Annotated in this window: 86 protein-coding genes, 1 tRNA gene and 3 pseudogenes (1 of these 90 cut by a window edge); 43 read left to right on the top strand and 47 right to left on the bottom strand. The window is 62.3% G+C overall.

The window, feature by feature from the left end:
* Positions 1–21 precede the first annotated feature (21 nt).
* Positions 22–1,569: an AmpG family muropeptide MFS transporter gene (locus V7787_RS04025; protein ID WP_014592267.1), complete on the bottom strand. Its 1,548-nt coding sequence runs from the start codon at positions 1,567–1,569 to the stop codon at positions 22–24.
* A 43-nt stretch (positions 1,570–1,612) separates the two neighbouring features.
* Complete coding sequence (locus tag V7787_RS04020) at positions 1,613–1,966, bottom strand: MGMT family protein (protein WP_020191618.1); 354 nt, start codon at positions 1,964–1,966, stop codon at positions 1,613–1,615.
* A 164-nt stretch (positions 1,967–2,130) separates the two neighbouring features.
* On the opposite strand from V7787_RS04020, the gene V7787_RS04015 reads away from it, so the two are divergent.
* The 5 genes from V7787_RS04015 to groL all read left to right on the top strand — a co-directional run bounded on the left by V7787_RS04015 (position 2,131) and on the right by groL (position 6,709).
* Positions 2,131–3,141 carry a DUF481 domain-containing protein gene (locus V7787_RS04015; RefSeq protein ID WP_064491143.1) on the top strand — a complete coding sequence of 337 codons (1,011 nt, stop codon included), beginning with the start codon at positions 2,131–2,133 and terminating at the stop codon, positions 3,139–3,141.
* Between the two features lie 82 nt (positions 3,142–3,223).
* Entirely contained in the window at positions 3,224–3,955 is a 732-nt protein-coding gene (locus tag V7787_RS04010; RefSeq protein ID WP_064491142.1) for a HugZ family pyridoxamine 5'-phosphate oxidase, read from the top strand.
* Positions 3,956–4,020: 65 nt separating this feature from the next.
* On the top strand, positions 4,021–4,482 hold the full coding sequence (locus V7787_RS04005; RefSeq protein ID WP_003251903.1) for an FxsA family protein: 462 nt from the start codon (positions 4,021–4,023) through the stop codon (positions 4,480–4,482).
* A 243-nt stretch (positions 4,483–4,725) separates the two neighbouring features.
* On the top strand, positions 4,726–5,019 hold the full coding sequence (locus V7787_RS04000) for a co-chaperone GroES (protein ID WP_003251905.1): 294 nt from the start codon (positions 4,726–4,728) through the stop codon (positions 5,017–5,019).
* 49 nt (positions 5,020–5,068) lie between these two features.
* Positions 5,069–6,709: a chaperonin GroEL gene (gene groL, locus V7787_RS03995; protein ID WP_010952474.1), complete on the top strand. Its 1,641-nt coding sequence runs from the start codon at positions 5,069–5,071 to the stop codon at positions 6,707–6,709.
* A gap of 126 nt (positions 6,710–6,835) precedes the next feature.
* On the opposite strand, the gene pyk is transcribed toward groL, so the two are convergent.
* Complete coding sequence (gene pyk / locus V7787_RS03990; protein WP_003251912.1) at positions 6,836–8,290, bottom strand: pyruvate kinase; 1,455 nt, start codon at positions 8,288–8,290, stop codon at positions 6,836–6,838.
* A gap of 180 nt (positions 8,291–8,470) precedes the next feature.
* Between pyk and V7787_RS03985 the strand changes: the two genes are divergently transcribed.
* The 3 genes from V7787_RS03985 (at position 8,471) to sbcB (ending at position 10,831) form a co-directional block, all read left to right on the top strand.
* Complete coding sequence (locus tag V7787_RS03985) at positions 8,471–8,857, top strand: hypothetical protein (RefSeq protein ID WP_064491141.1); 387 nt, start codon at positions 8,471–8,473, stop codon at positions 8,855–8,857.
* Between the two features lie 123 nt (positions 8,858–8,980).
* Complete coding sequence (locus V7787_RS03980; protein ID WP_012053641.1) at positions 8,981–9,340, top strand: PilZ domain-containing protein; 360 nt, start codon at positions 8,981–8,983, stop codon at positions 9,338–9,340.
* A gap of 57 nt (positions 9,341–9,397) precedes the next feature.
* Positions 9,398–10,831 (top strand): exodeoxyribonuclease I, encoded by a 1,434-nt coding sequence (sbcB, locus tag V7787_RS03975; RefSeq protein WP_064491140.1) that lies wholly within the window; start codon positions 9,398–9,400, stop codon positions 10,829–10,831.
* A gap of 73 nt (positions 10,832–10,904) precedes the next feature.
* On the opposite strand, the gene mvaT is transcribed toward sbcB, so the two are convergent.
* The gene (mvaT, locus tag V7787_RS03970; RefSeq protein WP_003251920.1) at positions 10,905–11,282 is read right to left on the bottom strand and encodes a histone-like nucleoid-structuring protein MvaT; all 378 of its coding nucleotides are present in this window, start codon (positions 11,280–11,282) and stop codon (positions 10,905–10,907) included.
* A gap of 284 nt (positions 11,283–11,566) precedes the next feature.
* On the opposite strand from mvaT, the gene purU reads away from it, so the two are divergent.
* Together purU and V7787_RS03960 are read left to right on the top strand one after the other, a co-directional pair.
* On the top strand, positions 11,567–12,418 hold the full coding sequence (gene purU / locus V7787_RS03965; protein ID WP_003251921.1) for a formyltetrahydrofolate deformylase: 852 nt from the start codon (positions 11,567–11,569) through the stop codon (positions 12,416–12,418).
* Positions 12,419–12,510: 92 nt separating this feature from the next.
* On the top strand, positions 12,511–12,744 hold the full coding sequence (locus V7787_RS03960; RefSeq protein ID WP_232968706.1) for a hypothetical protein: 234 nt from the start codon (positions 12,511–12,513) through the stop codon (positions 12,742–12,744).
* Here the strand turns inward: V7787_RS03960 and V7787_RS03955 are convergent.
* The 5 genes and pseudogenes from V7787_RS03955 to V7787_RS53020 form a co-directional block, all read right to left on the bottom strand.
* On the bottom strand, positions 12,650–13,642 hold the full coding sequence (locus tag V7787_RS03955) for a lysylphosphatidylglycerol synthase transmembrane domain-containing protein (protein WP_336085842.1): 993 nt from the start codon (positions 13,640–13,642) through the stop codon (positions 12,650–12,652). The two genes, V7787_RS03960 and V7787_RS03955, sit on opposite strands and share 95 nt — an antisense overlap.
* Positions 13,639–14,403, bottom strand: coding sequence for a DUF2334 domain-containing protein (locus tag V7787_RS03950; protein ID WP_049587348.1), 765 nt, complete (start codon positions 14,401–14,403; stop codon positions 13,639–13,641). Before V7787_RS03950 ends, V7787_RS03955 begins: the two co-directional genes overlap by 4 nt.
* Positions 14,396–15,517 carry a glycosyltransferase family 4 protein gene (locus V7787_RS03945; protein ID WP_020193164.1) on the bottom strand — a complete coding sequence of 374 codons (1,122 nt, stop codon included), beginning with the start codon at positions 15,515–15,517 and terminating at the stop codon, positions 14,396–14,398. Before V7787_RS03945 ends, V7787_RS03950 begins: the two co-directional genes overlap by 8 nt.
* A 168-nt stretch (positions 15,518–15,685) precedes the next feature.
* Positions 15,686–16,282, bottom strand: a pseudogene (locus tag V7787_RS53025) (methyl-accepting chemotaxis protein); the annotation flags it as partial.
* 261 nt (positions 16,283–16,543) lie between these two features.
* Positions 16,544–17,560 (bottom strand): annotated as a pseudogene (locus V7787_RS53020) (cache domain-containing protein); the annotation flags it as partial.
* 168 nt (positions 17,561–17,728) lie between these two features.
* Here V7787_RS53020 and V7787_RS03935 point away from each other — a divergent pair.
* Positions 17,729–19,204 carry a helicase HerA-like domain-containing protein gene (locus tag V7787_RS03935; RefSeq protein WP_064491138.1) on the top strand — a complete coding sequence of 492 codons (1,476 nt, stop codon included), beginning with the start codon at positions 17,729–17,731 and terminating at the stop codon, positions 19,202–19,204.
* A 105-nt stretch (positions 19,205–19,309) separates the two neighbouring features.
* On the opposite strand, the gene V7787_RS03930 is transcribed toward V7787_RS03935, so the two are convergent.
* Together V7787_RS03930 and V7787_RS03925 are read right to left on the bottom strand one after the other, a co-directional pair.
* The gene (locus V7787_RS03930) at positions 19,310–20,782 is read right to left on the bottom strand and encodes an inorganic phosphate transporter (protein WP_014592256.1); all 1,473 of its coding nucleotides are present in this window, start codon (positions 20,780–20,782) and stop codon (positions 19,310–19,312) included.
* A gap of 312 nt (positions 20,783–21,094) precedes the next feature.
* Positions 21,095–21,295, bottom strand: coding sequence for a hypothetical protein (locus V7787_RS03925; RefSeq protein WP_003251937.1), 201 nt, complete (start codon positions 21,293–21,295; stop codon positions 21,095–21,097).
* A gap of 479 nt (positions 21,296–21,774) precedes the next feature.
* Here V7787_RS03925 and pcaR point away from each other — a divergent pair, with 479 nt between their 5' ends.
* From pcaR to pcaC, 8 genes and pseudogenes are all read left to right on the top strand, one after another.
* Entirely contained in the window at positions 21,775–22,650 is an 876-nt protein-coding gene (gene pcaR / locus V7787_RS03920; protein WP_003251938.1) for a pca regulon transcriptional regulator PcaR, read from the top strand.
* 320 nt (positions 22,651–22,970) lie between these two features.
* On the top strand, positions 22,971–24,317 hold the full coding sequence (locus V7787_RS03915) for an MFS transporter (RefSeq protein WP_020192010.1): 1,347 nt from the start codon (positions 22,971–22,973) through the stop codon (positions 24,315–24,317).
* Positions 24,318–24,548: 231 nt separating this feature from the next.
* Positions 24,549–24,644 (top strand): annotated as a pseudogene (locus tag V7787_RS03910) (CoA-transferase subunit beta); the annotation flags it as partial.
* Positions 24,641–25,846 carry a 3-oxoadipyl-CoA thiolase gene (pcaF, locus tag V7787_RS03905; protein WP_172835047.1) on the top strand — a complete coding sequence of 402 codons (1,206 nt, stop codon included), beginning with the start codon at positions 24,641–24,643 and terminating at the stop codon, positions 25,844–25,846. The pseudogene V7787_RS03910 and the gene pcaF, both read left to right, overlap by 4 nt.
* Positions 25,847–26,033: 187 nt before the next feature.
* Complete coding sequence (locus V7787_RS03900) at positions 26,034–27,323, top strand: MFS family transporter (protein WP_010952486.1); 1,290 nt, start codon at positions 26,034–26,036, stop codon at positions 27,321–27,323.
* Positions 27,324–27,332: 9 nt separating this feature from the next.
* A complete protein-coding gene (locus V7787_RS03895) occupies positions 27,333–28,685 on the top strand; it encodes a 3-carboxy-cis,cis-muconate cycloisomerase (protein ID WP_010952487.1) in 1,353 nt (450 codons plus the stop codon).
* An 11-nt stretch (positions 28,686–28,696) separates the two neighbouring features.
* Positions 28,697–29,488 carry a 3-oxoadipate enol-lactonase gene (gene pcaD, locus V7787_RS03890; RefSeq protein ID WP_014754363.1) on the top strand — a complete coding sequence of 264 codons (792 nt, stop codon included), beginning with the start codon at positions 28,697–28,699 and terminating at the stop codon, positions 29,486–29,488.
* A 10-nt stretch (positions 29,489–29,498) separates the two neighbouring features.
* Positions 29,499–29,891, top strand: a complete 393-nt coding sequence (gene pcaC, locus V7787_RS03885; RefSeq protein ID WP_010952489.1) for a 4-carboxymuconolactone decarboxylase — start codon at positions 29,499–29,501, stop codon at positions 29,889–29,891.
* Between the two features lie 52 nt (positions 29,892–29,943).
* Here pcaC and V7787_RS03880 read toward each other — a convergent pair whose 3' ends face one another.
* The 5 genes from V7787_RS03880 to ttgA form a co-directional block, all read right to left on the bottom strand.
* Positions 29,944–30,468, bottom strand: coding sequence for an Mpo1 family 2-hydroxy fatty acid dioxygenase (locus tag V7787_RS03880; RefSeq protein WP_064491137.1), 525 nt, complete (start codon positions 30,466–30,468; stop codon positions 29,944–29,946).
* 209 nt (positions 30,469–30,677) lie between these two features.
* On the bottom strand, positions 30,678–31,934 hold the full coding sequence (locus tag V7787_RS03875) for an OprD family porin (RefSeq protein ID WP_064491136.1): 1,257 nt from the start codon (positions 31,932–31,934) through the stop codon (positions 30,678–30,680).
* Positions 31,935–32,338: 404 nt separating this feature from the next.
* On the bottom strand, positions 32,339–33,793 hold the full coding sequence (locus V7787_RS03870) for an AdeC/AdeK/OprM family multidrug efflux complex outer membrane factor (RefSeq protein WP_010952492.1): 1,455 nt from the start codon (positions 33,791–33,793) through the stop codon (positions 32,339–32,341).
* Positions 33,790–36,942 (bottom strand): multidrug efflux RND transporter permease subunit TtgB, encoded by a 3,153-nt coding sequence (gene ttgB / locus V7787_RS03865; protein ID WP_014754360.1) that lies wholly within the window; start codon positions 36,940–36,942, stop codon positions 33,790–33,792. The genes V7787_RS03870 and ttgB overlap by 4 nt, the downstream gene beginning before the upstream one ends.
* Before the next feature lie 3 nt (positions 36,943–36,945).
* Entirely contained in the window at positions 36,946–38,100 is a 1,155-nt protein-coding gene (gene ttgA, locus V7787_RS03860; RefSeq protein ID WP_064491135.1) for a toluene efflux RND transporter periplasmic adaptor subunit TtgA, read from the bottom strand.
* 256 nt (positions 38,101–38,356) lie between these two features.
* Here ttgA and ttgR point away from each other — a divergent pair, with 256 nt between their 5' ends.
* On the top strand, positions 38,357–38,989 hold the full coding sequence (ttgR, locus tag V7787_RS03855; protein ID WP_012053630.1) for an efflux transport transcriptional regulator TtgR: 633 nt from the start codon (positions 38,357–38,359) through the stop codon (positions 38,987–38,989).
* 117 nt (positions 38,990–39,106) lie between these two features.
* Here the strand turns inward: ttgR and V7787_RS03850 are convergent, their stop codons facing one another.
* Complete coding sequence (locus tag V7787_RS03850; protein WP_064491134.1) at positions 39,107–40,558, bottom strand: MDR family MFS transporter; 1,452 nt, start codon at positions 40,556–40,558, stop codon at positions 39,107–39,109.
* Positions 40,559–40,940: 382 nt separating this feature from the next.
* On the opposite strand from V7787_RS03850, the gene V7787_RS03845 reads away from it, so the two are divergent.
* Positions 40,941–41,810: an isocitrate lyase/PEP mutase family protein gene (locus tag V7787_RS03845; RefSeq protein ID WP_020190257.1), complete on the top strand. Its 870-nt coding sequence runs from the start codon at positions 40,941–40,943 to the stop codon at positions 41,808–41,810.
* Positions 41,811–42,042: 232 nt separating this feature from the next.
* Here V7787_RS03845 and V7787_RS03840 read toward each other — a convergent pair whose 3' ends face one another.
* The gene (locus tag V7787_RS03840) at positions 42,043–42,951 is read right to left on the bottom strand and encodes a LysR family transcriptional regulator (RefSeq protein ID WP_198747816.1); all 909 of its coding nucleotides are present in this window, start codon (positions 42,949–42,951) and stop codon (positions 42,043–42,045) included.
* Positions 42,952–43,133: 182 nt separating this feature from the next.
* On the opposite strand from V7787_RS03840, the gene V7787_RS03835 reads away from it, so the two are divergent.
* A complete protein-coding gene (locus V7787_RS03835) occupies positions 43,134–43,748 on the top strand; it encodes an NAD(P)-dependent oxidoreductase (RefSeq protein WP_020190259.1) in 615 nt (204 codons plus the stop codon).
* 19 nt (positions 43,749–43,767) lie between these two features.
* On the opposite strand, the gene V7787_RS03830 is transcribed toward V7787_RS03835, so the two are convergent.
* The gene (locus V7787_RS03830; protein ID WP_014592244.1) at positions 43,768–44,643 is read right to left on the bottom strand and encodes a LysR substrate-binding domain-containing protein; all 876 of its coding nucleotides are present in this window, start codon (positions 44,641–44,643) and stop codon (positions 43,768–43,770) included.
* Between the two features lie 114 nt (positions 44,644–44,757).
* Between V7787_RS03830 and V7787_RS03825 the strand changes: the two genes are divergently transcribed.
* On the top strand, positions 44,758–46,395 hold the full coding sequence (locus V7787_RS03825; RefSeq protein WP_064491131.1) for a 5-guanidino-2-oxopentanoate decarboxylase: 1,638 nt from the start codon (positions 44,758–44,760) through the stop codon (positions 46,393–46,395).
* 123 nt (positions 46,396–46,518) lie between these two features.
* On the opposite strand, the gene V7787_RS03820 is transcribed toward V7787_RS03825, so the two are convergent.
* Positions 46,519–47,445: an AraC family transcriptional regulator gene (locus V7787_RS03820; RefSeq protein WP_336085811.1), complete on the bottom strand. Its 927-nt coding sequence runs from the start codon at positions 47,443–47,445 to the stop codon at positions 46,519–46,521.
* Positions 47,446–47,647: 202 nt separating this feature from the next.
* Between V7787_RS03820 and V7787_RS03815 the strand changes: the two genes are divergently transcribed.
* Entirely contained in the window at positions 47,648–47,941 is a 294-nt protein-coding gene (locus V7787_RS03815; RefSeq protein WP_010952504.1) for a putative quinol monooxygenase, read from the top strand.
* A gap of 16 nt (positions 47,942–47,957) precedes the next feature.
* Positions 47,958–48,224 carry a hypothetical protein gene (locus tag V7787_RS03810; RefSeq protein ID WP_014859143.1) on the top strand — a complete coding sequence of 89 codons (267 nt, stop codon included), beginning with the start codon at positions 47,958–47,960 and terminating at the stop codon, positions 48,222–48,224.
* On the opposite strand, the gene V7787_RS03805 is transcribed toward V7787_RS03810, so the two are convergent.
* The 6 genes from V7787_RS03805 to bglX form a co-directional block, all read right to left on the bottom strand.
* A complete protein-coding gene (locus V7787_RS03805) occupies positions 48,225–48,830 on the bottom strand; it encodes a flavin reductase family protein (RefSeq protein ID WP_010952506.1) in 606 nt (201 codons plus the stop codon).
* Positions 48,831–48,949: 119 nt separating this feature from the next.
* Positions 48,950–49,393, bottom strand: a complete 444-nt coding sequence (locus V7787_RS03800) for a heme utilization protein (protein ID WP_104887099.1) — start codon at positions 49,391–49,393, stop codon at positions 48,950–48,952.
* 300 nt (positions 49,394–49,693) lie between these two features.
* Complete coding sequence (locus tag V7787_RS03795) at positions 49,694–51,013, bottom strand: MFS transporter (protein WP_003251986.1); 1,320 nt, start codon at positions 51,011–51,013, stop codon at positions 49,694–49,696.
* A gap of 253 nt (positions 51,014–51,266) precedes the next feature.
* Complete coding sequence (locus V7787_RS03790; RefSeq protein WP_336085801.1) at positions 51,267–52,601, bottom strand: sigma-54-dependent transcriptional regulator; 1,335 nt, start codon at positions 52,599–52,601, stop codon at positions 51,267–51,269.
* Positions 52,595–54,352, bottom strand: a complete 1,758-nt coding sequence (locus V7787_RS03785; RefSeq protein WP_064491128.1) for an ATP-binding protein — start codon at positions 54,350–54,352, stop codon at positions 52,595–52,597. The genes V7787_RS03790 and V7787_RS03785 overlap by 7 nt, the downstream gene beginning before the upstream one ends.
* A 130-nt stretch (positions 54,353–54,482) precedes the next feature.
* Positions 54,483–56,774 (bottom strand): beta-glucosidase BglX, encoded by a 2,292-nt coding sequence (gene bglX / locus V7787_RS03780; RefSeq protein WP_198747812.1) that lies wholly within the window; start codon positions 56,772–56,774, stop codon positions 54,483–54,485.
* 186 nt (positions 56,775–56,960) lie between these two features.
* Here bglX and V7787_RS03775 point away from each other — a divergent pair, with 186 nt between their 5' ends.
* A complete protein-coding gene (locus V7787_RS03775) occupies positions 56,961–57,578 on the top strand; it encodes a TPM domain-containing protein (RefSeq protein WP_104887101.1) in 618 nt (205 codons plus the stop codon).
* A gap of 166 nt (positions 57,579–57,744) precedes the next feature.
* Positions 57,745–58,959: a class I SAM-dependent methyltransferase gene (locus tag V7787_RS03770; RefSeq protein ID WP_104887102.1), complete on the top strand. Its 1,215-nt coding sequence runs from the start codon at positions 57,745–57,747 to the stop codon at positions 58,957–58,959.
* 32 nt (positions 58,960–58,991) lie between these two features.
* On the opposite strand, the gene V7787_RS03765 is transcribed toward V7787_RS03770, so the two are convergent.
* The 7 genes from V7787_RS03765 to V7787_RS03735 form a co-directional block, all read right to left on the bottom strand.
* Positions 58,992–60,002 carry a DUF4917 family protein gene (locus V7787_RS03765; RefSeq protein WP_064491125.1) on the bottom strand — a complete coding sequence of 337 codons (1,011 nt, stop codon included), beginning with the start codon at positions 60,000–60,002 and terminating at the stop codon, positions 58,992–58,994.
* 204 nt (positions 60,003–60,206) lie between these two features.
* Positions 60,207–61,913 (bottom strand): SulP family inorganic anion transporter, encoded by a 1,707-nt coding sequence (locus V7787_RS03760; RefSeq protein WP_336085794.1) that lies wholly within the window; start codon positions 61,911–61,913, stop codon positions 60,207–60,209.
* Positions 61,914–62,123: 210 nt separating this feature from the next.
* A tRNA-Gly gene (locus V7787_RS03755) sits at positions 62,124–62,197 on the bottom strand.
* Between the two features lie 111 nt (positions 62,198–62,308).
* The gene (phaG, locus tag V7787_RS03750) at positions 62,309–63,196 is read right to left on the bottom strand and encodes a (R)-3-hydroxydecanoyl-ACP:CoA transacylase (protein ID WP_064491123.1); all 888 of its coding nucleotides are present in this window, start codon (positions 63,194–63,196) and stop codon (positions 62,309–62,311) included.
* Between the two features lie 336 nt (positions 63,197–63,532).
* Entirely contained in the window at positions 63,533–64,231 is a 699-nt protein-coding gene (locus V7787_RS03745) for a pseudouridine synthase (RefSeq protein ID WP_004575157.1), read from the bottom strand.
* A gap of 8 nt (positions 64,232–64,239) precedes the next feature.
* A complete protein-coding gene (locus tag V7787_RS03740) occupies positions 64,240–64,452 on the bottom strand; it encodes a cysteine-rich CWC family protein (RefSeq protein ID WP_003252007.1) in 213 nt (70 codons plus the stop codon).
* Positions 64,445–65,926: a diguanylate cyclase gene (locus V7787_RS03735; protein WP_198747809.1), complete on the bottom strand. Its 1,482-nt coding sequence runs from the start codon at positions 65,924–65,926 to the stop codon at positions 64,445–64,447. Before V7787_RS03735 ends, V7787_RS03740 begins: the two co-directional genes overlap by 8 nt.
* A 212-nt stretch (positions 65,927–66,138) precedes the next feature.
* Here V7787_RS03735 and V7787_RS03730 point away from each other — a divergent pair, with 212 nt between their 5' ends.
* Positions 66,139–66,588, top strand: a complete 450-nt coding sequence (locus V7787_RS03730) for a hypothetical protein (RefSeq protein WP_064491121.1) — start codon at positions 66,139–66,141, stop codon at positions 66,586–66,588.
* A 44-nt stretch (positions 66,589–66,632) separates the two neighbouring features.
* Here V7787_RS03730 and V7787_RS03725 read toward each other — a convergent pair whose 3' ends face one another.
* Positions 66,633–67,739: an enoyl-CoA hydratase/isomerase family protein gene (locus tag V7787_RS03725; RefSeq protein WP_014592228.1), complete on the bottom strand. Its 1,107-nt coding sequence runs from the start codon at positions 67,737–67,739 to the stop codon at positions 66,633–66,635.
* A 126-nt stretch (positions 67,740–67,865) separates the two neighbouring features.
* Here V7787_RS03725 and ung point away from each other — a divergent pair, with 126 nt between their 5' ends.
* Positions 67,866–68,558, top strand: coding sequence for a uracil-DNA glycosylase (gene ung / locus V7787_RS03720; RefSeq protein WP_010952520.1), 693 nt, complete (start codon positions 67,866–67,868; stop codon positions 68,556–68,558).
* A 26-nt stretch (positions 68,559–68,584) separates the two neighbouring features.
* Here the strand turns inward: ung and V7787_RS03715 are convergent, their stop codons facing one another.
* The 6 genes from V7787_RS03715 to V7787_RS03690 all read right to left on the bottom strand — a co-directional run bounded on the left by V7787_RS03715 (position 68,585) and on the right by V7787_RS03690 (position 75,896).
* Positions 68,585–70,267: a bifunctional metallophosphatase/5'-nucleotidase gene (locus tag V7787_RS03715; protein WP_336085791.1), complete on the bottom strand. Its 1,683-nt coding sequence runs from the start codon at positions 70,265–70,267 to the stop codon at positions 68,585–68,587.
* 90 nt (positions 70,268–70,357) lie between these two features.
* Positions 70,358–71,413, bottom strand: coding sequence for an AbrB family transcriptional regulator (locus tag V7787_RS03710; protein ID WP_336085790.1), 1,056 nt, complete (start codon positions 71,411–71,413; stop codon positions 70,358–70,360).
* Entirely contained in the window at positions 71,406–72,920 is a 1,515-nt protein-coding gene (locus tag V7787_RS03705) for a tripartite tricarboxylate transporter permease (RefSeq protein WP_003252019.1), read from the bottom strand. Before V7787_RS03705 ends, V7787_RS03710 begins: the two co-directional genes overlap by 8 nt.
* Before the next feature lies 1 nt (position 72,921).
* Positions 72,922–73,380, bottom strand: coding sequence for a tripartite tricarboxylate transporter TctB family protein (locus V7787_RS03700; protein ID WP_020193773.1), 459 nt, complete (start codon positions 73,378–73,380; stop codon positions 72,922–72,924).
* A 199-nt stretch (positions 73,381–73,579) separates the two neighbouring features.
* Positions 73,580–74,560 (bottom strand): Bug family tripartite tricarboxylate transporter substrate binding protein, encoded by a 981-nt coding sequence (locus tag V7787_RS03695; RefSeq protein WP_003252023.1) that lies wholly within the window; start codon positions 74,558–74,560, stop codon positions 73,580–73,582.
* Between the two features lie 46 nt (positions 74,561–74,606).
* Entirely contained in the window at positions 74,607–75,896 is a 1,290-nt protein-coding gene (locus V7787_RS03690; RefSeq protein WP_064491108.1) for an OprD family porin, read from the bottom strand.
* 200 nt (positions 75,897–76,096) lie between these two features.
* On the opposite strand from V7787_RS03690, the gene V7787_RS03685 reads away from it, so the two are divergent.
* Together V7787_RS03685 and V7787_RS03680 are read left to right on the top strand one after the other, a co-directional pair.
* Positions 76,097–76,768, top strand: a complete 672-nt coding sequence (locus tag V7787_RS03685; protein ID WP_010952527.1) for a response regulator — start codon at positions 76,097–76,099, stop codon at positions 76,766–76,768.
* Entirely contained in the window at positions 76,761–78,140 is a 1,380-nt protein-coding gene (locus V7787_RS03680) for a sensor histidine kinase (protein ID WP_336085789.1), read from the top strand. The genes V7787_RS03685 and V7787_RS03680 overlap by 8 nt, the downstream gene beginning before the upstream one ends.
* Before the next feature lie 65 nt (positions 78,141–78,205).
* On the opposite strand, the gene V7787_RS03675 is transcribed toward V7787_RS03680, so the two are convergent.
* Together V7787_RS03675 and ygfZ are read right to left on the bottom strand one after the other, a co-directional pair.
* On the bottom strand, positions 78,206–79,012 hold the full coding sequence (locus V7787_RS03675) for an HDOD domain-containing protein (RefSeq protein WP_028698136.1): 807 nt from the start codon (positions 79,010–79,012) through the stop codon (positions 78,206–78,208).
* A 55-nt stretch (positions 79,013–79,067) separates the two neighbouring features.
* Complete coding sequence (ygfZ, locus tag V7787_RS03670) at positions 79,068–80,009, bottom strand: CAF17-like 4Fe-4S cluster assembly/insertion protein YgfZ (RefSeq protein WP_064491111.1); 942 nt, start codon at positions 80,007–80,009, stop codon at positions 79,068–79,070.
* 133 nt (positions 80,010–80,142) lie between these two features.
* On the opposite strand from ygfZ, the gene V7787_RS03665 reads away from it, so the two are divergent.
* Together V7787_RS03665 and V7787_RS03660 are read left to right on the top strand one after the other, a co-directional pair.
* Positions 80,143–80,397 (top strand): FAD assembly factor SdhE, encoded by a 255-nt coding sequence (locus tag V7787_RS03665; protein WP_003252043.1) that lies wholly within the window; start codon positions 80,143–80,145, stop codon positions 80,395–80,397.
* Positions 80,381–80,839: a protein YgfX gene (locus tag V7787_RS03660; RefSeq protein ID WP_064491112.1), complete on the top strand. Its 459-nt coding sequence runs from the start codon at positions 80,381–80,383 to the stop codon at positions 80,837–80,839. The genes V7787_RS03665 and V7787_RS03660 overlap by 17 nt, the downstream gene beginning before the upstream one ends.
* 121 nt (positions 80,840–80,960) lie before the next feature.
* Here the strand turns inward: V7787_RS03660 and nadB are convergent, their stop codons facing one another.
* Positions 80,961–82,565, bottom strand: a complete 1,605-nt coding sequence (gene nadB, locus V7787_RS03655) for an L-aspartate oxidase (protein WP_064491113.1) — start codon at positions 82,563–82,565, stop codon at positions 80,961–80,963.
* 434 nt (positions 82,566–82,999) lie between these two features.
* Between nadB and rpoE the strand changes: the two genes are divergently transcribed.
* The 10 genes from rpoE (at position 83,000) to pdxJ (ending at position 92,970) form a co-directional block, all read left to right on the top strand.
* The gene (gene rpoE / locus V7787_RS03650; RefSeq protein ID WP_003252049.1) at positions 83,000–83,581 is read left to right on the top strand and encodes an RNA polymerase sigma factor RpoE; all 582 of its coding nucleotides are present in this window, start codon (positions 83,000–83,002) and stop codon (positions 83,579–83,581) included.
* A 33-nt stretch (positions 83,582–83,614) separates the two neighbouring features.
* Positions 83,615–84,205, top strand: coding sequence for a sigma-E factor negative regulatory protein (locus V7787_RS03645; protein ID WP_003252050.1), 591 nt, complete (start codon positions 83,615–83,617; stop codon positions 84,203–84,205).
* Positions 84,206–84,217: 12 nt separating this feature from the next.
* A complete protein-coding gene (locus tag V7787_RS03640) occupies positions 84,218–85,183 on the top strand; it encodes a MucB/RseB C-terminal domain-containing protein (RefSeq protein ID WP_064491114.1) in 966 nt (321 codons plus the stop codon).
* 206 nt (positions 85,184–85,389) lie between these two features.
* Positions 85,390–86,793: a DegQ family serine endoprotease gene (locus V7787_RS03635; protein WP_371920367.1), complete on the top strand. Its 1,404-nt coding sequence runs from the start codon at positions 85,390–85,392 to the stop codon at positions 86,791–86,793.
* A 180-nt stretch (positions 86,794–86,973) separates the two neighbouring features.
* The gene (lepA, locus tag V7787_RS03630; RefSeq protein WP_010952535.1) at positions 86,974–88,773 is read left to right on the top strand and encodes a translation elongation factor 4; all 1,800 of its coding nucleotides are present in this window, start codon (positions 86,974–86,976) and stop codon (positions 88,771–88,773) included.
* Between the two features lie 5 nt (positions 88,774–88,778).
* Positions 88,779–89,633 carry a signal peptidase I gene (gene lepB, locus V7787_RS03625; protein ID WP_003252057.1) on the top strand — a complete coding sequence of 285 codons (855 nt, stop codon included), beginning with the start codon at positions 88,779–88,781 and terminating at the stop codon, positions 89,631–89,633.
* Positions 89,634–89,796: 163 nt separating this feature from the next.
* The gene (gene rnc / locus V7787_RS03620; RefSeq protein ID WP_003252059.1) at positions 89,797–90,486 is read left to right on the top strand and encodes a ribonuclease III; all 690 of its coding nucleotides are present in this window, start codon (positions 89,797–89,799) and stop codon (positions 90,484–90,486) included.
* Positions 90,479–91,381 carry a GTPase Era gene (gene era, locus V7787_RS03615; protein ID WP_003252061.1) on the top strand — a complete coding sequence of 301 codons (903 nt, stop codon included), beginning with the start codon at positions 90,479–90,481 and terminating at the stop codon, positions 91,379–91,381. Before rnc ends, era begins: the two co-directional genes overlap by 8 nt.
* 121 nt (positions 91,382–91,502) lie before the next feature.
* On the top strand, positions 91,503–92,186 hold the full coding sequence (gene recO / locus V7787_RS03610; protein ID WP_198747626.1) for a DNA repair protein RecO: 684 nt from the start codon (positions 91,503–91,505) through the stop codon (positions 92,184–92,186).
* A gap of 61 nt (positions 92,187–92,247) precedes the next feature.
* Positions 92,248–92,970 (top strand): pyridoxine 5'-phosphate synthase, encoded by a 723-nt coding sequence (pdxJ, locus tag V7787_RS03605; protein WP_232968682.1) that lies wholly within the window; start codon positions 92,248–92,250, stop codon positions 92,968–92,970.
* A 52-nt stretch (positions 92,971–93,022) separates the two neighbouring features.
* Here pdxJ and cmoB read toward each other — a convergent pair whose 3' ends face one another.
* The 4 genes from cmoB to lon form a co-directional block, all read right to left on the bottom strand.
* Positions 93,023–93,979, bottom strand: coding sequence for a tRNA 5-methoxyuridine(34)/uridine 5-oxyacetic acid(34) synthase CmoB (gene cmoB, locus V7787_RS03600; RefSeq protein WP_064491118.1), 957 nt, complete (start codon positions 93,977–93,979; stop codon positions 93,023–93,025).
* Positions 93,976–94,719 (bottom strand): carboxy-S-adenosyl-L-methionine synthase CmoA, encoded by a 744-nt coding sequence (gene cmoA, locus V7787_RS03595; protein WP_010952541.1) that lies wholly within the window; start codon positions 94,717–94,719, stop codon positions 93,976–93,978. Before cmoA ends, cmoB begins: the two co-directional genes overlap by 4 nt.
* Positions 94,720–94,808: 89 nt before the next feature.
* Positions 94,809–95,201: a protease inhibitor I42 family protein gene (locus V7787_RS03590; RefSeq protein ID WP_049587373.1), complete on the bottom strand. Its 393-nt coding sequence runs from the start codon at positions 95,199–95,201 to the stop codon at positions 94,809–94,811.
* Between the two features lie 151 nt (positions 95,202–95,352).
* Positions 95,353–97,527: the 3' portion of an endopeptidase La gene (lon, locus tag V7787_RS03585; protein WP_336085723.1), read on the bottom strand. The gene runs 243 nt beyond the window's last position; the window shows 2,175 of its 2,418 coding nt (coding positions 244–2,418); its start codon lies beyond the right edge, outside the window — the gene reads right to left on this strand; the stop codon is at positions 95,353–95,355.

Below are 97,527 nucleotides of genomic sequence, written 5' to 3'. Positions count from 1 at the left end.
CAGCACAGGCAATACAAAACTTCAGGGCCGCTCAGCCACCGAGTGGTCGTCCGCCACTGGCGTTCCCCGCCCGGCTTCCTGATGCCACTGCAGGGCAATCAGGATCAGCGTAGGCACCCCCAGCAGCGCCGTGATCAGGAAGAAGTCGTGGTAGCCGAACTTCTCCACAATAACGCCCGAATACCCGCCAATCAGCCGCGGCAACAGCAGCATGATCGAACTGAGCAGCGCGTACTGGGTCGCCGAGAACTTCAGGTTGGTCAGGCTTGACAGGTAGGCGACAAAGGCCGAGGTAGCCATGCCGGAGCTGAAGTTGTCCAGTGAGATGGTCACCACCAGCATTTCCAGGTTCGGCCCCATGTCAGCCAGCATCAGGAACAGGATGTTGGTGCCGGCAGAGGCTACGCCGCCGATGAACAGGATGGGCATGATGCCGAAGCGTACGATCAGCAGGCCGCCAACCCCGGCGCCGACCAGGGTCATGATCAGGCCGAAGATCTTGCTGACGCTGGCAATCTGGTCCTTGGTGAAGCCCATGTCGATATAGAACACGTTGGCCATCACCCCCATCACCGTGTCCGACATGCGATAGGTGGCGATCAGGCCTAGCAGCAGCAGAGCCTGCCAGCGGTAGCGGGTGATGAAGTCGTTGATCGGGGTCAGCACGGGGGCCAGGCCGCGACGGCCGAGGCTCGACAGGCAGGCCCAGGACAGCAGCACGTAGAGGATCAGGCGCAGGAAGGCGCGGTCTTCCAGCAGCAGGTCGAGCGGCGTGGCATCACCGGAGATCACGCTGGACCAGCCGGTATTGAACATCTGGGTGAAGCTGGCCGGTACCGAGACCAGCAGGATGATCAGCACGAACACCGAGGCCATCTGGTGCACCAGCCCGTAGCGCGCTGCCGATAGCTGGGTGCGCATGGGCACTGGTGGTTCGCGCATGACCAACGTGGTGAACAGGGCGGGCAGCATCATCACCCCGAACATCACGTACGTGCCGGCCCAGGCCTTGTGCAGGTAGCTGAAGCCGGTAGAGCCGAACCACTCGGCGAAGAACAGGGCACCGGCCGTGGCGAGCAAGGCAGCCACCCGGTAGCCGGCCATGTAGCTGGCTGCGAGCGCGGCCTGGCGCTGGTCGTCAGCGATTTCCAGGCGGTAGGCGTCGACAGCGATGTCCTGGGTAGCCGAGGCGAAGGCCACCAGTACGGCCATGGCGATCAGCCAGGAGAGGTGTTGTTGCGGGTCGCACAGGCTCATGCCGACCAGCCCGATCACCACCAGCGCTTGCGACAACAGCAGCCACGAACGCCGGCGCCCGAGGCCGCCAAGCAGCGGCAAGCGCCATTGGTCGAGCAGCGGTGACCAGACCCACTTGAAGGCGTAGGCCAAGCCAATCAGGCTGGCATAACCGATGGTTTCACGGGCAACGCCGGCTTCGCGCAACCATACCGACAGGGTCGAGAACACCAGCATGTAGGGCAGGCCGGCGGCGAAACCGAGTAGCAAAAGTACCAATGTTGACGGGCTGGCATAGGCAGCAAGCGCAGCGCGCCAGGTTTTACGGGGCATGGGCCAACATCTGCCTCAAGTTTTCGAAAACAAAGCGCGCACTCTAACCGCTGTGCTCCATTGGGCGCCAGCCATGGCGCGTCATATCCACACGATTGTTGCTTACATTCACACCTTCCCCGCGTAACCGCGCCCGTTGTTCATCGCCCGACGGGGTGCCCAGCGGCAGGCTCAACCGGCCACCTGCACCGAGCACCCGGTGCCAAGGCAGGCGTGTGTCTGCAGGCAACTGCCCCAGGGTACGCCCCACCCAGCGCGCCGCACGGCCAAGCCCGGCCAGTTCGGCCAGTTGGCCATAGCTCACGACCTTACCGGGTGGCACTTGGCCCAGTACTGAATAAAGCGCCGTTCGTCGGCCCTCGGCCGAATCAAGGGCGTGCTCATATCCATCAGACATCTCGCCCGCCTTGGGCTGCAGATGAAACCGGACCGGTGGTCTGGTAAATGAGAGTTGAACTCAACGGCATACTCCCGGTCTGTCCTTGCTCTGGTCGTGGGTATCTGGATAATGCCCGGCTTTTTCGTCAAATCGAACCCATAGTCCGCAAACAAAGCCCGTTTATGAATTCTAGATCCTTGTTGTGCCTTCTTGCTGTTTCCCTGTGTGCCTCTCCAGTGTGGGCCGACACTGTGTGGATGAAGAACGGTGACCGGCTAAGTGGCAAGATCAAGGTATTCGACGGCGGCAAGCTGCTGCTGGAAACCCCTTATGGCGGGTCCATCGCCCTGGACTGGAAGCAGGTCCAGACGCTGGAAAGCGACCAGGAGATGCTGGTCAAGCAGGACGCCTACAGCGGAGAGAAAGCCAAGTCGCTCAAGGCGGCAGAGCCAGGCAAGGTGACCTTGGCCAATGGCGATTCACCGAAGACGGTGGAGCTGGCCAGCATCGAGCAGATCATGAAGCCCAAGCCGCTGGTCGAGGATTTCGTGTGGAAAGGTAATGTCGACGTGGCGCTGGACTACAAGCGCGCAGAGAACGACACCGACGATTACGACGTGGGCTTCAAGACCACTGCCCGCCATGGCCGCTGGCGGCACAACGCCGAGGGTGAGTACAACCGCGAGACCAAGGACGACGTCACCACCACCAACAACTGGAGCGCCGAGTACGCGCTGGACCGCTTCATTACCGATAAGTGGTTCTGGCAGGGGCGTGCGGAATACAAGCGCGATCACATCGAAGACCTGGCCCGCCAGCGCACCGTGGGTACCGGCCCGGGTTACCAGTTCTGGGACGATGAGCTGGGTGCGTTCTCGCTGGGCTCACTGATCAACCGCACTGATTTCGAGTACCGGGACGGCGGCAAGGATAATTTCTATTCTGCGGCCGTGAAGTGGGATTACACCCGCTACCTGATCGGCAAGAACGTGCAGCTGTTCACCAACGGCGAGTTCGCCAAGCCGCTGGGTGGCGTGGCCGACTACTCGCTGGATGCCGAGGTTGGCCTGCGCTACAAGGTCACCGAGTGGGCCTCGCTGAACCTCAAGGCGGAGAAGGATATCATCACCGGCACGCGTGAGAGTGACCTGGACAAGACACGCTATACCGCGGGCTTCGGCGTTACCTGGTAAGGCGTCTGGATGCAGGTCAGTGGCACAGGCAGCTGATAATGCTTATCTTGTCCCCAACCCGTCCGCCAGGAGCCGCCCTCAAGTGAGTACCAACGCCATTCGCCCCGCCCGGGAACTGCTGCTCAAGGAATACCGCGGCGTGCTTTCGACACATTCCAGGTCGATGCCTGGCTACCCCTTCGGTTCGGTCGTGCCGTACTGCCTGGACGCCCAGGGCAACCCGCTGATCCTGATCAGCCGCATTGCCCAGCACACCCACAACCTGCAGAAGGACCCCAAGTGTTCGCTGCTGGTGGGTGAGCGCGAGGCCGAGGATGTGCAGGCGGTAGGGCGCCTGACGGTGATGGCCGAAGCGCACAAGCTGGTCGACGAGGCCGTCATCGAGGCCGCCGCCGAACGCTATTACCGCTATTTCCCGGACGCGGCCGACTACCACAAGGCCCACGATTTCGATTTCTGGGTGCTGCAACCGGTGCGCCACCGCTACATCGGCGGCTTCGGTGCGATCCACTGGCTTGACCATGTGACCTTGGCCAACCCGTTCGCGGGCAAGGCCGAGGGGAGCATGATCGAACACATGAACAGCGATCACGCCAGTGCCATTGCCCACTACGTCGAATTGACCGGGTTGCCACAGCACGTACCGGCGCAGATGGTTGGGGTAGACAGCGAAGGCATGCACCTGCGCATCGGCCAGGCAGTGCACTGGTTGCCTTTCCCCACTACTTGCAACACGCCGACACAAGTCCGCGAGGCCTTGGTTTTGCTGGCTCGCGCCGACCATTGGCCGCTTGTGATGCAAGCCGAGGGTTGAAATCCGGAGCGCAGGCATCCATTTGAGGTCTTATTGGAAGGTTATCTTCCGTCGAGGAACCCTTGATGCGTGCTTTTCTACTGCTGTTTCTGATTTTTCCTGTGCTGGAGCTGTTCGTCTTCGTGAAGGTCAGCGCGGCTATCGGTTTCTTCCCGGCGTTGCTGCTGATCATCGCCGGCTCCGCCCTGGGCGTACTGGTCATGCGGGTGGCCGGCCTGGCGACTGCATTGCGCGCCCGTGAAAGCCTGCAGCGCGGTGAATTGCCCGCCGAGGACATGTTCCAGGGCATGATGCTGGCCGTGGGCGGTGGCCTGTTGTTGCTGCCCGGCTTCATCAGCGACGTGCTGGGTGTGCTGTGCCTGCTGCCATTCACCCGCCGCCTGGCGGCGCGCAAGATGCGCGAGCGTGCCGAGGCCCAGGCCATGCGCCAGCGTGCATTCCAGGATGACCCCTTCCAGGCGCAGCCGCGTGATGGCGGCCACCGCCCGAACGTGATCGAAGGCGAGTACGAGCGCCGCGACAAGTAACAAGGACCGGGGCCGCGCAAGCGGCCCCGGTTTTTTTGGGCCTGATGAAAAATTTTCTATCTCGAGCCTTGTAATTGGATGTGGCGGCCTCATGTATGTGGTCACCGCAAGGTTTCTGGTGGCAACACCAGACATTACACAGGTGGTTCGCTCACAGCGGGCCACCCCCGGCAACGCCGGACAGCATCAAAACCGCCGGTGTCGAACCGGCCGATGAAAACCACAATTTGGGAGAGATCGACAATGAAACTTCGTCCTCTGCATGACCGCGTAGTCATCCGTCGCAGCGAAGAAGAATCGAAAACCGCTGGCGGTATCGTCCTGCCGGGTTCGGCCGCTGAAAAACCAAACCGCGGCGAAGTTGTAGCCGTCGGCACCGGTCGCGTTCTGGACAACGGCGAAGTTCGCGCGCTGGCCGTGAAAGTGGGTGACAAAGTGGTTTTCGGCCCGTACTCGGGCAGCAACACCGTGAAAGTCGATGGCGAAGACCTGCTGGTCATGGCCGAGAACGAAATCCTCGCCGTTGTCGAAGGCTGATTTCCCCCGACTTCCCGTTACTCCAAAGTTTTTCAAGGATTAAACGATCATGGCTGCTAAAGACGTAAAATTTGGTGATTCCGCTCGTAAGAAAATGCTGGTTGGTGTCAACGTTCTGGCTGACGCGGTAAAAGCGACCCTGGGCCCGAAAGGCCGTAACGTGGTACTGGCCAAGAGCTTCGGCGCGCCGACCATCACCAAGGACGGCGTTTCCGTCGCCAAAGAAATCGAGCTGAAAGACGCTTTCGAAAACATGGGCGCCCAGCTGGTCAAGGAAGTTGCTTCCAAGGCCAACGACGCTGCCGGTGACGGCACCACCACCGCTACCGTTCTGGCTCAGGCCATCGTCAACGAAGGCCTGAAAGCCGTCGCTGCCGGCATGAACCCGATGGACCTGAAGCGCGGTATCGACAAGGCCACTGCTGCCGTTGTTGCCGAGCTGAAGAACCTGTCCAAGCCATGCGCCGACTCCAAGGCCATCGCCCAGGTAGGTACCATCTCTGCCAACTCCGACAACTCCATCGGTGAAATCATCGCCGAAGCCATGGAAAAAGTCGGTAAAGAAGGCGTGATCACCGTTGAAGAAGGCTCGGGCCTGGAAAACGAACTGTCCGTCGTAGAAGGCATGCAGTTCGACCGCGGCTACCTGTCGCCGTACTTCGTCAACAAGCCGGACACCATGGTTGCCGAGCTGGAAGGCCCGCTGCTGCTGCTGGTCGACAAGAAAATCTCCAACATCCGTGAGCTGCTGCCAGTGCTGGAAGCCGTTGCCAAGGCCGGCCGCCCACTGCTGATCGTTGCCGAAGACGTTGAAGGTGAAGCGCTGGCTACCCTGGTAGTCAACAACATGCGCGGCATCGTCAAGGTTGCTGCAGTCAAGGCTCCGGGCTTCGGCGATCGCCGCAAGGCCATGCTGCAGGACATCGCTGTCCTGACTGGCGGCCAGGTCATCTCCGAAGAAATCGGCCTGTCCCTGGAAACCGCTACCCTGGAGCACCTGGGTAACGCCAAGCGCGTCATCCTGTCCAAGGAAAACACCACCATCATCGACGGTGCTGGCGCTGACACCGAGATCGAAGCACGCGTCAAGCAGATCCGTGCCCAGATCGAAGAAACTTCCTCGGACTACGACCGTGAGAAGCTGCAAGAGCGTCTGGCCAAGCTGGCTGGCGGTGTTGCCGTGATCAAGGTCGGTGCCGGCACCGAAGTTGAAATGAAAGAGAAGAAAGCCCGCGTTGAAGACGCCCTGCACGCTACCCGTGCAGCCGTTGAAGAAGGCGTGGTGCCTGGCGGTGGTGTTGCCCTGGTTCGCGCCCTGGCAGCCATCATCGACCTGAAAGGCGACAACGAAGACCAGAACGTCGGTATCGCGCTGCTGCGTCGCGCTGTTGAATCCCCGCTGCGCCAGATCACTGCCAACGCCGGTGATGAGCCAAGCGTGGTTGCTGACAAGGTCAAGCAAGGTTCGGGCAACTTCGGCTACAACGCCGCTACCGGTGAATACGGCGACATGATCGAGATGGGTATCCTGGACCCAGCCAAGGTCACTCGCTCGGCGCTGCAAGCTGCTGCTTCGATCGGTGGTCTGATGATCACCACCGAAGCCATGGTTGCCGACCTGCCGGAAGACAAGCCAGCTGCTGGCATGCCTGATATGGGCGGCATGGGTGGCATGGGCGGCATGATGTAAGCCAGCCTTACCCTCTGCACCATAAAAAGGCCCCGGTTCGCGAGAACCGGGGCCTTTTTTTATTGCTGTCGGGGCCTCTTCGCAGCACAAGGCTGCGCTTGAGCCTTGTGCTGTGAAACGAGTGGATCAACCGACCAGCGGATCACCGACGTGCAGGATCTTCATGCCGTTGGTGCCACCGATGGTGTGGTAGCTGTCACCCTTGGTCAGGATCACCCAGTCACCTTGCTCCACCAGGCCACGTTTGAGCAGCTCGTCGACCGCCGCCTGGCTCACCTTGTCGGCCGGCAGCGCGGCCGGGTCGAAGGCAATCGGGTACACGCCACGGAACATCGAGGCGCGCGCCTGGGTGGCGCGGTGCGGCGACAGGGCGAAGATCGGTACATGCGAACGCAGGCGCGACATGATCAGCGGGGTGTAGCCGCTTTCGGTCAGGGCGATGATCGCCTTTACGCCCGGGAAGTGGTTGGCAGTGTACATGGCCGCCAAGGCGATGCTTTCGTCGCAGCGCTGGAAGGTGGTGTGCAGGCGATGGCTGGACTTCTGGCTGGTCGGGTGCTTTTCGGCACCCAGGCAGATGCGTGCCATGGCCTGGACAGCTTCGATCGGGTAGGAACCGGCGGCGCTTTCGGCCGACAGCATCACCGCATCGGTGTTGTCCAGCACGGCGTTGGCCACGTCGGACACTTCCGCGCGGGTCGGCATCGGGTTCTGGATCATCGACTCCATCATCTGGGTCGCCACGATCACGGCCTTGTTGTTGCGGCGGGCGTGCTGGATGATCTTCTTCTGGATAGCGATCAGCTCAGCGTCGCCGATTTCCACGCCCAGGTCACCACGGGCAACCATAACAGCGTCGGAGGCGGCGATCAGCTTGTCGAGGGTCTCGTCATCGGCCACCGCTTCGGCGCGTTCGATCTTGGCTACCAGCCAGGCGCTGCCGCCGGCTTCGTCACGCAGCTTGCGCGCGTATTCCATGTCGCTGGCGTCACGCGGGAAGGATACGGCCAGGTAGTCCAGGTCCATTTCCGCAGCCAGTTTGATGTCGGCCTTGTCTTTTTCGGTCAGGGCCGGTGCGGTCAGGCCGCCACCTTTACGGTTGATGCCTTTGTGGTCCGACAGTGGGCCACCGATGATCACCACGCAGTGCAGGGCATCTGCAGTGGCGGTTTCGACGCGCATGACCACGCGGCCATCGTCGAGCAGCAGTTCGTCACCAACGCCGCAGTCCTTGACCAGGTCGGGGTAGTCGATACCGACGATGTCCTGGTTGCCTTCGGTCAGCGGGTGGGCGGTGGAGAAGGTGAACTTGTCACCGATCTTCAGTTCGATGCGCTTGTTGGCGAACTTGGCGATGCGGATCTTCGGACCCTGCAGGTCGCCCAGCAGTGCAACATGGCGGCCATTCTTGGCGGCGATGTCACGGATCAGGCGCGCGCGGGCCTTGTGCTCGTCCGGCGTGCCGTGGGAGAAGTTCAGACGTGCCACGTCCAGGCCGGCGAGGATCAGTTGTTCGATCACTTCCGGCGAGTTGCTGGCGGGGCCAAGGGTGGCGACGATTTTGGTGCGGCGGATGCTCATGCACAGACTCCTATAGTGAAGCGCAGCGAAAGGCTACTCCTGAATCTCGCTGTAGTCATTGTTCCGTTGCACTACCTGCAACCAAGGCAGGGTGGCATTTGAACGGGGCAGGGTATCCTTGCAAAAGGGTGTGAAGATTTGCAGGCAAACGCCGATACACTGGCATCAAAGGAGATCCCCATGCGAGCCCTGATCGTTTTAGCCTTGGCCGCCAGCGCCGTCGGCTGTACCCGCTGGTCCATGGACCACCACCTGAACAATGCCTACCGCGCCTACGACCGCGGCGATTGCGCACGGGTCATGCTCGAACTGTCGCAGGTTGACCGCACCAGCCGTGCCCGGCCGTTCATCCACCCCGAAGTGTCACTGCTGCGCGGCCAGTGCCTGGAGCGCCAGGCGTTGTACGTGGACGCGGCGCAGACCTATCAGTACCTGATCCAGCAGCACCCGGGCAACGAATATGCCTATCGCGCCCGGGCGCGCCTGCAGACCTTGGAAAAACTCGGCCATTTGCGCGGTGCAGAAACGGCCGTGGCCAACCCGGTGACGACCGTACCTTGGCGCTAACACAAAGGTGTGGTTTATTTCACGGGATTTGCTGCGCGTGCTGCGCTAATCTGTAACTCAGCTGTTACAACAACCGCCAGTACCTAGTATTCCTGGCATCAGGTACGGAATACACTCGCGATCATGTTCAACAAGCGCCACATAGAACGTCATCAGCTACCTTGTGTCCTCAAGGTGTTCAACCGCTTTACCGGTCAGGAGATCGGTCAGCTAGGCAATGCCTCTGAAAATGGGTTGATGGTCATCAGCCAGCTGCCCGTGTTGGTCGGGCCCGATTACGAGCTGCAACTGCGTATGCCCCTGCCTGGCGGCGGGCACCAGTTCGTCAACCTCACTGCCAGTTGCCTGTGGTGCCGCGAGGACCAGACGCCTGGGCACTACGATTCGGGCTTCATGCTGCTGCAGTCTCCGCGCGAGTACGATGATTTCGTACGTTCGTTGCGCGACTATTTCAGTTTCCGCCCCGCCAACGCTCCCGTCTGAACGTTCATTTTTCAGAATCGCGCTAGAATCGGGTCGACCTTGATACAGGACGACCCCGTGACCTCCAGCATTTTCTGGCACGACTATGAAACCACCGGCATCAACCCGCGCTGCGATCGGCCGCTGCAGGTGGCCGGCCTGCGCACTGACTTCGACCTTAACGAAATCGACGAGCCAATCAGCCTTTATTGCCGACCGTCGGACGACATCCTGCCGCACCCGGCGGCCTGCCTGGTGACAGGCATTACGCCGCAACTGCTGGCGGAGCAGGGCCTGTGCGAAGCCGAGTTCATGACTCGCGTGCATGCCCAGCTGGCGCAACCGGGCACCTGTGGTGCCGGCTACAACACCCTGCGCTTCGACGATGAAGTGACCCGCTACAGCCTTTACCGCAACTTTTTCGACCCCTATGCCCGTGAATGGCAGGGAGGCAATAGCCGCTGGGACCTGATCGACATTGTGCGTACCGCCTATGCCTTGCGCCCGGAAGGCATTGAATGGCCGCAACAGGACGGGCGCACCAGCCTGCGTCTGGAACTGCTGAGCAAGGCCAATGGCATTGACCACGGTCATGCCCACGAAGCGCTTTCCGACGTGCGGGCAACCATTGCCTTGGCTCGCCTGATTCGGCAGAAACAACCCAAGTTGTATGACTGGCTGTTTCAGCTGCGCAGCAAGCATAAAGTAATGGAGCAGGTCCGTCTGTTGCAGCCACTGGTGCATATATCCGGGCGTTTTTCGGCGGCGCGCAATTACCTGGGGGTCGTATTGCCACTGGCCTGGCACCCGCGTAATCGCAATGCACTGATTGTCTGCGACCTGCATCAGGAAACCCTACCGTTACTGCGGGAAAGTGCTGAAGTTTTACGTCAGCGCTTGTACACCCGGCATGATGAATTGGCCGAAGGTGAATTACCGGTACCGCTCAAATTGGTGCAGATCAATCGCTGTCCGGTAGTGGCGCCGCTGTCCGTATTGCGCCCGGTCGATCAACAACGATTGGGCCTGGACTTGACGTTGTTACAATCGCGCGGTGAACAACTGGCCAATCAACAGGCGCAATGGCAAGAAAAGCTGGAGCACATCTATGGCAAGGACGAGTTCGCCCCGAGTGAGGACCCGGAACAGCAGTTGTATGATGGTTTTATAGGTGACCGCGACCGGCGCTTATGCGAGCAAGTTCGTGCGCTGGAACCGGCGCAGTTGAGCCATGGCCAATGGATGTTCGATGATCCGCGTTTGCCGGAGCTGTTGTTCCGCTACCGGGCACGTAACTTCCCTGAAACCTTGACCGGCGAGGAGCGGCAACGTTGGTATGGCTTCTGCCAACAGCGCCTGAGCGACCCGCAGTGGGGGGCGCCGAATACCTTGGGCGACTTCGAAAAGGCGCGCCAGCAAGCCTGGGAGGGCGCCGACGAGGCAGGCAGGCGCGTGTTGGAGGCCTGGCAACTGCATGCTCGACAACTGCAGGAACGCTATTCCATCGGCTGATGGCAGATAAACAAAAACGCCGGCAATGTGCCGGCGTTTTTGTTGTGCGAAGCAAGAGGGCGTATGCGGATAATCAGTCCAGCAGGGTTGCCCAGCTTTCAACCACGTCGCCGCCCCAAGTGGCTTTCCACTCTTTCAGGGTCTTGTGGTTGCCGCCTTTGGTTTCGATCACTTCACCGTTGTGCGGGTTCTTGTATTGCTTGACCTTGCGTGCGCGCTTGGTGGCGGTAGTCTTGACCGAACCACGAGGTGCCTTGCTCAGTTTCGACTCTGGATCGAGCAGGGCAATCACGTCGCGCAGCGACTTGGAGTACTCGCCCATCAGTGTGCGCAGTTTGCCTTCGAACTCCAGTTCTTTCTTCAGCTTGTCATCCTGCGACAGATTGGCCAGGCGGGCCTGAAGTTCCTTGATGGCTTCTTCGGTGGCGCGGTACTCGTTGATCAGGGACATGGAGTGTTCCTTAATGCGTGTTCAGAAATGTGTGGGGCAATAATAGACAGCCCATACTCGCAAGTAAACATAAGATTGGGCAATTAACTGTTAATTAAGCTGTGACAGCATTTCTCTACGTGAACAAAATTTTACATATGCCCCGTGCGTTTCCTCTTGTCTGTCAGGCAGCGCCCGTGTGGCGTTTTCGGGCTTGCATATGCCATCGCGGTAACGATCAATACTGCGTTTTTTCTGGCGGACCGCTAGAATAGGCGCCTTTGCGAAGTTCTGGAGTCTCATTCATGCGCACCTATCGTCTGGTGATCGCCTGCCCCGACCGTGTAGGCATCGTGGCGAAAGTCAGTAATTTCCTGGCCTTGTACAATGGCTGGATCAACGAAGCCAGCCACCACTCCGATGAGCAGAGCGGTTGGTTCTTCATGCGTCATGAAATCCGCGCTGAATCGCTGCCGTTCGGTATCGAAGCCTTCCGTGAGGCGTTTGCGCCGATCGCCGAAGAGTTCTCCATGACCTGGCGCATTACCGACTCGGCTCAGAAAAAACGCGTGGTATTGATGGCCAGCCGTGAGTCGCACTGCCTGGCAGACTTGCTGCACCGCTGGCACACCGATGAGCTGGACTGCGAGATCCCTTGCGTGATTTCCAACCACAACGACCTGCGCAGCATGGTCGAGTGGCACGGTATTCCGTTCTTCCATGTACCGGTCGACCCCAAAGACAAGGCCCCGGCCTTTGCCGAAGTGTCGCGCCTGGTGCAGGAGCATGCCGCCGACGTCGTGGTGCTGGCCCGCTACATGCAGATCCTGCCGCCACAACTGTGCCGGGACTATGCCGAGAAGGTGATCAACATCCATCACAGCTTCCTGCCGTCGTTCGTCGGCGCCAAGCCTTACCACCAGGCCGCCCTGCGTGGGGTGAAGCTGATCGGCGCGACGTGCCACTACGTCACCGAAGAGCTGGATGCCGGCCCGATCATCGAGCAGGATGTGGTGCGTGTCAGCCATGCCGACAGCATCGAGGACATGGTCCGCTTCGGCCGTGATGTGGAGAAGATGGTGCTGGCCCGTGGCCTGCGTTATCACCTGGAGGACCGCGTGTTGGTGCATGGTAACAAGACTGTGGTGTTCGACTGACACCGTCCGGCTTGCTGTGAGATTCCGGGCTGCTGCGCAGCCCTGTCACGACAGGGGCGCAGAGCGCCCCGGCAATCCTGGGTGAAACGGCCATGACCAAGCAACGCAACAACCCCGTCGCCTCACCTCCACCGACCCTTGGCGAAGGCTGCCTGGCCCGCTACGACCCTGAAGCCCTGGATGACACGGATGGCACCGACTTCCCCGGCGCCGCCGAACTATGGCAACAGCTCAACCCGCCTGACGCCGCCAGCGCTCCAGCAACGGACGTCCCAGCAGGCACACAAACACCGGCCCCCCAGCCAGCAGATAAAAGTAGTACGTAACCGCCCGCCATATCAGGATTGCCGCAGCTGCGGTCGAGCTGCCCACCAAGGGTGTCAACAGGCTGGCCGACGTCAGCTCGGCGGCCCCGGCGCCGCCAGGCAGCAGACTGAATTGGCCGGCGCTGAGCGACAGCATCTGCACCAGGAAGCTGGGAATCCAGTGCAGGTCTACCCCCAAGCCCCGCAGCACCAGGTACAAGACGCTGTAGCGCAGCCCCCAGTGGATGCAGGTCAGGGTGAACACCAGGCTCAGCCTGCGCTTGGGCAGGCGCCAGGTCTGCGCCAGTGCTGCAACGAAGTGCAGCAGTTTGCGCGCCCAGCGACGTTTGCGCGGCTGGCCCATCCCCATGCGCTGCAACAGCCTGCCGTTCATGCGCATTATCGGGCGCCGGTAGCGCAACAGCCCGATCACCCCGGCCAACGCTGTGCACAGCAGTAACGCACTGCCAAGCAACATGCTTTCCTGGCTGCGGCCCAGGCTGTGGAACAGCGCGTAGCCGGCAATCGCCAGCATTGCGCAGAAGAAGAACACCAGGTCGTTCAACTGGTCCATGGCAAAAACGGCGCCGCTGCGCGCCGGGCGGATGCGGTCTCGCGCCAGCAGGGCCATCAGGGTCAGCGGCCCACCACTGCCGCCAGGGGTGGTGCAGATGGCAAACTCGGTGGCCATGACCACGCCCAGGCTGCGAGCATGGCTCAACTGTTTTGCCAGCTCACCCAGCAACAGGCGCAGGCGCAGCGCATTGATGACCCAGCACAACAGAATCATCCCCAGCAGCATGAGCAGCAGGTGCGGGTCGAACCGGCTCAGCCTCGGCAGCAGCTCGCTACCACCCAGCAATGCTGGCACCAGCGCTGCACCCAGCAATGCCAGCGCCAGCCAGGCCCAGCGCTTCATGCTGCCCCCTGGCGCTCCAGCCAGGCAGATTTGGTCAGCGGTTCGCGGCCATCCTTCAACAGTCTCTCCAGCGTGCGCAACCAATAGTCACGGGATGAGCGATGGCGCATGTCTACAGGGTGCAGCCCCAAGCGCAACGTGCTCGCGCCCCGCCAGCGCTGGCATTGCCAGTCGCATAGCGTGCGGGACAGTTTGCGACGCCATGCGCTCCGGGCGCTCCAGACCAGGCCTGGCGCATCAATGGCCGTAAAGTCCGGCAAGCGGTACAGATGCTGCGGTGTACTGGTGTATTTCAGTGGCAGGCGGCACAGCGCTTGCCGCGTGCCCTGGCTCATGAGCCAGGCCGGTGCGACAAACCCTGCCACAGGCCACCCTTGGTCCTCGAACAGTGCCAGGCCCTCCTGTAGCCGGGTAAGCGCTTCGTTCTCATCAAGGCTGTAGAACTCGCCTTCATGGGTATAAATGCGCCGCATGAAGTAGTCGACGGGGCTGCGCGGTACGGGGCCTTCGTCAGCATGGGCATAGCCGTGAAGCGCCAGTTCGTCGCCTTTGGCAAGGCGTTCGTCCAGCAGACGGCAGAACGAAGGTGCCTGGTGCAGCGGATTGCGTCGATGGAAGTCCGGGACCACCAGCCATGTCATTGGCACGTGGCCCAGCGCGTCCACGGCCCCTACGAACGGTTCATAGTCCGGCCAGGTTTCCGGGGCAACATCATGCAACACCAGCATGAGGCTGCGCTGGCTGGCGGAAGGCTCAAGCATGGGCGCGCACCTGCGGCTGGTGGCCGAGCACGGCCTGGTAGTGCTGGAGCAGGCCAGCTACCACGTTATCCCATGAATAATGTTGCTCTACATGGTGGCGGGCCTGCACGCCGAGCTCGCGGATACCTGCCTCGAACGCCTCGCGCACGGCGGATGCCATGGCCCGGCCATCGTTGGGCGTGCACAGGCGGCCACACTGTTCGTTGATGATTTCAGGGAAAGCACCGGCGCGCACGGCCACCACGGGGGTGGCGCTGGCCATGGCTTCGAGAATGACCAGGCCGAATGTTTCCTGGTCGCCAGCATGCACCAACAAGTCGGCGCTGGCGATCAGCCGGGCCACCTCGGCAGCCGGGCAGAAGTGATCGATGACGCTGACGTTGTGCGGCACGCTGGCCGGCATGTTCGAGCCCACCAGTAACAGGTGGTAGGGGTCGCCGAGTCGCTGCATGCAGTCAAGCAGCACCGGCAGGTTCTTTTCTCGCGAGCCGCGGCCGGCAAAGATCAACAGGCGGCTGGTGTCGGCAATGCCCAGTTCGGCACGTACATGTGGGTCGCGCCGGGAGGGGTGGAAAGTGGCAAGGTCAACGCCCAGCGGCTGCACATGGACATCGCGCACGCCCAAGCGGCGTAGTTTGTCGGCCATCACCTGGCTGGGGGCCAGTACCCGATCAAAATTGCCGTAGAGCTTGCTGACGTAGGCCTCGACATTGGGTGCGAACCAGTTGCCCATGCGGTTGCTGACCAGTAACGGCAGGTCGGAATGGTAGAAACCGATCACGGGCACGTCGAGCTGGCGCCGCGCCTCCAGCGCCGCCCAGGCGGTCAGGTAGGGGTCGCCAACTTCGATCAGGTCGGGTTTGAGCGTGCGCAGTGTATTGCACCAGGGGGCCAGGCGTACCGGAAAGCGGTAACCCTTGCCAAACGGCAAGGGCGGCGCAGGTACCTGATAGATGCCATCGCCGTGTTGGGCGCTGGCACCGGGAATCAACAGGCTGTGGCGTACGCCGTGAATGGCGTCGAGACGGTGATGTTTGGCATCAAGATAGGTACGTACGCCACCGCTGGCCGGGGCGTAGAACATGGTGATGTCGGCGATGTGCACGATCAGCATCCCTCCGGGATCGTCTTCGGGTCTGTCATCCGGCGTTGAATTGCCGGCGATGAAATGCCTAAAGGTGGACCTATCAGAAGGATAGTTTGTTCGATCGGTTTGAGAGGAGGGGAGTGCGTAATGCCTGGCGCAGCGCAGAGGCTGCGCCAGGCGAATGTGTAGCCTCTATCAGATACGGAAGCTGCCCACCAGGTGCTTCAGGCGGCCAGCCTGCTGCTCGAGGTCGGAGCAGGCGCGCAGGGTCGCTTGCAGGTTCTCCACGCCTTCCTGGTTGAGCATGTTGATCTCGTTGATGTCCATGTTGATCGCCTCGACCACGGCGGTCTGCTCTTCGGTGGCAGTGGCCACCGACTGGTTCATGCCGTCGATCTCGCCAATGCGCACGGTAACGCTGTCCAGTCGCTCACCCGCCTGGTTGGCGATCTGCATGCTGTCCTGGCTGTGGCGCTGGCTCTGCTCCATGGTGTCGACCGACTCGCGGGCACCGACTTGCAGCTCTTCGATCATGGTCTGCACTTGCTGCGCCGACTCCTGGGTGCGGTGCGCCAGATTGCGCACCTCATCGGCGACCACGGCAAAGCCACGCCCGGCCTCACCGGCGCGGGCCGCTTCGATGGCGGCGTTCAGCGCCAGCAGGTTGGTCTGCTGGGAAATGCTGGTGATCACTTCCAGGATCTGGCCGATATTCACGGTCTTGCTGTTCAGTGTTTCGATGTGCGCGCTGGAGGTGACGATCAGGTCGGACAGGCGGTTCATCGCGGCAATGTTGCGCTCGACCACTTGCTGGCCTTCTTCGGCCAGCAGGCGCGCGGAGCTTGCGTGCTGCGAAGCCTGGGCGGCGTTGCCGGCGATTTCCTGAGCCGCAGCGCCCAGTTCGTTGATGGCGGCGGCGACACTGTTGGTGCGGTTGGACTGCTCGTCGGAGTTGGTCATCGACGAGTTCGAAGCGCTGATCACCCGCAGGGCCACTTCGTTGACCTGCTCGGTGGCCGAGGACACTTCGCGAATGCTGCTGTGAATGCGTTCGACGAAGCGATTGAAGGCGTTGCCGAGGACACCGAATTCGTCGTGGCTGTGGATGTGCAGGCGCTTGGTCAGGTCGCCCTCACCTTCGGCGATGTCTTCCATGGCGCGGGTCATGGTGTGCAGCGGTTGCATCAACACGCGGATCAGCAGGCCGAGCAGGCCGATGATGATCACCACTGCCACTACCGTGGCGATCACCGCAGAGGTGCGGAAGGTGCTGAGCATCGAGAAGGCCTTGTCCTTGTCCACCGACAGGCCGATGTACCAGTTCGCCGACGGCAGGCCGGTAATCGGGCTGAAGGTCAGCAGGCGGGTCTGGCCATCGCTTTGCACTTCGGTCAGCTCGCCGGTCAGTTTCGGCGTGTGCTGCGGGAACAGGTCCGACAGCGACTTCATGACCAGATCCTTATCCGGGTGCACCAGGATCTTGCCCTGGTCGTTGACCAGGAAGGCGTATCCCATGCCGCCGAAGTTCAGCGAGTTGATGATCTGCACCAGGCCGTCCAGGGCCAGGTCGCCGCCGACCACGCCAACGCTGCTGGAGACCTTGCTGAGGATGCCGATGACCATCTTGTTGGTGGTCATGTCGATGTAGGGTTCGGTCAGCGTCGCGCCGCTGGCATTCATGCCGTCCTTGTACCAAGGGCGGGTGCGCGGGTCGTAGCCGTCGGGCATCTTCGCGTCCGGGCGCACGCTGAAACCGCCGTCGACTTTGCCCAGGTAGACCGTGAGGAAGCTGGATATCAGCGCATTCTGACCCATCAGGGTTTCGGCGTTGGCCGGGTCCTGGGCAATGTTCTGCGCCAGGTTTTCCACCAGTTTTATCCGGCCCTCGAACAGGTTGCGAATGTTGGTCGACGTGGAGGCGCCCATTTCAGCCAGATAATTTTCCAGGTCCTCGCGGATCGCATTACGCTGGAGGTAATCGTTGTAGAGGGTGAAAAGGCTGAAGGCGAGTATCACGATCAGTGATGCCGCCAAAAGAATCTTGTGGCTGAAACGAAGGCTTTTGTTCATGGCGTAATCGGTTCCGCTAAGGTTTTATATCAGGCGTTCGCACGAGTGGAGCCGTAGGTTGTGCAACATCCCGAAAAGTCCCTTTTCGGCTGTTCCTCTCTATTAAGGCGAATAACACCCACAGGTATCGGCCGAATTAAGCTAAAGCTTGAGCAGAGGATTAAAGAGATGTCGGAATTTTCGACCATCGTTGTAGGCGCGGGCCCGGATGGCCAGCCAGTCGGGCAAGCAATGCGCCTGGCCAACCGCCACGGTCTGGTGGCTGGCGCAACCGGTACTGGCAAGACCGTCACCCTGCAGCGCCTGGCGGAGGTGTTCAGCGACGCAGGGGTGGCGGTGTTCGCCGCGGATGTCAAAGGCGACCTTTGTGGCCTGGGTGCTGCCGGTGCGCCACAGGGCAAGGTGGCTGAGCGCATCGCCGGCATGCCGTGGCTGGGGCATACGCCCAGGGCTTACCCGGTGAGCTTGTGGGATATCGCCGGGCAGTCTGGCCACCCGCTGCGCACCACCCTCAGTGAAATGGGGCCGTTGTTGCTGGGCAACTTGCTGGAACTGACCGACAGCCAGCAGGCGGCGCTTTATGCAGCATTCAAGGTGGCCGACCGCGAAGGCCTGCTGCTGCTGGACCTCAAAGACCTCAAGGCCCTGCTGGCGCATCTGAAGGACAACCCGCAGCTGCTCGGCGAAGACAGCGCGCTGATGACCACGGCCTCCACCCAGGCTTTGTTGCGCCGGCTCGCTACCTTGGAGCAGCAGGGCGCCGAGGCACTGTTCGGCGAGCCGGCATTGCAACTGGAGGACCTGCTGCGCCCTGATCCGGATGGACGTGGACGTATCCACTTGCTCGATGCCAGCCGATTGGTGCACGAGGCACCCAAGGTGTACGCGACGTTCCTGTTGTGGCTGCTGGCCGAATTGTTCGAGCAGTTGCCCGAGCGCGGTGATGCCGACAAGCCGGTGCTGGCGCTGTTCTTCGATGAAGCACACCTGCTGTTCAACGGCACGCCCAAGGCGTTGCAGGACCGTCTTGAGCAAGTGGTCCGGCTGATCCGCTCCAAGGGGGTGGGGGTCTATTTCGTTACCCAGTCGCCGGGTGACTTGCCCGACGCGGTGCTGGCCCAGTTGGGCTTGCGCATTCAGCACGGCTTGCGGGCGTTCACGGCCAAGGAGCAGAAGTCGCTGCGGGCGGTAGCCGATGGTTTCCGCCCCAACCCGACGTTCGACACCCTGGCGGTGCTGACCGAACTGGGTATTGGCGAAGCGCTGGTGGGTACGTTGCAAGAGAAGGGCACGCCGGCCATGGTGCAGAGGGTGCTGGTTGCACCGCCGCAGTCGCGTATCGGGCCACTGAATGCGGCTGAGCGCAGTGCGCTGATTGCCGCTTCGCCAATGGCGGGGCGCTATGACAAACCGGTGGACCGTGAGTCTGCCTATGAAATGCTGAGCCAGCGTAAGGGCGAGCCTGTGGAACCGGCGCCTCAACCGAAGGCGGATGAAGAGAGTTTTGCCGACAAGGCGGGTGAGTTCTTGCAGAGTGCAGCGGGGCAGGCGATCAAGTCGGCAGTGCGCCAGGCAGCCAACCAGTTGGGGCGGCAGTTGGTGCGCGGCTTGATGGGGTCGTTGTTAGGGGGCAAGAAAAGGTAGTCTTCCTGCGCCGCGCCCATACCCTTGGTAGCACAAGGCTGCTTCGGCAGGCATAACGGCTATGAAAAAGGCGCCCGAGGGCGCCTTCATTCATTGCGGTGTCACTCAGCCAATGGCTTTGGACGCCAGCCAGAACAGGCCGGCCGCCAGGCCCATCGAGGTAGGCAGGGTCAGGACCCATGCCAGCAGGATGGTCTTCACGGTGCCGCCTTGCAGGCCACTTTTGTTGGCGACCATGGTGCCGGCCACGCCGGACGACAGCACATGGGTGGTCGATACCGGCAGGGCGAATACGTTGGCCATGCCGATGGCGCAGGCTGCGGTGATCTGTGCCGACATGCCTTGGGCATAGGTCATGCCTTGTTTGCCGATCTTCTCGCCCACCGTCAACACCACGCGCTTCCAGCCAACCATGGTGCCCAGGCCAAGGGCCAGGGCGACGGCCACGATCACCCAGAACGGGGCGTATTCGGTGGTGGCGGTGAGGTCTTTGCGCAGTTTTTCAAGGTCGGACTTTTCACGGGCGTCCAGGCCTGGCAGCTTGCCAACCTTCTTCGCCGTGTCATCCAGGCACAACAGATAGCGGCGCACTTCAACGCGCTTCTCGGCATCGAGGCTGTGGTAGTCCGTCACGCCCTTCAGTGAGGTCTGCAGCGCAGCAATGGTCGGCTCGGTCTGCTGCGGGTTGCAACTGAACTGCTCCGGCAGGTCGCTGGCCTTGGCCTTGCCCAGTGCCAGGAACTCGCCCAGGGTGGCAGCGTTACGCTGGTAGAACTGGCTCATGTGCAGGGTGGCGTCGCGAGTACGTTCGATCTGGTAGGTGGTGCTGTTCAGGTCGAGTACGAACTTGGCCGGGACAATACCGATCAGCACCAGCATGATCAGGCCGATGCCTTTCTGGCCGTCGTTGGAGCCGTGCACGAAGCTCACGCCCATGGCGGAAACCACCAGGACCAGACGGTTCCAGAAGGGCGGGTGCTTCTTGTCGTCGAGCTTGCGGCGCTGTTCCGGGGTTTTGTGCATCTTCGACAGCGGGCGCCACCATTTCAGGCCGATCAGCACCAGGGCAGCAACGGCGAAGCCGGCCATTGGCGAGACCACCAGCGACATGGCGATATCGATCGCTTTCTGCCAGTTGACGCCGTCGCCCAGCGGAATGTCGTTGATCAGGGCGTTGGCCAGGCCGACACCGAGGATGGAGCCGATCAGCGTGTGCGAACTGGAGGCGGGGATGCCAAAGTACCAGGTGCCCAGGTTCCAGGTGATGGCCGCAGCCAGCAACGAGAAGACCATGGCCAGGCCGTGGCCGGTGTTCACATTGATCAGCAGCTCTACCGGCAACAGGTGCACGATGGCATAGGCCACCCCTACACCGCCGAGCAGAACGCCAAGGAAGTTGAACACGCCGGAGAAGAACACGGCGAGGTGCGGCGGCATGGCTTTGGTATAGATGACGGTAGCTACCGCGTTGGCGGTGTCATGAAAGCCATTGATGAACTCGAAGGCGAGTACGAAGGTCAAGGCGAGCAGCAGGCTCACCAACACCCAGGCATCCAGTCCGCTGAATAAATCGATCATGAAGGTTGTCTGGCGGGTCTTAGGGGGGCGGGATTATGCCAGAAAACCTTGGCAATCGATGCACCTGTAACAGGCAGATGACAGTCTTCATGGTGCAAGCGCGCCATGCAGAGGGGGGCGGTACGGGAGGTAAATAGCGGCTAAAAATCACAAAATAGGGCGAAAAAAGGCCGAAAGCTTGAGAAAAATCCATTTCGCAAAAATTCAAACGCCTGTATGAAATTTGTGTGATTCCATTTCATCATCGGCCAGACAGTAAAGATCGAGCTCGCCCGGGTAGGCCGGGCGACGATGCGCAGAGGGCCCCGAGGCTCAGGGATTGTCACTGCGCAGTTCTTTTTCGATGCGTTCCAGTTCCTGGCTGAAGGCCTGGTCGCGAACGCTGGCACGCTTGCGCCAGGGTTTGCGTTCCGGATCCGGTTGTGCGGCGTATGTGGTGACTTCGCCACCATAAACATCCTTGTAACGTTCAGCCTGGCGCTCGAGTTCCGCGCGCAGTTCATCTTTCGTCACGTGCAGTTCCTGAAATAAGTGTAATGACTGTTGTCATGCATTGTGCAACATGCATTTTGCCTTGCTGGCCGCAACGGCTTGATAAAGCGGAAGGTTCAATGACCACGGTAAGCGGAGGGCCTGCGCAATCGATTATAGCAACCGATAATTCGCCGAACATCGATAATTTACGCAACCCCGACATCATCTGGCGTAAGTAGCAGATTGTGCCCGCGAACAGTTGGGACCTTTCGTACAAAGTTTGAAAGGAATGGCGGATAGAAGTTCGTTGCAATGTCAGGGCGGGCCGTAATGAAAAACGGCCTCGCCGAAAGGCGAGGCCGTTGCCTGGGGACTTCTACGGTGGGTACCTGACCAGTCTCTCCAAAGAAGCCACAAGTGGCATGGGAAAGGTATAAGCAAAAGTGTCGGCGGTCAATTGCGATTATCGGCCGTTTGTTCGATAATCGCACGAACCGGTGTTTTTTTTGAGGTGTGCGATGAGTGACGAAACCCTGGGCAACGATTCCGGCAATGCCGAGGTGGCGCGACCTGCTTCGGCTGCCATGGCGCCGCCGATCGTGGCTTCCCCGGCCAAGCGCATCCAGGCCTTTACCGGCGACCCGGACTTCATGACCTCGCTGGCACGTGGCCTGGCCGTGATCCAGGCATTCCAGGAGCGCAAGCGCCACCTGACCATCGCCCAGATCAGCCACCGTACCGAAATCCCTCGCGCGGCGGTGCGCCGTTGCCTGCACACGTTGATCAAGCTGGGGTACGCCACCACCGACGGGCGTACCTATTCGCTGCTGCCCAAAGTGCTGACCCTGGGGCATGCCTACCTGTCGTCGACGCCGCTGGCAATTTCTGCACAGCCGTACCTGGATCGCATCAGCGACCAGCTGCATGAGGCGGCCAACATGGCCACCCTCGAGGGCGACGACATCCTTTATATAGCCCGTTCGGCCACGGTCGAGCGGCTGATCTCGGTCGATCTGTCGGTGGGCGGGCGCCTGCCGGCCTATTGCACGTCGATGGGGCGCATTCTGCTGGCGGCCATGGATGACACCAGCCTGCGTGAGTACCTGGAACGTGCCGACCTCAAGGCGCGCACCAGCCGCACCCTGAATGACCCCGAATCGTTGTTCGCCTGCATCCAGCAGGTGCGCGCCCAGGGCTGGTGCGTGGTAGACCAGGAACTGGAACAGGGGCTGCGATCGATTGCCGTGCCGGTGTATGACGCTTCGGGGCAGGTGTTGGCTGCGCTGAACGTCAGTACCCATGTCGGGCGGGTGACCCGCAGTGAACTGGAGCAGCGGTTCTTGCCGATTTTGCTGGCAGCCAGCCGGGACCTTTGCCACCAGTTGTTTGGTTGAGACCACAGGGAGCACTTTGCGGCCCCGGATCAGAACAGGCAAAACCGTTTCCTGTGCGATAAACGCACAGTGTCGTGCCGGGTGAATTGCGTCACCTCGGCCGGCTGATTAATGTCTCTCGCAACGGTCGGCTAGCCGACCGAACAAGAAAAACACTAGAGGCACTCACTCATGAATACTGTCACCTCGCTGCTGCGGCCGCACCCGCATGCAGTATCGTTATATCCAGGCTGACCCAGGCCATATACCCCAATCATCGCCCTTGTACCGGATGCCCGCGTGCAATGGCCTGACTGTGCCCCACATTCTGGATAACAATAATGAACCAAGCGCAAACCAACGTCGGCAAAAGCCTCGACGTTCAGTCATTCATCAATCAGCAGCCGCTGTCCCGCTATCAGTGGCGGGTCGTGCTGCTGTGCTTCCTGATCGTCTTCCTCGACGGCCTGGACACCGCTGCCATGGGGTTCATCGCCCCGGCACTGTCGCAAGAGTGGGGGATCGACCGCGCCAGCCTTGGGCCGGTCATGAGTGCCGCGTTGATCGGCATGGTGTTCGGCGCCCTGGGCTCCGGGCCGCTGGCTGACCGTTTCGGCCGCAAAGGCGTGCTGGTGGGGGCGGTGCTGGTGTTCGGTGGCTTCAGCCTGGCCTCGGCCTATGCCACCAACGTCGACCAGTTGCTGGTACTGCGCTTCCTGACGGGCCTGGGCCTGGGTGCAGGCATGCCCAACGCTACCACGCTGTTGTCCGAATACACCCCGGAGCGCCTCAAGTCGCTGCTGGTGACCAGCATGTTCTGTGGCTTCAACCTGGGCATGGCGGGTGGTGGCTTCATTTCCGCCAAGATGATCCCGGCCTACGGCTGGCACAGCCTGCTGGTCATCGGTGGCGTGCTGCCGTTGCTGCTGGCGCTGGTGCTGATGGTCTGGCTGCCGGAGTCGGCGCGGTTCCTGGTGGTGCGCAACCGCGGTACCGACAAGGTGCGCAAGACCTTGTCGCCAATCGCGCCGCAAGTGGTGGCTGAGGCAGGCAGTTTCAGCGTGCCGGAGCAAAAGGCGGTGGCTGCACGCAACGTGTTCGCGGTGATCTTCTCTGGCACCTATGGCTTGGGCACCGTGTTGCTGTGGCTGACCTATTTCATGGGCCTGGTGATCGTCTACCTCCTGACCAGCTGGCTGCCAACCCTGATGCGTGACAGCGGCGCGAGCATGGAACAGGCCGCGTTCATCGGCGCGCTGTTCCAGTTTGGCGGCGTGCTAAGTGCAGTCGGCGTGGGTTGGGCCATGGACCGTTTCAATCCGCACAAGGTGATCGGCATTTTCTATCTGCTGGCCGGGGTGTTCGCCTACGCAGTGGGGCAGAGCCTGGGCAACATCACTCTGCTAGCCACGCTGGTGCTCGTCGCGGGTATGTGCGTGAACGGTGCGCAGTCGGCAATGCCATCGCTGGCGGCGCGCTTCTATCCCACCCAGGGCCGGGCCACAGGCGTATCGTGGATGCTGGGTATTGGCCGCTTTGGTGCGATTCTCGGCGCCTGGAGTGGTGCAACGCTGCTGGGCCTGGGCTGGAGCTTCGAGCAGGTGCTGACGGCGTTGCTGGTACCGGCGGCGCTGGCGACGGTGGGAGTGGTCGTCAAGGGGCTGGTCAGCCACGCCGACGCAACCTGAGGGCGAGGGCCGCGTTGCGGCCCATTCACAGCACAACGCCGCTCCCGCAGGGGCGGCGTTGTGCTGCAATCAGGGCGCACAGTTGCCCTGCGCGTGGGGTGGATAGTTGCGCAACAAATGGTTCGTTAATCGCACAGATAGTCGATTATCGGATTGTAAGGTACCTACCAGTCTCCTTAATCTGGGTTTACCGAAGCACCCTGACCAGGAGCCTCCAAATGCCACGCGCAGACCATTTCCGAACCCACCCAAATCGAGCTGTCCGCCATGCGTGACCTCGACGCCCGTACCGCCGCTGACCATGGCCAGCTGGCAGGAGAAGCCTGATGCACGACGTATTCATCTGTGATGCCATCCGTACCCCGATCGGCCGCTTCGGCGGCGCCCTGGCCAGCGTGCGGGCCGACGACCTGGCAGCCGTGCCGCTGAAGGCGCTGATCGAGCGCAACCCTGGCGTGCAGTGGGACCAGGTAGACGAAGTGTTCTTCGGCTGCGCCAACCAGGCCGGTGAAGACAACCGCAACGTGGCCCGCATGGCACTGCTGCTGGCCGGCCTGCCGGAAAGCATCCCGGGCGTCACCCTGAACCGTCTGTGCGCGTCGGGCATGGATGCCGTCGGCACCGCGTTCCGCGCCATCGCCAGCGGCGAGATGGAGCTGGTGATTGCCGGTGGCGTCGAGTCGATGTCGCGCGCCCCATTCGTCATGGGCAAGGCTGAAAGCGCCTATTCGCGCAACATGAAGCTGGAAGACACCACCATTGGCTGGCGTTTCATCAACCCGCTGATGAAGAGCCAGTACGGTGTGGATTCCATGCCGGAAACCGCCGACAACGTGGCCGACGACTATCAGGTTTCGCGTGCTGACCAGGACGCGTTCGCCCTGCGCAGCCAGCAGAAGGCTGCCGCTGCACAGGCTGCCGGCTTCTTTGCCGAAGAAATCGTGCCGGTGCGTATCGCTCACAAGAAGGGCGAAATCATCGTCGAACGTGACGAACACCTGCGCCCTGAAACCACGCTGGAGGCGCTGACCAAGCTCAAGCCGGTCAACGGCCCGGACAAGACGGTCACCGCCGGCAACGCCTCGGGCGTGAACGACGGTGCTGCGGCGATGATCCTGGCCTCGGCCGCAGCGGTGAAGAAACACGGCCTGACTCCGCGTGCCCGTGTTCTGGGCATGGCCAGCGGCGGCGTTGCGCCACGTGTCATGGGCATTGGCCCGGTGCCGGCGGTGCGCAAACTGACCGAGCGTCTGGGGATAGCGGTAAGTGATTTCGACGTGATCGAGCTTAACGAAGCGTTTGCCAGCCAAGGCCTGGCGGTGCTGCGTGAGCTGGGTGTGGCTGACGATGCGCCCCAGGTAAACCCTAATGGCGGTGCCATTGCCCTGGGCCACCCCCTGGGCATGAGCGGTGCACGCCTGGTACTGACTGCGTTGCACCAGCTGGAGAAGAGTGGCGGTCGCAAGGGCCTGGCGACCATGTGTGTGGGTGTCGGCCAAGGTCTGGCGTTGGCCATCGAGCGGGTTTGACCTGTACCGGCCTCTTCGCGGGGAAGCCCGCTCCAACAGGGATCCACGCAATCACCTGTGGGAGCGGGCTTCCCCGCGAAGAGGCCTCTCCTGTGAGACATAAGGCCCATTGCCAGCCCGATAGCGGAACGAGTGTGTTACTAGGTATGTCTAGAACTACCTAGGACCCTCCAGGAGTAAACCCGTCATGACCTCAACCTATTACACCGGCGAAGAACGCAGCAAGCGCATCTTCGCTATTGTCGGTGCCTCATCAGGCAACCTGGTGGAATGGTTCGACTTCTACGTCTACGCCTTCTGCGCGATCTACTTCGCCCCGGCCTTCTTCCCCTCCGACGACCCCACCGTGCAGCTATTGAACACGGCAGGTGTATTCGCCGCGGGCTTTTTGATGCGCCCCATTGGTGGCTGGATCTTCGGCCGCCTCGCCGACCGCCATGGTCGCAAGAATTCCCTGATGATCTCGGTGCTGATGATGTGCTTCGGCTCGCTGATGATCGCCTGCCTGCCCACCTATGCCAGCATCGGCACCTGGGCCCCGGCGCTGCTATTGCTGGCCCGCCTGATCCAGGGGCTGTCGGTAGGGGGCGAATACGGCACCACGGCCACCTACATGAGTGAAGTAGCACTGCGTGGGCAGCGCGGCTTCTTTGCTTCGTTCCAGTACGTCACCCTGATCGGCGGCCAGTTGCTGGCGGTCCTGGTCGTGGTGATCCTGCAACAGCTGCTGACTGAAGATGAACTGCGGGCCTGGGGCTGGCGCATTCCCTTCGTGGTGGGCGCCATCGCCGCCCTGATCTCGCTGATGCTGCGCCGTTCGCTGCACGAGACCAGTAGCGCCGAAGCCCGCAATGACAAGGATGCAGGTTCGATCGGAGGTTTGTTCCGCAATCACGCAGCGGCGTTCATCACGGTACTGGGCTACACCGCGGGTGGCTCGCTGATTTTCTATACTTTCACCACCTATATGCAGAAGTACCTGGTCAACACCGCGGGCATGACCGCCAAGAACGCCAGCTACGTAATGACCGGGGCGTTGTTCCTGTTCATGGTGGTGCAGCCGTTCTTCGGCATGCTGTCCGACCGTATCGGCCGGCGCAATTCGATGCTGCTGTTCGGCGGCCTGGGTACCCTGTGCACCGTGCCGCTGCTGATGGCGCTGAAAACCGTGACCAGCCCGATCATGGCCTTCGTGCTGATCAGCCTGGCCCTGTGTATCGTGAGTTTCTACACCTCGATCAGTGGTCTGGTGAAGGCCGAGATGTTCCCGCCGCAGGTGCGTGCACTGGGTGTTGGCCTGGCCTACGCGGTGGCCAACGCAGCATTCGGCGGTTCGGCCGAGTATGTGGCCCTGGGCCTGAAAACCCTGGGGATGGAAAACACTTTCTACTGGTACGTGACGGCGATGATGGCGATTGCCTTCCTGTTCAGCCTGCGCCTGCCGAAGCAGGCGGCGTACCTGCACCATGATGATTAAGGACGCTGCATGAGCAACCAACTGTTCGACGCCTATTTCACCGCGCCGGCCATGCGCGAGATTTTCTCCGACCGAGGCCGCCTGCAGGGCATGCTGGATTTCGAAGCCGCGCTTGCCCGTGCCGAAGCCTCTGCCGGTTTGGTCCCGCACAGCGCGGTAGCGGCCATCGAGGCGGCATGCCAGGCCGAGCGCTACGACGTTGGCGCGCTGGCCAATGCCATCGCCACCGCGGGCAACTCGGCCATTCCGCTGGTGAAAGCGTTGGGCAAGGTGATCGCCACCGGCGTGCCTGAGGCTGAGCGCTATGTGCACCTTGGGGCCACCAGCCAGGATGCGATGGATACCGGTCTGGTTCTGCAGCTGCGCGATGCCCTCGATTTGATCGAGGCCGACCTCGGCAAGCTGGCCGATACCCTGTCGCAGCAGGCCTTGAAGCACGCCGATACGCCCTTGGTGGGTCGTACCTGGTTGCAGCACGCCACCCCGGTGACCCTGGGCATGAAACTGGCCGGTGTACTGGGTGCTTTGACCCGCCACCGTCAGCGCCTTCAGGAACTGCGCCCGCGCCTGCTGGTCCTGCAGTTCGGCGGTGCCTCGGGTAGCCTGGCGGCCCTGGGTAGCAAGGCGATGCCGGTGGCCGAAGCGTTGGCCGAACAGCTCAAGCTGACCCTGCCCGAGCAGCCCTGGCACACCCAGCGCGACCGCCTGGTGGAGTTTGCCTCGGTACTGGGCCTGGTTGCCGGCAGCCTGGGCAAGTTCGGCCGTGATATCAGCTTGCTGATGCAAACCGAGGCGGGGGAGGTGTTTGAGCCTTCTGCGCCGGGTAAGGGTGGTTCTTCGACCATGCCACACAAGCGCAACCCGGTGGGTGCCGCCGTGTTGATCGGTGCCGCGACCCGCGTGCCGGGCTTGCTGTCGACGCTGTTCGCAGCCATGCCTCAGGAGCACGAGCGCAGCCTGGGCCTATGGCATGCCGAGTGGGAAACCCTGCCGGATATCTGCTGCCTGGTCTCTGGCGCCCTGCGCCAGGCTCAAGTGATTGCCGAGGGCATGGAGGTGGATGCCGCGCGCATGCGCCGTAACCTCGACCTGACCCAAGGCCTGGTGTTGGCCGAAGCGGTGAGCATCGTCCTCGCCCAGCGTCTGGGTCGCGACCGTGCCCACCACCTGCTGGAACAATGCTGCCAGCGCGCGGTGGCCGAACAGCGGCACCTGCGTGCCGTGCTGGGTGACGAGCCACAGGTCAGCGCCGAGCTGTCTGGCGAAGAACTCGATCGTCTGCTCGACCCTGCCCATTACCTGGGCCAGGCCCGCGTCTGGGTGGCGCGCGCCGTGTCCGAACATCAACGTTTCACTGCCTGAAGGAGACCGCTGTGGCGCACTTGCAACTGGCCGATGGCGTTTTGAATTACCAGATCGATGGCCCGGATGACGCCCCGGTGCTGGTCCTGTCCAACTCGCTGGGTACCGACCTGGGCATGTGGGACACCCAGATTCCGCTCTGGAGCCAGCACTTCCGGGTGCTGCGCTATGACACCCGTGGTCACGGCGCATCGCTGGTCACTGAAGGCCCTTACAGCATCGAACAGCTGGGCCGCGACGTGCTGGCCCTGCTCGATGGCCTGGACATTCAGAAGGCTCACTTCGTCGGCCTGTCGATGGGCGGCCTGATCGGCCAGTGGCTGGGTATCCATGCAGGTGAGCGCCTGCACAGCCTGACCCTGTGCAACACGGCCGCCAAGATCGCCAATGACGAGGTGTGGAACACCCGTATCGACACGGTACTCAAAGGCGGCCAGCAGGCCATGGTCGACCTGCGCGATGCCTCCATCGCCCGCTGGTTCACCCCGGGCTTTGCCCAGGCACAGGCGGAGCAGGCCCAGCGTATCTGCCAGATGCTGGCGCAAACCAGCCCGCAAGGCTACGCAGGCAACTGTGCAGCGGTACGTGACGCTGATTATCGTGAGCAACTGGGCCGCATCCAGGTGCCCGCGCTGATCGTTGCCGGTACGGAAGACGTGGTTACCACCCCTGAGCATGGCCGCTTCATGCAGGCCGGTATCCAAGGTGCCGAGTACGTCGACTTCCCGGCGGCGCACCTGTCCAACGTCGAGATTGGCGAGGCCTTCAGCCGCCGCGTGCTCGATTTCCTGCTGGCTCACTGAGGACAACACCATGGACGAGAAACAACGTTACGACGCTGGCATGCAAGTGCGCCGCGCAGTGCTGGGTGATGCCCACGTGGACCGCAGCCTGGAGAAGCTCAACGACTTCAATGGCGAGTTCCAGGAAATGATCACCCGCCACGCCTGGGGTGACATCTGGACCCGCCCGGGGCTGCCGCGCCATACCCGCAGCCTGATCACCATCGCCATGCTGATCGGCATGAACCGCAACGACGAGCTGAAGCTGCACCTGCGTGCGGCGGCCAACAATGGCGTGACCCGCGACGAGATCAAGGAAGTGCTGATGCAGAGCGCGATCTACTGCGGCATTCCGGCGGCCAATGCCACGTTCCACCTGGCTGAGTCGGTGTGGGATGAACTTGGCGTAGAGTCTCGCCAGTAAACCGTGATCACGGGCAGGCCCCTGCAACAGGGCGCTTGCCCGCGAATGGCCTTTACACCGATGCCTTTTTTTGCCGCATGGCAATCGGGCCGGCGTTGGCTTCCACGGCGCGCTTCAGGGTCGGGCACAGGCCCAGCATGAACGCAGCTTCCGCCACCACGAACAGTGGCCCGATGATCAGGCCGCTCACGTCGTCGACAAATGCCGGTTTGCGGCCTTCGTAGTAATGGCCGATGAACTGGATGATCCAGCCCACCACGAACGTCCCCAGCCCGGCGCCGAGCCATAGCGTTGTCGACTGCACTGCCAGCGCCTCACCGACCCACAGGCACAGGCCCAGCAACAGCCCCATCACCAGCCCGAAGCGCAGGTCCAGGCGCAAGTAGAACCACACAGACGCCGCCGCTGCCAGCAGGGCAGGGGACAGCCACATGCCAGCTATCTCCCAGCCTGGGCGTGAAAGCAGGATGGTGACTGCCAGCACGATCATGGGGATGCCGACGAAGTGGGTGGCGATGTTGCGTGGATCGCGGTGGTAGTTGGCGTATTGGCTCAGGTGGTCGACGAGGGTTTTCATTGTTGTGCCTCCCTGTTCAGCTTTGTTTCACCTGTAGCGGATAGTGATCAGGATAGCCTGCAGTCACCACCATCATCAGCTCAGCGAATGGCGGCAGCTCGCACTGGGCAATTCATGGCAGGGTTTTCATCACGCTGTTGCCAATGATGCTTTCAAAAGGGAGGGCGTCTGGCCTCTTCGCGGGGTTATTCGCGAAGAGGCCAATTGAGTCACAGAAGATTCAGCGGATAACTCACAATCAAGCGGTTCTCATCGAACGCGTTGGTGCTGAAGTCGCGACGCATGGTCGAGTTGCGCCATTTCAGCGACAGGTCCTTGAAGCTGCCCGACTGCACCACATAGGCCAGCTCTGTTTCCCGCGCCCATTCCTTGCCATCGTCCACGCTGCCCACGGTGACGTTGTCACCCTTGATATAGCGGTTCATCAGGGTCAGCCCGGGTACGCCGACGGTGGCGAAGTTGAAGTCATGGCGAACCTGCCAGGAACGCTCCTTGGCATTGTCGAAGCTTGAATTGTAGCTGTCGTTGGCCAGGGTACCGCCACTGGTGCCATTGACCCGCATCCAGGCATCGTCGCCGCTGACCTTCTGCAGGCCAACGTAAAAGGTGTGGCCTTGGTAGCGCGCCGAAAGCAAGGCGGAGGCGGTGCGGTTGTCCAGCTTGCCGGCCCGTTCGGCGCCATCTTCCTTGCCGATGAAGTAGCCCAGGTTGGCGCCCAGCGTCCAGTCGCCCAGCGGCTGGCTGTGCGTCAGGTTGAGGTATTGCTGGCGGTAGATGTCCTTGAGCTGGGCATCCCACAGGCCGATCATGGTGCGCTTGTCGTTGAAGGTGTACTCACCGCCGCCGAAGTTGAAACGGTCGGAGGTGAAGGCGGCTTTGCCGTTGAGCGACATGTCTTCCATGCTGGCATCGTTGCGCGGGCTGTTGCCGCGGAACTGGCCGGCGTACAGGGTCAGGCCGGCGATTTCCCTGGAGGTCAGCTGGCCACCGCGGAAGGTTTGCGGCAGTGAGCGGCCATCGTCCGAACGCAGGATTGGCAGTACCGGCATCCATTCACCGACTTTCAGCTCGGTTTCGGACAGCTTGGCCTTCAGCGCCACACCCAGCCGGCCAAAGTCATCGGCCGGGCGGCCGTCGTCATGCACTGGCAGCAGGTGGGTGTTGGTGGTGCCTTTGCCGCCGTCGAGCTTGACCGAGTACAGGCCCAGTACGTCCACGCCGAAACCGACCGTGCCCTGGGTGAAACCGGAACGGGCATCGAGGATGAAGCTTTGTGTCCATTCCTCGGCCTTGCCCTGTGGGTGGGCCGGGTCGACGAAGTTACGGTTGATGTAGAAGTTGCGCAGGTTGAGGGTGGCCTTGGCGTCCTCGATGAAACCACCTTCGTTGGCGGCGAATGCGGGGAGGGCGCAGGACATGGCCAACAGGCCAGGCAGCAGCTGACGTGCGGGTAGCGAAATGCTCATCTGTCGTGGATCTCTTGTTTTTATGGTCGAGCCGGTGCACTGCAGGATCGGGCCTGCAGGTGCGGGTGTTTTTGATGAACTTGGGTAACGTTGCGTGGTGGGGATGGTGCGGGGTAGTGCGGGGGTGAGGCAATTCGCCGCAAACGGAACGGGGCGATAATCGAACGGAATGTTCCGGTTGGTTAATAACTCTCCTGGGGCGGCCTCTTCGCGGGTGAACCCGCTCCTACAACGGCTTGCGCCCAACCACCGATATGTGTCCACCACACGATCCGCGTAGGAGCGGGTTCACCCGCGAATACGGTGGTGGCTGCGACGGTGAATCACCAGGGATACTGGCCGGCACAGGCACTAAAAAAGCAAAGCCCACCGCTAAGGGTGGGCTTGTGCTGTAACAAGGCCGATCAGCCTTTCGGTGTTTCCACCGATGCCTGCTGGTTGGCCTGCCCGGTCTGCTCGTACCAGCCACCGCCAAGCGCCTTGTACAGGTTGACCTCGCTGGTCAGCTGCGACAGGCGGTCTCCGATCAGCGCTTGCTGGGCACTGAACAGGTTGCGTTGGGCATCGAGGAAGGTCAGGTTGCTGTCAATCCCGATGCGGTAACGGCGTTCGGCCAAGCGGTAGTAGTCCTGGTTCGCCTGCACCAGGTCGCGCTGGGCCTGCAACTGCTCTTCAAAGGTCTTGCGTGCCGCCAGGCCATCGGAGACTTCCTGGAAGGCCGTCTGGATGGTTTTTTCGTACTTGGCGACGTTGATGTCCTTCTGGATTTTCGAGTAGTCCAGGCTGGCTTTCAGGCTACCGGCGTTGAAGATCGGCAGGTTGATCTGCGGCTGGAACAGCCAGGTGCCCTGGCCGCCCGAGAACAGGTGGCCCATGTCGGGGCTCAGGCTACCAGCGTTCGCGGTCAGGCTGATGCTCGGGAAGAACGCTGCGCGGGCTGCACCAATGTTGGCGTTGGCAGCCTTGAGCAGGTGCTCGGCTTCCTGAATGTCCGGGCGACGCTGAAGGATATCCGATGGCAGGCCGGCCGGTACTTCGGCCAGTTGGTCGGCATCAAGCTCCAGCGGCTTGGCCAGGTCGGCAGGAATGCCGGTGCCCAGCAGCACGGTCAGGCTGTTGACGTCCTGGGCGACCAGGCGCTGGTACTGCGAGTACTTGACCCTGGCGCCTTCCACGGCGGTACGCGCCTGGCTGACGTCCAGGGCCGAGGCCACGCCGACCTCGTTGCTGCGACGGGTGAGGTTGTAGCTTTCCTCGTAGGTCTTCAGCGTTTCTTCGGTCAGCTTGAACAGGGCCTGGTCGGCCTGCCAGGTGTAGTAGGCGTTGGCCACGCTGGCTACCAGGGCGATTTGCGTGGAACGACGCGCCTGCTCGCTGGAGAGGTAGGTTTCCAGGGCCTGCTCGGTCAGGCTGCGCACGCGGCCGAACAGGTCCAGCTCGTAGGCGCTGACGCCCAAGGTGGCCGAGTACTGGCTGGTGATGCCAGATTCGCCCGTTTGCGACATGTTCGCCGGGACACGCTGGCGGCTGCCGCTGCCGGTGGCCGAAACCGCCGGGAACAGGTCGGCGCGCTGAATGCGGTATTGCGCACGGTAGGCGTCGAGGTTCAACGCCGCGACCCGTAGGTCGCGGTTATTGACCAGCGAGGTCTGGATCAGCTGTTGCAGCGCCGGGTCGTGGAAGAACTGGCGCCAGCCCTGTTCAGCAGCGGCAACATCCGCCGATTGCGTCGGCGAGTAAGCAGGGCCTTGCGGCCACTGCGCAGCCACCGGCGCCTCCGGGGTCTGGTAGTCAGGGATCAGCGAGCAGCCGCCAAGAATGAAAGCGGTTACCGCCAGGGACAACAAAGACTTGGTCATTGCCCAGCCTCATAACGTGGATTTTCAGGGGTGACGTCTTTTTCCGGCTCTTTGCTGCCGAACAGCGACGACACTGCGACGAAGAACAGTGGTACCCAGAAGATAGCCAGCACGGTCGCACTGATCATGCCGCCGATCACGCCAGTACCGATGGCGTGCTGGCTGCCGGCGCCGGCGCCGCTGGCGATGGTCAACGGTACCACGCCCAGGATGAACGCCAGCGAGGTCATGATGATGGGGCGCAGACGCATGCGGCACGCCTCGATCGCTGCGTCGTACAAGCTGCGGCCTTGTTCGTGCAGCTCCTTGGCGAATTCCACGATCAGAATGGCGTTTTTCGCCGCAAGACCGATGGTGGTCAACAGGCCAACCAGGAAGTACACGTCGTTGGACAGGCCGCGCAGGCTGGTGGCGATCAGCGCACCGATGATACCCAGCGGTACTACCAGCACCACAGCGATCGGGATCGACCAGCTTTCGTACAGGGCCGCCAGGCACAGGAACACGAACAGCACCGAGAGGGCGAACAGCGCCGGCATCTGCGAGCCGGAGAGCTTTTCCTCGTAGGACATGCCGGTCCAGGAGAAGCCGATACCGCTTGGCAGCTCGCCTGCAATGCGCTCGACCTCGGCCATGGCTTCACCGGTACTGTAGCCAGGCGCCGGTGCACCGAGGATTTCCATCGCTTCGACACCGTTGTAACGCGACAGCTTCGGCGAACCGTAGGTCCATTCGCCTTTGGCGAAGGAGGAGAACGGCACCATCTCGCCTGCGCCGTTGCGCACGTACCATTTTTGCAGGTCTTCCGGGCTCATCCGCGCGCTGGGTTCGCCCTGGATGTACACCTTCTTGACCCGGCCACGGTCGATGAAGTCGTTGACGTAGCTGGCACCCAAGGCAATCGACAGGGTGTTGTTGATGTCGGCAATGGTCACGCCCAGGGCGCTGGCACGTTCGTCATCAATGGTCAGCTGGTACTGCGGTTCATCGTTCAGGCCGTTCGGGCGCACGGCGCTGAGGATCTTGCTCTGCGCAGCTTTGGCCAGGAACTGGTTGCGCGCCTCCATCAACTTCGCGTGGCCGACACCGCCGCGGTCCTGAAGGAACACGTCGAAGCCGGTGGCGTTACCCAGTTCAAGCACCGCTGGCGGGGCGAAGGCGAACACCATCGCATCACGGAAGGTGAAGAAGTGCTGCTGGGCGCGCTGGGCCAGGGCGAACACGCTGTTCTCCTTCGAGCGTTCATCCCAGGGTTTGAGCATGATGAAGGCCATGCCCGAGCTCTGGCCGCGGCCTGCGAAGTTGAAGCCGTTGACGGTGAACACCGACGATACGGTATCGGCTTCGTCCTTGAGCAGGTATTCACGCATCTGGTCGACCACGACCTGCGTGCGTTCGGCACTGGAGCCGGCCGGGGTCTGCACCTGAGCGAACAGTACGCCCTGGTCTTCTTCCGGCAGGAACGCGGTAGGGATGCGGGCGAACAGCCAGATCATGCCTACCACGATCAGCGCATAGGCCAGCAGGAATGGCACCTTGTTGCGCAGGATGGTGCCTACACTGCGCTCGTAGCCATTGACGCTGCGGTCGAAGTTGCGGTTGAACCAGCCGAAGAAGCCGCCTTTGGCGGTGTGGTGCTCGCCCTTCTTCAGCGGTTTGAGCATGGTTGCGCAGAGCGCCGGGGTGAAGATAAGCGCAACCAGCACCGACAGGCCCATGGCCGAGACGATGGTGATGGAGAACTGCCGGTAGATCACACCCGTGGAGCCGCCAAAGAACGCCATGGGCAGCAGTACGGCCGAGAGCACCAGGGCGATACCCACCAGGGCGCCCTGGATCTGTTCCATCGAGCGTTTGGTCGCTTCCTTGGGCGGCAAGCCTTCCTCGGACATGACCCGCTCGACGTTCTCCACCACGACGATGGCGTCGTCCACCAGCAAGCCGATGGCCAGAACCATGGCGAACATGGTCAGGGTGTTGATGCTGAAGCCCGCGGCGGCAAGGATGCCGAAGGTACCCAGCAATACCACCGGTACGGTCATGGTGGTGATGATGGTGGCGCGGAAGTTCTGCAGGAACAGGTACATCACCAGGAACACCAGCACCACGGCTTCGATCAGGGTGTGGATCACGCCGCTGATCGATTCGGTGACCACTGGGGTGGTGTCATACGGGAATACCGCCTTGACCCCCGGCGGGAAGAACGGTTCCAGGCCTTTGATGGTCTCGCGCAGTGCCTTGGCGGTGTCCAGGGCGTTGGCGCCGGTTGCCAGTTTTACCGCCAGGCCGGAAGCCGGCTTGCCGTTGAACTGGGCGCTGACGGCGTAGTTTTCACCCCCCAGGCCCACTTGGGCGACGTCACCCAGGCGCACCTGTGAACCGTCTTTGTTGACCTTGAGCAGAATGCTCTCGAACTGCTCGGCGGTTTGCAGGCGGGTCTTGCCGATGATGGTGGCGTTCAGCTGGGTGCCCGGCAGGGCTGGCAGGCCGCCGAGCTGGCCGGAAGACACCTGCACGTTCTGTGCGGCCACAGCGGTCTTGACGTCGACCGGGGTCAGCTGGAACTTGTTCAGCTTGGCCGGATCGAGCCAGATACGCATGGCGTACTGCGCACCGAACACCTGGAAGTCACCCACACCGGCGGTACGCGAGATCGGGTCCTGCATGTTCGAGACGATGTAGTTGGCCAGGTCGTCCTTGGTCATGCTGCCGTCTTCGGAGACCAGACCAATCACCAGCAGGAAGTTCTTCACTGCTTTGGTGACGCGGATACCTTGCTGCTGCACTTCCTGCGGCAGCAGCGGGGTGGCCAGGTTCAGCTTGTTCTGTACCTGTACCTGCGCGGTGTCGGGGTTGGTGCCCTGTTCGAAGGTGGCGGTAATGGTCATGCTGCCGTCGGAGTTACTTTCCGACGACACATAACGCAGGTTGTCGATACCGTTGAGCTGCTGCTCGATCACCTGCACCACGGTGTCCTGCACGGTTTGCGCCGAGGCGCCCGGGTAGGTCACGGCGATGGCGATGGCCGGCGGCGCGATACTGGGGTACTGGTTGATCGGCAGCTTCAGGATGGACAAGGCCCCGACCAGCATGATCACCAAGGCGATCACCCAGGCGAAGATCGGGCGATCGATAAAGAACTTCGACATGGTTTACTCCGCTTTGGCGTCTGCTTTCGCCGCGTTGGCCTGATCAGGGCCGGCCGGCTTCTTGACGTTGGTGGCATCGCTGACCTTCACCTCGACGCCTGGGCGCACGTACTGCAGCCCTTCGGTGATCAGGCGGTCACCCGGGTTGAGGCCTTCCTCGATCAGCCAGTCGCTACCCAAGGTGCGGCTGGCCTTGAGCTGGCGCAGTTCGACCTTGTTCTCCTGGTTGACCACCAGGGCGGTGGGTGCGCCCTTGAGGTCGCGGGTCACGCCTTGTTGCGGTGCCAGGATGGCGTTGGTGTTGACCCCGGCCTTGAGCCGCGCATGCACGAACATGCCTGGCAGCAGGGTGTGATCGGGGTTGGGGAACAGGGCGCGCAGGGTTACCGAGCCGGTGGTCTCGTCGACCGCGACTTCGGAGAATTCCAGGCGGCCTTCCTGCTTGAACAGGCTGCCGTCTTCCAGCACCAGCTGAACCGAGGCGGCGTTTTTGCCGGCCTTCTGCAACTGGCCGCTTTCCAGGTCACGGCGCAGCTTGAGCAGCTCGGCGGTGGACTGGGTAACGTCGACATAAATAGGATCGAGCTGCTGGATGGTGGCCATGGCGTCGGTCTGACCGTTGCTCACCAGTGCACCTTCGGTGAACGAAGAGCGACCGATACGGCCGCTGATCGGCGCCAGAACCTTGGTGTAGCGCAGGTCGATCTGTGCGCTCTTGAGCGAAGCCTCGGCCTGCAATCGTTTGGCATTGGCGTCGTCGTATTCCTGTTTGGAGACGGCCTGCTCGTCAATCAGTTGCTTGTAGCGTTCGGCCAGTGAGCGTGTAGCCAGCAGGTTGGCCTTGGCATTGGCAAGGGTGGCTTCGTACACGGCAGGGTCGATCTGATACAACTGCTGGCCTTCCTTGACCTCACTGCCTTCCTTGAACAGGCGCTTGAGGATGATGCCGTTGACCTGCGGGCGCACTTCGGCGACGCGGTAGGCACTGGTTCGCCCCGGCAATTCCGAGGTGAGGGTGAAGGCTTGCGGCTGGATGGTCACGACGCCGACCTGAGGAGCCTGCGCCGCGGGCGCTGCTTCTTCTTTCTTACAGCCACTGAGCAGGGTTGCCAGGGCGACGGCGGAAACCAGAGCGGTAACGGCTGGCTTGAATTGCATGAGGATCCTCGGGTCGCTGGAGCAGGGAGACGCTCAAGAGTAATGGAAGAGATCTTGATCTGGAAAAAATGCTATCCGGTGGATAAATAGCTTGCTAAGGAATATACTTACATTCATGGTTGTTTGTAAATACTGCTGGGTTGTACTCAGGTACAGCCGCAGCGTTTGATTAGCTCATCCGAGAGGCCCCGGCAGAGGTGCCCCCGGAGCGTCCCCGCACGCGCTGCGCGTTCGGGCCAGATGAGGTTGTGCTGCCATGGTCCGTAGAACCAAAGAAGAAGCCCAGGAAACCCGCGCCCAGATCATCGAGGCGGCGGAAAGGGCCTTCTACAAGCGCGGGGTCGCGCGAACCACCCTGGCCGACATCGCCGAACTGGCGGGTGTGACGCGGGGGGCGATCTACTGGCACTTCAACAACAAGGCCGAGCTGGTGCAGGCGTTGCTCGACAGCCTGCGCGAGACCCATGACCATTTGGCGCGCGCGAGCGAAAGCGAGGATGAACTCGACCCGCTTGGCTGCATGCGCAAGCTGCTGTTGCAAGTGTTCAACGAGCTGGTGCTCGATGCCCGAACCCGTCGTATCAATGAAATCCTGCATCACAAGTGCGAGTTCACCGATGACATGTGTGAAATTCGCCAGCAGCGCCAGAGTGCGGTGCTGGATTGCCACAAGGGCATCACCCTGGCGCTGGCCAATGCCGTACGCCGGGGCCAGTTGCCTGGCGAGCTGGATGTCGAGCGCGCGGCGGTGGCCATGTTTGCCTATGTCGATGGCCTGATCGGGCGCTGGCTATTGCTGCCTGACAGTGTCGATCTGCTGGGCGATGTCGAAAAATGGGTCGACACCGGGCTGGATATGCTGCGCTTGAGCCCGGCTCTGCGCAAATGACACTTTGTTAAGGATTGTGAGGGAGTGTTTCCCCTTTGTGTTAAGGGGGTATTAAGGGCATGTCCGCCCTGCGGCTGTTCGCAGCACAAGGCGGCTCTTGCAGCGAGTGCGTAGCCTTCAGCGGCCGCGCAATTGCCGGTCGGGCAAGGCCAATGCCGCAAGCAGTCCCAGCACCGCGACGACCGCACTCCCCATCAGCAGCTGCCGGAACGTTTCCAGCAACCGTCCCTGAGTCACCGGGTCCACCTCTGCGGCCTTCAAGCTCCCCAGCAACGGATTACCCGACAGTTCGAAACCACCCTGATGCAGCAGTGCCAGCAACAAGCTGGACATGCATGCCACGCCCATGGCTCCGCCCAGCGAACGGAACAGGTTGGTGGTGCTGGTGGCCACGCCGATGTCTTTGCTGGCCACCGCGCTTTGTGTACCCACCAGGGAGGTCGGGAATTGCAGCCCGCAGGCTATACCGGTCAGCAGCATGAACAGCGCACTGAGCAACGCTGATTGCGGCGGGGTCAGTGCCATCGCGAAAATGGCCACTGGCATCAGCAGTGCACCGGCCAGGATCTGTGGCTTGTAGCGCCCGGTCCGGCTGGTCATGCGGCCACCTGTGAAGGCGCCCATGGGCAGCCCCATGGCCAGCGGCAGCAGATGCAGGGCGGCGCTGTCGGCACCGGCGCCGGTAATGCCCTGGTAACGCAGGGGCATGAGCATGGTCAGCGAAATGGACTGGAAGCTGGCGAAGAAGATCACCGCCCAGCACAGCACTGCCACACGGTTGCCGAACAGGCTGAGCGGCAGCAGCGGCTCCGGGCAGCGGCGTTCGTGGGCGATGAATAGCGCCAGGCCCAGCAGGGCGCAGCCGAACAGCGCCAGCACGGCCGGGTCGGCCCAGGCGTGGCCCTGGCCCACCAAGGTGATGCCCAGGAGCAGGCTGCCAAGGCCGAGAATCAACAGCATGGCGCCAAGGTAGTCCACCTGTGCCTCACGACGCTGCACTGGCATGTCAGCGAGCGCACGGCGAATGGCCCACAAGGCGACCAGCCCCAGCGGCAGGTTGATCCAGAACACCCAGCGCCACGACAGGTACTCGGTCAACCAGCCGCCCAGCACTGGCCCGGCCACGCTGGCCGCGGCGTACATGCTGCTGAAGTAGCCCTGGTAGCGGCCGCGTTCGCGCGGGGGCACGAAGTCGCCAATGATTGCCTGGCTCACCGAGACCATCCCGCCTGCGCCGATACCCTGCAGTACCCGGGCCAGCACCAGTTGCGGCATGTCCTGGGCCATGGCGCAGGCAATGGAGGCCAGGGTGAACAGGCTGATGCCGGTGAGGATCATCCGGCGCCGGCCGTAAAGGTCGCCCAGTTTGCCGTAGATCGGCACGGCCACGGTCATGGCCACCATATAACCGGAGATGACCCAGGCCAGCAGGCCGACATCGCTGAACTGCGCCGAGATGGCCGGCAGCGAGACGGCGACGATGGTCTGGTCCAGTGCGCCGAGGAAGATGGCCAGCATCAGGGCGGTGAGCACGTTGCGCAGGGCGGTGGGGGGCAGGGCGGCGGTCACGGGAATACCTTGTTTTGTCTATGGCGGCCCCTTCGCGGGCAAGCCTGCTCTCACAGAAGCCCTCGGATTGTAACCTGAGTTAGGTAGCTTCCTATGTACTATCTGCATCCCCTATGCAAGATCGGCATTGGCGCATTCATCCAGTGCTGCATGGCTGCGTGATATCGTTGGTATGCCACAGAGGCTGAAATCCGGGGGTTGCACCAGGTTGGTGCAGCATATTGCCGCAGGTTTTTCAGTCCGCTGTCTCCCACACCTTTTATTCCTCTGCCTGCATGTCGAGCATGACCGCCCAGATGGCGACGGTTGGAACAGGTCAGGTAGACCCGATTACAGGGGTCGGTAGTTACCGTTCAAATTTCAACTTTTTTGCGGAGTGATCATGCCCAAGGCTTCCCACCAAGATCTGCGTTTTGCCTTCCGCGAGCTGCTCGCTTCAGGTTCCTGTTTCCACACTGCCTCGGTGTTCGACCCGATGTCGGCACGCATTGCCGCAGACCTGGGCTTCGAAGTCGGTATCCTCGGCGGTTCGGTCGCTTCGTTGCAGGTACTGGCTGCTCCGGACTTCGCTCTGATCACCCTCAGCGAGTTCGTCGAGCAGGCCACCCGCATTGGTCGGGTCGCGCAACTGCCGGTACTGGCCGACGCCGACCACGGCTATGGCAACGCACTGAACGTGATGCGCACGGTGATCGAACTGGAGCGCGCCGGTGTGGCCGCACTGACCATCGAGGACACCCTGCTGCCTGCCCAGTTCGGGCGCAAGTCCACCGATCTGATCCCGGTCGAGGAGGGGGTTGGCAAGATCCGCGCGGCGCTGGAGGCACGGGTCGATTCGTCCCTGTCGATCATTGCCCGTACCAACGCGGGCGTAATCAGCACCGAAGAAATCATCGTGCGTACCCAGAGCTACCAGAAGGCGGGCGCTGATGGCATCTGCATGGTCGGGGTCAAGGACTTCGAGCAGCTCGAGCAGATTGCCGAGCATCTGACCGTGCCGCTGATGCTGGTCACCTATGGCAACCCGAACCTGCGCGATGACGAGCGCCTGGCGCGTCTGGGCGTGCGCATCGTGGTCGATGGCCATGCGGCTTACTTTGCCGCGATCAAGGCCACTTACGACTGCCTGCGGCTGCAGCGTGGTCGGCAGAACAAGTCGGAAAACCTCAGTGCCACCGAACTCTCGCACACCTATACCCAGCCAGAAGACTACATTCGCTGGGCCAAGGAATACATGAGCGTCGAAGAGTGATCGGCAGGGCGCCGTCCATTCAACGGACGGCGCTCAAGGTTGCACTGTGAGGCACGCAATGTGCCTGCTCGCAGCTATTGGCGACGCTTGGCTGGCTGCGTTGCAGTTCGGCGCGCCAGCAGGCCGAGCCATACAGCGCTGTAACTGCGGTAAGGGCCATGACAAGGGCGACTCTTCTGGATTTGATGCCCATGGTGCTCACCTCCTGTGACAGCGATAGGGGTGTACGCCACTAGTATAGATCCCGATCCCACTCCGGCTCGTCCTTGAAACGCTGTACCAGGAAATCCAGCATGCTGCGCAAGGTCGCCGGCATGTGTTTGCGCGACGTATACACCGCATTAAGGTTCAGTTCACGCGGTTTGGCCTCGGGCAGCAGACGCACCAGTTCACCCCGGCGTATGGCGTCTGCGGCCTGGAAGGTTGGCAGCATGGCGATACCTGCGCCAGCCAGCGCGGCCCTCTGCAGGGTCATAACCTCATTGGCACTGATGTTTCCCGATACGGGGACGGCGACCTGCTGGCCGGCTACCGCGAAATGCCACAAGCTGTGTCCGAAATAGGCATGGGTCAGGCAGTTGTGCAGGCTCAGTTCCTCAACCCTTTGCGGCGTGCCTCGCTCATTCAGGTAGGCCGGTGCCGCGCACACGACCGAGCGGCACACGCTCAGGCGCCGGGCGATGAGGCTGGGGTCCACGTCATTGCTGGTGCGAATGGCCAGGTCGATGCGCTCGTCCACCAGGTTGACGGTGCGGTCGAGCATCTGCAGTTCTACCTTCACGTCAGGGTAGCGCCGCACATAGGCGGCCACTGCATCCACCAGCTGTGCCTGGCCGAATGAGGTACTGACGCTGATACGCAGCGCCCCCCTTGGCGCGTCTTCCGGCTGCTGCACGGCAGCCTGCAGGTCGCCGGCCAGTTCCAGCAGTTGCCGGCAGCGAGGCAGGGTTTCCTGGCCGGCTGCCGTGAGGCTGAGCTTGCGCGTGGTCCGCTGCATCAGCCGCGCGCCAACCCAGTCTTCCAACTCTGCCAGGTAGCGCGACACGACCGGCCGCGATAACTGCAGATAGTCCGCCGCCGCCGACTGGCTGCCCAGGTCGATGACGGTGACGAATACACGCATGGCGTTGAGGCGATCCATGATTTGCCCGATTTCAGAAACAAACTATGTCTGAGCATCGCATTTTTTGTGACGAATCGGGTAACTAAGCTGTGCGCATTGTTTGCCGGAAGGCGTTATCCGAAGCCGGCAGACGAGAGCCCTGGCGCTGGCGGCGAAGGTCGCCAAGGGCAGTCATTTCGTTCAACTGATGGAGAGTATTCATGAGCAAGATCGCAATCATCGGTGCCACTGGCCGCGCTGGCAGCCAGTTACTGGAAGAGGCCCTGCGCCGTGGTCACCGTGTACTGGCCATTGCCCGCGACCCTTCCAAGCTTGAAGGGCGTGAGGGTGTGACCGTCAAGTCGCTGGATGCCACGGACAGCGCGGCCCTGCAAGCAGCCGTCGCAGGTATGGACGCTGTGTTGAGTGCCGCGCATTTCTCGACAATGCAGCCGCACGCCATCATCGAGCCGGTGAAGCGCGCCGGGGTCAAGCGCCTGCTGGTGGTGGGTGGCGCCGGTAGCTTGTTGCTGCCGTCAGGGCATCGGGTGATCGACAGCCCGGATTTCCCGGAGGCGTATAAAGCCGAGGCCAGTGCCGGCGTGCGTTTTCTGGAGGCGCTGCGGCGCGAGCCGAACCTGGACTGGACCTTCCTCTCGCCTTCGGCTGAGTTCGTTGAGGGTGAGCGCAGAGGTCACTATGCGCTGGGCAAGGATCATCTGTTGATCGGTGCGGACGGCAAGAGCTGGATCACGTTTGCCGACTATGCGATTGCCATGCTGGATGAGCTGGAGAAGCCGAAGCACTCGCGGCAACGGTTCACAGTCGGCTATTGAGTCGCCTGCGAAAGGGCCGTCACAGGCTGGCCTGGCCTTCCAGCCAGTCCAGCAACTCCAGCAGCCCGGGCGGCAAGCTCCTGGCCTGGCTCACCAGGTAATACCCCTTGCCTGTCAGCACCTTCAGCGCAAACGGCATGCACAACCGCCCACCGCGCAGGTCATCGCCAATCAGCGACCAATCGCCGATCGCCACCCCTGTCCCCTGCGAGGCCATGGCCATCGCCATGTCGAGTGTCTCGAAATGCTGTTTGGGTCCATGCGTGGCCAGCGTCACTCCAGCCGCCTGCAACCACAACCGCCAGTCGTGTTCATCCCGCGAGGGATGCAGCAGCATGTGCCTGGCCAGGTCTTCCACCTGCTGCAACGGCACTGGCCCTTCACGCAGTGACGGTGCGCACACCGGGGTCAGCTGCTCATCGAACAGCTTGCGCACCTGCAGCCCGTGGTTCGGTGCATCGCCGTAGACCACTGCCGCATCGAAGCCCTCGCGCCGCAAATCCACCCCGTGCTGCACGGTCGTGGTCAGCTCCACCGGTACGTCCGGGCGCAGTGCCTGCCACTCCATCAGGCGCGGCAGCAGCCAACGCATCACGCAGGTGGGTGCCTTGAGCTGCAGGGTAGTGCTGTGCTCACCCACCTCGCGCACCCCTTGTTCGATCAGGGCGAACACCTGCTGCACCCGCGGCAGCCAGTCCAGGCCTTCACGGGTCAGGCTCAACCCACGCGCCTCGCGCTTGAACAGGGCATAACCGAGGTGTTCTTCGAGGGCTGCAATCTGGCGGCTGACAGCGCCCTGGGTGATGTGCAACTGCTGCCCGGCGCGGGTGAAGTTGCAGTGCTGGGCGGTGACCAGAAACGTGTGCAGGGCAGGCAGGGGTGGGAGGCGTTTCATTGCAGTAAGCCATGATCACAGGACATGGCTAGTATGTGTTTTTTTACATTGTGGCGATAGCCGTGGCTTGGGTCCAATAAGGGCATACCCCAACAAGATTCATGGTGATCCCTGATGGCAACCTGCGGCGAAGTACTGGTCAAACTCCTTGAAGGCTATGGCGTCGATCATGTCTTTGGCATCCCCGGTGTACATACCGTGGAGCTCTATCGTGGCCTGGCGGGCTCTTCCATTCGCCACATCACCCCGCGTCATGAGCAAGGTGCCGGGTTCATGGCTGACGGCTATGCGCGCACCCGCGGCAAACCCGGGGTGTGCTTCATCATCACTGGCCCGGGCATGACCAATATCACCACTGCCATGGGCCAGGCCTATGCCGACTCGATCCCGATGCTGGTGATTTCCAGCGTGCAGTCCCGTGACCAACTGGGCGGTGGCCGTGGCAAGTTGCACGAGCTGCCCAACCAAGCCGCGCTGGTTTCGGGGGTGGCGGCGTTTTCCCACACCTTGATGAGTGCAGCCGACTTGCCGCAGGTGCTGGCCCGGGCATTTGCCGTGTTCGACAGTGCCCGGCCACGCCCGGTGCATATCGAAATCCCGCTCGATGTGCTGGTTGAACCGGCCGACTTCCTGCTGCCGGGCCGCCCTGTACGTGGCAGTCGGGCTGGGGCTGCACCGCAGGCCGTGGCGCAGATGGCTGAGCGACTGGCCAGTGCACGTCGGCCGCTGATTCTGGCCGGTGGCGGGGCGTTGGCTGCGGGCGCTGCGCTGGCACGCCTTGCTGAACACCTTCAGGCCCCGGTGGCGCTGACCATCAATGCCAAAGGCTTGCTGCCTGCCAGCCACCCATTGCAGATCGGCTCGACCCAGTCGTTACCGGCCACACGGGCGCTGGTGGCCGAGGCTGACGTGGTGCTGGCGATCGGCACCGAACTGGCCGAAACCGATTATGACGTGACCTTCAAGGGTGGCTTCGAGATCCCGGGCAGTCTGCTGCGCATTGACATCGACCCGGACCAGACCGTGCGTAATTATCTGCCGGAGCTGGCGCTGGTGGCCGATGCCGAGCTGGCAGCCGTAGCGCTGCTCGGTGCCTTGCAAGCTCAGCCGCAGCCAGTGCACGAAAGCACTTGGGGCGTGGCCCGCGTGGCCGACCTGCGCAAGGTCCTGGCGGCAGACTGGGACCAGCCCACCCTGAGCCAGACGCGTTTGCTGAGCGCCATACTGGAGCGCCTGCCGAATGCGATTCTGGTGGGCGACTCGACCCAACCTGTGTACACCGGCAACCTGACACTCGACATGCAGCAGCCACGCCGCTGGTTCAACGCCTCGACCGGTTACGGCACCTTGGGTTACGCGTTGCCAGCAGCCATGGGCGCCTGGTTGGGCAGTGCCGAGCAGGCCGTCGAACGCGCTCCGGCGGTGTGCCTGATTGGTGATGGTGGTTTGCAGTTCACCCTGCCGGAACTGGCCAGTGCAGTGGAGGCGCAGGTACCGCTGATCGTACTGCTGTGGAATAACCAGGGGTACGAGGAAATCAAGAAATACATGGTCAATCGGGCGATCGAGCCGGTCGGGGTGGATATCCATACCCCGGATTTCATCGGCGTGGCGCGGGCGTTGGGCGCGGCAGCAGAGAACGTGGCCGATATCGCCCAATTGCAGGCCGCGCTCGGGCAAGCGGTGGAGCGCAAGGGGCCAACCTTGATTCAGGTGGACCAGAATCAGTGGCAGGCCGCGGTGTTGGGTTGAAGCATTGCGATTGCCTGTATCGGCCTCTCGCGCCTGCAGGCAGCGCGCAATTTTCGCATCTGTGCAAAAACCTGTAGGAGCGGGTTTACCCGCGAAAGCGCCGGTGCAGGCGAATGTTGAGCTTCAGACCGCAGTAGCCCGCAACCGAGCCACATCACGAATCGGCGGCGCGCCGTAAAGCCGGCTGTATTCACGGCTGAACTGCGACGGGCTTTCATAACCCACCCGATAAGCCGCCACCGCCGCCTCCAGCCCGTCGTTCAACATCAGCCGCCGCGCCTCCTGCAGGCGCAGCTGCTTCTGGTACTGAAGCGGGCTCATCGAGGTCACGGCCTTGAAGCGGTGGTGCAAGGTCGAGGTGCTGAGGTTGACCTCACGGGCCAGGTCCTCGATACGCAGCGGCTGTTGGAAGTTGTTGTTGAGCCAAGTGATGGCCTGGCAAACCCGGTGGGTCTGGCTGTTGGCCAAGGCAATTTCATACAGCCGGTAACCCTGCGGCCCACGCAGCAGGCGGTAGAGAATCTCGCGGCGAAACAGCGGCGCCAGCATTGCGATGTCGCGGGGGGTGTCCAGCAGCCGCAGCAACCGCAGCAGGGCATCGAGTAACGCGGCATCTGTCCTTTCCACATACAAACCACGGCCGGAAGGCCTATTGGGTACCAGCATCGGCCCGCTTTCGGCGATCAGCTGGCTGATCTCGGCCGGGTCCAGGTCCATGCGCAGGCCCAGGCTTGGGTTCTCGGGGCTGGCATCCAGCCTTACGGCACTGAGTGGCAAGGTCACCGAAACGACCATGTAATGCAGTGGGTCGTAGGCGTACTGCTCGTCACCCAGGAACAGGCTTTTGCTGCCCTGGGCAAGGATGCACAGGGCAGGCTGCGCCAGGGTGGGTACAGAACGTACATTTTCGGTGTAACGCACCAGGTACAGGTCATCGATGGCCGATGCTGGGCCATAGGGCTCGCCCGCGTGGCGGTTGATCAGCTCGGCCAGCTCCAGGCGCTGCAGTTCCAGGGTCGGTTCGGTGGACGTGGCGGTGGCGGTGGTCATGATGGCTTTCCTCTGCTGACCGACGCAGCATAGGTTTGAGCAAAGACGGGCGCTAGTCGAAAGCTGCATGTGGATTGCCTGATCCTGCCGCGCAGCAGGATCAGGCAATCGACATGCAGTAATGGCCTAACGCGCCGCGCGGGTGAGCGCCTAACCTTGGCAGCCTGGCTTTTCCGTCCGCCTGCTTCAAGGAGATTGTGCAATGACCCTTAAACAACCGGTCACCCACCTTGCTTTCATCCGTGCCAGCAGCGGGCGCTCGGCAGAGCTGGGCGCGCGCCTGCGTGACCTGCTCGAGCCCTCGCTGCGTACACCGGGTTGCCTGAGTTTTACCGTGCAGCGTTCTCAGGCTGATGCTGACCTGTGGTTGCTCAGCGGAAGCTGGCAGGACCAGCAGGCGATGAGTGGTTACTTTGCTTCGCCGACACTGGAGGTGTTCGGTGAGCTGGTGCAGGCCCAGGTGGTCAGCAGCCTGGACTTGCATACCTTCGATTGAGCGTGAATGAGGTAAAGTGACGCCCTTGTTCAATCACGCGGACAGCAACATGGCACGTAGGGAATTCACTCATTTCGAAGCGGTATCGGCGATGGTGCCGGTGGAAGGTGGCGGCTATAACGCAGCCATCGCGGTCAAAGCCTTGGGCATGGGCGGCGCGCCGCGCTTTCACAAGGTTCTCGACGGGCAGGTGTTCAAGGGCGCCGTGGCCGCCGACGAAGCGGCCACCGCCGAGCTGCAACGCCTGCAGGGCGTCAGCGAAGAGGGTGAGCTGGTCTGGTGATCAGGCCGGCGGTCGGGCCATCTTGAACAGGTTGCCCAGCTCGAAATAATCCGCCGGGCCACCCCCACGCAGGATTGGCTCGGCGGCAGCGGTATCGTAGATGCCGTTGTTCAACAGGTGCTCGGCAATGTGCACCGCCACAACTTCTCCAAGGATCAGCCAGCTGGGCACCTGTTCCTGGTCGGCCCGCTTGAGCTGGACGATCTGGCTGACCTTGCACTCGAAGGCTACCGGCGTTTCACCCACGCGCGGCACCTTGACGATGCTAGACGGTGCGGCAGTGAGGCCGCTCAATTCGAATTCGTTCACTTCGGCAGCGACCGGTGCGCAGCTCAGGTTCATTTGCTCGGCCAGTGGGCGGGTGGCCAGGTTCCAGACGAACTCACCGGTCTGCTCGATGTTGTTCAGGCTGTCTTTGCGCCCGACGCTGCAGAAACCGATGATCGGCGGGATGTAGTTGAACGCATTGAAGAAGCTGTAAGGCGCCAGGTTCAGGCGGCCTTCGCGGTCCTGAGAGGAGATCCAGCCGATCGGGCGGGGACCGACGATGGCATTGAACGGGTCGTGCGGCAGGCCGTGGCCTTTGGCGGGTTCGTAGTAATACATCTGTGCTGGGCTTGTTGGCCCTACCTCCTGATGGACAAGGTGCCTAGTGTGCCAAGCCTGAGCTCGTGTGCAAATGATCAAGCCCGGCCGAAGCCGGGCTGGGTGCTCGCAATCAGGTATCAGCTGATGCGGTGCGCATTGGTGCGGTCGAAGCCGTCTTCAGCGAAGCGTTGGCCACCGGTGCGGTCGAAGCCGTCTTCAGCGAAGCGTTGGCCACCGGTGCGGTCGAAGCCGTCTTCAGCGAAGCGTTGACCACCGGTGCGGTCGAAGCCGTCTTCAGCGAAGCGTTGGCCACCGGTGCGGTCGAAGCCGTCTTCAGCGAAGCGTTGGCCACCGGTGCGGTCGAAGCCGTCTTCGGCGAAGCGCTGGCCACCGGTGCGGTCGAAGCCGTCTTCGGCGAAGCGCTGGCCGCCGGTGCGGTCGAAGCCGTCTTCAGCGTAGCTGGCTGACTGGGTTTGAACCGCGGCAAAGGTGTGAGCGTCGGTCCGGTCGAAGCCATCTTCGGCGAAGGCGCCAGCTGCGAAAACCGAGAGGGCCAGGGTAAGGATCAGTTTGTTTTTCATGGTCGTTGCTCCAGGGGTTTGTGAGTTGTTTGTTTCTATGGGTTTAATCCTACGCCGAATAATTTGATTAAAAAGCGCAAAAAATAGTGCTAAATAATCCATTTGTTCGATGTATTTGGGCGCGGATGTCGTGCTTCAGGCCGCAAGGCTGGCTTGGGAGCGTTCGCGCGGGCGCCAACGTTCTGCCAGCCATTGCAGCTTGCCAAGGTGGAATTAATAGGGCGTTAAGAAGGAAAAGTCTGAATAGAAAAGGGGCGCTCCATGCAATGGAGCGCCCCTTTTAGTACTGCCAGGCCAGCGTTACTCAGTGGTAATCCGCGAGTGCTGCTTGGTGTCTTTCATGGTCGCGTAAACCAGCAGCGAGCAGGCGATACAGGCGGTGACGTACCAGTAGAAGCCGCTCTCCATGCCAGCGCTCTTGAACCACAGGGCCACGTATTCGGCGGTGCCACCGAAGATCGACACCGTCAGGGCATACGGCAGGCCAACGCCCAGGGCGCGAATCTCGGTAGGGAACAGCTCGGCTTTGACCACGGCGTTGATCGAGGTATAGCCGCTTACGATGATCAGGGCGGCCATGATCAGGAAGAACGCACCCCACCAGGTCTGGATGGTGTGCAGGGTGCTGAGGATGGGGACGGTGAACAGGGTGCCGAGCACACCGAAAGCGATCAGGATCGGACGGCGGCCGATCTTGTCGGACAGACCACCGATCACCGGCTGCAGGCACATGAACAGGAACAGCGTGGCGGCCGAGATGGTGGTCGAGTCACTGATGCTCATGCCCACGGTGTTGACCAGGTATTTCTGCATGTAGGTGGTGTAGGTGTAGAAGGCCAGGGTGCCGCCCATGGTCAGACCGACGACGGTCATCAGTTCCTTGGGGTGACGCAGCAGGGTGCGCATCAGGCTTTCCTTGGCCTTTTCCTTCTTGGTGAACGAGGCGGTTTCTTCCATGCCGCGACGCAGGTACAGGGCCACCACCGCGCACAGCGCACCGATCACGAACGGCACGCGCCAGCCCCAGGCGTACAGCTGCTCGGTGGTCAGGGTCTGTTGCAGGACGATCAGTACCGCCAGGGCGATGAGCTGGCCGGAGATCAGGGTCACGTACTGGAAGCTGGAGAAGAAACCACGGCGCTCCTTGCTGGCCATTTCGCTGAGGTAGGTGGCCGAGGTGCCGTATTCACCACCCACCGACAGGCCCTGCAGCAGGCGCGCGATGACCAGCAGGACAGGTGCGGCGACGCCGATGGTTTCGTAACCCGGGGTCAGGGCGATGACCAGCGAGCCTGCACACATGAGCAGGACCGACGCCATCAGCGCGGCCTTGCGGCCCTTGCGGTCGGCGTACAGGCCCATCAGCCAGCCACCGATCGGGCGCATCAGGAAGCCCACGGCGAAGATCGCAGCGGTATTGAGCAGTTGTGCGGTGGAGTCGCCGGCGGGGAAGAAGGCCTTGGCGAAGTACAGCGAGAATGCGGCGTAGACGTACCAGTCGTACCATTCGACCATGTTGCCGATGGACCCGCTGAAAATCGACTTCAAGCGGCTGGCGGTGGTTTTTTCTGCGGCAGGCGCGGTGGCCGCCCCGGCAGGCAGGGAGGTGGCGTTATCCATCAGGGATACCTTCTCGTTGTTTTTGTGGAGCGCGCCGTGGCGCAGCTTGCCAAGGCAATTGCAGAAGGTGTGCCAAATGGGTGCGGGCTGATTCATTTGAGGGCATCAAATAGCCCGAGCCGGCACAGCAGTGGGTGTTGCGCCGCCCTTTGCAGGAGCGGGCCTGACCGCGAAGGGCTGCAAAGCAGTCCAAAACCTCGACGTCATGAGCGGTTTTTTGCCTACCAGGTCTTGGTCATAAGCGGATTTCCGCTCATGCCTGCCCAATAAAATCCTCGCGCACCAGCCCATGCCGTTGCATCTTCTCGTTAAGCGTGCGCCGCGGCAGTTGCAAGGCCTCCATCACCGACTTGATCTCGCCCCCATGCTGACGCAAGGCCGCACGCAGGCATTGCGCCTCGAATGCTTCCATCTGCTCGCCCAGCGACTGCCCGGCAGGTGCCACCTCGATGTTTGGCGAACCCAGCCCCAACGCATGCCGCTCCGCCGCATTGGCCAGTTCACGCACGTTGCCAGGCCAGTCATGTGACAGCAGCTGGGCCAGCTGTGCACCCGATAGCGGCGGGGCCGCGCGACCAAGCTTTTCACCGGCAGCACGTGCAAAGTGTTCGAACAGCAGCGGAATGTCCTCCCGCCGCTCGCGCAGCGGTGCCAGGCGCAATTCGGCGACGTTCAGGCGGTAGGCCAGGTCTTCGCGGAAGCGCCCGGCACGAGCCTCCTCGAGCAGGTCAGGCTTGGTCGCAGCAATGATGCGCAGGTCGACGCTGATGCTCTGGTTGGCCCCCAGGCGCTCCAGTTTCTGCTCCTGTATCACCCGCAACAGCTTGGCCTGTTGGGCCAGGGGCATGCTCTCGATTTCGTCGAGGAACACGGTGCCACCGTTGGCATACTCCAGCTTGCCGATGCGTTTACCCTGGGCGCCCGTGAAGGCGCCGCTCTCATGGCCGAACAGTTCGGCCTCGAACAGCGACTCGGGGATGGCCGCGCAGTTAAGGGCTACAAAGGGCTTGGCGGCACGGGGGCCGAAGTCGTGCAGGCAGCGGGCCACCCGCTCCTTGCCACTGCCGGTTTCACCGCGGATCAGCACGTTCACCGGCAGGCCGGCCAGGTCCAGCACTTGCCGGCGCAGCTGTTGCAGGCCCTGGGACATGCCCAGCAGCGTGCCTTCCAGGCGTGACTTGAGGTCGGCCTGCTCGTGGAGCCGGCGGTTCTCAAGCACCAGCTGGCGTTTTTCAAGGGCGCGGCGCAGGCTGCCCAGCAAATCTTGCGGCGTGAAGGGTTTTTCCAGGAAGTCATAGGCCCCCATGCGCATGGCTTCTACCGCCATCGGTACATCACCGTGACCGGTCAGCAGAATCACGGGCAGGTCGGGGTCGTTCGCCTGCAGGCGTTCGAGCAATTGCAGGCCATCCATGCCCGGCATGCGCACATCGCTGATGATCACCCCAGGGAAGTGCTGCGGCAGGTGTGCCAGGCACGCTTCGGCGCGAGCGAACAACTGCACGCTGAAGCCAGACAGGCTCAGCCATTGCTCGACAGCAGTGCGGATACTGGCTTCATCATCGACGACGATCACCGAATTCAACATACAGGCTCCAGGTCACGGGGCAGGGTAAGGCTCAGGCGCGCGCCGCCAGGCAGGTTTTCGGCCCGCAGCTGGCCGCCGGCCTCGTGGACGATGCCGTAGGAAATGGCCAGGCCCAGCCCTAGCCCTTCCCCCACCGGTTTGGTGGTGAAGAACGGGTCGAAGACCTTGGCCAGGTCGGCTTCGGCAATGCCGCCACCCGAGTCGAGCACACTCAGGCGCCATAGGTCCCCGTCGGGTTCGATGCGGATCTCCAGGCGTTTGTAACGCTTGTCGAGCATGGCGTCGAGTGCATTGTGCAGGAGGTTTATCAGCACCTGCTCCAGGCGGATGGCATCCCCGCGTACCCAGGCCGGGCGTGCCAGGTACAGAGCCACTTCCACTTCCTCGTTGCGAAGGCGCGCTTCCAGCAGGTGCAAGGCCTGGTCGACCACGGTTGCCAGGTCAAGGCGTTCGCGCAGGCCCATCGGGCTGTTGCGGGCAAAGGTTTTCAGGTGGCTGGTAAGTGCTGCCATGCGCGTGAGCATCTGTTCCAGTGGCTCCAGCGCTTGCCGCGCTTCGTCATGGCGACCATGGTCAAGCAGCAGGCGCAGGGTTTCCAGCTGCATACGTTGGGTGGTCAGCGGTTGGTTGATTTCGTGGGCCATGGCCGCCGACATCTGCCCGAGTGCGGCCAGCTTGGCTGATTGCACCAGGCCTTCCTGGGCAGTGCGCAGCTCGCGGGTGCGCTCCTCGACCTGGCGTTCGAGTTCTTGCCGGCTGCGCTGGCGCAGGCGTGCCAGGCGCAGGCGTTGGCTGACGAAAAGGGCGGCGAACACCAGACTCAGCCAGACGGCGGCGGCGCCAAGCGCGGCATTACGGCCGTCGGCAGCGACCTGCGGTTTGCGCAGCAGGTGCAAGGTCCAGTTTTCGCCTTCCAGCGGCAGGCTTTCCCACAGGTACTCGGTACTACCCTCGGGGCCTTGCACGCGGCTAAGGGTGCTGTAGGGGGCAAACCGCGTCAGCACCTGATGGTGTAGCGGCACCAGCGGTTGCTTGTCGTACTGACGGGTTTCGGCCAGCTCGGCACGGTCGGCGCCACTGAGCGGCTGAAGTTCGCGGTAGCGCCAGCCATCCTGGTTTGCGATGAAAGTGATGCCGCGGGCGTCGCTGACCAACAGGATATCGTTGCCCTGTCGCCATTCGCGCTCCAGCTCGGGGAACTCCAGCTTCACCACCATGGCGCCAAGGAATCGGCCGTGCTCGTCGTTCACCGCGCTGGCGAGGAAGTAGCCCGGCACGCCACTGGTCACGCCCACGGCATAGAAGCGTCCACTGCCCTGGCTGCGGGTTTGCTTGAAGTAGGGGCGGAAACCGTAGTTGGAGCCGACGTAGCTGCTGGGCAGCCGCCAGTTGCTGGCGGCAATGGCCAGCCCGGTGCGGTCGAGCAGCTCGAGGGTGGAGGAATTGGCGGCGCCATTGATGCGTTCGAGCTTGAGGTTCAGGGCGTTCTGAACCTTTTCGTCGACCGGGCCGCGCAAGGCTGCGATCAGCTCCGGGTCCAGCGCCAGCACGGCGGGGAGGGCACGGTAGCGATCGATCAGGGTGTGCAGTGCGTTGGCGTACAGGCCCAGTTGCTGACTGGCACGCTTGGCGTCGTCTTCCATGGCCTGGCGCTTGGCCTGGTGCATGGCCCAGCCGGCGCTGAGTGCGGTACCCAGCACGATCAGCAGGGTGATCAGCCCCAGACGCAGGGCGCGAAAGGAAAAGGGCATCGGGGGCGGATCCGGTGGTGGGAGATCGGGGCCTGCCTCTTCGCGGGTAAACCCGCGCCTACAGGGACTCTGCAGCACCTGTAGGCGCGGTTTTACCCGCGAAAAGGCCGGAACAGGCGGCCTTTTTCAGTCAAAGCAATTCAAAGCTCTGCTGCTGCACCGCCTGGGAATCCAGCCCTATCTGGACATTGAACTCCCCTGGTTCGGCAACCCGCTGCAACTGGCCATTGTAGAACTTCAGGTCGTCCTCGCTGATGCGGAAGGTCAACGTGCGGGTTTCACCCGGTTCAAGCATCAGCTTCTGGAAGTTTTTCAGCTCTTTCACTGGGCGGCTCATCGACGCCGACACATCCTGCAGGTACAGCTGCACCACCGTCTCGCCTGCAACCTTGCCGGTGTTCTTGACCGTTACCTTGGCATCCAGCGTATCGCCGCGCTTGAGATCCTTGCTCGACAGGTTCAGGCCCGACAGCTCGAAGCTGCTGTAGCTCAAGCCATAGCCGAACGGATAAAGCGGCCCGTTGGGTTCTTCGAAGTATTGCGAGGTGTAGTTGCCCGGCTTGCCCGGCGTGAACGGCCGGCCGATGCGGGTGTGGTTGTAGTACATCGGGATCTGCCCCACCGACCGTGGGAAGGTAATGGCCAGCTTGCCGGAGGGGTTGTAGTCGCCAAACAGCACGTCGGCGATGGCATTGCCGCCTTCGGTGCCGGCGAACCAGGTTTCCAGGATGGCATCGGCCTGCTCGCGCTCCCAGCTGATCGACAGCGGCCGGCCGTTCATCAGCACCAGCACCAGCGGTTTGCCGGTGGCCTTGAGCGCCTTGATCAGCTCGCGCTGGCTGGCCGGGATCTCCAGGGTGGTGCGGCTCGACGACTCGTGGGACATGCCGCGGGACTCGCCGACCACTGCAACCACGACGTCGGATTGCTTCGCCGCCTTGACTGCTTCATCGATCAGCACGGCAGGCGGGCGTGGGTCGTCGACGATTTCCGGGGCATCGAAGTTGAGGAAGTTCAGGTAATCGAAGATCGCCTTGTCGCCCGTGACGTTGGAGCCTTTGGCGTAGACCAGCTTGGCCTTGCCTTCCACGGCGCGGCGCAAGCCTTCGCGCACGGTCACCGAGTGAACGGGCTTACCGTCGGCGGCCCAGCTGCCCATCATGTCGATCGGGGCATCGGCCAGCGGGCCGACCAAGGCAATGGTGCCGGCCTTTTTCAGCGGCAGGGTCTGGTTGCGGTTTTCCAGCAGCACCAGGCTGCGGCGTGCCACGTCACGCGCAGCTTCGCGGTGCAGGCGGTCGTTGCCGTAGTAGTCCTTCAGATCGGTTTCGGCCTTGCCGATGCGCACGTACGGGTCCTTGAACAGGCCCATGTCGTACTTGGCACCCAGCACTTCACGCACCGCCTGGTCCAGCTCGCGCTGGGTCACCTCGCCGGACTTCAGCAGGCCCGGCAGCTCTTCGCCGTACAGGGTATCGTTCATGCTCATGTCGATGCCGGCCTTGATCGCCAGCTTGGCGGCTTCACGGCCGTCACGGGCGACGCCGTGGCGAATCAGCTCCTGGATGGCACCGTGGTCGCTGATGGTCACGCCCTTGAAGCCCCACTCCTTGCGCAGCAGGTCGTTCATCAGCCAGGTGTTGGAGGTGGCCGGTACGCCGTTGATCGAGTTCAGCGCCACCATCACGCCACCGGCACCTGCATCGAGCGCGGCGCGATAGGGTGGCAGGTAGTCGTTGTACATTTTCGGCAGGCTCATATCGACCGTGTTGTAGTCGCGCCCGCCTTCCACGGCGCCATACAAGGCGAAATGCTTGACGATGGCCATGATGCTGTCGGGGTTGGCCGGGCTGCTGCCCTGGAACGAGCGCACCATTACCTGGCCGATTCTCGAAGTCAGGTAGGTGTCTTCGCCGAAACCTTCGCTGGTGCGGCCCCAGCGCGGGTCACGGGCGATATCCACCATTGGCGCGAACGTCATGTCCAGGGCGTCGGCCGAGGCTTCGATCGCGGCGGTGCGGCCGACCTTGGCGACGGCCTCCATGTCCCAGGTCGCGGCCATGCCCAGGCCGATCGGGAAGATGGTGCGCTCGCCGTGGACGGTGTCGTAGGCGAAGAACATCGGGATCTTCAGGCGGCTGCGCATGGCCGCGTCCTGCATCGGCCGGTTTTCGGGGGCTGTGCGTGAGTTGAAGGTGCCACCGATACGGCCGGCGGCGATTTCCTCGCGGATCTTGTCGCGGGGCATTTCCGGGCCGATGCTGATCAGGCGCAACTGGCCGATTTTTTCGGCTTCGGTCATCTGGCTGATCAGATGCTCGATAAAGGCCTGCTTGTCCTGCAGGGGCGGGGCGGTGGGGGCGGCGAGGGCCGCCTGACTGGCAAGGCCCATGGCCAGGCCCAGCAAAGACAGTTTCATCATCAATTCCGTTTTGGGGCCTCTGCCGTATCCACGGTGATACGTGCGCGACCGAAGTTTTCAGGCGGCTATTGTTGTACGATTTGCAGGCAATTCTTCCAGCGGCGGATTATGCCTGAATATGTCGCCTGCGGATGAAGCCCCGAATGCCGGGATAACAACTATAAGAACGCTCAAGAGACCGACGGCATGACCCCCTTCGACGAATACCATCAGCGGCAGATTGCCGAAGCCATTGCCCGTGCCGAACGGCGTACCGATGCCGAACTGGTGACGGTGCTTGCCCGTCGTGCCGACGATTATGCGTATTGGCCGTTGTTGTGGGCCGCCGTGCTGGCACTGACCGTGCCCGGTCTGTTGCACTGGCTGCTGGCTTGGCCCAGCGTGCGTGGCGTGCTGATGGGCAACGTGCTGCTGTTCGTCGTTTTGTGCATGCTGCTGCGCAACCCGCGCCTGGCCGACTGGCTGATCCCCCGTACCTTGCGCCGCTGGCGTGCCTCGCGCCTGGCCCACCAGCAGTTTCGCGAGCAGAACCTGCAGCGCACAGCAGGCGCCACGGGCGTGCTGATTTTCGTCAGCGAGGCGGAGCGGCATGTGGAGATCCTGGTCGATCGGGGTATCGAGCACTGCCTGGATGCCCAAGCCCGCGCGGCCATCGGTGCCCGCTTGGCCGAGCAGGTGCGCCAGGGCCGTACCTTGCAGGGCTTTGTCGAGTGCATCGAAGCGTGTGGCGAGTTGCTTAGCCAGCACGTGCCGCCAACCCATGCACGCAACGAGTTGCCCAACCGCTTGGTGATTCTCGACTGAAGGAGCGTCCAGCCTTGCTGGATTTCCTGTGGGCACAGGCTTGCCTTGGAAACAGGCGACAGGGTGTCTGGCACCGGCTTTGCCGGTGTTCGCGGGCAAGCCCGCTCCCACAGGGTGCTTGGGGCACGTTAGAATAGGCGTTCCGCTTCCCAAGGCCCCCTTTTTCATGTCCGCCAGTACTTCTGCCTCTTGCGCGCCGGATGCGCGCGCTCAGTTTCTCGACCTGCTGAACGCCACCCTGCACGGCGAAACCCTGGTCAAGCTGGTGCTGGCGCGCCATGTCGGTGCCGACCAGACCTTGCAACGGATCATTGCCAAGCCGTTGCAGGTCAAGGGCCAGCCGTGCCTTTCGCTGGTCTACCGCCACCAGACCCGAGACATCACCCGCAACCTGCCGCTGGACCAGGCTCAGGTGCTGGTTGCCGAACTGCTGCCGGACAGCTTCCGCAATGCCCATCTGTTCGATGCTGACGGCGAAGTGCAGCTGACCTTCAGCAAGAAGGGCAAACCGATGCTCCAGCGCCACGGTGCCCAGGCACCGCGCGTGGCCGATGCGGGCAGCGGGCATGACCGCGAGAAGAAGCGTTATCTGGAGCTGTCGCGGCCGTTTCTGCGCGACCTCGGTGTGACCGACGCACAAGGCGCACTGATCCCGTCCATGTCGCGCAAGTGGAAGCAGATCAACAAGTTCATCGAGGTTTTCGACCACGCCCTGGCCAATGCACCGGTGTCGACGGAACAGGCGCTGCGGGTGGCCGACTTCGGTTCGGGCAAGGGCTACCTGACTTTTGCCATGCATGACTACCTGCGCAACAGTTTGGGCCGCGACGCACAGGTCACCGGCGTGGAGCTGCGCCAGGACATGGTCGACCTGTGCAACGCCGCGGCCGCACGCCTCGACCACCCAGGCCTGGAGTTCCAGTGTGGTGATGTGCGCAGCGTGGTGCCTGAGGCCATCGAGGTGATGATCGCCTTGCATGCCTGTGACATCGCTACCGACTACGCCATCCACACCGGCATCCGCTGCAACGCCGCGATCATCATGTGCTCGCCGTGCTGCCACAAGCAGATCCGCCCGCAATTGCACAGCCCAGGGTTGCTGCAACCCATGCTGCAGTATGGCCTGCACCTGGGCCAGCAGGCCGAAATGCTGACCGACAGCCTGCGCGCGCTGTACCTGGAAGCCTGTGGCTATGAAACCAAAGTGTTCGAATTCATCTCGCTGGAGCACACCAACAAGAACAAGATGATTCTTGCGGTGAAGCGGCGGCAGGCGGGAGATAACGGGGCGTTGCTGGAGAAGATTGCCCAGCTCAAGGCGTTCTATGGGGTGCAGGAGCATTGCCTGGAAACGTTGTTGCGCGCGGATGGGTTGCTCTGACGCCACCCACCGGCACGCCTCCGGGGACGCTGTCAGCGCCGAGCAGAGGGCACTTCGATAGCCAATGCTGCCTGCCCCAACGGGTGGGTGCTGGCATCGAAGAAATGCAGCGCCGTCCCCGACAAATCCCCGAAACGATCTGCAAAATGCTGCTTCTGATTGATCACCGAAGCCTCGCCCAGCGGCCGAATGGCAATGGATAGCTGTTGCGGACGGGCTTGGCGCACAGCGTCGAGCAGGTGCCGGTCACTGCTGTCCAGATGCTGCCCGAACAGGCATATCCCGTGGTTTTCCTGCGCCAGCTGCCCCAGGCACCAGCTCAGGTAGTCCGAGTTGCGGATAGCGCGCAGTTTTTCGTCGCTGCGGTCTTCGTTGACGAACAGCGGTACTTCACCCGGGATGTTCACGGCAAACCCATCGAGCAGTTCGGCACTTTCAGCGCTGCGCTGGCGGGTGGTGCCGTCGGGCAGCTTGAGCAGGTGCAGGCCGCCATGCAGGTGCAGCACCCGGGTGCCTTCGCTGCCGGTGCGTCGCACGTCGAAATAGCCTTGTTCGTCGAACAGTTCGGCGAAGCCACTCGGGGCGTGCTGCACGGCCCATGGCAGCAGCAGGTCGTAGTTGCTGGTGTAGACGCTTCGATAGCCGCGCAGCGCCTGATTGAGGGTTGCCAGTGTGGCCTTCGGCATCAGCGGCCAGGGCAGATGCACTGTGCGCACGGCGTGAATCAACGCTTCCTTGATCGAGTAGTAGCGGTTCAGCGGCGCGGTGGAGTTGATGGCCAGGGCGGCGTTGGTACGCACGGTGGTGTTGAGGGCGCTGAGCACCGGCTCGAACAGTTCCGTGGCCAAGGACTTGAACAGTGCCTGGTCGCTGACCGCCAGGCCTTTCTTGCGGCCTGCGCGTTGCGCTTGCTCGAACAGCGAGAAGTAGCCGAACGGCTTCCATACTGCGCGGCTGGCGCCGTTGCCCAGCAGCAGGGCGTCGCAGGGATGGCGGGCGGCGAGTTCTGGCCAGGGGGTGAGGGTGGCATCGAGAGCGGGCATGCTGAGTCCGTTGGGTGGTGCGGGGAACGGGGCGACTTTAGCATGTCATGCGAGGTGTGCGAGGGTTGGTGTCAGGGCGATGGTTTTGTGTTGTCTGTGCTGGCCCTTTCGCGGGTGAACCCGCCCCTACAAGTCCATGTAGGAGCGGGTTTACCCGCGAAAGGGCCAGCAAAGGCGCAGCACGTTGAACAGGATGAAAGCCGCTCAACCCTGTCCGGTCACCTGCACACTGTGGTTTCGGTTGCGCCACACGCGGTACGCACGAATCCCTGCGCGTACCGAGCCGAATAGCAGTTTTTCTTCCATGTCCCGCGCCATCCCCGAGCGCACCAGCATGCGCAGGAAAGTGCCACGGGCGCGGGCGATGGCGAAGAAGATGCCTTGGGCCGCCAGGGTGTCGCGCACTTCGCGCAGGGCGGCGATGCCGCTGACATCGATGCTGGTTACCGCTTCGGCATCGAACAGCACGGCTTTAGGCTGGTCCTGGCTTTGCACGGCTTCAAGCAGGCGCATCTTGAAATAGTCGGCGTTGAAGAACAGGATGGCGTCGTCGAAGCGGTACACCACCAGGCCAGGCACGGTGCGGGCGTCCTTGAACTTGCGGATGTCGACCTGGCCTTCGGTGCCCGGCAGCCAGCCCAGTACGGCATCGGTGGGCTGGTAGATGCTGTAAAGCAGGCGCAGGATCGCCAGGGTCACGGCAAACACGATGCCGGGCAGCACGCCCAGGCCCAGTACGCCCGCCGTGGTCAGCAGGCACAGCCAGAACTCGAAGCGGCTTAGACGCCGGATATGCCCCAGCGATTTGATGTCGATCAGCCCCCAGCCAGCCATCAGCAGCACGGCGCCCAGCGCAGCCTGCGGGATCCAGGCCATGGGTGCGGTGAAGAACAGCAGGATCAGGGCGATCACCAGTGCCGCGATGATGCCCACCAGCTGGCTTTTGCCACCGACCATGTCGTTGACTGCAGTGCGCGAGTCGGCACCGCTGATGGCAAAGCCCTGGGAAACCCCGGCCGCCAGGTTGCTCACGCCCAGGGCGACGAATTCGTGGTTGGCGTTGATCGCATAGCCATGCCGGGCGGCAAAGCTGCGTGCGGTAAGCATGGCGCTACAGAAGCTGACGGTGGCGATACCCAGGGCGTCGCGCAGCAGGCTCTTCATTTCCGCCAGGTTGCTGTGTGGCCAGGCCAGTTGCGGGATGCCTGCAGGTACCGGCCCAAGGACGGCGACGCCAAAACGGTCAAGGCCGAACAGGCCAACCAGCAGCATGAACAGCGCCACTACCGTGAGGGCTGCGGGCAGGCGCGGGTAGCGCCGTGGCAGCCAGATGAGCAGGCCCAGGGCGGCCAGGCCGATGATCAATGTGACCCAGTGAATTTCGCCCAGACGCTGGAAGAAGTTGATCAGGCTGAGGATGAAACCGTCGCCCTCGATCTTGAAGCCCACCACCTTGGACAGCTGCCCGGCGATCAGGCTCAGGCCGATACCGTTGAGGTAGCCGATCAGGATCGGCCGCGAGAAGAAGCTGGCGATGAACCCGGCCCGCGCCAGGCCCGCGGCAATCAGCATCACGCCGACCAGCACGGTGACGATCACCGACAGTTCGACGATGCGCTGCGGGTCGCCCATGGCCAGCGGTGCCACGGCACCGGCGATCATCGCGCAGGTGGCGGCGTCGGGGCCGACCATCAGCTGGCGCGAGCTACCGATCAGCGCGTAGACCATCATCGGTAGCACACAGGCGTACAGGCCATATTGCGGCGGCAGCCCGACGATCTGCGCATAGGCAATGGCAATGGGAATCTGGATCGCGGCTACCGACAGGCCCGCTTGCAGATCGGCGTGGAACCATTCACGGCGGTAGTGCAGCAGGTTGGCAAGGCCCGGTAGCCAGCGGGAGAGAAACATGCGTTGTCCTTTCGAATGTTTTCACGAATCCAGTGAGCATATCCGCCACAAACCGTTTCGCTTGCGCACGCAAAGGCCCGATGCGCATTGAAGCGGATCGGTGGGTAATTGGCCATGGGCCAGGTCAAGGCAGGATGAAAAACGAAAAAAGGAGCCAAGGCTCCTTTTGACTGCGATGACGTTGCTGGAACGCCATGCGGGACTGCGATGTGGAGCGGGTAGAGGGAATCGAACCCTCAACTAAAGCTTGGGAAGCTTTCGTTTTGCCACTAAACTATACCCGCATCTGAGCTCGACTTTTTACCAGAACCTTCAGCGAATTAGAAGCCCAAGTTATAAAAAAGCTTGTCGGCGCCCCGTGGCCTGCGGGTATTGGCTACAAGGCGCCGAGCCGCTCAGATGGCAAATGCATGCTGCCCCTGCTGCACGGGTTGGTAACGTTGGCGGGGTTCACGCACGGTTGGCTTGAGGAAGCCCAGCATGACATTGCGGGTGTTCTCGCAGGCGGTCTTGTTCTCCATGTCCAGGAAGTGGCCCGCATCGCGGATCACGCTGAACTGGCTTCTGCACACATGCTTGCTGAACTGCCGCGCATCCTCGACTGTGGTGTACTCGTCGCGCTCGCCGTTGATGAACAGCACCGGGATGTTGATATTGCGCGCGCCTTGCAGCGCACGTTCCAGGTCGTGCTCCAGCACCTGGTTGATGTGGAAGTGCATCTGTGCGTACTCGTGGCTGTCCAGGCTGCTCACATGGCGGTAGTTGAAGCGTTTGAACAGCGACGGCAAGTGCTTGCCGATGGTGTCATTGACCAGGTTGCCGACCTGATAACGGTCGCAGGCGGCCAGGTACTGGCAGCCACGGTCCAGATAGTCGCGCATCGGCTCGTTGATCACTGGCGAGAACGAACTCACCACTGCCTTCTTCACGTACCGCGGCTGGTGCGCCAGCGCCAGCAGCGTGCTTGCGCCACCCCACGAAAAAGACATCACGTGGTCTGCCTGGAAGTGCTCGATCAGCTCAAGGAGGATATGCGCCTCGGTCTCCTTGCTGATCAGCCGTTCCTGACGGTTGTGCGGCTTGGACTTGCCTGAATACGGCTGGTCGAACAGAACCACGTTGAACTGTGGGTGCAGGTTACGTACCGTCTGGGCGAACGAGGCCGTGGTGGCCAGCGAGCCGTTGATCAGGATGATCGTGTTTTCGGCCGCATCCGCGCGATAGAACTCCGTGTAAACCCGATACTGACCTTGGATATCAAGTACAGCGATTTCTGGCCTCATGTCATCGACTCCTGGCGCAAAAAGGGTATTCGCGTCACCTAGGGTGCACGTTCTTTATGACAGGTAGGCATTTGCCTGAAGATAATCCGGGGGCCCTGTGTCGATCCTTGGCACTTGCGTCGACGGTATTGTTTTTGGCGGGCAATTTGCCGTGCCCCAAGGCATCTAGGCTTTGGGTGGCCGGCAAAAAGTGTCATTGGCTGCAGGTGTGACTTGGTAGTCACATGCAGACTGACGATTTGGATTCAAGCAGTGGGTTGGGGATCGCGCAAGTGCCGTTCGGTAAGTAATGTGACTTTTGTCGCTGAGCGGTCGTGTGACGACACCGGCTGTCTGTCACGCCTGGACAGTGGCTATCTCATTGGCCGTCAGTTCACGATACTCCCCCGGCGCCAACCCCGGATCCAGCCGGATCGCTCCCATGCTCTCCCGATGCAGCCCCACCACCTTGTTGTTGAAGTGCCCGAACATGCGCTTGACCTGGTGGTACCGCCCCTCGACGATCGCCAGCCGGGCTCGGTGGGGGCCGAGGATGTCCAGCTGGGCTGGTTGGGTGGTGAGGTCTTCGAAGGCAAAATAGAAACCCTCGCGAAACTTGGCCACATAGTGCTCGCCAATCTCGTCCTCGGTGTCCACCAGATAATGCTTGGGCAGCTTTGTGGCAGGCTGGGTCAGGCGCCGTGACCACTGGCCATCGTTGGTCAGGATCATCAGGCCGGTGGTGTTGAAATCCAGGCGCCCGGCTATGTGCAGGTCATCTCGCAACGCCGTGGGCAGCAGGTCGAGAACGGTACGGTGTTGCGGATCGTGGGTGGCGCTTACGCAGCCAGTGGGCTTGTACAGCATCAGGTAGCGGGCGGGCCGGCCGGCCTGCAGCAGTTGCTCGTCCAGCTCTACGCGGCTGAATTCACGCACGTCGGTCAGCGGGTCACTGGCGACCTTGCCGTCCACCCGCACGCGGCGTTGCGCCAGCATCAGACGAACTTGCTGGCGGTTGTAGCTGGGCAGGTTGGCGAGGAAACGGTCAAGGCGCATGGCAACGATCAGTGGGCAGCGGATGGACGGAGCTGTTCTTCAACGGCGGCGCAGCGCGGGCACAGACAGGCCTTGTTACGCAGTTCATCGGGCAGGGCCTGGAGCACGGCCGGGTCGATGGTCACGCTGTAGCACCAACACGCCTGGGTGGCACGGCGTGGGTCGGCCAGGCTGCACTGGTTGAGGGCACCGCAAGCGGGGCAGTGTTGCTTGTCATTCATGGCGGGTTTCACTGCAGACGCGGTTGCGGCCAGCCTGCTTGGCACGATAAAGCGCGCGGTCGGCGCGGGTCAGCAGGGCGTGCAGGGTATCCCCCGGTTGCAGGCTGCTCAGGCCGATGCTGGTGGTCAGTCGCAGCGGCTGGTTGTCGTAACTGAAGGTCAGCTGTTCGGTGCGTCGCCGGATCTTTTCCGCCACCTCGACGGCCTGGCTGCCTTCAGCTTCGCGCAGCAGCACGATGAATTCCTCACCGCCCCAGCGGCACAGTATATCTGACTGACGCAGGCTGCCTTGCAGCACATTGGCGAATTGGCGTAGCACTTCGTCACCTGCCAGGTGGCCGTGGTTGTCGTTCAGTGCCTTGAAGTGGTCCAGATCAATCAGCAAGGCCACCAGAGGGCTATTGTCGCGCCGGGCTTCTCGCAGCGCCTGGGCGGCGAGCAGGTCGAAGCTGCGCCGGTTGTGCAAGCCGGTGAGGCTGTCGAGCGTGGCCAAGGCTTCGGTGCTGGCCTGGTGGCGGCGGACCATGGCATGCACCAGTGCCAGCACCACCAGGGTGATCATCGTACAGATCGCCAGGTTCAGGTACAGCGCCTGGCGAATGCGGTCGAGGACGCCGGTTTCGCGTTTGTCCACCAACAGGTACCAGTCCAGTTCGGGAAGGTGGCGAACGTTGAGAAAGTGGCTGTGGTTTTCGCTGTCATGGTACTCGTGGCTGCCTTCGCCCGGCACCCTCTGCTCGGCCAGCATGGCTTTCAGATCAGGGTTGTCGCTGAGTGACTGGCCAACTTGCAAACCATGCGGGCCACCCTCGGAGCCGGTCAACAGCACCTTGCCTTTGGCATCCGTGAATAGCACCGCGCGCTGGTAGCGGCGTTGGTACTGATCGATCAGCTTGACCACCGACGATACGCTCAGCCCTACGCCTGCCGCGCCGATGAAGCGCTGCTGGTAGTCGTGCACCTGGTAGTTGATGAACACGGTCAGGCTGTCCTGGTTGGCCATGTCCAGGTCGACGTTGATCTCATAAGGGGCCTTGAGTTCACGCAGACGGAAATACCAGGCATCACGCCAGGTGCCCGGTTCGACGTGCTTGAGCACGCCTTTGGCCTGGTAGTAGGTCCGCGTGCGATCGGACACGAAAAAGGACGTGAAGATGTCCTGCTTGCCCATGACCTCGCTCAGGTAGCGGGTCATGCGTTCGGTATCCTGCTCGCCGGACAGCACCCAGTCGCGCAGGAAGGTGTCCTGGGCCATCATCGAGGCGATCAGCACCGGGCGGATCAGGTCTTTCTGGATTTCCGAGTAGACAGTGTCGGAGGTCAGCGGCAATTCGGTATTGATGATGCCGTCGCGGATGGCGCTGCGCGAGGAGAAGTAGCTGAGCAGCGAGGTGGCCAGGAAGCCGCAGGCCAGTAACACGAGCAGGGTAACGATCAGCGAGCGTTGCGAGAACAGAGCGGAACGTAAGGGCATGATCTTCCCGTGATGTGTGCCGAGCCGCTTATTCTAGTGAGATGGCCGGCAAATGACTGCAAGTTTTTCAGGGTTATTTCACCTGTATCAAGTTATTGCAGAAATGGCACTGCACCTGCGCGCCGCTGTCTTAGTCAGTGTCGATTGACGCATCTTGTATCGACGCTCGCCAGCGCCGCTGTTCGGGCACTCCAGCGGTCCAGGAGGCCGCCATGTCCTATCGAATCCTGTTGATCGCCCTGCTGGGGCTGATGACTTCGGCCTGCGCCCCGTACCATGAGCGCGGGGGCTATTACCGTTCGGACTATTACTCCACCGACCGCTATGTGGCGCCGGGGTATTACCGCTATGACCGTTACTATGTGGCGCCTGCGCCGCGCTACTACTATCAGCCTGCTCCCCGTTACTACAATCGGTCGGCCCCTGTGCCCCATTACCGGCCCTATCCGCAGCCGAGGATGAACCAGTGGCATGGCAACCCGCGCCATGACTACGGCAATCGCCAGCGGCAAGACTACCGGCAGGACCGGGATCGCCATGACTATCGCAATGACAGCCAGCGTTACCGGCAGGGCGACCGGCACTCCAATCGGCAGGTTGACCACCGCGGGCGCTGGGACGGGCGGGGCGGGCAGGGGCGAGGAGGAAACTGGCAGCGCTAGCTGAGCGGAGGCGGGGGCTGAAAAGCAGCCCCCGCATCAGCAGGCTAACCCACATCCGCCAATGGGTGCCGTCCTTCCCACGCCTTGGCAAAATGCGCCTCGACTACCGCCGCCGGTACTTGCGCCACATCAGGCCAGTGCCAGCGCGGCTGGTTGTCTTTGTCCAGCAGGCGAGCGCGCACGCCTTCACTGAATTCAGGGTGGCGGCAACAGTTCAGGCTCATGCTGTATTCCATCTGGAACACCTGCGCCAACGACAGGTACCGCGCCCGGCGGATCTGCTCCCAGACCAGATGCGCCGTCAGCGGGCAACCCTCATGCAGACGGTGGCCGGCATCTGCCAGCAATGGGTCGTCATGCTGCTTGAGCCTTTCCAGCGCGCGCCAGGCTGAAGCCGCATCCGCCACGTCGAGTAACTGATCGATCTCATGCCGTCGTGGCAGCCACTGGGCATCAGGCAGCTCGGCGCAGGCACGATGCTGCTCGGCCTTGAGCAGGCTGTTCAGTTGTATGGCGGTCTGCTCCTGCCAGTTGAGTTGCACCAACTCCTCGATCAAGGCCTCTTGCTGGTGCTCGCCCAGAAAACGGTCAGCCAGGCCCAGGTCAAGGGCATCGCGGGCATTGATCGGCGCACCTGTCAGGCCGAAGAACAAACCGAGCTTGCCCGGCAGTCGGGCCAGGAACCAACTGGCGCCTACGTCAGGGTACAGGCCGATGCTGATTTCCGGCATGGCCAGCCGGCTGCTGGGGGTGACGATACGTACATTGGCGCCTTGCAGCAGCCCCATGCCACCACCCAGCACATGCCCATGGCCCCAGCACAACAACGGTTTGGGGTAGGTGTGCAGGGCAAAGTCCAGGCGGTATTCGGCGGCGAAGAAGGAGGCCGCCAGCGGTGGGACACTGCCGGGGTGGTCGCGGCAGGCTTGCGCCAGCGCACGGACATCGCCGCCTGCGCAAAAGGCTTTTGCCCCGTTGCCGCGCAGCAGCACACAGACGATACCCGGGTCGCGGGCCCAGGCATGCAGTTGTTCGCCCAGCACCTCGATCATCGGCAGGTTCAGGGCGTTGAGCGCCTTGGGCGCATCCAGGGTGGCGATGCCGATGCGGGCGCCATCGACGCCGGTGAGTACCTCGCAGTGAATGGTCATGGACTACCTCTCGCAAGTCATCGCTCAAGTATGGCTTGCCTGGCCGATCATGCCGGTCGTCGGTCGGATCGTTTGACAAGCGCGAAGGGCTTACCTAGTGTCGCGCCATTGTTTATGGAAGGCCCCATGACTGACGACGATCGCATCAAACTCGAACCCAGCTGGAAGGCCGCATTGCGCGGTGAATTCGACCAGCCTTACATGCACCAGCTGCGCGAGTTCCTGCGTGGCGAGTACGCTGCCGGCAAGGAGATCTACCCGCCAGGGCCTCTGATCTTCAATGCGCTCAATTCGACACCGCTGGACCAGGTGAAGGTGGTCATCCTCGGTCAGGACCCGTACCACGGGCCGGGCCAGGCACATGGCTTGTGCTTCTCGGTGCAACCGGGCGTGGCCACGCCACCGTCGCTGGTCAATATCTACAAGGAGCTGCAGCGCGACCTGAACATCCCGATCCCCAGCCACGGCTACCTCCAGAGCTGGGCGGAACAAGGCGTTCTGTTGCTCAACACGACCATGACCGTCGAGCGCGCCAATGCCGCGTCGCATGCCAAGAAAGGCTGGGAATTGTTTACCGACCGGATTATCCAGGTGGTCAGTGAGCAATGCCCGAACGTGGTCTTCCTGCTATGGGGGGCGCATGCACAGAGCAAGCAGAAGCTGATCGACGGTACCAAGCACCTGGTACTGAAGTCGGTCCATCCTTCGCCGCTGTCGGCGTATCGCGGGTTCATCGGTTGCGGGCATTTCAGCCGTGCCAACAGCTTCCTCGAGCAGCGGGGGCTCGGGCCCATCGACTGGGCACTGCCCCCGCTGTGAGAAACCGCGGTGGGGTACGCAATCGCTCAGGGCGTCATGCTGATGCGCGGCTCGCTGCGCTGGCCAATGGCAATACCCCGCTCATGGTTCTGGCGCACGTACTCCACCAAGGCTTCAAGGTCGGTGATGCCGGTGTCCTGGCGTCGCCTTCCTTCTTTGAAAGTGGCCAGGCCACCGCCACCATCGGCCAGGAAAAGGTTGCTGACGACGCGATAATGGGTCAACGGCTCAACGGGTTTGCCGTGAAGACGCACACTCCCCTCGACGACACGGCTGCCGACAGGCCGTGAACCATCCCACTCATAATGAAAACCCTTCGATACTTGCAGCGGATTGAAACTGCCCCTGTTCCATTGAAGGTTGAGCAGTTCGGTAATCTGCTTGCCTGTCAGTTCCTGAACCACCAGTGGGTTATTGAACGGTTGTACGGCGAATAATTGTTCGTAGGTCAGGTCGCTATCGGCAGGCTGGATAAGATCACTGCGCAGCCCACCCAGGTTGAGAAAGGCAACCTGGGTATTGAACGCCTGGGTCATGGCCAATTGGGCATCCGTGACCAGGTTCCCCAAGGTTGTTTCACCGGCCGCATTTTCTTTGCGGTCAAGTTCTGCCGTCGAGATGCGTCCTATGGGTTCGAGCAATTTTTCCCCGGACCGCTGACGCACTTCCTCCAGCAAACTGGCCAACTGGGCATTCGGCAGGTAGTTCTGTGGGTCAGCAGGAATATTGCGGGCGGTGATGTTCGTGACGTGATGGGTGCCTGGCGTTACCTGCAACTTCAACTGAGTCAGGAAGTGGCCGTATTTGCCAGCCTGAGTGATGCTCAGGTCACCCACCTTGCATTGATAGCTGGCATGCGAGTGACCGCTGATGACAGCATCTACCGCAGGATCCAGCCGCTTCGCCACGTCGACGACCGCGCCACTCAGCTGGCTGCAATCCTGCGTGTCGAACGGCTCGACGGTATCCCCTCCCTGGTGCATGACCGCGATGATTGCATTGACGCCTTTGGCCTTGAGCTCCGGAATCACGTCATTGATGGCTTGCGCTTCATCTGTGGCTTTGAGCCCTGCGAATGCGCTGGCCGAGACCACTTTTTCCATGTTGCGTGGCACGGCACCGACGAACGCTATCTTGACCCCTTTCACCTCTTGAATGTGATAGGCCGGTAGCAAGCGCTCGCCCGTGGTGGTATCGATCAGGTTGGACGCTATGTAAGGGAAGCCACTTCCTGGATAATCGCCGCGAAACGTGCAGGCCTTTTCAGGGCGCGTTGACTCGCATCCTCCGTGGATCTGACGAAGAAACTCGGCCTTGCCTGCATCCAGTTCGTGGTTCCCGGATGCGCTGACAATCATGCCCATCGCGTTCAAGGCCTCAAGCACAGGCTCGTCAGCCCACAGCGCAGAAATGGCAGGGCTGCCCCCTATCAAGTCGCCAGCCCCGATGAACAGCAGATCGGGGTCCTGCGTTCGCAGTTCATCGAGCATGGCGCCGAGTGTGGCGATACCGCCGTAGGTCAGGCGGGTAGCGCCTTGCGCGCCGGCGTAGTCCTGGGGGTTGGGTTCCAGGTAGCCGTGAAGATCATTGATAGCCACGACGTTGATCTGGACGGGGGCAGGTGGCTGTGCGGCAAGGCTGCCTGCGCTGATGGCAAGGCATGCCCAGGCAATAGCCGAGCGATAGTTGCAAGAAAGACGGACTTTCATCATTACCTCTTGAATGCCGGGAAGTGTGGGTTTGCTGGCGATCAGGGCAGCAATCCGACTCTATTCATCCGGGCATTGGGCAAGTGGTAACTATCTATCTTCAGGGGGCTTGCCGCTTGAATACCTGTTGTCCCACCACCGGAAAAGCGGTTCTGCAAGAAACAACACCAGGATCAGGCGCATCACCTGCAGCGCGGTTACCAGCGGCACTGACAATTGCAACGTTTCGGCCGTGAGGCTCATTTCGGCGATCCCGCCAGGCATCATCCCCAGTGTCAGCGAACGCAAGTCCAGTGCAGTCATCATGCTCAGCACCCACGCGGCACTGGCTGCAATCGCCATGCACAACGCCGTGGCCATCAAGGTGCGTCCCAGGAACGACGGTGCGCGGCGGAAGAACGCGCGGTTGAAGTGGCAGGCCAGGCCGCTGCCGATGAGCCACTGGCCGATCTGGCTGGCGCCGTTGGGCAGGGCGACCTGCAGGTTGCCGGCCAGGCTGACCGTAGCCGCGACCAGCAATGGCCCGAACAGCCATGGGTTGGGCTGGCGCAAGCGCTGCCAGAGCAAGGCAACGGCAACGCCCAAGGGCGCAATCAACGCCAGCCAGCCCCAGCTCACGCTACCGGTGTGGTTCAGTGGTACCCCGTCACCCAGCAGAAACTTGAACAGCGCCGGCACGCACAGCACCACTGCCAGCACACGCAAGCTTTGCGCTGCCGCCACCTGGCTGAGCACCGCGCCATTGCGCGCCCCAAGGTTGACCATCTCGCCCGAACCGCCAGGCATGCTGGCGAAGAACGCGGTGGCGCGGTCTTCGCCGGTTCGCCGCAGCAGCCATACGCTGATCACGCTGGACAGGGTGGTGAACAACGCACCGAAGCAGATCAGCGCGAAATGGCTGGCCACTTGCTCGATCACCGCGGGGGTGAAGTGCAGGCCAATACCGATGCCGATGATCCACTGCCCACACTTGCGGCCGTTGGGGATTTCCGAAAGCTGCCAACGCGTCAGGCAGCGCACCAGGATGATCGCCAGCAATGAACCGACCATCCATGGCAAAGGCCAGCCGACCTTGCTGGCGGCAAAACCGCCAGCAAGGCCGACCAGCCCGGTCGCGACGAACAATGGCAACGACCGATCAGGCATCGGCCAGGGCCCGGCGCTGCAGGCTTCGTTTGCGCCAGATGCGCAGCAGCGGCAGGGCGAGCATCAGCACTACCAGCGCCCAGACGCCCATGCTGATCGGGCTGGACCAGAGGATGCCCAGTTCACCGTTGGAGATCGACAGCGCCCGACGCAGGTTTTGCTCCATCAGCCCGCCGAGGATGAAGCCCAGCAGAATCGGCGACAGAGGGAAGTCCAGCTTGCGCAGGATGTAGCCCATGATGCCGATACCGACCATGAGGAACAGGTCGAAGGTGGTGGCATGCACGGCGTACACACCGATCGCGGTGATGATGGCGATCACCGGCACCAGCGCCCAGTTTGGCACGGCGAGGATGCGGGTGAAGATGCGGATCATCGGGATGTTGAGGATCACCAGCATGATGTTGGCGACGAACAGCGAGGCGATCAGGCCCCAGACGATATCTGGCTGCTGTTCGAACAGCAGTGGGCCAGGGGTGATGTTGTACAGGGTCAGGGCGCCGATCATCACAGCTGTGGTGCCAGAGCCCGGTACGCCCAGGGTCAGCATCGGGACCAGGGCGCCACAGCAGGACGCACCAATGGCCGTTTCCGGCGCTGCCAGGCCACGGGCATCGCCTTTGCCGAACTTGCCGCTTTCCCCGGCCATGCGTTTCTCGGTCATGTAGGCCACGGCGCTGGCCAGCGTTGCGCCGGCGCCGGGTAGAACACCCATGATGAAACCGAGCAGGCCGCAACGGATGTTGACCAGGAACACCGAGGCCGCTTCCTTGAAGTTGAACAGCATGCGGCCGGTAGCCTTGACCGCCTGGTGGCCATGGTGGGTCTTTTCCAGCAGCAGGAGGATTTCGCTGATGGAGAACAGGCCCAGCACGAGGACCACGAACTGAATGCCGTCGGCCAGGTGCACGCTGTCACCGGTGAAGCGGTACACGCCGCTGTTGGCGTCGATGCCGACCGCCGACAGGAACAGGCCGATGAGAGCGGCAATGAAGGTTTTCAGTGGTTTGTCACCGGCCATGCCACCCAACGCGACGATGGCGAACACCATCAGCACAAAGTACTCCGCCGGGCCGAAGGCGATGGCCCATTTCGCCAGCAGCGGGGCGAACAGCACCATGCCGCAGGTGGCAATGAAGGCGCCGATGAACGAACTCCAGGCCGACAGCGACAGGGCAACACCGGCCAGGCCCTGGCGGGCCATCGGGTAACCATCGAGGGTGGTCATGACGGTCGAGGCTTCGCCCGGGATGTTCAGCAGGATCGAGCTGATACGCCCGCCATATTCGCAGCCCAGGTATACCGCGGCCAGCAGGATCAGCGCCGATTCCGGCGGCAGGCCGAGGGCAAAGGCGATGGGGATCAGCAGGGCCACGCCGTTGATCGGGCCCAGGCCCGGCAGCAGGCCGACCACGGTGCCGATCAAGGTGCCGGAGAGGGCGGTGACCAGGTTGTAGGGGGACAGGGCAATGCCGAAGCCCTGGCCCAGGTAGCTCAAGGTATCCATGTCAGTTCTCCAGTACGCTCAGCAGGCCAAGGGGCAGGGGCACGTCCATCACGCGGTCGAACAGCCAGTAGAGGAAAATGCTCATGCCGGTCACCACAATGGCGCTTTGCAGCCAGCGGCCACCATACAGCCGAGCCATGGGCAGGCCGACCAGGATGGCGCTGAGGATGAAGCCGAGCGCTTCGAAAGTGGCGGCGAAGACGATCAGCAGGCCGACACAGGCGGTGATCTTGATCAGGGTCTCGCGGTCCAGTTCCGGTTCGTCATCCTTGCGCACGATGGGCGTTGGGCGGAACACCAGGTACAGCAGGCCCAGCCCCATCAGGCCGAGCACCAGCAGCGGGTAAGCGCGCGGGCCCACCGGTTCATAGGAGAATGCAGCCTGATAGGGCCAGGCCATCACGGCCAGGGCGGCACACATCGCCAGCAGGGCCAGGGCGAAAATGCGTTGAAGGATCATTGGGGAATCCTCGTTGGGATTGCTCAAGTGAAATGCAAATCCTGTGGGAGCGGCCTTGCGTCGCGATCGGGCGCGAAACGGCCGCTAAACCTGCCGATGCGATCTGTCCGAAGCATCGTATCGGCTGTGCCGGGGGCCGCTTCGCGCCCGATCCCGACACAAGGCCGCTCCCACAGGGTTGGTGGTGAGCCCGACAGGCTTACTGGATCAGGCCGAATTCCTTGGCCAGCGCCTTGTAGTCAGCCACTTGCTTCTTCACATAGCCGTCCAGCTCTTCGCCAGTCATGGCGAACGGGAACAGCTCGCGCTGGTCTCGCAGCTTGGCGAAGTCCTCGGAGGCCAGCATCTTGTCGAACGAGGCCTTCCACCAGGCGTAGTCCTCGTCGCTCACTTTTGGCCCCAGGTAGAAACCGCGCACCACCGGCCAGACGATGTCGTAGCCCTGCTCCTTGGCAGTAGGGATGTCTTTCATTTCCGGCTCGTCCAGGCGGTTTTCAGAGAACACCGCGAGGATGCGCATGTTGCCGCTCTGGATGTGCGGCATGGAGTCGGAAATGTCGGTAGAGCCGACCTGGATATGGCCGCCCAGCAATGCCGTGGCGATTTCGCCGCCGCCCTCCAGGGCCACGTAGCGCAGGTCGCGCGGGTTTATGCCTGCGGCCTTGGCGATCAACGCGGTCTGCATCCAGTCCTGGCTGCCGACGGTACCGCCGGAACCGATCACGACCTTGCTCGGGTCTTTCTTCAGCGCTGCGACCAGGTCATCAAGGGTCTTGTAGGGCGAGTCGCTCTTCACCGCGATGGCACCGTAGCTGGTGCCGACGGCAGCCAGCCATTTCACTGCGTTTTCGTCAAAACGGCCGAATTTGCCCTGAGCCAGATTAAGCAGCGAGCCGCTGGACCAGGCCACCAGCGTGCCGGCGTCTGCCGGGCGCTGGGCGACCACGGCGTTGTACGCGACCGCGCCGACACCGCCGGGCATGTAGGTGACGCGCATCGGCTTGCTGAGGATTTTTTCTTGTACCAGTGCGCTTTGCACCAGCTTGCAGGTCAGGTCGAAGCCACCGCCAGGGGAGGCGGGTGCGATGCATTCGGGGCGTTTCGGTTCTGCAGCGAGGGCGTTGCCGGCCAACAGCAGGCAGCCGGTAGCGAGGACGAGGCGGCGCAGTGAAAAGGTCATCGTCGATCTCCGTGAGCGTTGTTGTTATTGGATTACCGCTATGGGGTTACCACAGCGCCACGCTGTAGCTGACCAACAGCCTCACTTCATCCGCGTCACGGGCGAAGTTGGAGCGGAAGGTGGCGTTGCGCAGGCGCACGGCGACGTTCTTCAACGGGCCGCTTTGTACCACGTACTTCAGTTCGGTGTTGCGTTCCCACTCTTTGCCTTCGCCACCGGCAGCACGGCTGACGTTGTCACCGCTGATGTAACGGGTCATGAAGGTCAGGCCCGGTACGCCGAGCGCGGCGAAGTTGTAGTCGTAGCGCGCCTGCCAGGAGCGTTCGTCGGCACCGGCGAAGTCGTTGATCTGGACGAAGTTGACCAGGTACGGGTCGGCGCCATCCACATACGGGAAGGCACTTTCGCCAGACAGCTGCTGCCAGGCGGCGCTGACCTTGTGCCCGCCCAGGGCATAGCTGAGCATGCCGTTGACGGTGGTGTTGTCGATGTTGCCGGCCTTGGCTGCACCGGCGTCGTCGCTGATGGCAAGGCGCAGGTCGGCACCCAAGGTGCCCGGGCCCCATGGCTGGGTGGCGACCATGCCGATGAAGTGCTGGCGGTAAATATCGTCGAGCTGGGCGAAGTGGTAGCTGCCGGTGATGCGGTCGGTGAACTGGTAGTCGAGCCCGCCCAGGGCCAGGTTGTCAGCGCTGAAGGTGCCACCGAAGCGGCCGTTCTTGTTGTTCAGCGCCAGGTCTTCCCAGTTGGTGTCGTTGCGGTCCTTGGCCTTGTCCAGGCGGCCACCGGTGAAGGTCAGGCCCTTGATCTCTTTGGAGGTAAGCAGGCCGCCCTCGAAAGTTTGCGGCAGGATACGCCCGTCGTTGGGCTGCAGGGTCGGCAGCTCGGGAATCAGGGTGCCGATCTTGAGTTCAGTCTGGGAGATCTTCACCTTGCCGGTCAGGCCCAGCTTGGAGTACTCGTCGGCAGCCTTGCCGTCATCGTGGGTGGGCAGCAGGCCGCTGTCGGTACGGTCGGGGCTGGAGTCGAGCTTGATGCCGAGCATGCCCAACGCGTCCAGGCCAAAGCCCACGGTGCCATCGGTGTAGCCAGACTCGAAATTGAGGATGAAGCCCTGGGCCCATTCATCGCGCTTGGATTGCTGCGCGCTGGTGCCGTCGCGGAAGTCGCGGTTGAAGTACATGTTGCGGGTTTCGAAGGTGGCCGTGCTGTCTTCGAAGAAGGCGGCCTGGCTCATCGGGGCGACACCGGCAAGCGCGAGGGCGCTGGCGATGGCCGAGGGGCGAGCGATAAAGGAACGGGTAGGCGCGAACGCCTGCGGCTGCGATGACAGCATCGTCGATGACTCCGTTTATTGTTCTTATTCGTTGCACCTTGCTGGTGCTTTTTTCGGCGCGAAGGGCGACCGTGGTGCGATGCTAGGCAACGAACCTTTCGCTAACCTTTCAGCGTGAAAGGTTTGTCACGAGGGGCTTCACAGGCGTTGTGACAGCGGTACACTCCGCGCCACCGTCCCACCCGAGCAGGGAGAATCCGATGCGTGTGCTACTGGTCGAAGACCACCTGCAACTGGCCGAAAGCGTGGCCCTGGCCTTGAAAAGCCATGGCCTGACCGTGGATGTGCTGCATGACGGCGTGGCTGCCGACCTGGCGCTGGCCAGTGAGGAATACGCCGTGGCCGTGCTGGATGTCGGCCTGCCGCGCATGGACGGCTTTGAGGTACTGGCGCGCTTGCGAGGTCGTGGCAAGACCTTGCCGGTGCTGATGCTGACTGCGCGCAGTGACGTCAAGGACCGGGTCCATGGCCTGAACCTGGGCGCCGACGATTATCTGGCCAAGCCGTTTGAGCTGACCGAGCTGGAGGCGCGGGTCAAGGCCTTGCTGCGCCGCAGTGTGCTCGGTGGCGAGCGCCAGCAACGCTGTGGGCCGCTGGTGTATGACCTGGACACCCGGCGCTTCACCCTCGGTGACGACAACCTGACGCTGACCTCGCGCGAGCAGAGCGTGCTGGAAGCGCTGATCGCTCGCCCGGGCCGGGTGATGAGCAAGGAACAGCTGGCTGCCCAGGTGTTTGGCCTGGACGAAGAGGCCAGCCCTGACGCCATCGAAATCTACATTCACCGGCTGCGCAAGAAGCTCGACGGGCACCCTGTGGCCATCGTCACTTTCCGCGGTCTGGGCTATTTGCTTGAGCACCGCGATGCGTGACAACGGCAGCCTGCGCGGGCGCTTGCTGGGTAATTTGGCGCTGTTGCTGGTGGTGCTGATGCTGGCCAGCGGCCTTAGTGCCTACTGGAATGGCCGCGAGGCCGCCGACACCGCCTACGACCGCACCCTGCTGGCTTCGGCGAGAACCATCGCCGCGGGCCTGTCGCAGCGCGATGGTTCGTTGAGCGCGGATGTGCCTTACGTGGCGCTGGACACGTTCGCCTATGACAGTGCGGGGCGCATTTACTATCAGGTGCTGGATATCCAGCAAAGGCTGATTTCTGGCTACGAGAACCTGCCGCCACCGCCGCCTGGCACGCCGCGCACCGATGACTATCCGGCATTGGCACGGTTCTACAACGCCACTTACCTGGGCCAGGACGTTCGTGTGGTCAGCCTGCTGAAGCCGGTCAGCGAGCCGAACATGAACGGCATGGCAGAGATTCGCGTAGCCGAAACCGAAGAAGCGCGGGTGCGCATGGCCCGAGGGTTGATGGCCGATACCCTGCTGCGCCTGGGCATGCTGGCACTGGGGGCGTTGGTGATGGTGTGGTTTGCCGTGAGTGCCGCGTTGCGGCCGTTGGAGCGCCTGCGCACAGCGGTGGAAGAACGCCAGCCGGACGACTTGCGAGCGTTGCCGGTGGTGCAGGTACAGCGCGAGCTGGGCCCGCTGGTGCGCGCCTTGAACCACTTTACCGAGCGCTTGCGCGGCCAGTTCGAGCGCCAGGCGCAGTTCATTGCCGACGCGGCCCACGAACTGCGAACGCCGCTGGCGGCGTTGAAGGCACGGGTCGAGCTGGGCTTGCGCTCGGCCGAGCCGCAGGAGTGGCGGCAGACCTTGGAGTCGGCAGCCCAGGGCACCGACAGGCTGACCCACCTGGCCAACCAGCTGTTGTCCCTGGCGCGGGTCGAGAATGGCGCACGGGCGATTGCCGAAGGCGGTGCGCAGCGTCTGGACTTGAGTCAGTTGGCCCGCGAGCTGGGCATGGCCATGGCGCCTTTGGCGCACAAGCGCGGGGTGGCGCTGGCGCTGGAGGCCGAGGCGCCGGTGTGGCTGAAGGGGGAGCCGACGTTGCTCAACGAGTTGTTGAGCAACCTGGTGGACAATGCCTTGGCGCATACGCCAGCGGGTGGCAATGTGATTTTGCGGGTAATGGCGCCGGCAGTGCTGGAAGTGGAAGACGACGGGCCAGGTATTCCCGTGGCCGAGCGCGAACGGGTGTTCGAGCGGTTCTACCGGCGAAGTGCGCAGGGCAGTGGGTTAGGGCTGGCGATCGTTGGCGAGATCTGTCGGGCGCACCTGGCGCAAGTGACCCTGCATGATGGCGAGAAGGGCGGGTTGCGGGTGCGGGTGAGCTTTATCGCGGATTGATGGTTTGCCTGTGTCGCCCTTTCACGGGCTCACCCGCGAAAGGGGGCGACACAGGCTGCTACAGCTCAGCGCAACATGCTCCGCGCCTCCAGCAGTTCATCGACCTCCAGCTCGGTGCCAAACGGCAACCCCAGATGGCGGTACGCTGGCAGCGCAGCCAATGGCCGGTGACGCCCGCGCTGACTGATGCAGCGGGCGATCTGCACGATGTCGATGTAATCGATCTTGTCAGTCTGGCGGTCCAGGTCATGAACCTGGCTCGGCAGGTGGACCAACTGCTCCGGAAACTCCCAGGCCTTGAGGATCTTGTCCCCCAGCACCGGCTGGAGTTGCTCGATCACGTAATGCAGGCAAACCGGGTCGGACAACAGTTCGTTGTGCTCTTCGGCATAGATGAGTACCGGCAGCGCGCCAATCTGGTTGACCAGCCCACCCAAGGTGGCCTGGTCAGGCTTGAGAGGTGTGAAGCGGCGGCAGATTTCGTAGCTGATGCCCGCCACTTCCAGGCTACTGGCCCAGATATCGCGCAGTTTCTGCTCCACTGCCGGCGAGCGGGCATGGAAAATCTGCTCGATCACCAGGCCGATGGCCAGGTTGCAGCTGTAATTGATGCCTAGCCGCGTGATGGCGGTATGCAGGTCGGTCACCTCGACCGCAGCACGCAGCAATGGGCTGTTGACGACCTTGATCAGGCGCGCTGACAGGGCCGCGTCGCGGCCGATCACCTTGCTCAGGGCCGCTACGCTGATCTCGCTGTCTTCCGCTGCCTCGCGGATGCTCAAGGCAACCTCGGGCAGGGTTGGCAGGACCAGGTCATCCTTTTCGATGGCGTCGAGCAATTGTGCTTGAACCAACTCGGCCAGCTTGTTCATGGGCATGTCTACCGCAGTGGTGGTGCGGCCCCGCCACAGGGGTGGGGCAGGCTGGTCAGCGCTGGATTTCCCGGTCGCGGTCCAGTTCGTAAGGCAGGGTCAGCACCTGCAGGCGCGGGCCTTCGAGGCTGCCCAAGTGCAGGTTGCCGTCTTCCACCGCCTCGGCGCTGAGCACCGCGAGCAGTTCGCAGCCCGTGCCGTTGCCGGCAGCAATGACCACTTCGCCGACCGACGACCCATGGGTGGGCGAGAAAATCTCGGCGCCAGGGGCCGGAATGGCCTGCTGGTCCAGGGCCAGGCGGTACTGGCGGCGCTTGAGTTTGCCCAGGTACTGCATGCGGGCGACGATTTCCTGGCCGGTGTAGCAGCCTTTCTTGAAGCTGACGCCGTCGACGGCCTGCAGGTTGATCATCTGCGGGATGAACAGCTCACGGGTTGGGCCCATGACCTGGCCGATACCAGCGCGAATCTGCCCCAGCAGCCAATCGTTGACACTGCCTTCGGGCAGCGCTGCGGCAAGGGCCTGGCGCACAGGCTCGGCGTCAGCCGCCGGCACCCACAACTCGACCCGGCCGGCGGACACGGCGATCGCGATCAGCCCGTCATGGCGCACGGTGCTACCGGCGGCGGCGGGCACGACAAGCCCCAGCGCCTGCAGTGCAGCGTCGCCACCTTGCAGGCCGAAGCGTGCCCATGCGCTGCTTTCGTCGGTCAGCGTGGCCTTGGAGAACACGGCGTACTTTTTCAGGTCGGCCAGTTGCGCGTCGAGCAGTTCACTGGCCATGGCCAGCAAGTAGCCGTTGCCTTCGGGCACTATGCGGAAGCTCGACTGCATGCGTCCCTTGACCATGCAGCGGGCGCCGAGGCTTGCGTATTCCTGGCTGAGGTAGTTGATGTTGCAGGTCAGCTGGCCTTGCAGGAACTTGCCTGCATCGGAGCCGCGGACGGCGAGGATGCCCTCGTGGGACAGGGGGCAGAAGAAAGCGGAATCGGCCATGGGTCATCGCGGTGGCTAAAGACTGGCGGCCATCATAGAACGCCGGTAACAAAATAGGTAGGTGACTAGACCAACGCCCGGTGTCGCTTCGCGCGCCTGGCTGTATACTGGCGGCCCATTCGAGGAGGGCCCCATGGTCGAACAAACTGAACTCAACCGGCTTTTCTGGCACAGCCGCCGCGGCATGCTGGAACTGGACGTACTGCTGGTGCCTTTCACCCAGGAAGTCTACCCCACCCTCAATGAGACCGACCGTGAACTGTACGTGCGTCTCTTGAGCTGCGAGGATCAGGACATGTTCGGCTGGTTCATGGAGCGCACCGAGTCCGAAGACCCGGAACTGCAGCGCATGGTCCGCATCATTCTGGACCGTGTCCAGCCCAAGTGAGTGCTTCGAGTGCCGTTGGCAAGGCTCGCGCCTGCTGCTGACGGCCTACCTCGCTTGTCAGGTACTGGCGTGGCTTGCCGTGTGGGCGAGCCCGCTGCCCGGGTGGATGGCCTTTTTTGTTGTCGCCGCCTGTACGGCCCACGCTGGCTGGGCCATTCCCCGACGTATCCTGTTGACCCATGAGCATGCTGTTGTCGGCCTGCGCCGTGATGTGCGGGGCTGGCAGGTGTTCAGCCGTGCCTGTGGGTGGCAGTCAGTGCGCTTGTGCCGGGACAGCGTGGCGTTGCCACGGCTGGTGGTTTTGCGCTTTGAGCGGGTGGGGCGTTGGCTGGGGGAAAGCCAGTGTATACCTCAGGATGCGCTAGGGGCTGACGAGCATCGGCGCTTGCGGGTGCGGTTGAAGTTCAGCCGGCGGCGCTGGGCTGCGGTGAGCCGGGCATAGATCGAGACCGGGTTAGCTTTTTCGCGGGCTCGCCCGCTCCCACAGGTCCAACTGCGCAATGCTGCAAGGCAGTCAAATTCCTGTGGGAGGGGGCGAGCCCGCGAAGGCCGCGACGCCGTTTTCAGAGCGGGCTGAGGATAGTGTCCTTGGCCTCGTCCAGCATCCCTGGATAGTCCAGTGTGTAATGCAACCCTCGGCTTTCCTTGCGCTGCATGGCGGACAGGATCATCAGCTCGGCCACTTGCGCCAGGTTGCGCAGCTCGATCAGGTCACGGCTGACCTTGTAGTTGCTGTAGAACTCGTCGATTTCATCCAGCAGCAGGCGAATGCGGTGCTGGGCTCGCTGCAGGCGCTTGCTGGTGCGCACGATGCCGACGTAGTCCCACATGAAGCGCCGCAGTTCGTCCCAGTTGTGCGCAATGATCACGTCCTCGTCCGAGTCGGTCACCTGGCTGGCGTCCCAGCCGGGCAAGGCCTTGGGCATGGCCACTTGCTCCAGGTGTGCCTGGATGTCGGCAGCGGCGGCGCGACCGTACACAAAACATTCCAGCAGCGAGTTGCTGGCCATGCGGTTGGCGCCGTGCAGGCCGGTGAAACTGGTTTCGCCGATGGCATACAGGCCAGGCACATCGGTGTGGCCGCAGTCGTCGACCATCACGCCGCCGCAGGTGTAATGCGCCGCCGGCACCACCGGGATCGGCTGGCGGGTGATATCGATGCCAAAGGCCAGGCAGCGCTCGTACACGGTGGGGAAGTGGCTCTTGATGAAATCTGCAGGCTTGTGAGTGATGTCCAGGTATACGCAGTCCACGCCCAGGCGCTTCATCTCGTGGTCGATGGCGCGGGCCACGATGTCCCTTGGGGCCAGCTCTTCGCGTGGGTCGAAGCGTGGCATGAAGCGTTCGCCGTTGGGCAGGCGCAGCAGGGCGCCCTCGCCGCGCAGGGCTTCGGTGATCAGGAAACTCTTGGCCTGCGGGTGATACAGGCAGGTCGGGTGGAACTGGTTGAACTCCAGGTTCGCCACCCGGCAGCCGGCCCGCCAGGCCATGGCGATACCGTCGCCGCAGGCACCATCGGGGTTGCTGGTGTAGAGATAGACCTTGGCCGCACCGCCAGTGGCCAGCACGGTGAAGCGCGCGCCGAAGGTGTCTACCTCGCCGGTGTTGCGGTCGAGCACGTAGGCGCCCAGGCAGCGTTCGCCGGGCAGGCCCAGGCGGCGTTCAGTGATCAGGTCGACCGCCACCCGCTGCTCCAGCAGCTGGATGTTCGGGCGCTGGCGAGCCTGTTCCAGCAGCGTGGTGAAGATTGCCGCGCCGGTAGCGTCGGCGGCGTGGATGATGCGCCGGTGGCTATGGCCCCCTTCACGGGTGAGGTGGAACTCGAAGCCGCCATCGTCGACGCTGTAGTGCTCATCGCGGGTGAAGGGCACGCCTTGTTCGATCAGCCACTGGATCGCTTCGCGGCTGTGCTCGACGGTAAAGCGCACTGCGTCTTCATGGCACAGCCCGCCGCCGGCATTGAGGGTGTCCTCGACATGCGACTGCACAGTATCGGTGTTGTCCAGCACTGCAGCGACGCCGCCCTGGGCCCAGAAGGTCGAGCCGTTGGCCAGGTCGCCCTTGCTCAACACGGCAACGCGAAGGTGGCTGGGGAGGTTAAGTGCCAGGCTGAGACCGGCGGCACCGCTGCCGATCACCAGGACATCATGTTGGAATTGTTGGCTCATGTCGGGACACTAGTAATCTTTGGGAGGGGCACGGCACAATGGTCACGCGCGGATGGCATTGTGAAACTATCGTTAAACGTGTCGGGATGCCTTTATAGCAGCCCCGGGTGGCCAATTTCCATGCTACCTGCCAGGTTGCGACAGCCTTTGTGGGAACTTTCCGACATGGCCGGAAATCCTATGAAGGCTGCCCGTACGCCACAATTTGCCGCGGCGACGCAGGGCGGCAGGCCTTTCCAGGCTTACCCCTGTGTATTTGAAACCTGATTATCGACGTAGCCGGCCGTGACCGCGCCGCGTCTTCCGTGCAAGCCGACCAAGGGCTGCAGGAAACTTGCTTGGAGGGGAGAACTTTTGCGCAAAGCCCGAGTCTATGGTTGCAAGCCTGAACGATGGCTGATGCAACGCTCCTTCGAGTTCACTGAGGAGTGTTCATGCTAACCCAGGAAGAGGATCAGCAGCTTGTCGAGCGCGTTCAGCGCGGCGACAGGCGAGCTTTCGATCTGTTGGTGCTGAAGTATCAGCACAAGATTCTCGGGTTGATCGTGCGGTTTGTCCACGATACCCACGAGGCCCAGGATGTAGCACAGGAAGCCTTCATCAAGGCCTACCGTGCGCTTGGCAACTTCCGCGGCGACAGTGCGTTCTATACGTGGCTGTACCGCATCGCCATCAACACGGCGAAGAACTACCTGGTGTCCCGTGGAAGACGGCCGCCAGACAGTGATGTGAGCTCCGAGGATGCGGAGTTTTACGACGGCGATCATGGTCTCAAGGATCTCGAGTCCCCAGAGCGCTCGTTGTTGCGGGATGAAATCGAAGGCACTGTCCATCGCACCATCCAGCAACTGCCCGAAGACCTGCGTACGGCATTGACGCTACGCGAGTTCGACGGGCTGAGTTACGAAGACATTGCCAGTGTCATGCAATGTCCGGTGGGTACCGTGCGCTCTCGAATCTTCCGCGCTCGGGAGGCCATAGATAAAGCCCTGCAGCCGTTGTTGCAGGAAACCTGAGACAGCGGCGACAGCGCCAAGAGAGGAACCGCCATGAGTCGTGAAGCTTTGCAGGAATCGCTGTCCGCGGTGATGGATAACGAAGCGGATGAACTGGAACTGCGTCGGGTGTTGAACGCCGTCGACGACGCCGAAACCCGTGCCACCTGGTCGCGTTACCAGGTTGCCCGTGCAGCCATGCACAAGGAGCTGCTGCTGCCTAACCTGGATATCGCCTCTGCGGTGTCCGCGGCGCTGGCTGACGAAGCCGTGCCAGCCAAGGTCAAGAAAGGCCCTTGGCGCAGCATTGGCCGTCTGGCGGTAGCCGCCTCGGTTACTGTCGCGGTACTGGCCGGTGTGCGTATGTACAACCAGGACGAGATCACGGGTGCAGAGCTTGCTGCCCAGCAGCCTGTCCAGCAGGGCCTGAGTGTGCCACAAGCGCAAGGCCCGGCCGTTTTGGCAGGCTATAGTGAGAGCAGTGAGCAACCGACCGGGCCAATGGCCAATGGCGTGCTGCAGAACCAGGCCGGCTGGGATCAGCGTCTGCCAGGCTACCTGCGCCAGCATGCCCAGGAATCTGCGCTCAAGGGCACTGAAACCGCATTGCCGTATGCCCGCGCCGCCAGCCTGGAAAACCGTTAAGTAAGGAGGATCATGCGCGCGCTACCTCTCTTGTCGCTGCTGATTGGCAGCTGCATGACGGTGCCAGCATTGGCGGCCAATTCTTCGCCTGAGGCGAGTGAGTGGCTGAACAAGCTGGCACAGGCCGAGCAAAAACAGAGCTATCAAGGGTCGTTCGTCTACGAACGCAACGGCAGTTTCTCCTCCCACGACATCTGGCACAGGGTCGACGGCGGTAAAGTCAGCGAGCGGCTGTTGCAGCTTGATGGCGCCGCCCAGGAAATCGTGCGCGTGGATGGCAAGGTGGAGTGTGTCAGCGGGGCCTTGGCCAGCGGTGTCACGGCGCCGCCGGATACCGCACCGCGTGTGCTTGATCCGCTGAAACTGATGGGTTGGTACGATTTGAGTGTGGCAGGCAAGTCACGGGTCGCCGGGCGCGATGCCGTGATCATTACGCTTACGCCACGCGACCAGCATCGCTATGCGTTCGAATTGCACCTGGACCGTCACTCGGGTTTGCCGCTGCGTTCGTTGATGCTCAACGACAAGGGGCAGTTGCTGGAACGCTTCCAGATGACCCGTCTCGATACCGATGAAATACCCAGCGACGCAGACTTGCGCCCAGGTGCTGCCTGCAAGCCAGTGCAGCATGTGGCAGCCGGCAGCAATGATACCGTCGCGGGTTGGCGTTCGGACTGGCTGCCACCCGGTTTCGAGCTGGTCAACAGCTCGGTACGCCGTGATCCCAAGCACAACAGTTCGGTCAGCAGCCTGATGTATGACGACGGCCTGGCGCGTTTTTCGGTGTTCATCGAGCAAGTGAGCGATGATGGCGGCACCGACATGCGCACCCAGCTAGGCCCGACCTCGGCAGTCTCGCGTCGCCTGAATACACCCAAGGGCAAAGTGATGGTGACCGTGGTTGGCGAAATTCCGCTGGGTACGGCAGAACGCGTCGCCCTGTCGATGCGCCCCCAGGATGCCCAGGCGCGCCAGTAATGGCGCGCTTTTGCGTGCCGAGTCAAGGCAGGTGGGCATACGCCTGAAATGAAATTAAAGCATTGTCATTTGCAATCCATCGGCAAATTTTCTATAGGTCAGGCTTTGAAGAGCCTGGCCTTTTCTGCGTTGAGCAGGGGTCTTTCCAAACTACCGCTCGTTGTGACGGGAGTCGTATGTCAATACCACGCTTGAAATCCTACCTAATGATGTTCGCTGCTGTGCTGATGCTCGGCCAAGTAGTCGCCGCCCAGGCCGAGGAAGCCCTGCCGGACTTCACCACCCTGGTGGAGCAGGCTTCGCCGGCAGTGGTCAACATCAGTACCAAGCAGAAACTGCCTGACCGCCGGATCGCCGCAGGCCAGATGCCGGATCTGGAAGGCCTGCCGCCGATGTTCCGCGAGTTCTTCGAGCGCAACATGCCCCAGCAGCCGCGTTCGCCGCGCGGCGACCGCCAGCGCGAGGCGCAGTCGCTGGGCTCGGGTTTCATTATCTCCAGTGATGGCTACGTGCTCACCAATAACCATGTGGTGGCCGATGCCGACGAGATCATCGTTCGCCTGTCGGACCGTAGCGAGCTCCAGGCCAAGCTGGTCGGCACCGACCCGCGCACTGACGTGGCGCTGCTGAAGGTCGATGGCAAGAATTTGCCAACGGTGAAGCTGGGTGACTCCGAGAAGCTCAAGGTGGGCGAGTGGGTACTGGCCATCGGTTCGCCGTTCGGCTTCGACCATTCGGTGACCAAAGGTATCGTCAGCGCCAAGGGCCGGACCCTGCCCAATGACACCTACGTACCGTTCATCCAGACCGACGTGGCCATCAACCCGGGTAACTCCGGCGGCCCGCTGTTCAACATGAAAGGCGAAGTGGTGGGGATCAACTCGCAGATCTTCACCCGTTCTGGCGGTTTCATGGGCCTGTCGTTCGCCATCCCGATCGATGTGGCGATCGATGTCTCCAACCAGCTGAAGAAAGACGGCAAGGTCAGCCGCGGCTGGCTGGGCGTGGTGATTCAGGAGGTCAACAAGGACCTGGCTGAATCGTTCGGCCTGGACAAGCCGGCGGGCGCCCTGGTGGCCCAGGTGCTGGAAAACGGCCCGGCAGCCAAAGGCGGCCTGCAGGTGGGCGACGTGATCCTCAGCATGAACGGCCAGCCAATCGTCATGTCGGCCGATCTGCCGCACCTGGTAGGCGGCCTCAAGGATGGCGAGAAGGCCAAGCTGGAAATCATCCGCAATGGCAAGCGCCAGAACCTGGACATCAGCGTCGGCGCGCTGCCGGATGACGACGTTGACATTGGCGCTGGCACCGAAGGCAGCGCCGAGCGCAGCAGCAACCGCCTGGGTGTATCGGTCGCCGACCTGACCGCCGAGCAGAAAAAATCCCTGGAGCTCAAAGGTGGCGTGGTCATCAAGGAAGTGCAGGATGGCCCGGCAGCCATGATCGGCTTGCGCCCGGGTGATGTCATCAGCCATCTGAACAACCAGGCCATCGGTTCTGCCAAGGAATTCACCGAAATCGCCAAGGAACTGCCGAAGAACCGTTCCGTGTCGATGCGCGTGCTGCGTCAGGGCCGTGCCAGCTTCATCACCTTCAAGCTTGCTGAATAAGCGGTTTCGCAAGGCGAAAGGGCAGCTTCGGCTGCCCTTTTTCATGAATATTCACAATTGCCGGAATGATTGCTGTGTACAGTCGGACAGAGGAATCTCCCATAACCCAGCAGCTTAAGGTACAATTCCCGGCTATTTTTCGGCGGGCGTCCGGCTCGCAGCCTTTTCGAGTGTTGACCCGTGAGTGATTTGAGTCATATCCGCAATTTCTCCATCATCGCCCACATCGACCATGGCAAGTCGACGCTGGCTGACCGTTTCATCCAGATGTGCGGTGGCCTGTCGGCGCGCGAGATGGAAGCCCAGGTGCTCGATTCCATGGACCTGGAGCGTGAGCGCGGTATCACCATCAAGGCCCACAGCGTCACGCTTCACTACAAGGCGCAGGACGGCAAGACCTACCAGCTGAACTTCATCGATACCCCCGGCCACGTCGACTTCACCTACGAAGTCTCGCGCTCGCTGGCGGCCTGTGAGGGGGCACTGCTGGTGGTCGACGCCGGCCAGGGCGTGGAGGCCCAGTCCGTAGCCAACTGCTACACCGCCATCGAGCAGGGCCTGGAGGTCATGCCGGTCCTGAACAAGATGGACCTGCCCCAGGCCGATCCGGACCGCGTCAAGGACGAAATCGAGAAGATCATCGGTATCGACGCCACCGACGCCGTCGCCTGCAGCGCCAAGAGCGGCATGGGCGTTGACGAGGTGCTCGAGCGCCTGGTGCACACCATTCCCGCGCCGGAAGGTGAGATCGACGCACCGCTGCAAGCGCTGATCATCGACTCCTGGTTCGACAATTACCTGGGCGTGGTCTCGCTGGTGCGCGTGCGCCAGGGCCGCGTCAAGAAAGGCGACAAGATCCTGGTCAAGTCCACCGGCAAGGTGCACCTGGTCGACAGCGTCGGTGTCTTCACCCCGAAACACACCCAGACTGCCGATCTGAAAGCCGGCGAAGTAGGCTTCATCATCGCCAGCATCAAGGACATCCACGGTGCCCCGGTTGGTGACACCCTGACCCTGTCCTCGACCCCTGAGGTCGAGGTGTTGCCAGGCTTCAAGAAGATTCAGCCGCAGGTCTATGCCGGCCTGTTCCCGGTCAGTTCCGACGACTTCGAGGATTTCCGCGACGCTCTGCAGAAGCTGACCCTGAACGACTCCTCGCTGCAGTACATGCCGGAAAGCTCCGACGCGCTGGGCTTTGGCTTCCGTTGCGGTTTCCTGGGCATGTTGCACATGGAGATCATCCAGGAGCGCCTGGAGCGCGAATACGACCTGGACCTGATCACCACCGCACCCAGCGTGATCTACGAGCTGGAGTTGAAAACCGGCGAAACCATCGTCGTCGACAACCCGTCCAAGCTGCCGGACGTCTCGGCTGTAGCCGACTTCCGCGAGCCGATCGTCACCGCGACCATCCTGGTTCCGCAGGAGCACCTGGGCAACGTCATCACCCTGTGCATCGAGAAGCGTGGCGTACAGCGCGACATGCAGTTCCTCGGCAGCCAGGTGCAGGTGCGTTACGACATGCCGATGAACGAAGTGGTGCTCGATTTCTTCGACCGCCTCAAATCCACCAGCCGCGGCTATGCTTCGCTGGATTATCATTTCGATCGCTACCAGTCGGCCAACCTGGTCAAGCTGGACGTGCTGATCAACGGCGACAAGGTCGATGCCCTGGCATTGATCGTGCACCGCGACAACGCGGCCTACAAAGGCCGTGCGTTGACCGAGAAGATGAAGGAACTGATCCCTCGGCAGATGTTCGACGTAGCGATCCAGGCAGCCATTGGCGGCCAGATCATTGCGCGGACAACCGTCAAGGCGCTCAGAAAGAACGTACTGGCCAAGTGCTACGGTGGTGACGTCAGCCGTAAGAAGAAGCTGCTGGAGAAGCAGAAGGCCGGTAAGAAACGCATGAAACAGGTGGGCAACGTGGAAATTCCACAAGAAGCCTTCCTCGCCGTGCTCAGGTTGGATAGCTAGGTCCTATGTCGCTAAATTTCCCGCTGTTGCTGGTCATCGCCGTCTTCATCTGCGGTCTGCTGGGCTTGATCGACCTGCTGTTCCTGGCCCCGCGCCGGCGTGCGGCAATCGCCAACTATCAGGGCAGCGTCAGCCAGCCTGAGATGGCGGTGGTCGAACGGCTGAACAAGGAGCCGTTGCTGGTCGAGTACGGCAAGTCGTTCTTTCCGGTGCTGTTCATCGTGCTGGTGCTGCGTTCGTTCCTGGTCGAGCCGTTCCAGATCCCTTCGGGATCGATGAAACCGACCCTGGAAGTGGGCGACTTCATCCTGGTGAACAAATTCTCGTACGGCATTCGCCTGCCGGTGATCGACAAGAAGGTCATCGAGGTCGGTGACCCGCAACGCGGGGATGTGATGGTGTTCCGCTACCCGAGCGACCCGAATGTCAACTACATCAAGCGTGTGGTTGGCCTGCCGGGCGACGTGGTCCGCTACACCAACGACAAGCGGCTGTTCGTCAACGGCCAGCCCGTTGCCGAACAACTGGTGGGCAGCGAGCCGGGTACCCTGGGCAGTGCTCAGCTGTACAAGGAAAAGCTCGGCGCGGCCGAACACCTGATCCGCAAGGAAATGAGCCGTTATCGCATGCCGCCGGACCAGCAGTGGACCGTACCTGCGGGCCATTACTTCATGATGGGCGACAACCGCGACAACTCCAACGATAGCCGTTTCTGGGATGACCCGAACATTCCCAAGGAACTGCACGGCATGGTTCCGGACCGGAACATTGTCGGCAAGGCCTTCGCGGTGTGGATGAGCTGGCCAGAGCCCAAACTCAGCCACTTGCCCAACCTGTCGCGGGTTGGCCTGATCCATTGATACCCATCGGCGCTGTCCAGCAGACAGCGCCGAATGCATTTCTGACATAGGCTGTGTTCTCAGGGATCGGGAGATTCGCCGCAAATCGATCGGCGGACCACAGCCAAACAGTCTTTCAGGATGTTGATTTGAACAACGCGTTGAACAACGATCGGGTGGCCGCATGAGTGCTTCCCTTGCCGGTCTGGAGCGAAAGCTCGGTTACACCTTCAAGAACCAGGACCAGATGCTCCTGGCACTGACCCATCGCAGTTACGCCGGGCGCAACAATGAGCGCCTGGAGTTCCTCGGTGACGCCATTCTCAACTTCGTTGCCGGCGAAGCGCTGTTCGAGCGTTTTCCGCAGGCCCGCGAAGGCCAGTTGTCGCGGCTGCGTGCGCGGTTGGTCAAGGGTGAGACCCTGGCCCGTCTGGCCCGTGGTTTTGACCTGGGCGATTACCTGCGCCTGGGTTCCGGAGAACTCAAGAGCGGCGGCTTTCGCCGCGAGTCGATCCTGGCCGACGCCCTGGAGGCACTGATTGGTGCCATCTATCTGGACGCCGACATGGACACCGCCCGGGAGCGCATCCTGGCCTGGCTGGCCGATGAGTTCGAAGGCCTGACACTGGTCGACACCAATAAAGATCCGAAAACCCGCCTGCAAGAGTTCCTGCAGTCGCGCAGCTGTGAGCTGCCGCGTTACGAAGTCGTGGATATCCAGGGTGAACCACACTGCCGGACCTTCTTCGTCGAATGCGAAGTGGTACTGCTGAACAACAAGAGCCGTGGTCAAGGCGTTAGCCGGCGTATTGCCGAGCAAGTCGCCGCCGCGTCTGCACTGATCGCCCTGGGCGTGGAGAATGGCAATGACTGATAGCAACCCGACCCGCTGCGGCTACGTAGCCATTGTCGGCCGTCCCAACGTCGGCAAGTCGACCCTGCTCAACCACATCCTGGGCCAGAAGCTGGCGATTACCTCGCGCAAGCCGCAGACCACCCGCCACAACATGCTCGGCATCAAGACCGAAGGTGATGTGCAGGCCATCTACGTCGATACCCCCGGTATGCACAAGGCCAACGACAAGGCCCTGAACCGTTACATGAACCGCAACGCCTCGGCGGCCCTCAAGGACGTCGACGTGGTTATCTTCGTGGTTGACCGTACCAAGTGGACCGACGAGGACCAACTGGTTCTGGAGCGCGTGCAGTATGTCACCGGCCCGCTGATCATCGCGGTCAACAAGACCGACCGCATGGAAGAGAAAGCCGAGCTGATCCCGCACCTGCAGTGGCTGCAAGAGCAACTGCCGAACGCCGAGGTGATGCCGATTTCCGCACAGCAGGGGCACAACCTTGAAGCGCTGGAAGCACAGATCGCCAAGCACCTGCCCGAGAACGATCATTTCTTCCCCGAAGACCAGATCACCGACCGTAGCAGCCGCTTCCTGGCCGCTGAACTGGTGCGCGAGAAGATCATGCGTCAGCTGGGTGCGGAGTTGCCGTACCAGATCACCGTGGAGATCGAGGAATTCAAGCAGCAGGGCCATGTGCTGCACATTCATGCGTTGATCCTGGTTGAACGCGATGGCCAGAAGAAAATCATCATTGGTGACAAGGGCGAGCGCATCAAGCGCATCGGTTCCGAGGCGCGCAAGGACATGGAAGTGCTGTTCGATTCCAAGGTCATGCTCAACCTGTGGGTCAAGGTAAAGGGCGGCTGGTCCGACGACGAGCGCGCCCTGCGTTCGCTGGGCTACGGCGACCTGTAATTACCTGACCGGTCGGTTATTCCTGTGGGAGCGGGCTTGCCCGCGAATGCGATAGTGGGTTCACTGACGCTTTCGCGGGCACGCCCGCTCCCACACGTACATCAGGCCCCAGAGATAGTGCATGGACCAACCCGCCCCCCAGCCAGCCTACGTGCTGCACAGCCGTGCCTACAAGGAAACCAGCGCGCTGGTGGACTTTTTCACCCCGCAGGGCCGCATGCGCGCCGTGTTGCGTCGCGCACGGGGTAAGGGCGGCAGCCTGGTGCGACCGTTCGTGTCGCTGGAGGTGGAACTGCGTGGGCGTGGCGAGCTGAAGAATGTCAGCCGCATGGACAGCACCGGCATCGCCGCCTGGCTTCACGGCGATGCGCTGTTCAGCGGGCTGTACCTCAATGAGCTGCTGATGCGCCTGTTGCCTGCCGAAGCGCCGTTCCCGGCCCTGTTCGAGCACTACACCTTGACCTTGCAGGCACTGAGCGCCGGTCGACCGCTGGAACCCCTGTTGCGCTCGTTCGAATGGCGGCTGCTGGACGAACTCGGTTATGCGTTTTCCTTGCACCATGACGTCAACGAGCAGCCCATTGCCGCCGATGGCCTGTACCGCTTGCGCGTTGACGCCGGTCTGGAGCGGGTTGAGCTGGCGCAGCCCGGCCTGTTCCGTGGCACCGAACTGCTGGCCCTGGCCCAAACCGACTGGGATGCCCCTGGCGCCTTGCTTGCCGCGAAGCGGCTGATGCGCCAGGCACTGGCAGTTCACCTGGGGGCAAAACCGCTGGTCAGCCGGGAACTGTTTCGCAAGCGCTGATCAGGACGTATGCTGTTGGGCTCAATCCTCAGGAGAGCCTTTCGTGACTCACAGCAACCGCATGCTTCTTGGCGTCAACATCGACCACGTGGCGACCCTGCGCCAAGCCCGTGGCACGCGCTACCCTGACCCGGTCAAGGCTGCCCTGGACGCCGAGGAAGCAGGCGCCGATGGCATCACCGTGCACCTGCGCGAAGACCGCCGGCACATCCAGGAGCGTGACGTCGTGCTGCTCAAGGATGTACTGCAGACCCGCATGAACTTCGAGATGGGCGTCACCGAAGAGATGATGGCCTTTGCCGAAAAGATTCGGCCGGCGCACATCTGCCTGGTACCCGAAACTCGTCAGGAGCTGACCACCGAAGGTGGCCTGGACGTGGCAGGGCAGGAAGCGCGGATCAAGGCTGCAGTGGAACGGCTGGCACGTACCGGTGCCGAGGTGTCGCTGTTCATCGACGCCGACGAACGGCAGATCGAGGCTTCGCGTCGGGTTGGCGCACCGGCCATCGAGCTGCACACCGGTCGTTATGCCGATGCCGAGACCCCCACCGATGTGGCTGAAGAGCTCAAGCGTATCGTCGAGGGTGTGGCGTTTGGCGTGGGGCAGGGGCTGATCGTCAATGCGGGTCACGGGCTGCACTACCACAACGTCGAGGCGGTGGCGGCGATCAAGGGTATCAATGAACTGAACATTGGCCATGCGCTGGTGGCCCATGCCCTGTTTGTCGGCTTCAAGGCTGCTGTGGCCGAGATGAAGGCGCTGATCGTGGCGGCTTCGCGCTGATTTGTCGGCTACTCGCCGCAAGTGTATTCAGGCGCCCCTGCGGGCGCCTTTTTTATTTGCGCGCCAGCAGGGTGGCGCGGCGCGGGGCAGGCAGGCCTTCGACGGTCTTGCTGTGGTCGTTCGGGTCGAGGAAGTCGCTCAGTGACTGGTAGCGCATCCAATCGGTGCTGCGCTGCTCCTCGACGCTGGTCACGCTCACGTCGACGCAGCGCACATCGCTGAAGCCGGCACGGCGCAACCAGCGGGCCAGCGCCGGTACCGACGGCAGGTACCAGACGTTGCGCATCTGTGCGTAGCGGTCTTCAGGCACCAGCACCTGGTTTTCGTCGCCCTCGATAACCAGCGTTTCCAGCACCAGCTCGCCACCCTTGACCAGGCAGTCCTTGAGCGCCAGCAGGTGCTCGATGGGCGAGCGGCGGTGATAGAACACGCCCATGGAAAACACGGTATCGAAACCTTCCAGGTTGGCGGGCAGGTCTTCCAGGGCGAACGGCAGGTGCCAGGCCGGCAACTCCGGCAGGTATTGCTGCACGGCCTGGAACTGGCAGAAGAACAACCAGTTGGGGTCGACCCCAATCACCATGTCTGCGCCGGCGCCGAGCATGCGCCACTGGTAGTAGCCATTGCCGCAGCCCACGTCGAGTACACGCTTGCCCTTGAGGTCCAGGTGCGGGCCGACCCGTGACCACTTCCAGTCCGAACGCCATTCGGTGTCAACGTGCACGCCAAACAGGTCGAACGGCCCTTTGCGCCAGGGCGACAGGCCCATCAGTGCCTGGCGCATCTGCGCGCGGGTGGCGTCGTCGCAGTCGCAATCCAGACGCAACCCGTTGACCAGGTCGATTTCACTGGGTTGCAGGGCGGGCAGGGCTTCCAGCGCCCCGCGCCAGCGGTCGAGGTCACCGTGACCCTTTTCCAGCTTGGCGTCCAGTTGTGCTTGCAGGCCTTGCGACCAGGAAGCCAGGGGCGTGCCCGCCAGGCGGCGGACGAGGGGAGACAGATCGATCATGGCAGGGCTATCAACGAGGCGAAGTTAAGGCATTGGAACCAAGGCACCACTTTCGAGAAGCCGGCTGCGCGCAGGCGTTCCTGGTGGGTTTCGAGTGTATCGGGCTTCATCACGTTTTCGATGGCGCTGCGCTTCTGGGCGATTTCCAGTTCGCTGTAGCCATTGGCCCGTTTGAAATCCAGGTGCAGTTCATTGAGCAGGTCCTGCTCTTGTTCATCGGCGAAGCGCAGCTTCTCCGACAGAATCAGCGCGCCGCCGGGCAGCAGCGCCTGGCGGATTCGCCCGAGCAGTTCAAGGCGCTGGTCAGGGGCGATGAACTGCAGGGTGAAGTTCATCGCCACTACCGAGGCGGGCTCGAAGGGCAGGGCAAGGATATCGGCTTCCAGTACTTGCACTGGCAGCAACTCCTGGAACATCGAATCCTGCGCAGTGAGGTACTGGCGGCAGCGCTCGACCATGGCGGCGGAGTTATCCACCGCGATTACCCTGCAGCCGTCGCTGCGCACATGGCGCCGCAGCGACTGGGTAACGGCACCCAGCGATGCGCCCAGATCGTACAGTGCGGTGCCTGGCTGGGCGAACCGAGCGGCCAGTACCCCGAGGTTCTCGACAATGGTTGGGTAACCGGGCACCGAGCGCTTGATCATGTCCGGGAACACACGCACGACGTCTTCGTTGAAGACGAAGTCGGGCACCTGCTCCAGGGGTTGGGAGAAAAGGCGGTCGGGTTGTTTGCTCACGGCGAATCCAGGCGGCTGGTGATAGGCAGGGGGCGCATTCTAGCCAAACCGCAGCCCGGATGCATGGTTGGCTGACCAGCGCTTTGCGCTCAATTGACCCGAATGGCGCAATCGAAGGTCTGTACCGGGCGCACTTCCGGGGCCCAGGGTTGCTGGTAGACCAACACCAGGTTCCCCTCGCCCGTAGCGCGGGCCTGGAAGCGCCAGGTCGATAGGCCCGAGCTGCCGACGATACCGGTGTCTTCAGGCGCGCTGTAAACCTCGGGGCCAAGGCTTTGCAATACGTTGGGCGCCGGGTTCTGTACCAGCCAGCGGTAGCCGGTGGTGGGGTTGCTGGGCAGGGTAAGCGTGAGGATCTGGCCGACCTGCAGGCGCTTGGGGCATTCGCTTTCGGCGTCCAGGTCAACGGGCTGCGAGGATTGTTGCGCGCAAGCAGAAAGCAGGGCGAAGCTCAGGGGAACGAGCAGACGAGGAGAGGTCATGGTGGCTCCGAAGGCTGGCGATGGCCTGAGGATACCCGATGATCGAGGAAATTTGTGCTGCCTGTGCCGGCCCTTTCGCGAGTAAGCCCGCGCCTGCAGGGGTAGCGTACCCTTGCAGGCGCGGGCTTGCCCGCGAAGAGGCCGGTGCAGGCTAGAACAGCACTTTCGCCACGTCGGCAAAGCGCTTGGCGAAATGCACTGTCAGGCCTTCGCGCAGGTAGTCCGGCAGTTCTTCGAAGTCACCGCGGTTGGGCTCCGGCAGGATCAGTTCGAAAATCTTCTGCCGCCGCGCTGCAATCACCTTCTCGCGCACGCCGCCAATCGGCAGTACCTGACCGGTGAGGGTCAGCTCGCCCGTCATGGCGACACCTTTTTTGGCAGACTGGTCGCGGGCCAGTGAAAGCAAAGCGCTGGCCATTGTGATGCCGGCACTGGGGCCGTCCTTGGGCGTGGCGCCTTCTGGGACGTGCAGGTGGATGAACGCTTCGTTGAAGAAACCTGGATCCCCGCCAAATTGCTTGAGGTTGGAGCTGATGTAGCTGTAGGCAATTTCGGCAGACTCCTTCATCACGTCACCCAGCTTGCCGGTCAGCTTGAAGCCGCGGTTGTGGGTGTGGATGCGGGTCGCCTCGATCGGCAGCGTGGCGCCGCCCATGCTGGTCCAGGCCAGGCCGGTGATGACGCCTTTGCCAGCCAGTACCTGCTCGCTGCGGAACACCGGTATGCCGAGTGCGTTTTCCAGGTCCTTGGTGCCGATCTTAAGCTTGGCGTCGGGGTTTTCCAGCAGCTTGACCACGGCCTTGCGCACCAGTTTGCCCAGTTGCTTCTCCAGCTGGCGCACGCCGGCCTCGCGGGCATAACCGTCGATCACCAGGCGCAGGGCGCTGTCGCTGATGCTGAGGCTGGTCTTGGAAACGCCGGCCTTCTCCAGCTGCTTGGGCCACAGGTGGCGCTTGGCGATGGTCAGTTTTTCTTCGGTGATATAGCCAGACAGGCGGATCACTTCCATGCGGTCGAGCAACGGCCCAGGAATCGAATCGAGGGTGTTGGCAGTGCACACGAACAGCACCTTGGACAAGTCCAGGCGCAGGTCGAGGTAGTGGTCGAGGAAGTCGACGTTCTGCTCGGGGTCGAGGGTTTCCAGCAACGCTGAGGCCGGGTCGCCCTGGTAGCTCTGGCCCATCTTGTCGATTTCGTCGAGCATGATGACCGGGTTCATCACTTCGACGTCTTTCAGGGCCTGCACCAGCTTGCCGGGCTGGGCGCCGATATAGGTGCGGCGGTGGCCCTTGATCTCGGCTTCGTCACGCATGCCACCGACGCTGAAGCGGTAGAACGGGCGGCCGAGCGATTCGGCGATGGACTTGCCGATGCTGGTCTTGCCCACCCCGGGCGGGCCCACCAACAGCACGATCGAGCCGCTGATCTCGCCTTTCCAGGCGCCCACGGCGAGGAACTCGAGGATGCGCTCCTTGATGTCGTCGAGGCCGGAGTGGTACTGGTCGAGGACTTTGCGCGCGTGCTTGAGGTCGAGCTTGTCTTTGCCGTACACGCCCCACGGCAGGGCGGTGGCCCATTCCAGATAGTTGCGGGTGACGGCGTATTCGGGTGAGCCGGTTTCCAGGATGGCCAGTTTGCCCATCTCTTCATCGATGCGCTTGCGTGCCTGCGGTGGCAGGGTCTTGCCTTCCAGGCGTTGTTCGAACTGTTCAAGGTCGGCGCTGCGGTCGTCCTTGGTCAGCCCCAGCTCTTGCTGGATGACCTTGAGTTGTTCCTTGAGGAAAAACTCGCGCTGGTGCTCGCCGATCTGCCGGTTGACCTCGGCCGAGATCTCGTTCTGCAAGCGCGCGACTTCCACCTCTTTGCGCAGCATTGGCAGTACTTTCTCCATGCGTTTGAGCATGGGCACGCAGTCGAGCACTTCCTGCAACTGATTGCCGGTGGCCGAGGTGAGCGCGGCGGCGAAGTCGGTGAGCGGCGAAGGGTCGTTGGGGCTGAAGCGGTTGAGGTAGTTCTTCAGCTCTTCGCTGTACAGCGGGTTGAGCGGCAGCAGCTCCTTGATCGCGTTGATCAGTGCCATGCCGTAGGCTTTGACCTCGTCGGTCGGCTCGGCGGGCTGGCGCGGGTATTCGACTTCGACCAGGTAGGGCGGGCGGTGGTGCTTGAGCCAGTTGCGGATGCGCACCCGGGACAGGCCCTGGGCGACGAACTGCAATTTGCCGTTTTCGCGGCTGGCATGGTGCACCTTGACCAGTGTGCCGTACTGCGGCAGTGCCGAGGTGTCGAAGTGGCGGTGGTCTTCTGGCGGGGTGTCCATGAAGAACAG

The sequence above is a fragment of the Pseudomonas sp. CGJS7 genome (assembly GCF_036961695.1).
The sequence above is the reverse complement of the archived record's forward strand: the minus strand, read 5'-3'. Positions and strand labels throughout refer to the sequence as shown.

Coding starts and splice junctions, on each gene's coding strand:
- V7787_RS04025 (WP_014592267.1), bottom strand. CDS start 1,569: ATGCCCCGTAAAACCTGGCGCGCTGCGCTTGCTGCCTATGCCAGCCCG.
- V7787_RS04020 (WP_020191618.1), bottom strand. CDS start 1,966: ATGTCTGATGGATATGAGCACGCCCTTGATTCGGCCGAGGGCCGACGA.
- V7787_RS04015 (WP_064491143.1), top strand. CDS start 2,131: ATGAATTCTAGATCCTTGTTGTGCCTTCTTGCTGTTTCCCTGTGTGCC.
- V7787_RS04005 (WP_003251903.1), top strand. CDS start 4,021: ATGCGTGCTTTTCTACTGCTGTTTCTGATTTTTCCTGTGCTGGAGCTG.
- V7787_RS04000 (WP_003251905.1), top strand. CDS start 4,726: ATGAAACTTCGTCCTCTGCATGACCGCGTAGTCATCCGTCGCAGCGAA.
- groL (WP_010952474.1), top strand. CDS start 5,069: ATGGCTGCTAAAGACGTAAAATTTGGTGATTCCGCTCGTAAGAAAATG.
- pyk (WP_003251912.1), bottom strand. CDS start 8,290: ATGAGCATCCGCCGCACCAAAATCGTCGCCACCCTTGGCCCCGCCAGC.
- V7787_RS03985 (WP_064491141.1), top strand. CDS start 8,471: ATGCGAGCCCTGATCGTTTTAGCCTTGGCCGCCAGCGCCGTCGGCTGT.
- V7787_RS03980 (WP_012053641.1), top strand. CDS start 8,981: ATGTTCAACAAGCGCCACATAGAACGTCATCAGCTACCTTGTGTCCTC.
- mvaT (WP_003251920.1), bottom strand. CDS start 11,282: ATGTCCCTGATCAACGAGTACCGCGCCACCGAAGAAGCCATCAAGGAA.
- purU (WP_003251921.1), top strand. CDS start 11,567: ATGCGCACCTATCGTCTGGTGATCGCCTGCCCCGACCGTGTAGGCATC.
- V7787_RS03960 (WP_232968706.1), top strand. CDS start 12,511: ATGACCAAGCAACGCAACAACCCCGTCGCCTCACCTCCACCGACCCTT.
- V7787_RS03955 (WP_336085842.1), bottom strand. CDS start 13,642: ATGAAGCGCTGGGCCTGGCTGGCGCTGGCATTGCTGGGTGCAGCGCTG.
- V7787_RS03950 (WP_049587348.1), bottom strand. CDS start 14,403: ATGCTTGAGCCTTCCGCCAGCCAGCGCAGCCTCATGCTGGTGTTGCAT.
- V7787_RS03945 (WP_020193164.1), bottom strand. CDS start 15,517: ATGCTGATCGTGCACATCGCCGACATCACCATGTTCTACGCCCCGGCC.
- V7787_RS03935 (WP_064491138.1), top strand. CDS start 17,729: ATGTCGGAATTTTCGACCATCGTTGTAGGCGCGGGCCCGGATGGCCAG.
- V7787_RS03930 (WP_014592256.1), bottom strand. CDS start 20,782: ATGATCGATTTATTCAGCGGACTGGATGCCTGGGTGTTGGTGAGCCTG.
- pcaR (WP_003251938.1), top strand. CDS start 21,775: ATGAGTGACGAAACCCTGGGCAACGATTCCGGCAATGCCGAGGTGGCG.
- V7787_RS03915 (WP_020192010.1), top strand. CDS start 22,971: ATGAACCAAGCGCAAACCAACGTCGGCAAAAGCCTCGACGTTCAGTCA.
- V7787_RS03900 (WP_010952486.1), top strand. CDS start 26,034: ATGACCTCAACCTATTACACCGGCGAAGAACGCAGCAAGCGCATCTTC.
- V7787_RS03895 (WP_010952487.1), top strand. CDS start 27,333: ATGAGCAACCAACTGTTCGACGCCTATTTCACCGCGCCGGCCATGCGC.
- pcaC (WP_010952489.1), top strand. CDS start 29,499: ATGGACGAGAAACAACGTTACGACGCTGGCATGCAAGTGCGCCGCGCA.
- V7787_RS03880 (WP_064491137.1), bottom strand. CDS start 30,468: ATGAAAACCCTCGTCGACCACCTGAGCCAATACGCCAACTACCACCGC.
- V7787_RS03875 (WP_064491136.1), bottom strand. CDS start 31,934: ATGAGCATTTCGCTACCCGCACGTCAGCTGCTGCCTGGCCTGTTGGCC.
- V7787_RS03870 (WP_010952492.1), bottom strand. CDS start 33,793: ATGACCAAGTCTTTGTTGTCCCTGGCGGTAACCGCTTTCATTCTTGGC.
- ttgB (WP_014754360.1), bottom strand. CDS start 36,942: ATGTCGAAGTTCTTTATCGATCGCCCGATCTTCGCCTGGGTGATCGCC.
- ttgA (WP_064491135.1), bottom strand. CDS start 38,100: ATGCAATTCAAGCCAGCCGTTACCGCTCTGGTTTCCGCCGTCGCCCTG.
- ttgR (WP_012053630.1), top strand. CDS start 38,357: ATGGTCCGTAGAACCAAAGAAGAAGCCCAGGAAACCCGCGCCCAGATC.
- V7787_RS03845 (WP_020190257.1), top strand. CDS start 40,941: ATGCCCAAGGCTTCCCACCAAGATCTGCGTTTTGCCTTCCGCGAGCTG.
- V7787_RS03840 (WP_198747816.1), bottom strand. CDS start 42,951: ATGGATCGCCTCAACGCCATGCGTGTATTCGTCACCGTCATCGACCTG.
- V7787_RS03835 (WP_020190259.1), top strand. CDS start 43,134: ATGAGCAAGATCGCAATCATCGGTGCCACTGGCCGCGCTGGCAGCCAG.
- V7787_RS03830 (WP_014592244.1), bottom strand. CDS start 44,643: ATGAAACGCCTCCCACCCCTGCCTGCCCTGCACACGTTTCTGGTCACC.
- V7787_RS03825 (WP_064491131.1), top strand. CDS start 44,758: ATGGCAACCTGCGGCGAAGTACTGGTCAAACTCCTTGAAGGCTATGGC.
- V7787_RS03820 (WP_336085811.1), bottom strand. CDS start 47,445: ATGACCACCGCCACCGCCACGTCCACCGAACCGACCCTGGAACTGCAG.
- V7787_RS03815 (WP_010952504.1), top strand. CDS start 47,648: ATGACCCTTAAACAACCGGTCACCCACCTTGCTTTCATCCGTGCCAGC.
- V7787_RS03805 (WP_010952506.1), bottom strand. CDS start 48,830: ATGTATTACTACGAACCCGCCAAAGGCCACGGCCTGCCGCACGACCCG.
- V7787_RS03800 (WP_104887099.1), bottom strand. CDS start 49,393: ATGAAAAACAAACTGATCCTTACCCTGGCCCTCTCGGTTTTCGCAGCT.
- V7787_RS03795 (WP_003251986.1), bottom strand. CDS start 51,013: ATGGATAACGCCACCTCCCTGCCTGCCGGGGCGGCCACCGCGCCTGCC.
- V7787_RS03790 (WP_336085801.1), bottom strand. CDS start 52,601: ATGTTGAATTCGGTGATCGTCGTCGATGATGAAGCCAGTATCCGCACT.
- V7787_RS03785 (WP_064491128.1), bottom strand. CDS start 54,352: ATGCCCTTTTCCTTTCGCGCCCTGCGTCTGGGGCTGATCACCCTGCTG.
- bglX (WP_198747812.1), bottom strand. CDS start 56,774: ATGATGAAACTGTCTTTGCTGGGCCTGGCCATGGGCCTTGCCAGTCAG.
- V7787_RS03775 (WP_104887101.1), top strand. CDS start 56,961: ATGACCCCCTTCGACGAATACCATCAGCGGCAGATTGCCGAAGCCATT.
- V7787_RS03770 (WP_104887102.1), top strand. CDS start 57,745: ATGTCCGCCAGTACTTCTGCCTCTTGCGCGCCGGATGCGCGCGCTCAG.
- V7787_RS03765 (WP_064491125.1), bottom strand. CDS start 60,002: ATGCCCGCTCTCGATGCCACCCTCACCCCCTGGCCAGAACTCGCCGCC.
- V7787_RS03760 (WP_336085794.1), bottom strand. CDS start 61,913: ATGTTTCTCTCCCGCTGGCTACCGGGCCTTGCCAACCTGCTGCACTAC.
- phaG (WP_064491123.1), bottom strand. CDS start 63,196: ATGAGGCCAGAAATCGCTGTACTTGATATCCAAGGTCAGTATCGGGTT.
- V7787_RS03745 (WP_004575157.1), bottom strand. CDS start 64,231: ATGCGCCTTGACCGTTTCCTCGCCAACCTGCCCAGCTACAACCGCCAG.
- V7787_RS03740 (WP_003252007.1), bottom strand. CDS start 64,452: ATGAATGACAAGCAACACTGCCCCGCTTGCGGTGCCCTCAACCAGTGC.
- V7787_RS03735 (WP_198747809.1), bottom strand. CDS start 65,926: ATGCCCTTACGTTCCGCTCTGTTCTCGCAACGCTCGCTGATCGTTACC.
- V7787_RS03730 (WP_064491121.1), top strand. CDS start 66,139: ATGTCCTATCGAATCCTGTTGATCGCCCTGCTGGGGCTGATGACTTCG.
- V7787_RS03725 (WP_014592228.1), bottom strand. CDS start 67,739: ATGACCATTCACTGCGAGGTACTCACCGGCGTCGATGGCGCCCGCATC.
- ung (WP_010952520.1), top strand. CDS start 67,866: ATGACTGACGACGATCGCATCAAACTCGAACCCAGCTGGAAGGCCGCA.
- V7787_RS03715 (WP_336085791.1), bottom strand. CDS start 70,267: ATGAAAGTCCGTCTTTCTTGCAACTATCGCTCGGCTATTGCCTGGGCA.
- V7787_RS03710 (WP_336085790.1), bottom strand. CDS start 71,413: ATGCCTGATCGGTCGTTGCCATTGTTCGTCGCGACCGGGCTGGTCGGC.
- V7787_RS03705 (WP_003252019.1), bottom strand. CDS start 72,920: ATGGATACCTTGAGCTACCTGGGCCAGGGCTTCGGCATTGCCCTGTCC.
- V7787_RS03700 (WP_020193773.1), bottom strand. CDS start 73,380: ATGATCCTTCAACGCATTTTCGCCCTGGCCCTGCTGGCGATGTGTGCC.
- V7787_RS03695 (WP_003252023.1), bottom strand. CDS start 74,560: ATGACCTTTTCACTGCGCCGCCTCGTCCTCGCTACCGGCTGCCTGCTG.
- V7787_RS03690 (WP_064491108.1), bottom strand. CDS start 75,896: ATGCTGTCATCGCAGCCGCAGGCGTTCGCGCCTACCCGTTCCTTTATC.
- V7787_RS03685 (WP_010952527.1), top strand. CDS start 76,097: ATGCGTGTGCTACTGGTCGAAGACCACCTGCAACTGGCCGAAAGCGTG.
- V7787_RS03680 (WP_336085789.1), top strand. CDS start 76,761: ATGCGTGACAACGGCAGCCTGCGCGGGCGCTTGCTGGGTAATTTGGCG.
- V7787_RS03675 (WP_028698136.1), bottom strand. CDS start 79,012: ATGAACAAGCTGGCCGAGTTGGTTCAAGCACAATTGCTCGACGCCATC.
- ygfZ (WP_064491111.1), bottom strand. CDS start 80,009: ATGGCCGATTCCGCTTTCTTCTGCCCCCTGTCCCACGAGGGCATCCTC.
- V7787_RS03665 (WP_003252043.1), top strand. CDS start 80,143: ATGGTCGAACAAACTGAACTCAACCGGCTTTTCTGGCACAGCCGCCGC.
- nadB (WP_064491113.1), bottom strand. CDS start 82,565: ATGAGCCAACAATTCCAACATGATGTCCTGGTGATCGGCAGCGGTGCC.
- rpoE (WP_003252049.1), top strand. CDS start 83,000: ATGCTAACCCAGGAAGAGGATCAGCAGCTTGTCGAGCGCGTTCAGCGC.
- V7787_RS03645 (WP_003252050.1), top strand. CDS start 83,615: ATGAGTCGTGAAGCTTTGCAGGAATCGCTGTCCGCGGTGATGGATAAC.
- V7787_RS03640 (WP_064491114.1), top strand. CDS start 84,218: ATGCGCGCGCTACCTCTCTTGTCGCTGCTGATTGGCAGCTGCATGACG.
- V7787_RS03635 (WP_371920367.1), top strand. CDS start 85,390: ATGATGTTCGCTGCTGTGCTGATGCTCGGCCAAGTAGTCGCCGCCCAG.
- lepB (WP_003252057.1), top strand. CDS start 88,779: ATGTCGCTAAATTTCCCGCTGTTGCTGGTCATCGCCGTCTTCATCTGC.
- rnc (WP_003252059.1), top strand. CDS start 89,797: ATGAGTGCTTCCCTTGCCGGTCTGGAGCGAAAGCTCGGTTACACCTTC.
- era (WP_003252061.1), top strand. CDS start 90,479: ATGACTGATAGCAACCCGACCCGCTGCGGCTACGTAGCCATTGTCGGC.
- recO (WP_198747626.1), top strand. CDS start 91,503: ATGGACCAACCCGCCCCCCAGCCAGCCTACGTGCTGCACAGCCGTGCC.
- pdxJ (WP_232968682.1), top strand. CDS start 92,248: ATGCTTCTTGGCGTCAACATCGACCACGTGGCGACCCTGCGCCAAGCC.
- cmoB (WP_064491118.1), bottom strand. CDS start 93,979: ATGATCGATCTGTCTCCCCTCGTCCGCCGCCTGGCGGGCACGCCCCTG.
- V7787_RS03590 (WP_049587373.1), bottom strand. CDS start 95,201: ATGACCTCTCCTCGTCTGCTCGTTCCCCTGAGCTTCGCCCTGCTTTCT.